75 protein-coding genes are annotated in these 84,671 nt (G+C 60.9%); 36 read left to right on the forward strand and 39 right to left on the reverse strand.

Annotated elements, in window-relative coordinates:
• Window positions 1-115 precede the first annotated feature (115 nt).
• Complete coding sequence (locus tag AC1RAC_RS21030; protein WP_072445739.1) at window positions 116-1,117, reverse strand: GGDEF domain-containing protein; 1,002 nt, start codon at window positions 1,115-1,117, stop codon at window positions 116-118.
• A gap of 188 nt (window positions 1,118-1,305) precedes the next feature.
• The gene (desA, locus tag AC1RAC_RS21035) at window positions 1,306-2,490 is read right to left on the reverse strand and encodes a delta-9 fatty acid desaturase DesA (RefSeq protein ID WP_032894197.1); all 1,185 of its coding nucleotides are present in this window, start codon (window positions 2,488-2,490) and stop codon (window positions 1,306-1,308) included.
• 166 nt (window positions 2,491-2,656) lie between these two features.
• On the opposite strand from desA, the gene dibA reads away from it, so the two are divergent.
• From dibA to AC1RAC_RS21065, 6 genes are all read left to right on the forward strand, one after another.
• A complete protein-coding gene (gene dibA, locus AC1RAC_RS21040; protein ID WP_492616955.1) occupies window positions 2,657-4,573 on the forward strand; it encodes a phosphodiesterase DibA in 1,917 nt (638 codons plus the stop codon).
• A gap of 296 nt (window positions 4,574-4,869) precedes the next feature.
• Entirely contained in the window at window positions 4,870-5,052 is a 183-nt protein-coding gene (gene oscA / locus AC1RAC_RS21045) for a sulfur starvation response protein OscA (protein ID WP_003170956.1), read from the forward strand.
• 64 nt (window positions 5,053-5,116) lie between these two features.
• Window positions 5,117-6,127, forward strand: a complete 1,011-nt coding sequence (locus AC1RAC_RS21050) for a sulfate ABC transporter substrate-binding protein (RefSeq protein WP_072445741.1) — start codon at window positions 5,117-5,119, stop codon at window positions 6,125-6,127.
• A gap of 194 nt (window positions 6,128-6,321) precedes the next feature.
• On the forward strand, window positions 6,322-7,140 hold the full coding sequence (gene cysT / locus AC1RAC_RS21055) for a sulfate ABC transporter permease subunit CysT (protein WP_032894195.1): 819 nt from the start codon (window positions 6,322-6,324) through the stop codon (window positions 7,138-7,140).
• Between the two features lie 13 nt (window positions 7,141-7,153).
• Entirely contained in the window at window positions 7,154-8,026 is an 873-nt protein-coding gene (cysW, locus tag AC1RAC_RS21060; RefSeq protein WP_054920357.1) for a sulfate ABC transporter permease subunit CysW, read from the forward strand.
• 3 nt (window positions 8,027-8,029) lie between these two features.
• On the forward strand, window positions 8,030-8,998 hold the full coding sequence (locus tag AC1RAC_RS21065) for a sulfate/molybdate ABC transporter ATP-binding protein (RefSeq protein WP_034125451.1): 969 nt from the start codon (window positions 8,030-8,032) through the stop codon (window positions 8,996-8,998).
• A gap of 56 nt (window positions 8,999-9,054) precedes the next feature.
• On the opposite strand, the gene AC1RAC_RS21070 is transcribed toward AC1RAC_RS21065, so the two are convergent.
• Window positions 9,055-9,624, reverse strand: coding sequence for an Mpo1 family 2-hydroxy fatty acid dioxygenase (locus AC1RAC_RS21070; RefSeq protein WP_054896689.1), 570 nt, complete (start codon window positions 9,622-9,624; stop codon window positions 9,055-9,057).
• Between the two features lie 83 nt (window positions 9,625-9,707).
• Between AC1RAC_RS21070 and AC1RAC_RS21075 the strand changes: the two genes are divergently transcribed.
• Window positions 9,708-10,394 (forward strand): Crp/Fnr family transcriptional regulator, encoded by a 687-nt coding sequence (locus tag AC1RAC_RS21075; protein WP_072445742.1) that lies wholly within the window; start codon window positions 9,708-9,710, stop codon window positions 10,392-10,394.
• Here the strand turns inward: AC1RAC_RS21075 and uraH are convergent.
• The 3 genes from uraH to AC1RAC_RS21090 all read right to left on the reverse strand — a co-directional run bounded on the left by uraH (window position 10,389) and on the right by AC1RAC_RS21090 (window position 12,500).
• Entirely contained in the window at window positions 10,389-10,799 is a 411-nt protein-coding gene (uraH, locus tag AC1RAC_RS21080) for a hydroxyisourate hydrolase (protein ID WP_014716425.1), read from the reverse strand. The genes AC1RAC_RS21075 and uraH overlap by 6 nt on opposite strands.
• A gap of 27 nt (window positions 10,800-10,826) precedes the next feature.
• Complete coding sequence (locus AC1RAC_RS21085; RefSeq protein ID WP_034125453.1) at window positions 10,827-11,300, reverse strand: GlcG/HbpS family heme-binding protein; 474 nt, start codon at window positions 11,298-11,300, stop codon at window positions 10,827-10,829.
• 195 nt (window positions 11,301-11,495) lie between these two features.
• A complete protein-coding gene (locus tag AC1RAC_RS21090; RefSeq protein ID WP_034125454.1) occupies window positions 11,496-12,500 on the reverse strand; it encodes an AraC family transcriptional regulator in 1,005 nt (334 codons plus the stop codon).
• Between the two features lie 101 nt (window positions 12,501-12,601).
• Here AC1RAC_RS21090 and AC1RAC_RS21095 point away from each other — a divergent pair, with 101 nt between their 5' ends.
• The gene (locus tag AC1RAC_RS21095) at window positions 12,602-13,672 is read left to right on the forward strand and encodes a fatty acid desaturase (protein WP_492616956.1); all 1,071 of its coding nucleotides are present in this window, start codon (window positions 12,602-12,604) and stop codon (window positions 13,670-13,672) included.
• Here AC1RAC_RS21095 and AC1RAC_RS21100 read toward each other — a convergent pair.
• Together AC1RAC_RS21100 and AC1RAC_RS21105 are read right to left on the reverse strand one after the other, a co-directional pair.
• Window positions 13,659-14,474, reverse strand: a complete 816-nt coding sequence (locus AC1RAC_RS21100; protein ID WP_034125456.1) for an ABC transporter ATP-binding protein — start codon at window positions 14,472-14,474, stop codon at window positions 13,659-13,661. The two genes, AC1RAC_RS21095 and AC1RAC_RS21100, sit on opposite strands and share 14 nt — an antisense overlap.
• A complete protein-coding gene (locus tag AC1RAC_RS21105) occupies window positions 14,471-16,069 on the reverse strand; it encodes an ABC transporter permease (protein ID WP_034125457.1) in 1,599 nt (532 codons plus the stop codon). The genes AC1RAC_RS21100 and AC1RAC_RS21105 overlap by 4 nt, the downstream gene beginning before the upstream one ends.
• Before the next feature lie 279 nt (window positions 16,070-16,348).
• On the opposite strand from AC1RAC_RS21105, the gene AC1RAC_RS21110 reads away from it, so the two are divergent.
• Window positions 16,349-17,350, forward strand: a complete 1,002-nt coding sequence (locus AC1RAC_RS21110; protein ID WP_072445744.1) for an ABC transporter substrate-binding protein — start codon at window positions 16,349-16,351, stop codon at window positions 17,348-17,350.
• A gap of 103 nt (window positions 17,351-17,453) precedes the next feature.
• Here the strand turns inward: AC1RAC_RS21110 and AC1RAC_RS21115 are convergent, their stop codons facing one another.
• Entirely contained in the window at window positions 17,454-18,374 is a 921-nt protein-coding gene (locus tag AC1RAC_RS21115) for a LysR family transcriptional regulator (protein ID WP_003187586.1), read from the reverse strand.
• Window positions 18,375-18,558: 184 nt separating this feature from the next.
• Here AC1RAC_RS21115 and AC1RAC_RS21120 point away from each other — a divergent pair, with 184 nt between their 5' ends.
• Window positions 18,559-19,464 carry a TauD/TfdA dioxygenase family protein gene (locus AC1RAC_RS21120; RefSeq protein WP_034125458.1) on the forward strand — a complete coding sequence of 302 codons (906 nt, stop codon included), beginning with the start codon at window positions 18,559-18,561 and terminating at the stop codon, window positions 19,462-19,464.
• Window positions 19,465-19,589: 125 nt separating this feature from the next.
• Here AC1RAC_RS21120 and AC1RAC_RS21125 read toward each other — a convergent pair whose 3' ends face one another.
• The 3 genes from AC1RAC_RS21125 to AC1RAC_RS21135 all read right to left on the reverse strand — a co-directional run bounded on the left by AC1RAC_RS21125 (window position 19,590) and on the right by AC1RAC_RS21135 (window position 22,951).
• The gene (locus AC1RAC_RS21125; protein WP_057975341.1) at window positions 19,590-21,197 is read right to left on the reverse strand and encodes an alkaline phosphatase family protein; all 1,608 of its coding nucleotides are present in this window, start codon (window positions 21,195-21,197) and stop codon (window positions 19,590-19,592) included.
• Window positions 21,198-21,439: 242 nt separating this feature from the next.
• The gene (locus AC1RAC_RS21130; RefSeq protein ID WP_200584318.1) at window positions 21,440-21,901 is read right to left on the reverse strand and encodes an HIT family protein; all 462 of its coding nucleotides are present in this window, start codon (window positions 21,899-21,901) and stop codon (window positions 21,440-21,442) included.
• 105 nt (window positions 21,902-22,006) lie between these two features.
• On the reverse strand, window positions 22,007-22,951 hold the full coding sequence (locus AC1RAC_RS21135; protein ID WP_186526707.1) for a LysR family transcriptional regulator: 945 nt from the start codon (window positions 22,949-22,951) through the stop codon (window positions 22,007-22,009).
• Between the two features lie 155 nt (window positions 22,952-23,106).
• On the opposite strand from AC1RAC_RS21135, the gene AC1RAC_RS21140 reads away from it, so the two are divergent.
• The gene (locus AC1RAC_RS21140) at window positions 23,107-25,422 is read left to right on the forward strand and encodes a TonB-dependent receptor (protein ID WP_054920328.1); all 2,316 of its coding nucleotides are present in this window, start codon (window positions 23,107-23,109) and stop codon (window positions 25,420-25,422) included.
• Here AC1RAC_RS21140 and AC1RAC_RS21145 read toward each other — a convergent pair.
• Together AC1RAC_RS21145 and AC1RAC_RS21150 are read right to left on the reverse strand one after the other, a co-directional pair.
• On the reverse strand, window positions 25,393-26,580 hold the full coding sequence (locus tag AC1RAC_RS21145) for a CynX/NimT family MFS transporter (RefSeq protein ID WP_492616957.1): 1,188 nt from the start codon (window positions 26,578-26,580) through the stop codon (window positions 25,393-25,395). The genes AC1RAC_RS21140 and AC1RAC_RS21145 overlap by 30 nt on opposite strands.
• Window positions 26,567-27,028 (reverse strand): nucleoside deaminase, encoded by a 462-nt coding sequence (locus tag AC1RAC_RS21150; RefSeq protein ID WP_057975344.1) that lies wholly within the window; start codon window positions 27,026-27,028, stop codon window positions 26,567-26,569. Before AC1RAC_RS21150 ends, AC1RAC_RS21145 begins: the two co-directional genes overlap by 14 nt.
• Before the next feature lie 105 nt (window positions 27,029-27,133).
• Here AC1RAC_RS21150 and AC1RAC_RS21155 point away from each other — a divergent pair, with 105 nt between their 5' ends.
• The 12 genes from AC1RAC_RS21155 to AC1RAC_RS21210 all read left to right on the forward strand — a co-directional run bounded on the left by AC1RAC_RS21155 (window position 27,134) and on the right by AC1RAC_RS21210 (window position 39,226).
• Window positions 27,134-27,985: a LysR family transcriptional regulator gene (locus tag AC1RAC_RS21155; RefSeq protein WP_054920352.1), complete on the forward strand. Its 852-nt coding sequence runs from the start codon at window positions 27,134-27,136 to the stop codon at window positions 27,983-27,985.
• A gap of 235 nt (window positions 27,986-28,220) precedes the next feature.
• Window positions 28,221-29,033 (forward strand): energy transducer TonB, encoded by an 813-nt coding sequence (locus tag AC1RAC_RS21160; RefSeq protein WP_492616958.1) that lies wholly within the window; start codon window positions 28,221-28,223, stop codon window positions 29,031-29,033.
• A gap of 25 nt (window positions 29,034-29,058) precedes the next feature.
• Window positions 29,059-29,781: a MotA/TolQ/ExbB proton channel family protein gene (locus AC1RAC_RS21165; protein ID WP_492616968.1), complete on the forward strand. Its 723-nt coding sequence runs from the start codon at window positions 29,059-29,061 to the stop codon at window positions 29,779-29,781.
• Window position 29,782: 1 nt separating this feature from the next.
• The gene (locus tag AC1RAC_RS21170; protein ID WP_034125467.1) at window positions 29,783-30,184 is read left to right on the forward strand and encodes an ExbD/TolR family protein; all 402 of its coding nucleotides are present in this window, start codon (window positions 29,783-29,785) and stop codon (window positions 30,182-30,184) included.
• A gap of 186 nt (window positions 30,185-30,370) precedes the next feature.
• Window positions 30,371-33,301, forward strand: coding sequence for a glycosyltransferase family 32 protein (locus AC1RAC_RS21175; protein ID WP_200584327.1), 2,931 nt, complete (start codon window positions 30,371-30,373; stop codon window positions 33,299-33,301).
• 191 nt (window positions 33,302-33,492) lie between these two features.
• Entirely contained in the window at window positions 33,493-34,074 is a 582-nt protein-coding gene (locus AC1RAC_RS21180; RefSeq protein WP_236455046.1) for an alpha/beta hydrolase, read from the forward strand.
• A 48-nt stretch (window positions 34,075-34,122) separates the two neighbouring features.
• Window positions 34,123-35,049 carry a sigma 54-interacting transcriptional regulator gene (locus AC1RAC_RS21185; RefSeq protein ID WP_054920316.1) on the forward strand — a complete coding sequence of 309 codons (927 nt, stop codon included), beginning with the start codon at window positions 34,123-34,125 and terminating at the stop codon, window positions 35,047-35,049.
• Window positions 35,050-35,155: 106 nt separating this feature from the next.
• Window positions 35,156-35,938, forward strand: coding sequence for a MetQ/NlpA family ABC transporter substrate-binding protein (locus tag AC1RAC_RS21190; protein WP_034125470.1), 783 nt, complete (start codon window positions 35,156-35,158; stop codon window positions 35,936-35,938).
• A 364-nt stretch (window positions 35,939-36,302) separates the two neighbouring features.
• Entirely contained in the window at window positions 36,303-36,968 is a 666-nt protein-coding gene (locus AC1RAC_RS21195) for an amino acid ABC transporter permease (protein WP_003187615.1), read from the forward strand.
• Entirely contained in the window at window positions 36,949-37,608 is a 660-nt protein-coding gene (locus AC1RAC_RS21200) for an amino acid ABC transporter permease (RefSeq protein ID WP_034125471.1), read from the forward strand. The genes AC1RAC_RS21195 and AC1RAC_RS21200 overlap by 20 nt, the downstream gene beginning before the upstream one ends.
• On the forward strand, window positions 37,605-38,381 hold the full coding sequence (locus tag AC1RAC_RS21205) for an amino acid ABC transporter ATP-binding protein (RefSeq protein ID WP_034125472.1): 777 nt from the start codon (window positions 37,605-37,607) through the stop codon (window positions 38,379-38,381). The genes AC1RAC_RS21200 and AC1RAC_RS21205 overlap by 4 nt, the downstream gene beginning before the upstream one ends.
• Complete coding sequence (locus tag AC1RAC_RS21210) at window positions 38,378-39,226, forward strand: transporter substrate-binding domain-containing protein (protein WP_020302225.1); 849 nt, start codon at window positions 38,378-38,380, stop codon at window positions 39,224-39,226. Before AC1RAC_RS21205 ends, AC1RAC_RS21210 begins: the two co-directional genes overlap by 4 nt.
• Window positions 39,227-39,338: 112 nt before the next feature.
• Here AC1RAC_RS21210 and AC1RAC_RS21215 read toward each other — a convergent pair whose 3' ends face one another.
• Window positions 39,339-40,502, reverse strand: coding sequence for an AAA family ATPase (locus tag AC1RAC_RS21215; RefSeq protein WP_034125474.1), 1,164 nt, complete (start codon window positions 40,500-40,502; stop codon window positions 39,339-39,341).
• Window positions 40,503-40,623: 121 nt separating this feature from the next.
• Between AC1RAC_RS21215 and AC1RAC_RS21220 the strand changes: the two genes are divergently transcribed.
• The 4 genes from AC1RAC_RS21220 (at window position 40,624) to AC1RAC_RS21235 (ending at window position 48,243) form a co-directional block, all read left to right on the forward strand.
• Window positions 40,624-41,706, forward strand: a complete 1,083-nt coding sequence (locus AC1RAC_RS21220; RefSeq protein ID WP_020302227.1) for an efflux RND transporter periplasmic adaptor subunit — start codon at window positions 40,624-40,626, stop codon at window positions 41,704-41,706.
• The gene (locus AC1RAC_RS21225; protein WP_096143912.1) at window positions 41,703-42,773 is read left to right on the forward strand and encodes an efflux RND transporter periplasmic adaptor subunit; all 1,071 of its coding nucleotides are present in this window, start codon (window positions 41,703-41,705) and stop codon (window positions 42,771-42,773) included. The genes AC1RAC_RS21220 and AC1RAC_RS21225 overlap by 4 nt, the downstream gene beginning before the upstream one ends.
• A complete protein-coding gene (locus AC1RAC_RS21230; protein WP_032894148.1) occupies window positions 42,770-45,835 on the forward strand; it encodes an efflux RND transporter permease subunit in 3,066 nt (1,021 codons plus the stop codon). Before AC1RAC_RS21225 ends, AC1RAC_RS21230 begins: the two co-directional genes overlap by 4 nt.
• A gap of 218 nt (window positions 45,836-46,053) precedes the next feature.
• The gene (locus AC1RAC_RS21235; protein ID WP_492616959.1) at window positions 46,054-48,243 is read left to right on the forward strand and encodes a glycoside hydrolase; all 2,190 of its coding nucleotides are present in this window, start codon (window positions 46,054-46,056) and stop codon (window positions 48,241-48,243) included.
• Window positions 48,244-48,351: 108 nt separating this feature from the next.
• Here the strand turns inward: AC1RAC_RS21235 and AC1RAC_RS21240 are convergent, their stop codons facing one another.
• Window positions 48,352-48,978 (reverse strand): class I SAM-dependent methyltransferase, encoded by a 627-nt coding sequence (locus AC1RAC_RS21240; protein ID WP_060772801.1) that lies wholly within the window; start codon window positions 48,976-48,978, stop codon window positions 48,352-48,354.
• A gap of 176 nt (window positions 48,979-49,154) precedes the next feature.
• On the opposite strand from AC1RAC_RS21240, the gene AC1RAC_RS21245 reads away from it, so the two are divergent.
• The gene (locus tag AC1RAC_RS21245) at window positions 49,155-50,258 is read left to right on the forward strand and encodes a hypothetical protein (RefSeq protein ID WP_492616960.1); all 1,104 of its coding nucleotides are present in this window, start codon (window positions 49,155-49,157) and stop codon (window positions 50,256-50,258) included.
• Window positions 50,259-50,260: 2 nt separating this feature from the next.
• Here AC1RAC_RS21245 and AC1RAC_RS21250 read toward each other — a convergent pair whose 3' ends face one another.
• From AC1RAC_RS21250 to AC1RAC_RS21300, 11 genes are all read right to left on the reverse strand, one after another.
• On the reverse strand, window positions 50,261-50,905 hold the full coding sequence (locus AC1RAC_RS21250) for a methionine ABC transporter permease (RefSeq protein WP_003187635.1): 645 nt from the start codon (window positions 50,903-50,905) through the stop codon (window positions 50,261-50,263).
• Window positions 50,895-52,010 (reverse strand): methionine ABC transporter ATP-binding protein, encoded by a 1,116-nt coding sequence (locus AC1RAC_RS21255; protein ID WP_492616961.1) that lies wholly within the window; start codon window positions 52,008-52,010, stop codon window positions 50,895-50,897. Before AC1RAC_RS21255 ends, AC1RAC_RS21250 begins: the two co-directional genes overlap by 11 nt.
• Window positions 52,007-52,822, reverse strand: coding sequence for a MetQ/NlpA family ABC transporter substrate-binding protein (locus tag AC1RAC_RS21260; protein ID WP_054896665.1), 816 nt, complete (start codon window positions 52,820-52,822; stop codon window positions 52,007-52,009). The genes AC1RAC_RS21255 and AC1RAC_RS21260 overlap by 4 nt, the downstream gene beginning before the upstream one ends.
• Window positions 52,823-52,960: 138 nt before the next feature.
• The gene (locus AC1RAC_RS21265; protein ID WP_492616962.1) at window positions 52,961-54,319 is read right to left on the reverse strand and encodes an LLM class flavin-dependent oxidoreductase; all 1,359 of its coding nucleotides are present in this window, start codon (window positions 54,317-54,319) and stop codon (window positions 52,961-52,963) included.
• Window positions 54,319-55,512, reverse strand: a complete 1,194-nt coding sequence (locus AC1RAC_RS21270) for an SfnB family sulfur acquisition oxidoreductase (RefSeq protein WP_492616963.1) — start codon at window positions 55,510-55,512, stop codon at window positions 54,319-54,321. Before AC1RAC_RS21270 ends, AC1RAC_RS21265 begins: the two co-directional genes overlap by 1 nt.
• Before the next feature lie 40 nt (window positions 55,513-55,552).
• Complete coding sequence (locus AC1RAC_RS21275; RefSeq protein WP_197881535.1) at window positions 55,553-56,794, reverse strand: SfnB family sulfur acquisition oxidoreductase; 1,242 nt, start codon at window positions 56,792-56,794, stop codon at window positions 55,553-55,555.
• Window positions 56,795-56,979: 185 nt separating this feature from the next.
• Window positions 56,980-57,768 (reverse strand): hypothetical protein, encoded by a 789-nt coding sequence (locus AC1RAC_RS21280; protein WP_492616964.1) that lies wholly within the window; start codon window positions 57,766-57,768, stop codon window positions 56,980-56,982.
• A gap of 371 nt (window positions 57,769-58,139) precedes the next feature.
• Window positions 58,140-58,886, reverse strand: coding sequence for an L-cystine ABC transporter ATP-binding protein TcyN (tcyN, locus tag AC1RAC_RS21285; protein ID WP_054896660.1), 747 nt, complete (start codon window positions 58,884-58,886; stop codon window positions 58,140-58,142).
• 3 nt (window positions 58,887-58,889) lie between these two features.
• A complete protein-coding gene (gene tcyL, locus AC1RAC_RS21290) occupies window positions 58,890-59,555 on the reverse strand; it encodes a cystine ABC transporter permease (RefSeq protein ID WP_003187646.1) in 666 nt (221 codons plus the stop codon).
• Window positions 59,555-60,349, reverse strand: a complete 795-nt coding sequence (tcyJ, locus tag AC1RAC_RS21295) for a cystine ABC transporter substrate-binding protein (RefSeq protein ID WP_014716462.1) — start codon at window positions 60,347-60,349, stop codon at window positions 59,555-59,557. Before tcyJ ends, tcyL begins: the two co-directional genes overlap by 1 nt.
• 189 nt (window positions 60,350-60,538) lie before the next feature.
• On the reverse strand, window positions 60,539-61,534 hold the full coding sequence (locus tag AC1RAC_RS21300; RefSeq protein ID WP_034125487.1) for a D-cysteine desulfhydrase: 996 nt from the start codon (window positions 61,532-61,534) through the stop codon (window positions 60,539-60,541).
• A gap of 166 nt (window positions 61,535-61,700) precedes the next feature.
• Here AC1RAC_RS21300 and epsC point away from each other — a divergent pair, with 166 nt between their 5' ends.
• The 3 genes from epsC to mgrA all read left to right on the forward strand — a co-directional run bounded on the left by epsC (window position 61,701) and on the right by mgrA (window position 66,153).
• Complete coding sequence (gene epsC, locus AC1RAC_RS21305; protein WP_014716464.1) at window positions 61,701-62,627, forward strand: serine O-acetyltransferase EpsC; 927 nt, start codon at window positions 61,701-61,703, stop codon at window positions 62,625-62,627.
• 399 nt (window positions 62,628-63,026) lie between these two features.
• Entirely contained in the window at window positions 63,027-64,988 is a 1,962-nt protein-coding gene (gene betT / locus AC1RAC_RS21310; protein ID WP_167514232.1) for a choline transporter BetT, read from the forward strand.
• Window positions 64,989-65,115: 127 nt separating this feature from the next.
• Window positions 65,116-66,153 carry an L-glyceraldehyde 3-phosphate reductase gene (gene mgrA / locus AC1RAC_RS21315; protein ID WP_089042055.1) on the forward strand — a complete coding sequence of 346 codons (1,038 nt, stop codon included), beginning with the start codon at window positions 65,116-65,118 and terminating at the stop codon, window positions 66,151-66,153.
• 140 nt (window positions 66,154-66,293) lie between these two features.
• Here the strand turns inward: mgrA and tauD are convergent, their stop codons facing one another.
• From tauD to AC1RAC_RS21350, 7 genes are all read right to left on the reverse strand, one after another.
• On the reverse strand, window positions 66,294-67,130 hold the full coding sequence (gene tauD / locus AC1RAC_RS21320; protein ID WP_492616965.1) for a taurine dioxygenase: 837 nt from the start codon (window positions 67,128-67,130) through the stop codon (window positions 66,294-66,296).
• A 14-nt stretch (window positions 67,131-67,144) separates the two neighbouring features.
• On the reverse strand, window positions 67,145-67,981 hold the full coding sequence (gene tauC / locus AC1RAC_RS21325; protein WP_492616966.1) for a taurine ABC transporter permease TauC: 837 nt from the start codon (window positions 67,979-67,981) through the stop codon (window positions 67,145-67,147).
• A complete protein-coding gene (tauB, locus tag AC1RAC_RS21330) occupies window positions 67,978-68,757 on the reverse strand; it encodes a taurine ABC transporter ATP-binding subunit (protein ID WP_054896655.1) in 780 nt (259 codons plus the stop codon). The genes tauC and tauB overlap by 4 nt, the downstream gene beginning before the upstream one ends.
• A gap of 17 nt (window positions 68,758-68,774) precedes the next feature.
• On the reverse strand, window positions 68,775-69,752 hold the full coding sequence (gene tauA / locus AC1RAC_RS21335; protein ID WP_034125493.1) for a taurine ABC transporter substrate-binding protein: 978 nt from the start codon (window positions 69,750-69,752) through the stop codon (window positions 68,775-68,777).
• A 259-nt stretch (window positions 69,753-70,011) separates the two neighbouring features.
• Window positions 70,012-71,595 carry a glutamate--cysteine ligase gene (gshA, locus tag AC1RAC_RS21340; RefSeq protein WP_105225405.1) on the reverse strand — a complete coding sequence of 528 codons (1,584 nt, stop codon included), beginning with the start codon at window positions 71,593-71,595 and terminating at the stop codon, window positions 70,012-70,014.
• Window positions 71,596-71,809: 214 nt separating this feature from the next.
• Window positions 71,810-72,193 (reverse strand): PaaI family thioesterase, encoded by a 384-nt coding sequence (locus tag AC1RAC_RS21345; protein WP_052199927.1) that lies wholly within the window; start codon window positions 72,191-72,193, stop codon window positions 71,810-71,812.
• Window positions 72,193-74,517, reverse strand: coding sequence for a Tex family protein (locus AC1RAC_RS21350; RefSeq protein ID WP_492616967.1), 2,325 nt, complete (start codon window positions 74,515-74,517; stop codon window positions 72,193-72,195). The genes AC1RAC_RS21345 and AC1RAC_RS21350 overlap by 1 nt, the downstream gene beginning before the upstream one ends.
• Window positions 74,518-74,874: 357 nt before the next feature.
• Here AC1RAC_RS21350 and ompR point away from each other — a divergent pair, with 357 nt between their 5' ends.
• Together ompR and AC1RAC_RS21360 are read left to right on the forward strand one after the other, a co-directional pair.
• Window positions 74,875-75,615, forward strand: coding sequence for an osmolarity response regulator transcription factor OmpR (ompR, locus tag AC1RAC_RS21355; RefSeq protein ID WP_003187669.1), 741 nt, complete (start codon window positions 74,875-74,877; stop codon window positions 75,613-75,615).
• Window positions 75,616-75,732: 117 nt separating this feature from the next.
• Window positions 75,733-77,046, forward strand: coding sequence for an ATP-binding protein (locus tag AC1RAC_RS21360; protein ID WP_003187671.1), 1,314 nt, complete (start codon window positions 75,733-75,735; stop codon window positions 77,044-77,046).
• Window positions 77,047-77,186: 140 nt separating this feature from the next.
• On the opposite strand, the gene rimK is transcribed toward AC1RAC_RS21360, so the two are convergent.
• Genes rimK through rimA form a run of 3 tightly spaced genes read right to left on the reverse strand, consistent with a single transcriptional unit; the run spans window position 77,187 to window position 79,364 of the window.
• Entirely contained in the window at window positions 77,187-78,092 is a 906-nt protein-coding gene (rimK, locus tag AC1RAC_RS21365) for a 30S ribosomal protein S6--L-glutamate ligase (RefSeq protein ID WP_003187674.1), read from the reverse strand.
• Window positions 78,089-78,571, reverse strand: coding sequence for a retropepsin-like aspartic endopeptidase RimB (rimB, locus tag AC1RAC_RS21370; protein WP_003187676.1), 483 nt, complete (start codon window positions 78,569-78,571; stop codon window positions 78,089-78,091). The genes rimK and rimB overlap by 4 nt, the downstream gene beginning before the upstream one ends.
• Before the next feature lie 13 nt (window positions 78,572-78,584).
• A complete protein-coding gene (gene rimA / locus AC1RAC_RS21375) occupies window positions 78,585-79,364 on the reverse strand; it encodes a S6 modification regulatory phosphodiesterase RimA (protein ID WP_054896652.1) in 780 nt (259 codons plus the stop codon).
• Window positions 79,365-79,480: 116 nt separating this feature from the next.
• On the opposite strand from rimA, the gene AC1RAC_RS21380 reads away from it, so the two are divergent.
• Window positions 79,481-79,888, forward strand: a complete 408-nt coding sequence (locus tag AC1RAC_RS21380) for an RNA-binding S4 domain-containing protein (RefSeq protein WP_003236026.1) — start codon at window positions 79,481-79,483, stop codon at window positions 79,886-79,888.
• A gap of 136 nt (window positions 79,889-80,024) precedes the next feature.
• On the opposite strand, the gene AC1RAC_RS21385 is transcribed toward AC1RAC_RS21380, so the two are convergent.
• Window positions 80,025-80,828, reverse strand: a complete 804-nt coding sequence (locus tag AC1RAC_RS21385; protein WP_034125497.1) for a phosphatase PAP2 family protein — start codon at window positions 80,826-80,828, stop codon at window positions 80,025-80,027.
• A gap of 124 nt (window positions 80,829-80,952) precedes the next feature.
• Between AC1RAC_RS21385 and hslO the strand changes: the two genes are divergently transcribed.
• Together hslO and AC1RAC_RS21395 are read left to right on the forward strand one after the other, a co-directional pair.
• Entirely contained in the window at window positions 80,953-81,855 is a 903-nt protein-coding gene (hslO, locus tag AC1RAC_RS21390) for an Hsp33 family molecular chaperone HslO (RefSeq protein WP_054920269.1), read from the forward strand.
• 179 nt (window positions 81,856-82,034) lie between these two features.
• A complete protein-coding gene (locus AC1RAC_RS21395) occupies window positions 82,035-83,576 on the forward strand; it encodes a phosphoenolpyruvate carboxykinase (protein ID WP_005783824.1) in 1,542 nt (513 codons plus the stop codon).
• 54 nt (window positions 83,577-83,630) lie between these two features.
• Here the strand turns inward: AC1RAC_RS21395 and AC1RAC_RS21400 are convergent, their stop codons facing one another.
• Window positions 83,631-84,494, reverse strand: coding sequence for a DMT family transporter (locus tag AC1RAC_RS21400; protein WP_233098149.1), 864 nt, complete (start codon window positions 84,492-84,494; stop codon window positions 83,631-83,633).
• Window positions 84,495-84,671 lie beyond the last annotated feature (177 nt).

The following is an 84,671-nucleotide window of genomic DNA, read 5'->3' on the forward strand; positions in this document are numbered from 1 at the left end:
GAGCTTGCTCGCGAAAAACGTCAACGATGACGCGGGCTTCCTGGATAAACGCGGCGCCTGTGAGTTTTTCGCGAGCAAGCTCGCTCCTACAAAAAGGCATAAATGCCAAGCGGTGTTACCCGGCGATAACACGGTTCTTGCCTTGGCGTTTTGCCTCGTACATTGCCGCATCCGCCCGAGCAAACAGGCTGTCGAGGGTGGAGTCGTCTTCGCGCAGGCCGGCCAGGCCCTGGCTGACGGTCACATTGAATTCATGCCCATCGTAGCTGAACACCAACGCCTGGATTTCCTTGCCCAACCGCTCGGCCACCTGCAGGGCCATCTCCGGTGGGCAACCCGGCAGGACGGCGGCGAATTCTTCGCCGCCAATGCGCCCGAACAGGTCGCCACGGCGCAATACCCCGCGACCGCTCTCAGCGATGCGCCGCAGCACCTGGTCGCCCTCCAGGTGGCCGTAGGTGTCGTTGATGTCTTTGAAATCATCGATGTCCAGCAACAGGAACGCCAGCGGGGTGCCCTGCACGCAGGCGTTGTCGAAGGCCTGGTTGGCGAGTTCGAAGAAGTGTCGGCGGTTGCTGCTTTGGGTCAGTACGTCGGTGGTGGCGAGGCGATGGAGTTCCAGCTCAAGTTGCTTCTTTTCGGTGATGTCTTCGGCGATGCCCACCACGATCAGCGCTTCACCGGGCACAACCTGCTGGTTGATGTAGCACTTGTCACTCAACCAGCGGATCTGACCGTCAGCGGTGATGATGCGGTACTCGCGGTCCTCCACGGCGCCCTGTTCCAGCACACGGGCCAGGCTGTGTTCGGCGTAGTCGAGGTCTTCGGGGTGGACGCTGTTGCGCCATTCACGGTGGTCGGCCAGCAGCAGGCCGGCGGAGCGGCCAAACAGGCGCTCGTACGCCGGGCTCACATACAGCACACGGCGTGTTTCCCAATCGATGGCCCACAGCACGGCGTTCACGCTGACCAGCAGGGAACTGAGCAGTTGCTCACGCTCACTCAGCCGCTCGACTTCACCTTGAGCATGCATAAGCGCCAACAGGGTCGCCGCCGCGGCCGGGCGCGGCGGCTCTGCGGTGGGCACATCGGGCAGGCTGGGCTTTTCGTGAACCATCGGTACAACTCTCTCTGGGCGCGCCGCAGGGTGCAAAAGCGGTCACTACAAGGGGTCACCATGATGGCGAAGTGTTCTTTGAGAGAGGGGAATTGCGGTGAAGTTCCGTGATCAGCATGCATTGTCGGTGCCCGGAAAATGGCGCCAAAAAGCCAGTGCGTGGGAGGGCGAACCCTCCCACGGCGCCCTCACGCCGCTGTAGGACGCAACGAGTAAGTCTTCAACTGGTGGGCAAAATCGCGCAGGGATTGGATGCCACTGGCCTCGGCTTCATGCACCCATTCCTTGATCGCAGCCAGCATGTCGTGGCCGTTGGAACTGGTCTTGAGCCAGATCTGCTGCAGCGCCAGGCGCTTCTCGTAGATCACCGTGAGGGCATGGCTGTGTTCCAGCATGCTCTGGATGCGCAAGTGGTGGCGGTCTTCCAGCAAGCTGGTTTCCCGCGACAGCAGGCGCTTGGCGCGGTGGAACTGGTGGCGCACCGAATGATCGACCTTCTCCAGCTCCTGCTTGACCAGCGGGCCAATCACCAACTTGCGGTATTGGGCCATGATCTGGAAGCGGTTGTTGAGGATCGCCATGGCGGTGTCCATGTCCAGGCTGCCCTTGCCTTCGACGCGGTGGGCGATGGGGGCCACGCGCTGCACCTTGGCCAGGCGCAGGAAGCTGAACACTTTTATCCAGGCCCAACCCAGGTCGAACTCCCACTTCTTCACCGACAGCTTGGCGGAGTTGGGGTAAGTGTGGTGGTTGTTGTGCAGCTCTTCGCCGCCGACGATGATGCCCCACGGCACCAGGTTGGTGGCGGCGTCACGGCATTCGAAGTTGCGATAGCCCACGGCATGCCCCAGGCCATTGATCACGCCTGCGGCCCAGAACGGAATCCACATCATCTGGATCGCCCAGATGGTGATACCGATGGTGCCGAACAGCAGCAGGTCGATTACGCCCATGAGCGCCACGCCCAGCAGCGGGTAGCGCGTGTAAAGCTTGCGTTCGATCCAGTCGTCCGGGCAGTTTTTGCCGTAGATACGCAGGGTCTCGGGGTTTTCCGCCTCGGCGCGGTACAGCTCGGCACCTTTGCGCAGCACGGTGGACAAGCCCTTGATCACCGGGCTGTGCGGGTCATCGACGGTTTCGCACTTGGCGTGGTGCTTGCGGTGGATGGCGGTCCATTCGCGGGTGTTCTGCGCCGTGGTCAGCCACAGCCAGAAGCGGAAGAAGTGTTTAAGGCCGGCATTGAGCTCGAGCGAGCGATGGGCCGAATAACGGTGCAGATAGACAGTGACCCCAATAATGGTCACGTGGGTCATCAACAGCGTGACTGCCACCAGTTGCCAGGCGGACAGATCAAGAAAACCGTTGTACCACATAGGCTGTATGGCCCTCAGATAAAGAAAAAAACAGCACCCGCATTATCACTTCCTTTGCAGATAAAACCAGTCACCGTTTCAGATAAGACTTACAAAGTGTTTCCTACTCTATAATCCTGATCCTTTGTAGGGCGATTCTGGTTATTTAGTAAGGATTACTAAGCATATGCTGTTTTCATACCGAGGTGCCCTACGTGCGGGGTTGGTGTACCTGCTGGTTTCTATCGTTTGGCTCCAGCTCAGCAATTACCTATTAATCAACTTTATCGATGAACCTTGGGCGCTGGGGCGCTGGCTGCAGGCGCGCGGTTATGTGTGGGTCAGCCTCAGCGCCTTGGTCATCTACTGGATAGGCCGGCGTTTTGCCCGTGCCCATGCGTTGCAACAACCCCTGAAAGAGAACCGCGAGCGCCTGCGCCAGGCCGCTGCGGTGTTCGATTGCACCCGCGAAGGGGTGCTGGTCACCGATACCCAAGGGCTGATCGTGCACGTTAACCGCGCTTTCATGGAGATCACCGGCTACCAGTGCGAGGACGTCATGGGCCAACGGCCAAGCCTGTTCAAGTCCGGGCGCCACTCGGCGCATTTCTACCAGCAAATGTTCCAGGCCCTGGAAAGCACCGGCGAATGGAGCGGCGAAATCTGGAACCGCCGTAAAAGCGGCGAGGTGTACCCCCAGTGGCAAACCATCCGGGTGATTCACGATGACCAAGGCAAGGTCAGCCACTACGTGGCGGTGTTTTCGGACATCAGCGCCATGAAGAACTCCGAGCACGAGTTGGCGCACCTTGCCCATCACGACCCGCTCACCGATCTGCCCAACCGCCTGCTGTTCACCGATCGCGCCGAGCAGGCCCTGGCCTCCGCGCAGGTGCATAAACGTGGCTGCGCCCTGCTGTTGATGGACCTGGACCACTTCAAGATCATCAACGACAGCCTCGGCCATAACGTTGGCGATCAGTTGCTCAAACTGGTGGCCGAACGCCTGAGCGGCCTGTTTGGGCCGGGGGTTACCCTGGCGCGCCTGGGGGGCGACGAATTTGCCGTGCTGGCAGAAAGCTGCCCGCAGGTGGTGCAAGCGGCGGCCTTGGCGCAGCGCATGCTCAACGCCATGAAGGATCCGTTCATTTTTGACGGCAACCAGCTGTTTATCAGCGCCAGTATCGGTATCAGCCTGTTCCCCAGTGACGCCCTGAGCGCCGAGCAACTGCTGCGCAACGCCGATTCCGCGTTGTTCAAGGCCAAGAGCGCCGGGCGCGAAGGCTACGCGTTGTATACCGAAGAACTGACCGCCCACGCCCAGCATCGGGTGGAAATCGCTGGCGAGCTGCGTCGCGCCCTCGACCAACATGAGCTGCGCGTCTATTACCAGCCGGTGCACGACCTGCATGACAGCCGTTTGGTCGGCGTTGAAGCACTGGTGCGCTGGCAGCACCCGGAGCGCGGCCTGGTACCCCCGGGCGAGTTCATCCCCATCGCCGAACGCACCGGGCTGATTGCCGAGATCGATGCGTGGGTGATGGACCAGGCCTGCCGCCAAATGTGCCAGTGGCTGGCCGACGGCGTGCCGCTGAGCTTTATCGCAATCAATGTCTCCAGCCGCCTGTTTGCCCGGCGCGAGCTGTATGAGCAAGTGGCCCAAGTGCTGCACACCACTGGGCTGGATCCGGCCTTCCTGGAGCTGGAGGTCACCGAGAGCGCAGTGATGGACGACCCGGAAGTCGCACTGGAGCAACTGCACCGCCTGCGCGAACTGGGCCTGCGCCTGGCGATCGACGACTTTGGCACCGGCTATTCCTCGTTGTTGCGCCTCAAACGCCTGCCGGTGCAGAAGCTCAAGATCGACCAGGGCTTTGTGGCGGGCTTGCCGTGGGACGAAGACGACGCCGCGATTGTGCGCGTGGTGATCGCCCTGGCCAAAAGCATGGGCATGCAGGTGCACGCCGAAGGGATCGAGCAGGTGGAACAGGCGCGGTTCCTGCTGGATCAGGAATGCGACATGGGCCAGGGGTACTGGTTTGGACGGCCCATGCCGGCCCAGGAGATTGATTGGACGCGGGCACCTCTGATCCGCCAGGACTGACTCGGTAAATGTGGGAGCCGGGCCTGCCCGCGAAGGCGGTGTGTCAGTCACTGCATGTGTTACTGCACCACCGCTTTCGCAGGCAAGCCAGCTCCCACAGGGGGCTGCGGCGCCTGTGCGTGGGAGTTTTTTCTGTGGAAACCCTCGCAACCCCATGCCCTATCAGAAAATTCTTTCTGGTTATATAAACATTCTTAAATAGTATTTTTAAGAATATCCGCGCTTATCTACTATCGCCCTCACGCCGCAAGCAGTGCCGCCACTGCCAGGCACTACTCATTTTCAGGAGCGAGACCATGAGCGCATCTCTACGTAGCGTTGACGGCCAGGACGAAGCAGCCATTTTGCGTGAAATCCAGAGCGCCCTGCGCGACCTGCGGTTTGGCGCGGTGGAAATCACCGTACACAACGCCCAAGTGGTACAGATCGAACGCAAGGAAAAATTCCGTCTGCAGAACCCCGGTAACAAACCGAGCTGAGCAAGAACGGCGATAGACCCGCAATTACAAGAAAAGCCAACACTCAAGAATTTCAGGAGCTTCTATGACGTCGATTCGCCGTTATGCCTTGGCCGCATTGGCCAGTGCCGTGTTTGCCGGTTCCGCCGTTGCCAAGGACTACGAGTTGCTCAACGTCTCGTACGACCCCACCCGTGAGCTGTACCAGGATTACAACGCTGAATTCACCAGCTTCTGGAAACAGTCCCACCCCGGCGACAACGTCAAGATCCAGCAGTCCCACGGTGGCTCAGGCAAGCAAGGCCGGGCGGTGATCGATGGGCTGCGTGCCGACGTCGTCACCCTGGCCCTGGCCGGTGACATCGACGAAATCGCCAAGCTGGGCAAGACCCTGCCGGAGAACTGGCAGACCCGCCTGCCGGACGCCAGCACGCCCTACACCTCCACCATTGTGTTCCTGGTGCGCAAGGGCAATCCCAAGGGCATCAAGGACTGGGGCGACCTGATCAAAAAAGACGTGTCGGTGATCACGCCCAACCCGAAAACCTCCGGCGGTGCACGCTGGAACTTCCTTGCCGCCTGGGCCTACGGCCTCAAGGCCGGCGGCAGCGAAGCCAAGGCCCAGGAATACGTCAAGGAGCTGTTCAAGCACGTCCCGATACTGGACACCGGCGCACGCGGTTCTACCATTACCTTCGTCAACAACGGCCAGGGTGACGTGCTGCTGGCGTGGGAAAACGAGGCGTTCCTGGCCTTGAAGGAAGACGGCGGCGCCGACAAGTTCGACATCGTCGTGCCGTCCCTGTCGATCCTGGCAGAACCGCCTGTGGCCGTGGTCGACAAGAACGCCGAGAAAAAGGGCAACACCGAGATCGCCACGGCGTACCTCAACCACCTGTACAGCCCGGCGGGCCAGGAGATTGCGGCGAAGAACTTCTACCGTCCACGGGATGAAAAAGTCGCCGCCAAATACGCCCAGCAGTTCCCGAAACTGGACCTGGTGACTATCGACAAAGACTTCGGCGGCTGGAAAACTGCCCAACCGAAATTCTTCAATGATGGTGGTGTGTTCGACCAGATCTACACGGCGCAATAATCAACACCGACTATTGCGCGGGGCTTGTTGTGGCGAGGGAGCTTGCTCCCGCTGGAGTGCGAAGCACTCCCAAAACCGGTACTCACGGTACATCGTGGTTGCCTGGTTCTGGGGCCGCTTCGCAGCCCAGCGGGAGCAAGCTCCCTCGCCACAGTGGGCCGCACGCATATCCGTTCCGCTAACCAAGGACTCTTATGTCGCGTCGTATCTCCCCCGTCATACCCGGCTTCGGGCTGACGCTGGGCTACACCGTCGTGTACCTCAGCCTGATCGTACTCATCCCGCTGGCGGCGATGTTTGTACACGCCGCTCAACTCACCTGGGATCAGTTCTGGAACATCATTTCCGCACCTCGTGTACTGGCGGCCTTGAAGCTGAGCTTCAGCACCGCGCTGTACGCCGCACTCATCAACGGTGTGATTGGCACTTTGCTGGCCTGGGTGCTGGTGCGCTACACCTTCCCCGGGCGCAAGGTCATCGACGCGATGATCGACCTGCCGTTCGCCCTGCCCACTGCCGTCGCCGGTATTGCGCTGACCGCGCTGTACGCACCCAACGGCCTGGTTGGCCAGTTTGCCACCGACCTGGGGTTCAAAATCGCCTACACCCCCCTGGGTATCACCCTGGCGCTGACCTTCGTCACGTTGCCCTTCGTGGTGCGCACGGTGCAGCCGGTACTGGCCGATATCCCCCGGGAAATCGAAGAGGCCGCTGCCTGCCTCGGCGCCAAGCCGTTGCAAGTGTTCCGCTACATCCTAGTGCCGGCATTGCTGCCCGCCTGGCTGACCGGCTTCGCCCTGGCCTTTGCCCGAGGCGTGGGTGAGTACGGTTCGGTGATCTTCATCGCCGGCAACATGCCGATGAAAACCGAAATCCTGCCCTTGCTGATCATGGTCAAGCTCGACCAATACGACTACCGCGGCGCCACCTCCATTGGTGTGCTGATGCTGGTGGTGTCCTTTGTCTTGCTGCTGCTGATCAACCTGTTGCAGCGGCGCATCGAACGTCCATAAGGAGGCGCGGAACATGTCCCAATCGTCTATTTCCGCCGCGTCCTCGGCCAACGCCGCCCGCCGTGGCAGCGCGACCTCGCGACGTATCCTGATCGGCCTTGGCTGGCTGGTATTCGTGCTGTTCCTGCTGCTGCCATTGCTGGTGGTGGTGTCCCAGGGCTTGAAGAACGGCCTCGGCACGTTCTTCAGCGCAATCCTTGAACCCGACGCGCTGTCGGCGCTGAAACTCACGGTGATCGCCGTGCTGATTTCGGTGCCGCTCAACCTGGTGTTCGGCGTCAGCGCCGCCTGGTGCGTGAGCAAGTACTCGTTCCGTGGCAAGAGCATCCTGGTCACGCTGATCGACCTGCCGTTCTCGGTGTCGCCGGTGATCGCAGGCCTGGTGTACGTGTTGATGTTCGGCGCCCAGGGCTTCTTCGGGCCGTGGCTGCAAGACCACGACATCCAGATCGTGTTCGCCCTGCCGGGCATCGTGCTGGCGACCATCTTCGTCACCGTGCCGTTCGTGGCCCGTGAGCTGATCCCGCTGATGCAGGAGCAGGGCACCCAGGAAGAAGAAGCCGCACGCCTGCTGGGCGCCAATGGCTGGCAGATGTTCTGGCATGTCACCGTGCCGAACATCAAGTGGGGCCTGATCTACGGCGTGGTGCTGTGTACGGCGCGAGCCATGGGTGAGTTCGGCGCAGTGTCGGTGGTGTCCGGCCACATTCGCGGCGTCACCAACACGCTGCCGCTGCATGTCGAGATTCTCTACAACGAATACAACCACGTTGCCGCGTTTGCGGTGGCCAGCCTGTTGCTGATCCTGGCGCTCTTCATCCTGCTGCTCAAGCAGTGGAGCGAGAACCGAATCAACCGCCTGCGCAACAGCGCGGGTGAGGAATAAGTCATGTCGATCGAAGTCCGTAATGTCAGCAAGAACTTCAACGCCTTCAAGGCCCTGGACAGCATCAACCTGGATATCCAGAGTGGCGAGCTGGTGGCGTTGCTGGGCCCGTCCGGCTGCGGCAAGACCACGCTGCTGCGCATCATTGCCGGCCTGGAAACCCCGGATACCGGCAGTATTGTGTTCCACGGCGAAGACGTCTCCGGCCACGATGTGCGTGATCGCAACGTGGGCTTTGTGTTCCAGCACTACGCGCTGTTCCGCCACATGACCGTGTTCGACAACGTCGCTTTCGGCCTGCGCATGAAGCCGAAAAACCAACGCCCCACCGAAAGCCAGATCGCCAGCAAGGTTCACGAGCTGCTGAACATGGTGCAGCTTGATTGGTTGTCGGACCGTTACCCGGAACAACTCTCCGGTGGCCAGCGCCAGCGTATCGCCCTGGCCCGCGCCCTGGCGGTGGAGCCCAAGGTGTTGCTGCTCGACGAACCCTTCGGCGCCCTCGACGCCAAGGTGCGTAAAGAACTGCGCCGCTGGCTGGCGCGCCTGCACGAAGACATCAACCTGACCTCGGTCTTCGTGACCCACGACCAGGAGGAGGCCATGGAAGTCGCCGACCGTATCGTGGTGATGAACAAGGGCGTGATCGAGCAGATCGGTTCACCGGGCGACGTCTACGAAAACCCGGCCAGCGATTTTGTGTACCACTTCCTGGGGGACTCCAACCGCCTGCATTTGGGCGAAGACAAGCACCTGCTGTTCCGCCCCCACGAAGTGTCGCTGTCACGCCATGAACTGGAAGATCACCATGCGGCGCAAGTGCGGGATATTCGGCCGTTGGGCGCGACCACTCGCGTGACCTTGAAGGTTGAAGGCCAGAGTGAATTGATCGAGGCCGAAGTGGTGAAAGACCATGACAGCCTCACCGGCCTGGCGCGGGGCGAGACCCTGTTCTTCAAACCCAAAACCTGAGCCTCACGTGATCGTTCCCACGCTCTGCGTGGGAACGCCTCTGGTGACGCTCTGCGTCACGCTTTTGGACGCGGAGCGTCCTGGCCTGCATTCCCACGCAGAGCATGGGAACGATCAAGACCGCGGCGCGCCACCGGCCCAGAGCGCTCTTCAATCTGGCGCTTGAGGTCCTGCCGCAACCCCAGCAAAAACGCCAACTCCGCCACCACAAACAACGGCCCCACGATCAGCCCGGACACATCGTCCACAAACGCAGGCTTCCTGCCTTCGTAGTAATGCCCGATGAACTGAATCACCCAGCCCACCACAAACATCCCCACGCCGCTGCTCAGCCACACCGCCGTGCTTTGCGCCGCCAGCACATGCCCGGCCCACACCGACAAGCCCATCAGCATAGTCATCAACACGCCCAGGGCCAGTTCCAGGCGCAGATAAAACCACGCCGAAAACAGCGCCAACAGCACCGCAGGTGATAGCCACAGCCCGCCCACCGACCATTCGGGGCGCGACAGCAGCACGGCTACGGCCACCACAATCAACGGAATACCGATGAAGTGGCTGGCGATGTTGCGTGGGTCGCGGTGGTACGCGGCGTATTGACTGAGGTGGTCGACGAGGCTTTTCATTGTTGTTCCTCCTGTAGGATGTTTGATCATGCCCTGTCAGTCGGTGCCTAACTGTCAACTGGGCGACAATCTTCGGAGTTCGCATGGACACAGGGACATGGCACGCGCAATTGGCTCGCGGTCATTGGTTCAGCCATTTGCCGCCTGACTTGCAGCGTAGCCTGCTGGAGGCGGCGCGGTTGCGTGTGCTGACGGCGGGGCAGTACCTGTTCAAGCGCGGTGACCCGCCGTGCGGCGTGTATGCGGTGCTGGAAGGCACGGTGCGCATCAGTGCGGTCAGTGCTCAGGGCAAGGAAGCGGTGTTGAGCCTGGTGGAAACGCCCTACTGGTTCGGCGAGATCTGCCTGTTCGACAACCTGCCGCGCACCCACGATGCCATGGCCACGGGTGCTTGCAGGCTGCTGCAGGTGCCGCAGGCGGCGATGCTCGGCATTCTCGAGCAGCATCCGCTGTTCTGGCGGGAGATGGCGCTGTTGATGAGCCATAAACTACGGCTGTCGTTGATCAATATCGAACAGACAAGCCTGATGCCCGCCTCAGAGCGGCTGGCCCATCGGTTGCTGATGATTGCCCAAGGCTACGGCGAAGTGGATCATGCGCGCCGCGTGCTGCAACTGCCCCAGGAGGATCTGGCGGCGATGCTGGGCCTGTCGCGCCAGACCATCAACAGTCTGCTCAAGGCGCTGGAGCAACAGGGCATTATCGGCTTGAGTTACGGTGCCATCGAGATACGCGACCTCAATGGGCTGCGGCTGGCCGCGGGCCTATGAACCGCGATAGGTAGAGAAACCGTAAGGGCTGAGCAACAGCGGGATGTGGTAGTGCTGGTCGGCCTGCTTGACCTGGAATATCACCGGTACCTCAGGGAAAAACGTCTCGCGGTTAGCCTTCTTGTAGTAATCGCCGGTCTTGAACACCACGCGGTACTCGCCCGGCTGCATGCTGCGGTTGGCCGGGAACAGCTCGGCGATGCGGCCTTGCTGGTTGGTCACACCTTCAGACAGCGACTGCCATTTATCGCCCACGTGCTGTTCCAGGGTCACGTTGACACCGGCGCTTGGCAGGCCGTTTTCCAGGTTGAGTACGTGCACGCTCAGGGGGTTGCCGTCGGCCAGGGCCAGGTTGCACAGGCCACTCAGGCTCAGTGCGGCAAGGGTCATGCTCAAGGTTTTCATCGCGAAGTCCTTTTGAAGGAAGTGGAATCAAGGGGTGATTTTCAAGCCCAGTTGCTCGGCGGCCTGCACGGCGCAGGCTTCATCCTGCGCGGCGCCACCGGCACCGGCGATGCCGAGGGCACCGACCAGTTCTGCGTCGGCAAACAGCGGCACGCCACCGCCGAGCAACAGCAGCTCGGGCAAGCTGTTGAGGTTGGCGGCCTCGGGGTTATTACGCGCCCGTTCGGCAAACAGCCGGGTCGGGGTTTTTGTCGACAGCGCCGTGTACGCCTTGCGTTGGCTGGCGAGGCTGTTGTGCGGGCCGACACCGTCAGCGCGCAGGCCCAGCAACAGGTTGCCACCGCGGTCGAGTACGGTCAGCGCAGCGGTGCAGTGGGCCAGGCTGGCGTCGGCCAGTTGGCGAGCGGTGTGCAGATCCAGCTCGGCATGGCGTGGTAATTGTGGCGCCGCCTGGGCGACGGTGGCCACGGCGAGGCTCAGGAACAAGGCAGTGCGGTACATAGTGAGGGCTCCAGAAAGCAGGCCGTCACGGTAACCAGCGGACGCGGACAAAAGCCGCACAATTGGATGACAGGTTTGTAATCAAACTCAGGGATTTGTGGTGTTTGTACTGGCCTCATCGCAGGCAAGCCAGCTCCCACATGATGTGAACCCCATTCCCCTGTGGGAGCTGGTTTGCCTGCGATGAGGCTCTTACTACTGCAATCCGTCGCGAAACTGCCCCGGCGTCATCCCCGTCCAGCGCTTGAACGCACGATTGAAACTGCTGGTATCGGCAAACCCCAGCAAATGGCTGATCTCGGCCAATGAGCACTGCGGGTCGCGCAGGTGCAATAACGCCAGGTTTTGCCGACACTCATTGAGCAAGGCGTCAAACCGACACCCTTCATCGGCCAGATGCCGCTGCAAGCTGCGCAGGCTCAAATGCAGCGCTTGAGCAATGTGTTCGGCGCTTGGCTCGCCGTCTGGCAATTGCGCCTCGATGGCGGCGCGCACCTTGCGTTCCCAGGTCAGCGGTTGCAGTTGGGCGAGGGTGCGCTTGAGCACGGTTTCGTTGTGTTCGGCCAGCTCCGGGTTGGCGTCGTCCAGATGGCTGTCGAAGTCGCTGGCGGCGAATTCCAGGCGGTCTTCGTCGGCGGCAAACCGTACCGGCGCGCGAAATACCCTGTGCCACGGCTCGGGGTCGGCGGGTTCCGGGCGCCGCAGGTAAACGGCCAACGGCGCATAGTCGCGACCCAGGCGGTTGCGACACGTGCGCACGTAGATCGCCGCAAAGGCATCAATCGCTTCCGGCGCGGGCGCAGGGCTGCCTGGGGGTTGGAGCAGGCGAAAACGGTAGACGTCGCCGTGGCGGCTCAGCTCCAGGTCCAAGGCATCACTGACCACCTGGTGATAGCGCACGATGCGCTCGAACACCTCGCGCAAGCTGCCGCTGGCCACCAATGCGTAACCCAGCGCATGAAAGGTGGTGGGGCTGACAAACCGCGACACCCGCAGCCCAATCGCCGGGTCGCCACTGGCCTGTACCGCCAGCGCCCATAGGCGCGTGGTGGCCGACAACCGGTAGCGGGCGTTGGGGTCGTCCATCTGCTGCGGGTCGAGCCCGGCCTCGGCGCACAGCGCGGCGCTGTCGAGGCCCAGGGCGTCGAGCTGCTTGCGCAGGGCACGGGTCCAGCTGGCGAGGGAAGTGGGTTCGGTCATGGCAATTGGCGCTTGTGGTCAACAGATTGGCGTGCGCGGCTAGCGTCCTGCGCTAGGGTTGGGTGCAGGATGCAGGCATCACTTCACAAGAGAATGGAAGCATGGACGGTACTTCTGCAAGCCCCCAGCCGTTGAACGCACAACAGCGTTCGGCGCATATCCGCGAGGTGGTGATGGCCGAAGGCGTGCGCTTGCGCCAGCGGCACCCCTGGTTGTTGCATCAGGACGCGCTGGGCGCAGGCATCCTGGCCTTTGCCCTGCTGGGCATGTTCGGCTCGGCAGCGCTCTATATCAGCGGTCATATGGCCTGGTGGGTGTGTCTGCTGCTCAATGCCTTCTTCGCCTCGCTCACTCACGAGTTGGAACACGACCTGATCCACAGCATGTACTTTCGCAAGCAACGCGTGCCCCACAACCTGATGATGGGCCTGGTATGGCTGGCGCGGCCAAGCACCATCAACCCATGGATACGCCGGCACCTGCACCTCAACCATCACAAGGTCTCGGGCACCGAAGCCGACATGGAAGAGCGCGCGATCACCAATGGCGAACCCTGGGGCATCGCACGGTTGCTGATGGTGGGGGACAACATGATGTCGGCCTTGATCCGCCTGTTGCGCGCCAAGACCTGGCCGCACAGGTTCAGCATCCTCAAGCGCGTGCTGCTGGTGTACGCACCGCTGGCCTTGCTGCATTGGGGCGCGTGGTACGTCTTCCTGGGCTTTCATGCCGCCAATGGGATTGCCAGTTTGATGGGCGCGCCCATTCAGTGGTCAGCCGGTACCTTGCAAATGATGCAGGTGATCGATATCGCTGCGGTGGTGATCATCGGCCCGAACGTGTTGCGCACCTTCTGCCTGCATTTTGTCAGCTCCAACATGCATTACTACGGCGATGTGGAACTGGGCAATGTGATTCAGCAAACCCAAGTGCTGAACCCTTGGTGGCTGTGGCCGTTGCAGGCGTTCTGCTTCAACTTCGGCAGCACCCACGGCATCCATCACTTTGTGGTGAAAGAACCGTTCTACATCCGCCAGATGACCGCCAAGGTGGCGCACAAGGTCATGGCCGAGATGGGGGTGCGCTTCAATGATTTGGGCACGTTTGCGCGAGCCAATCGCCTGGAGCCCCAGGAACACCCGCGCACTGAGCTCTCTTTCAGCAAGCAATGAACGCCAATGGCAGGTCGCGGATCTGTTCGCGCACCGGCGGTTGGTAATGGTCGTCGCTGGTTAATTCGTGCAACAGCTCTTCGCGTAGCTGGTGGAATTCAAAACTGCTGCGCTGGCGCGGATGAGGCAGGGTGATCTCGACGACCTGCTTGATTCGCCCCGGACGCGGCTCCATCACCACCACGCGATCGGCGAGGAAAATCGCCTCTTCCACATCGTGGGTCACCAGTACCGTGGTGATCCTGGCGCGGGCACGAATCGCCAGCAGTTCGTCCTGCATCTGCTGGCGCGTCAGTGCATCCAGGGCGCCGAAGGGTTCGTCCAGCAACAGGATGCGCGGGCTGGCCACCAGGCCGCGGGCAATCGCCACCCGTTGCGCCATGCCGCCGGAGAGTTGGTGGGGGTAGGCGCGAGTGAAATCGGTGAGGCCCACCAGTTCGATAAAGTCGCTGATGCGCCGGTTGCGCTCGGCCTCGTTCAGGGGCTCGTTGACCAGGCCCAGGCCGATGTTTTGCGCCACGGTCAGCCACGGGAACAGGCGGTGCTCCTGGAACACAATGCCGCGTTCGCCGCCGATCCCGCTGACGGCTTTGCCATCGACCTGGATCTCGCCGCGAAACTGCGTATCCAAGCCCACCAGCAAGCGCAGCAGTGTGGATTTCCCGCAACCGCTGGAGCCGACAATCGCAACAAATTCCCCTTCGGCCACCTCCAGGTTGAATTCACGGATGGCTTCCAGTTCGAAGCCATCGACGTCGAAGGACTTACCCACGTGGTTGAAGCTGACAATCGGTGCGTTCATGCGTGTCTCCAGCGGGTGGCACGGGTTTCGATGCGTTGGCCGATCAGGTTCAGAGCGGCGCCGGTGAGGCCGACCAGCAGCATGCCGCTCATGATCAAATCCATGCGCAGCAACTGTTGGGCGCCGATCATCAGGCTGCCGATGCCGCCATCTGAGGGCATGAAATATTCGGCGCCGAGGGTGCCCATCCAGGCGTAGATCAGGCTCAGGCGCAGGCCGGCGAAAATCCCCGACGCGGCGCCCGGCAGTACCAGGCGGCGCAAGCGTTGCCAGAGGTTCAGGCGCAGCACCTGCGCGGCTTCGCGCAGCTGGGGCGACAAGTTGAGCACGCTGCGCTGGGTGGCAATAAACAACGGGAAGAAAGCGGCGAGGGCGATAAACACCCACTTGGCCAGTTCACCCAGGCCGAACCAGGCGGTGAGCAGCGGCACCCAGGCGAAAATCGCGATCTGGCGCAGCGCGGACAAAGTGGGGCCAAGTAGCCGCTCACTGCGCCGCGACAGCCCCAGCCACAGGCCCATGGCAAAGCCCAGGCTACCGCCCAGCAGCAACCCGCCCAGGGCCCGGCCAAGGCTTTTGCCCAGCGCCGTAGTCAGGCTGCCATCCAGCACGCCCGCCACGCTGGTTTGCAGCACCGCCCAGGGGCTGACCAGAATGTTTGGATCGACCCAATCCTGCTGAGTCGCTACTTGCCATAACGCCAATAGCAGCAGCGGCAACAGCCAGGGTTGCAAGCGCTGCCAGCCTTCGTAGCGTGGCCCGCGTCGAATCTGCGCAGTGGCCGGATGGGGCCAGTGCACCCACTTGCGGTCCAGCCAGCCGATGCCGCGGTCCATCACCACACCCAGCACGCCAATGACCACGATGCACACGAAGACGATATCGAGCATGAACAACTGGCGCGCCCACACCATCAGGTAACCGATGCCTTCGCTGGAGGCCAGCAGCTCCACGGCCAGCAGGGAGGTCCAGCCCGCCGCCAGGGCCAGGCGTACACCGGCCATGAACGCAGGCAGTGCGGCGGGCAGGACCAGACGGCGGATCAGCAAGTGGCCAGGCAGGCGCAGTACACGGGCGGCTTCGCGCAGGTTGGGCTGGGCGTCGCGAACGCCTACCAGGGTATGCAGGGTCACGGGCACCACGATGGCTTTGACCAACACCACCAGCTTGAGGGTTTCGCCAATGCCGAAAAACACCATGAACAGCGGGATCCAGGCCAGGGTCGGCACTTGCGCCAGCGCGCTGAACGTCGGGAACACCAAGCGCTCGGCGCGCGCACTGAAACCCAGGAACGCGCCCAGTATCGCGCCGGCACTGACACCGGCCAGCAGGCCCCAGAACAAGCGCTGCAAGCTGATGGCCAGATGGCTCCATAACTCGCCGCCGGCCAATTCCACCGCGCTGCTCCACACCAGGGCGGGAGTGGGCAGAATCTGCTCGCTCATCCAATGATTGCGGCTGGCCAGCCACCATAAGGCAAACAGCGTGAGCGGCAGCAGCCACGGCAATAAACGCTGGCCCAGCTGCGGCCAGCGCGGCGCGATGCCTTTGGGCGGGGCCGCCAGCGGCAGGCTCAGAAGTGAAATCCGGGCCATGGAAGACCTCCGAATGCGTTATGTGATTTCGATCTTACAAAACCGTGATCAAGATGATTGTGAGATAAGAAAAGTCATTTAAAGCCTCACGCCGCCACGCATCCAATGCATTCGAAGAATATTTTCGATGCTGTTTATGCATAGGCCTCTGGAGGCTGCGGGTTAACTTGCATATTTCTAAAAGCTATTAAATTGTGAATTTATAGTATTTAAAGTTTTGTTCAGTCTGTGCCTACTTTTTGCTCCCCAGGCGACCGTCGCCCACCAGGAGCTGCGCTTATGAAACTGCCCTTTAAACGTCTGATCAGCCTGTTCGCCGGCACCGCCCTGGCCGGGTTGGTGCATGCCGCCGACCTCAAGGAAATCCGCATCGCGGTGCCCGACCTCAGTGCCGGCAGCCAGCACAGCGGCGGTGGCATCACCGACGTGTTGCGTGAACAGCAGATCTTTGAAAAAGCCTTTGCCGACCAAGGCATCAAGATCCAATGGAATTACTTCAAGGGCGCCGGCCCGGTGATCAATGAAGCGTTCGCCAACGGCCAGGTGGACCTTGCCTATCTGGGCGACCTGGCAGCGATCATCGGCCGCTCCAATGGCCTGGACACGCGGCTGCTCAGCGCCTCTGCACGGGGAGTGAAACACTACCTCGGCGTGGTGCCGGGCTCCGGCATCAAGACCCTGCAAGACCTCAAGGGCAAGCGCGTGGCGGTGTTCCGTGGCACGGCCAGCCAGTTGTCGTTCGACAGCGCATTGGCCAGTCAGGGCTTGAGCGAGAAGGACCTTAAGGTGATCAACCTGGACTTCAACGCGGCCGCTGCCGCCCTGGCGGCCAAGCAGATTGACGCCACCTGGGGCGGTTCCACCCTGACGGCGTTGCAGGCCAAAGGTTTGGCAGAGATACCGCTGACCACCAAAGACCTGGGCGATGCCGGCAGCATCCAGGCCGTGCTGGTGGGCAGCGCCAAGTTTGTCGATGAACATCCCGATGCGGTGGCCAAGCTGCTCAAGGCCCAGCAGCAAGCGGTGCAGTGGTTGACCGATGACAACAACAAACAGGCGTACATCGCACTGGTGTCAGGGCTGGCCAGTTACCCGCCGGTGATCCTCACCAATGATTTGAAAGACCAGAAACTCAGCGAAGTTTTCCCCTCCACACTCGACCCGGTGTTCCTTGGAAAATTGCAGGATGCGGTGGACCTGGCGTCCAGGGAGAAGTTGATTCGCAAGTCGTTTCAGGTGAGTGATTGGGTGGCGCCTGGGTTGGTGGCGGCGGGGCTCTGAGCTTGTCGGTGCCTGGGCTATCGCTATCGCAGGCAAGCCAGCTCCCACACTTGAACGTGTTCACCGCTCAATGTGGGAGCTGGCTTGCCTGCGATGAGGCCCTTCAAACCGCCACACTGACCTGCTGGCTATCCACCTCCACCAATGTCTCGATCATCGCCTTCGCCGCCGGCGACAACCGCGACCCCGTGCGGCTGACGATCCCGCAGCGTGCGCTCAGGGTATCCATGTGCTGCGGCAAGTTGCGCCAGTGCAGCAGCACCAGCGCCCCCCTGGCAATGTCCTCGGCAAAGGCTTCTTCAGTGCCGACGCCGATGGCATTGGTTTGCAGCACGATGCTCACCAGTGCCGGGAAGTGCTCGGTCTGGATGCTCGGTGAAAAATCCATGCGCCCACTCAGGTTCGCCAGCAGTTTGCGAATGCCTTGGGAGATCAGCGGCGCCGCCAGCGGGTAGTCGAACATATCGTTGGTGGACAGGCTGTCCTTGGCCAGCAAGGGATGCCCAGGGCGGCAGAAAAACACCCCGCGTTTGGGGGTGAGTGCGCGGGTCTGGAAATTCGGGTCGGCTTCGAACTGGCGGATGTCGGCGATAAAGAATTCGATCTCTTCACGGCTCAGGCGGCGGCTGAGGGTTTCCCAGTTATCCACCTGAAACGTGGTACGGATTTTCGGGTGGGCGTTGATAAACCGCGCCACCGCATCCGGCACCAGTTTCACGGCTGGCGCCGGGCCGCAGCCGAAGCGCAGGTCACCGGCGTCGAGCTTGGTCATGCGCGTCACTTCACTGCTCAGCAGCGCTGCGCCATGCACCAGGCTCAGGGCGTGCTGCAACACCACCTGGCCTTCCGGCGTGGGGCGCAAGTCCTTGTGGCCACGGTCTACCAACACGCAGCCGAACTCCTGTTCCAGCCCCTGGATGCTGCGGCTGAACGCTGGTTGGGTGATGCCCATGGCGTCCGCGGCACGCACGAAACTGCGGTGTTCGTTGAGGGCGATGAAGTAGCGCAGTTGGCGAAGATCCATATGCTTTCCCGGCATTTTAAAAATAGGTCGAAGGCATTTGCGACCGAGCAAGCTGAGGTTTTAAATGCAAGCTCTTATTCCGTCAACGAAGCATTCATTCATTTGCTAGACCTAAATTGCATATGGATAGAGCGTTGCTGGAAGCGTCCCCCCACCGTTTCGCAGGCACATGAGGGTCATCACAATGAGCAACGCCGCATTAGCCGTTCAACCCATCGCCCAACCACTTGATATTCACCCGGTAGCCGGGCGGATCGGCGCCGAAATCCGTGGCATCAAACTGTCCGGTGAGCTGGATGCCGCCACCGTCGAGGCCATCCAGCAGGCGCTGGTGCAGTACAAGGTGATCTTCTTCCGCGAACAAACCCATCTCGATGACCAGAGCCAGGAAGCCTTTGCTCACCTGCTCGGCGAGCCGATCGCCCACCCCACCGTACCGGTACGAGACGGCACGCGGTTCCTGATGGAGTTGGATGGCACCCGTGGTCAGCGCGCCAATTCCTGGCACACCGACGTGACGTTCGTCGATGCCTACCCTAAGGCCTCGATCCTGCGTTCGGTGCTGGCGCCTGTGTCCGGCGGCGACACCGTATGGGCCAACACAGCCGCTGCCTACAACGACCTCAGCGTGGAACTGCGCGCACTGGCTGATCACCTGTGGGCGGTGCACAGCAACGAATACGACTACGCCGCACGCAAGCCGGATGTGGCGGTGGAGAAGCTGGAGGAATACCGCAAAGTATTCACTTCCACGGTGTATGAAACCGAACACCCGGTGGTGCGCGTGCATCCGGTCAGCGGTGAGAAAACCCTGCTGTTGGGGCACTTCGTCAAACGCCTGAAAGGCTACTCCCAGGCAGAGTCGGCGCAGTTGTTCAACCTGCTGCAAGGCCACGTCACCCGCCTGGAAAACACCGTGCGCTGGCGCTGGAACACCGGTGACGTGGCGATCTGGGATAACCGCGCCACCCAGCATTACGCGGTGGACGACTACGGCACCCAGGAGCGCATCGTGCGCCGGGTTACGCTCAAGGGCGATGTGCCGGTGGGGGTGCAGGGGCAATCAAGCAAAACCACTAAAGGTCTTTAAGCCGGGTGAGGACTAAAAATATGGGAGCGGGCTTGCTCGCGAATGCAGTGGGTCAGTTGATGAATACGTCGACTGACGCTGCGCATTCGCGAGCAAGCCCGCTCCCACATTTGGATTTGTGGTGTTTACCAGACTCCAATCTTCACCACTTTCTCTGCCTCTGGCTCACCATAACGAAACCATTGCCCGCGCACCTCAACCTCCGTGTGGCTGATGGTGGTGCGCCGCTTCAACCCGCGCAGCCAGTCGAACAGATAACCCAGGTGCGTCTCGCGTACCTCGGCATAGGCGGGATCGCTGCCCAGGTCGTGCAGTTCTTGCGGGTCGTTTTCCAGGTCGAACAGTTGCGGGCGAAAGCCGTCGTAGGCCAGGTACTTCCAGCGCTCGCTGCGCACCATGGTCATGCGGCAACGGTCGATGGGTTGCTCCAGGCGCTCACGAGCGGGAGCCTGGAAGGCGTAGTCGTATTCGGCAATGGCATAGCGGCGCCAGGTGGGTTGCGCGCCCTGCAGCAATGGAATCAATGAGCGGCCTTCCAGGCGATGGTCGGCGGCGGGCAAGCCCAAGGCGTCGAGGAAGGTGGGCAGGGCGTCGATGGTTTCCACCAGGCGCTCGTCTACGGTGCCGCGGCTGACATCGGCGCCGGCACGCGGGTCGCGCACGATCAACGGAATGCCCACCGCAGGCTCCAGCAAAAACTCTTTTTCGCCAAGGAAGTGATCGCCGAGGAAGTCGCCGTGGTCGCTGGTGAACACGATCAGCGTGTCATCCCAACGGCCAGTGCTTTGCAGAAAATCAAACAGCCGCCCGAGTTGATCGTCAATCTGTTTGATCAGGCCCATGTAGGTCGGAATCACCGTGAGGCGCACCTCGTCACGGGAGAAATTCTGGCTCTCCTGGTGTTGGCGAAATGCCTGGTACACCGGGTGATCGCTGGTGTGTTCAGGTTGAATCGGCGCCTGCACATGCTCGGTTCCGTACAGCGCGTGATACGGCGCCGGCGCGATGTAGGGCCAGTGCGGCTTGATATACGACAGGTGCAGGCACCAGGGCTGTTCACCTTGTTCGTCGATAAAATCGATGGCGCGGTCGGTGGTGTAGACGGTCTCCGAATGTTCTTCGGCCACCCGTGCGGGTTTGCCGGCGTTGCGCATATGCCAGCCGCTAAGCACTTCGCCGTTCTCACCTTCGGCGGCGTTGGCCCATTCGTGCCAAGGGTTGCTGCCGTGGTAGCCGTGATCACGCAAGTATTGGGTGTAGGGCGCGGATTCGCGCTTATCCTCGAACAGCGGGCTGTCGGGATAGATGCCGTCGTGACGCAGATACGCATCGAAACCGACCTCATTGAGTGGCTCGGCCTGGGCACTGTCGGGGTCTATCTGCAGGCGCTGCAAGGCCTCAAGGTTCGGCGTGGCGTGGGTCTTGCCCACCAGGGCGGTGCGGATGCCGTGGGGGCGCAGGTAGTCGCCGATCGTCAGCTCCTCGAGCGGCAGCGGCACTGCGTTCCACGCCACCTGATGGCTGCTGACATAGCGCCCGGTGTAGGCCGACATGCGCGACGGGCCGCAGATGGTGCCTTGTGTATAGGCCCGACTGAAACGCACGCCAGCGTCGGCCAGGCGGTCGATATTCGGCGTGTGCAGATGGGCATGGCCGTAGCAGGACAGGTAGTCGCGGCGCAGTTGGTCGCACATGATGTAGAGCACGTTGCGCACGGGTTTGGGGTCAGACATAGGAATTTACCGAACGGAGGACAGGTGGGTTTTTTCGCCGTTCGAGGGGCGCTCTGGCAAGTGCATTTGGGGACTGGGTTCTATGCATTGAGTGCATGGGTGTGGCTGCTGGCGTCATCGCAGGCAAGCCAGCTCCCACAGTTGAAATGCATTTCCCTGTGGGAGCTGGCTTGCCTGCGATGACGGCCTGACAGCAGATACATATCTACCTGCCACCCCGCGATCAAATGGTGGGAGCAGGCTTACCCGGCGAAGGACCTGATGTGAGCGGCCAGTCCTGCCAGCGCTTTATCATCTGCCCTGGCAGCGTCATGGGAGGAGACATAGCCTTCATAACGCTCAAAGTATTTGTCCTGGGTCGAACTGATTTTTTTGAAGGCGCTATCTTCCCCGGTCCCATGCATCGGGAATAATTTGGCGTGCAGATGATCGACGCCATAACCCTCCAGAATCATGCCCGTTCTAGCCACACCTTTTAGCGCTTTGTCCAAAAGCTTCGCCGTCTTCTTGGCTGCGATGATCAAGTCACACAGCACGGTGTCCGGTTCGGCAAACGCATAGCTGCCGTGATGGGTTTTGGGGATAACCACACTGAACCCCGGCGTATTGGGAAATATGGAGAGAAAGGCCATGTGGGTCTGGTCTTCCCACAGGAGGTGGGAGGGTGCAGTACCGCGGGCAATGCTGCAAAAGATACAGTCCATCAAATGCGCTTCCTCGTGCGGGTCAAAAGGTAGACTCTCTTGTATGTGATCTTTGTTATCTAATGATGACTTCACTGACGTTGCGGGCCGCTGTTCACCGCTTGGTCAGACCGCAATATTTTCCAACGCATAAGCATCCTCGTCTCTCTCATCAATCTCCTTGATCTGCTCAATCATCGCCTGCGCCAGCGGCGACAACCGATACCCTGCACGGCTGACGATCCCGTAGCGGGTGTAGCGCTCCTCCAGGTTTTCGTCCAATCCCTCAATCTGCAAACACACCAGTTCGCCGCGAGCCATGTGCAGCACGTCGCTGTTGGCGCTGACGATGCCGATGGCGTCCGAGCGCAGCACCACGCCCATCAGGCTATAGCCGTTTTCGCATTCCACATTGGGCTGGTAATCCGGCCGGCCGCTAAGGTCGACGATGACTTTGCGCAGGTTCGGCGGGCGGATGGTCACTGCCAGGGGGTAGCTCATCAGTTCGGCGGCGCTGACGCTGTTACGCGCGGCTAGGGGGTGCCCGGCGCGGCAGCAGAAGTGCCAACGGCGCGGGCGCAGGCGGTGGGTATGGTAGTCGGGGTTGGCTTCGAAGTGGCGGGTGTCGGCGACGAAGAATTCGAACTCTTCGCTGAGCAGGCGCTTGCCCAGGCTTTGCCAGTCATCCACCTGGAACTGCACGCGGGCCTTGGGGTAGCGCCCGATAAAACTGCCGATGGCACGTGGTACTAACCCAGCTGCCGGCGCGGGGCCGCAACCGAAGCGCAGTTCACCGGCTTCCAGGCCATTGAACTGGCTGATTTCGTTGGCCAGTTGTTGTGCGCCACTGACCAGGCGCCGTGCATGTTCGAGCAGCACCAGGCCTTGTTTGGTGGGGGCCAGGTCTTTGCGTCCACGGTCCACCAGTTGGCAACCGGCACTGTGTTCCAGGGCCTGGATGCTACGGCTGAACGCCGACTGCGACAGGTTCACCGCTGCGGCTGCCGCGACGAAACTGCGCTGTTCGGCGAGGGCGATGAAGTGGCGAAGCTGGCGCAAGTCGATATGCATTTTTCACATCAAAAATATCCGGGAAATGCATTGGCTATGCATTACGTCGACTCCTTATAAAGGCTATCTCTTATGCAGTAAATGTTCGTAAAAACATAAATAAATAACCTTTGGGAATATGAGGCGACGAGTATTCCGGGGTTCTGGAGCCGCTTATGAGTTTGTTCAAGTCCTTGCCCCTGGCTGTTCTAGTGGCCGGTAGCAGCAGTTGGTCGCCGGCCCAGGCCGCTGAAACACCCGCGCCTGCCGGCAAGGGCGAAAGCGCCAGTGGCCAACTGGAAACTGTCACGGTCACTGCCCGGCGGCGTACCGAAAGTGCCCAGGCCGTGCCGACGCCCATGAGCGTGGTCGGCGGCCAGGCCCTGGAAACCCAGCGGGTGTACCGCATCCAGGATTTGCAGCAACTGGTGCCCAGCGTCAACGTCGCCTATATGCATGCGCGCCAGTCCAGCGTGTCGATCCGCGGCCTGGGCAACAACCCGGCCAGCGATGGCCTGGAAGGCAGCGTGGGGCTGTATATCGACAATGTCTACCTCGGGCGCCCGGGCATGGCGGTGTTCGACCTGATGGACATTGAGCAGCTTGAAGTTTTGCGCGGCCCCCAGGGCACGTTGTTCGGCAAGAACACCACTGCCGGGGTCATCAACATCAGCACCCGCGCACCGAGCTTTACCCCGGAGCGCAGCATCGAAACCTCCTTGGGCGAGGACGGTTATTTCCAGACCAAGGGCACGATTTCCGGCCCCCTGACCGATGACCTGGCAGGGCGTTTCTCGGCCTATCGCACCCGCAGCGACGGCGACATCAAGAATGAACACGATGGCCATGATCTGAACGGCGGTTCACGCCAAGGCTTTCGCGGGCAACTGCTGTACAAGCCCAACGAAGCGTTCAACCTGCGCTGGATCGGCGACTACAACGAGGAAGACTCCAGCGCCGGCACCCGCGTGCTGTACAGCACCGGGCCGACCATCAATGGCACCAACCTGTATCAATCCCGGGCCAACGCGGCAGGCGCCACCCTGGTGGACGGCACCCATCGCAAGGTCAACCTGGACAACGACCAGCACGTCACGGTGTTCCAGGGCGGTACCTCGCTGGAAGCCAATTGGACGCTGCCCAGCGACTTCACCCTGACCTCGGTGAGTGCTTACCGCTGGTGGAATTTCACCCCGCGCAACGATGATGGCCTCAACGTACCGGCGTCGTATAACGCTGGGGTTTCGGTGGAAGATAAGCAGTGGTCCCAGGAATTCCGCTTGGCGTCGCCCAGCGGTGGTTTCTTCGATTACGTGCTCGGCGCCTACTACTTCGGCTCCGACCTGGATAACAAATCCTTTGCCTACTACGGGCCCAAGGCCGATATCTGGAACGGCACGCCCGCCGGTGCGTTGAGCAATGTGAGCAGTGTGGGCAACGGGCATATCCGCACCGACAGTTTCGCGCTGTTCGCCCAAGGCACCTGGCACCTGACCGAGCGCCTGGATTTCACCGCCGGTGTACGCGGCACCTACGAAGAAAAAAGCGCCTGGGTCACGCGCAATGCGCCCTTCGGTGGCGCGGCGGTCAGCGGGGCCGCCGCCATGGCGCGGCGTGGGCGTACCGGGGCCTATGACTCGGGCGACCTGTCGCAATACAGCGCCACGCCGTCGGGGCTGCTCAATCTCAGTTATCACTTCAATGAGAACCTGCTGGGCTACGCGACACTGTCCCATGGCGAGAAGTCCGGCGGTGTGAACCTGGCGGTGGGGTCTGCGCCGACAGCCGGAGCCGACTCGTTGTTGATCGGCACCGAGCGCGCCAACAACGCCGAGCTGGGCTTCAAGAGCACGCTGTGGGACCGCCGCCTGCAACTCAATGCCAACCTGTTCTGGACCCAGGTCAACGGCTACCAGACCAACGCCTACGACCAGGACAACCGCGTGCAGTACCTGACCAACGCCGGCTCGGTGCGCTCGCGGGGCGTGGAAGTGGAAAGCACCCTGGTGCCGATCAAGGGCCTGACCCTGAACATCAACGGCTCCTTCAATGACGTGACGTACCTGTCTTACAAGGATGCGCCATGCCCGCCGGAAACCAGCCTGCGTCCCGGTGCGCCGGCGTCCTGCGACTTGAGCGGCCACCAGGTGGTGGGCGCGTCCAAGTGGATTGCCAACGCCAACGGCGAGTACAAGTGGAACCTGGCGAACGGCTTCGAACCCTACGTCACCGCCAGCTACGCGTTCCGTTCCAAGGCGGTGGGCACGGTGGAAGATTCCGACTACGGGCAGATCCCGGCGTATGCGGTGGTCAACCTGTCTACCGGTTTGCGCGGCGACTATGACCAGGGGCAGTGGGATGTGTCGCTGTGGCTGAAAAACGCCTTCGACAAAACCTACTACACCACCCTGTGGACCGGTGGTAACGGCGGTTACGAGGGCCTGCTGGGCACGCCGCGCACCCTAGGCGTGACTGGACGCTACGACTTCTAGGTCGGTGCGATAGGTGGCCGGGCTGAACACCCGCGTCACCAGCAGCATCGCCACCACCGTCACCGTCAGCACCACCCATGCACTGACAAAGTTGCCGGTAAGCTCGCGCAGCCAGCCGGTCAGCCACGGCGAAATCGCATTGATCAAAAAGCCTACGCCTTGCACGAACGCCGCCAGTTGCCCCGCTTGGCGTGGGTCGCGATGGTGGTCGAGGGTCAGCAGCAGGCTCAGGGCAAAGCACGCCCCTAACCCGAAGCCGCACAAGGCCACCCACAGGTGGGGATATTCCTGCGGCGCAATGATCAGGCCGAGGTAGCCGATGGTTTGGGCCAGCAGGCTGATGCTGAGCAATGGGCGGCGGTCGATACCGCGTTGCGCCAGCACCGGCATCAGCAGGGCGGCCGCCACCTGAAAAATCGTCATGAATGCCAGCAACGACCCGCTGGGCAGCACGCCCCAGCCCAGTTGCTGATAGTAGGCCGGCAGCCACGCGACCATGCTCATGTAGCCGCAATTGACCAGGCCGAAATACAGCGCCAGCAGCCAGGCGCGGCGGTTGCGCAACCCTTTGAACGCAGGCGCCTGCAGTGGATTGCGCGCGGCGCCCAGCGGTAGCCAGGCCCACAGCAGCAATGCCCCCAGCGCCGGCAATAACCACACACCCAGGCCTGCCTGCCATTGCTGGAAATGCGTGGCTATCACCGGGCTGAGCAGCGCCGCCAGCCCACCGCCGGCCATCAGCGACGCCGAGTACACCCCCATCGCTACGGGCACACGGTGATGGAATTCACGCTTGATCATCGCCGGCACCAGCGCCTGGATCAGCGCAACACCCGCACCGCCAAGCAGCGCGGTAACCAGCAGTGCCGAAGCCTGGCCCATCAACCAGCGCGCCAGGCACGCCAGCAGAATCATCAACAAGCCCAGGGCGATGCCGCGACGCTCGCCCAAGCGAGCCTCCACGCGCACGCCCACCAGTGCCACCAACCCCATGCAGATCACCGGCAGGCTGGTGAGCAGGGCACTGCTCTGAAAGCTCAGGCCGGTGGCCTGGCGAATCTCGCCGAGCAGTGGGCTGATGGAACTGAGGATCGGGCGCAGATTCAGGCCGAGCACCACCAGCAGGCCCCAGCCGGCGAGGGATTTATTCAGGGTCATGCAGGGTTTTCCACTGGTGATACAGCGCAGTCATTGCGGCATCGGGCAGGTGCTGAATGGGCAGGCGTTGCGCGTCGATGGGCAAGCCAACCTGTTGGCTGATGGCTGCGGTCGACAGGCCGAACGGCTCGGCCATTTCGTTGCTGGCGGCAAACACTACGCGCTCGACGCCGCACAGGTACATGGCGCTCAGGCACATCGGGCAAGGCTGGCCGCTGGCGTAGATCACGCACCCCTCCAGGCGTGCACCCAACTGCCGGCTCGCTGCGCGAATTGCCAGCAGCTCGGCGTGGGCGGTGGGGTCCTGGGTCAGGTGGATCTCATTCACGGCTTCCACCAACATCTCATCGTTGCGCGTCAGCACCGCACCGAAGGGGCGGCCACCTTGGGCGACGTTGGCGCGGGCCAACGCAATAGCGCGTTGCAGGTGTGGTTGATCGTTGGTCATACAAGGCCCCGGGGTGCGATGAAAGGTGAAGTATGGTCAGCCAGCAAGGTATGCTGAAATTAAATATAAACATGCCAATCAGTGGCAAACGAAATGGTGATGACGTTGTTCGATCCCGTGTTGTTGCGCAGCTTTGTCGCCGTGGTGGACTGCGGCAATTTCACCCGGGCGGCCGAGCGCCTGCATTTGACTCAATCCACCGTCAGCCAGCAGATCCGCCGTCTGGAAGACGCAGTGGCCTGTCAGTTATTGGACCGCGATCAGCGCCGGGTAGTGGCCACCGCCGAGGGTGAGCGTCTGCTCGCGTATGCGCGCCGTATTCTCGCGTTGCACGAAGAAGCCGCCGACGTGCTGATCAACCAGCAAAGCGACGGTGTGTTGCGCCTCGGCGTGCCGGAGGATTTCGCCGCCGAGCGCCTGATGCCGCTGCTTTCGGCGTTTGTGGTGGCGTACCCACGGGTGCGGCTGGAAGTCACCAGCGGTCTGGGCCCCGAATTGCAGCGCCAGTACCGGGGCGGTGAGTTCGATGTGTTGCTGGTCAAGCAGATGGGCGACAGCGACGACTGCGTGGCGTCGTGGCCCGAGCCCTTGTATTGGGTCGACAGCCTGAGCACCCCGGCCCTGGGCCGCGACCCGCTGCCGCTGGTGGCTTTCCCCGTGGGCGGCCTGTATCGCAACGACATGCTGCACCATCTGGAACGGGCCGGCTGGCGTTGGCGCATCGGCTATTCCAGCGCCAGCCTGGCCAGTGTGTGCTCGGCGGTGGCGGCAGGCTTGGGCATCAGTTTATTGCCAGAACGGGTGTTACAACCGGGCCATCGCATACTCGGCCCAGAGAGTGGCTTGCCACCTGTTCATGGCGTGCGGTTGGCCCTGTATGGCCGCAGTGGTTTGGGCGCAGCGGGCCAGAGTTTGTTGGACGAGTTACTGGCGTTGTGCAGTGGGAACCCGCACTGAGCCCATACCTTTGACGAATATTTTGTATGCCTTAAAGGCATTGAAAAACAACGGCTTGAAGCCAGGCCACGGACCACGTGGCTTTGGTGTGATCGGCTGTTTTATTTATGCGTTTTTGTTCTATATATAACTTTAAAGATTACTTTAAGAGATAAGTGTCTGGCACCGATGATTCAGCCCTCGACGGGCCTTCACGCTGGCCCGTCGGTTTTTCAAAACCGCAGGGAGTGAATCAATGGGCAAAGTCCAGACCGCCGCCAGTGCACCTGAGGCGCAGTGGCGTCAGGCACCGAGTGGTGAGTTGGTCGACCTTGGCCGGCCGCATCGCGCGCCGTTGGGTCAATTGCGCCTGCAGAAAACCCCGAAGCGCTTTTCCAGCCGCCGCGAAGGGATTTTGCTCGGGTTGCTGGTGTTGGCGCTGCACGGTGCAGTGATCTATTGGGTGAGCCAGAAACCCACGCCGGTGCTGCCGATTGTGCCGCCGGAAATTCCACCGATGACCATCGAATTTTCCCAGCCGGCGCCGCCGGTGGTTGAGCCGCCACCGCCTGTACCGCCACCACCGCCTCCGCCTGTGGTCGAGCCCCCGCCGCCGCTGGTGGATGAGTTGGCGGCCAAGCCGGCGCCGCCCAAACCCATTGCGAAACCCAAGCCCAAGCCCGTGCCTAAACCTGAGCCCAAGCCGGCCCCCAAGGCCGTCGAGCAACCACCTGCACCACCGACGCCAGCGCTACCTGCACCGCCCGCACCTGCGGCGCCAGCGCCGGTGACGCCTGCTTCGGCCAACGCCGCGTACCTGAAAAACCCGGCGCCGGAATACCCGTCACTGGCTCAGCGTCGCGGTTGGGAAGGCACGGTGTTGCTGCGGGTGCAGGTGCTGGCCAGCGGTAAACCGGGTGAGATCCAGGTGCAAAAAAGCAGTGGTCGCCAGCAGTTGGATGACGCGGCATTGGCGGCGGTGAAGCGCTGGAGTTTCGTGCCTGCCAAGCAGGGCGATGTGGCCCAGAACGGCTGGGTGAGCGTGCCCATCGATTTCAAGATTCATTAATTATTCAGCGGCGCAGAGGGAAAACATCATGGCATTGGCATCTCCACTTGAATCCATCGAAAGCACGGTGATCTGGCTGCTGGTGGCCTTTTCGGTCGCCACTTGGGGCCTGGCCTTGCTCAAGGGCGTGCAGTTCGGTCGCCTCAAGGCCCAGGATCGCAAGTTTCACAAACAGTTCTGGGCGGCATCGAGCCTCGACTCGGCCGCCGAACTCGCCGAAACCCAGCCTGGCGCCGCCGCCCGTGTAGCCCAGGCCGGTTATGCCGCGATCCAGGTGGGCGATACCACCCACGCTGCGGATTTGAGCCAGGCGATCAATCACCAGGATCGCCTCGAACGCGCGCTGCGCCAGCAAATCGTGCGTGAACGTCGCTCCCTGGAAACCGGTCTGGCTGTAGTCGCCAGTATCGGCAGCACCTCGCCGTTTATCGGCCTGTTTGGCACCGTGTGGGGGATCATGGAAGCGCTGAAGGGGATCAGTGCTGCCGGGGCCGCCAGCCTGGAAACCGTGGCCGGGCCCATCGGCGCGGCACTGGTGGCGACCGGCGTGGGGATCGCCGTCGCGGTTCCTGCGGTGCTGGTCTACAACTACTTTTTGCGCCGCCTGAAGCTGACGGCGGCAGACCTGGATGACTTTGCCCACGACTTCTACAGCCTGGCGCAGAAAAACGCGTTCCGCGTGCTGCTGCACCCGGCGCTGACCAAGGCCGGCGCCGGCAGCCCGCAGAAAGTGAAGGAGGCGTCCTGACATGGCCTTCTCCACGCAAGACAGTGATGAGGTGCTGAGCGAGATCAACGTCACGCCGCTGGTGGACGTGATGCTGGTGCTGCTGGTGGTGTTTATCGTCACCGCGCCGCTGTTGACCAACTCGATCCCGATCAACCTGCCCAAGACCCAGGCCGTGGCACCGGTTGAGCAGAAGGATCCATTGGTGGTGAGCATCGACGGCGCCGGCAAATTGTTTATCAACAAGGACGAAATCCAGCCGGATCTGCTGGAGTTCAACCTGCAGGCGGCGAAGGCCAAGGACCCCGATGTGCGGGTGCAACTGCAGGCTGACGATGGAGTGAACTACGGCGAAGTGGCACGAGCCATGGCGTCGATTGAGCGTGCGGGCATCACCAAGTTGTCGGTGATCACTGCACGTTAGTTTCAAAAAGTCTCGACAGTTTTTGGGCCGCTTTCCTTGGCAGGGTGCGGCCCTTTTTTTATCTAAGCATTGCATGTTTACAGATGTTGCACAGGAAAAGAATTTACATGTATCCGAGCGTGCAATTTTCGGCTGCATGCTTATTCTGGTCGGCGCATAGAGTGATTTAATTAATGGAGTAATTGCATGTCTATACGCGTTCCTGTCCAAGTCGTGAATACGTTCGTTAATCCCCATTTAACGGTTGAAAAACCTGAAGAAAAGCCTGCGGTAATGGCATCTTCGAACGATCGTATGGCCGGCATGAGACATCCATCAGCCTGTATTTTGCCCACGCTGGCTGACTATAAGAGAAAACAGAGTTTACTGCAGGGTGCTGAAGCAAGCCCTACGCCAAGAGGCGGGAGCAACTCGGCATTCAAAAAAAATGCTCGTTTAGAATCTTATATCAGCAAGCAAACCGCCGACTTTGTAACGCCCGAAAAAGAAATTTCCACTATTTTATCTGCAAAGATAAAGCAGCAATGGGGTGTGGATATTGATCCAGATAAAACCTATCTAGTGACATTTAAAGATGACAGTGAGGATGAAAAAGAGGTGGTAGAAAAAATCACCCTGACACAAGCGGCATTGAAAAACAGGCAAGATGTAACAATTAAGAAAGATGAAAGCTGGTTTGTAAAGATTGGCAAGTACTTTTCGCCAGCGATATATATTTACAACCAGATTGACGGTTGGGTGCAGGAGGCAAACACTCGACAAGGTATTTATCGGGAGCCCAGTGCGCCGGGCGATGCCCCCTATAACGCCGACACCCGCGTTTCCATACCGGTGGATGACTTCAAGGCATTAGTCTGGGATACAGACCGGACCCAACTGTATAAGAAGACCCTTGATGGGTTTTGGGACAAGCACAGCGAATCTTATACGGCATTGAGTAAAATCTCGTTTGTCAAAGCCATCAATCTGCAGCGCCTGGAAGGGAGCCTTGGCCCTGCCGAGGCGGCACTCGCCCAGCGAGCGTTGGGGCCTGTTGCGCAAAAGGATTGGTCCAAGCTGACGGTCCAGGATTTTGAAGGGCCTGCCGTGAAGGACCCGGATCTGGACATCGGCCTGCTGAGCATCAATGGGTTTGAGTCGACCGACTTGATGTGTGTGACCGATCGGAAAACCCAGTTGACGTTGCTTTACATCCCTGGCAACTCCTCGCCAATACATCGCTTCGATAATCCGCAGCAAATGACAACGTGGCTGGCCGGGCAAGCCTCGGACCCCGTAAAGCGCGCGTCCTTGTTGACGCACTTTTCCCTCAAGGATCAAGCTGACAGAACGTTTTCAGACGGCGTACGTCAGACCCTGCAAGGGATGGGAAACTGGTCCGATGCGCAGGCATCAGGCAATGCTTTCCTTGCGAGCCTCAACGGTTGGGTGCCGGATCGTTTCATCGCTGTTGAGCAGTTGCACGGCGATCCTTTCGAAGCGGTCAAGGTTCGGCAAAAAGCACGGTCCTATTCGGACGCCGACAATGCGATTGTCAGTGACGGGGACTACACCAAGAACCAGGTGCTGCATGTCGTGGAAGAGGCTACCAAGGTCGCCATGTTCATGACGCCGCTGGCGCTGGTGATGCCCGAAGTCGCTATAGGGCTGGATGTTTTCTTCCTGGCCGCCGGGGCTGCCCAGACAGGTATCGGTATTGATGATGCCGTCCAGGGAAAAGCAACGGCTGCCGACCGCATTGTGTTTGGCGTGTTGAACGCCGTACCGCCGTTGGCCACTCACGCGGGGGCACCACTGGCGAAAGCGCTGACAGAGAGGGTGTCCGGCGGTGGCGTTGCAGCAGGGATTGATGCTGCAACCCGCACACCCACCCAAGTGACTGAACAAGCGCGCCCATTCTTCAGGCCACCACAACGTGTCAATGGGCATATCGGATACCCGATGGGGCCCGTCTCACCTCCAGTGATCCTTGAGGAGGTCAGGGTTCCCATGGATGACGTGAGGCGCATGATCGGGAAAGACTATATGGTTTATGTCGGTCAATACGGTACCAAAGTTACGTATGACGTCGAAGCGGGTCTTTGGCGCGGGCTCCAGGCCAATGGTCAGGTGAACGACATCTTTTATTGGCGTAAAGGTCAAGGACGGTGGCTGGGTGGCACTCAAGCCGAAGCGATTGAGGCCAGTAAAAATGCGCCTGCTTCGATGACAACCAAAGTACTGAAACTACCGAGAATGCCGGTACTGCCGTCCGGTGCTACAGACGTGCCGAAAGTGATCCACTATTTTTGGGCCGGCAATGAAATGCCGGAAAATCTACTCAATAATATTATGGAAAATTCCCGGAAAAGCCCCGGGTATAAGTCGATTGTTCACGTCGATGCCAATGACGCGGATACTTTTCAGAAAATACATTCAGCATTGGATCATAAAGTGGGTGGGCTTGAAGTTCATGATTTAAAGGCCGATGAAAGTTTTCAGGCTCTGAATGCAGGTCAATACGGCGAGATGTATCAGTTTTTCCGTTCAGGGCGTGGGCAGAATTTAGCGGCGTCATCGGACGTCATGCGCGCTGTGCTAATGAAAAAGTACGGTGGCATCTATCTGGATACGGATGATGCGCTGACCTTTAATGTGGGCGAGGTCACATTGAAAGCCACGCCTAATGATATCTTGATGAACGTGCCGGTTACTTACGAACCTACGGACTTCAATGGCTTCAACACCAGTAATTTTGCCAGTCATCCAGACAACCCTGTATTTGACGAGATTTTGGAGACGGCGTATGAGCGATACAAGGCAAACGAAGAATGGCTAAACGCTAATCGTCCCTTTCTGAAGGAAAACTCGACAGCCGCAGAGCGGCAAATTTATAACGAGTATGAAAAGAAAATTTTCGAAATCACTGGGCCGAGAATGTTTGGTGATGTATTGGCGCAAAAAGAATATGGGTTTTTTTCAGAAGTTGAGGAGCTGACGGAACTGTTGGAAGCGCGTATTTTACTTCCGCAAGCGTATGCGGAAAAACTTACACAAGTGCGTGATTATTATATGGCGATGAACCATAAGCTCGGAGTTGCGATCGGCTCGGAACACTCTATGCATCATTCTCGCTGAGTTTGGCTCGGTCATCGCGCCGCGGTTGCCGGGGCGCAATGGCCGGTTTTAATGAAGGGGCGGGGACAAGCAAGTTCTGAAAAGATGTAAATTCCTTTTGGTTATTAATAAATTCTTTTTTATTCCTTATTGGTGCGTGAGCCTCACCCTATACTGACCAGCAACGTTAAACGCTGCAGGAGGGCACACCCATGCACAGCGAGTCGATTCGTTATCTGATCGTGCCGGGCTGGCAAGGATCGCCAGAAGATCATTGGCAAACCCATTGGCAAAACAGCTTGCCCAACAGCGCACGGGTGGAACAGGCCGATTGGCTGACGCCGCGTCGCGAGGATTGGGTCGCCGCACTGGCCGAGGCCATCGCCGCCGACAGCACGCCGGTCATCCTGATCGCTCATAGCCTGGGTTGCATCACCGTGGCCCACTGGGCCGCCACTGCCCCCGTGCACTTCTTGCGGCAGGTACGCGGCGCATTGCTGGTGGCACCGGCGGATGTCGAGCGTTCTGCGTGTGCCCCTGCACTGCGCAATTTCGCCCCTATTCCAACTGACCTGCTGCCATTTCCCAGCCAGGTGGTCAGCTCCGACAACGACAGTGCCGTAAGCGCCCCCAGGGCTCTGGAACTGGCGCGTCAGTGGGGCGCCGAAGCCGGCATCTTGTCGGGCGCCGGGCATATCAATGTGAAGTCCGGCCACCGGCGCTGGGAGCAAGGGTTTGCTTACCTCTATCGCCTGCAACATCGCCTCGAGCACCACGCTCGGCGCAGCGCCTAATATTTTTTCAACGCCCCGTCCCTGAGTGGATTGGGGCGGGAGCCTGCCATGAGTCTGCATGAAACCTTCGGCCAGCCGCTGCTGACCTTTCCCGATGCTGAAAAAAGCCCGTTGAGCATCCGCGCCAAGGCGCTGGTGTTCGTCGACCCACGCTCACGCCAACTGCGTGAAGAGTTGGAAAGCCTTGCGCCGCGCGCCTTACCCGTATTGATTCGAGGAGAAACCGGCAGCGGTAAAGAGTTGCTGGCGCGGCACATCCACCGTGGTAGTGACCGTACTGGCCTGTTTGTCTCGGTCAACTGTGGCGCCATCAGCCCCACCTATGCGGATGCCGAGTTGTTCGGCTATGCCGCCGGCAGTCACAGTGGCGCGGCGAGCAGCCGGGCGGGTTGGTTCGGCTCGGCCAATGGCGGCACCTTGTACCTGGATGAGATCGGCGACTTGCCGCTGCCGATCCAGGTGAAATTGCTCGCGGCTTTGGAAAACCACGAAGTCACCCGCGTTGGTGCCCACCAGCCCAGCCCGGTGGATGTGCGCCTGGTGGCCGCCACCAGTATCGACCTGGCCCAGGCCGTGGCCGTGGGCAAGTTTCACGAGCGTCTGTTCCATTATTTGAGTGAGGGCCGGTTGGACCTGCCGGCGTTGCGCGAGCGGGTGGGGGATATCTTGTCCCTGGCCGAATATTTCCTCGGCATCTACAGCCAGCGCCTGGACCTGCCGGTGCCACTGATCAGCGACGCCGCCCAGCAGGTGCTGGAACACCACACTTGGCCGGGTAATACCCGCGAACTGGAAAACGTCATTCACTTTGCCTTGCTGGTGAGCAGCGGCGATGAAATCTTGCCCGAGCATTTGAACTTGCCAGCGGCGGGTTCGCCGCTGGAGCAAGTGCGACGAATTTTGGCCAGCGCCAGCCCGGCCGAGCAGGAATCGGTGCGTAAATTTCTGTATGAGCAAAATGGAATATCAACGTGAATAAAAGATATTGTTCGGGAATAAAAAATCTAGGTATTGTCCTTTCCACGCCGCGATAGCACTTCGCTGGCACCTCACATAAAAACGGTCGTTAGAAGGACATTGCATGAAAAAGGTTCTGTTGTTTACCGCTCTGGCGGCTGCCCTGACTGCTGGCTTTGCCCAGGCCAGCGAGAAACTGGTGGTGGCTGCTACGCCGATTCCCCACGCCGAAATCCTCGAGCTGATCAAGCCGACCCTGGCCAAGGAAGGTGTGGACCTGCAGATCAAAGTCTTTACCGACTACGTACAGCCAAACGTGCAAGTCGCTGAGAAACGCCTGGATGCCAACTATTTCCAGACCCTGCCGTACCTGGAAAACTTCAACAAGGGTAAAGGTACCAATCTGATTACCGTGGTGGGCGTGCACGTTGAACCCTTCGGCGGCTACTCGAAAAAGATCAAGAAAATCGAAGATCTGAAAGATGGCGCCACCGTGGCGATTCCGAACGAAGGCTCCAACAGCGGCCGCGCCCTGTTGCTGCTGCAAAAGGCCGGTGTGATCACCCTCAAAGACCCGACCAACGCCCTGGCCACGCCGAAAGACATCGCCAGCAACCCGAAGAACCTGAAGTTCAAAGAGCTGGAATCGGCCCTGCTGCCACGGGTGCTGGACCAGGTTGACCTCGACCTGATCAACACCAACTACGCCCTGGAAGCTGGCCTGAACCCGGCCAAGGACGCGTTGATCATCGAAGACGCCAAATCACCTTACGTAAACTTCCTGGTGGCCCGCCCGGACAACAAGGACAGCGATGCTATCCAGAAGTTGGCCAAGGCCCTGACCAGCCCGGAAGTCAAAGCTTTCATCGAGAAGAAGTACAACGGCGCGGTGGTGCCAGCGTTCTGATGTAAGCCAAAACCCCCTTCAAGGTTTCAACGCCGACGGCTACTACAGCGTCGGCGTTTTTTTATCTGAAATACAGTCAAAACTGTGCGATTGCTCGTTCCCACGCTCCGCGTGGGAACGTCTCCTGTGACGCTCTGCGTCACGACTTTAGAGCGGACGCAGAGCGTCCTGGGGCTGCATTCCCACGCAGAGCGTGGGAACGATCGACAGCTCCCACAGAGGTTAGGTTTTTGGGTGATATCAATATGCTATTTCGGTATTTAAACTTTGATTTTTATACCTTTAAAGTTCGCGCTAGCTGACGTTATCCACGTCGGCACGGACTGCGCTCGCGGCATTACCCATGCGGCGATATGGACTGCACATGACCTTCGATTTCGCTTTTATCCTCAGCACCCTGCCGGCGTTTCTCAAGGCCGTGGGTGTGACGCTGCAAGTCGGCCTGATCGCCATTGCCACGTCCTTGCTGGTGGCGCTGATCAACGCTGCGCTGCTGGTGTTTCGCACGCCTTACCTGTCGCGCCTGGTGGCGCTCTATGTGGAGCTGGCGCGTAACACGCCGCTGTTGATCCAACTGTTCTTCGTCTACTTCGCGCTGCCGGCCCTGGGTTTCAATATTTCCGGGTTCTGGGCGGCGATCATCACCATGACCTTTCTGGGCGGCGCCTATCTCACCGAGGTGCTGCGCGCTGGTGTGGAAGCGGTGCCGCTGGCGCAAATCGAGTCGGGCAAGTCCATTGGCCTGTCCGATTGGCAGCTGTTGCGCCATGTGATCCTGCCCCAGGCCGGCATCCTCAGCCTGCCGGCGCTGTTCGCCAATTTCATCTTTCTGCTCAAGGAAACCACGGTGGTTTCCGCCGTGGCGGTGCCGGAAATTCTCTACACCACCAAGAGCTACATCGCCCTCTACTACAAAACCTACGAAATGCTCGCTGTGCTGACGCTGATTTGCGTGCTGTTGTTCTTGCCGTTGTCGCTGTTGCTCAGCCGCCTGGAAAGGAGGCTCCAACATGGCCAGTTCGGGTCTTGAGTTGCTCTGGGTGTCGTTGCCGCAACTGGGCAAGGGCGCTGCGCAAACCCTGTCGATTTCGTTTTTGAGCATCGCCTTCAGTACGGTTGGCGGCGTGCTCTACGGCGTGCTGCGCACTTTGAATAACAAAGCGATCAACGGCGTGCTGCGGGTCTACCTGGAACTGTTCCGCGCCATTCCGGTACTGGTGTGGTTGTACCTGCTGTTTTTTGGCGTGCCGATCTTCTTCGGCCTGAGCATCCCCAGTTTCTGGTGCGCGGTGCTGGTGCTGTCGTTGTGGGGCGCCAGCGAGGTGGGCGAAGTGGTGCGTGGCGCGTTGCATTCGCTGCCCCGTGGCCAGCGCGAAGCGGGCTTGTCGATTGGCCTGTCCGGCCCACAGTTGTACGGCTATGTGCTGCTGCCCCAGGCCCTCAAGCGCATGACGCCGCCGACCATCAATGTGTACACGCGCATCATCAAGACCAGCTCCCTGGCGGTGCTGATCGGCGTGGTGGATGTGATCAAGGTCGGCCAGCAAATCATCGAGCGCACCTATGAGTCGGTATTGATCTACGGTGCGCTGTTCCTGTTTTTCTTCTTTATCTGCTACCCGTTGTCAGCCGCCTCCAAGGTGCTGGAACGGCGCTGGGCCCAAGCATGAGCGCATTGATCGAGTTCCAGGGTTTCAACAAATTCTTCGGCGAGGCGCAGGTGCTCAAGGGTATCGACCTGAGCGTGCAACGCGGCGAAGTGGTGGTGATCCTCGGCCCCAGCGGCTGTGGCAAAAGCACCTTGCTGCGTTGTTTGAACGGGTTGGAAGTGGCACACAGCGGCAGTCTGCGGTTCGCCGGCAAAGAGCTGCTGGATAAAACCACCGACTGGCGCCAGGTACGCCAGGACATTGGCATGGTGTTCCAGAGCTACCACCTGTTCCCGCACATGAGCGTGCTCGACAACATCCTGCTCGGCCCGCTCAAAGTGCAAAAGCGCGACCCGCGTGAAGCCCGTGAGCAGGCGGAAAAATTGCTGGAGCGCGTGGGCCTTGCCGACAAGCGCGACGCCTTCCCACGCCAGCTTTCCGGCGGCCAGCAGCAACGCATCGCCATCGTCCGCTCGTTGTGCATGAACCCCCAGGTCATGCTGTTTGACGAAGTCACCGCGGCCCTCGACCCGGAGATGGTCAAGGAAGTGCTGGAAGTGATCCAGGACCTGGCCCGCGATGGCATGACCCTGCTGATCGTTACCCACGAAATGGCCTTCGCCCGCGCCGTCGCCGACCGCGTGGTGTTCATGGAGGCCGGTCGCATCCTCGAACACAACACCCCCGAGGCATTCTTTACGAACCCGCAGACCGCACGCGCGCAGCAGTTCCTGGAGAAGTTCTCCTTTGTTTCAACACTGCCCAAAAAGATCAAGGAACTGGAGCTGATATGAAAAAGTTACTGCTGCCACTGTTTGCCGTCGCCTTGCTGGCCGGCTGCGATAAAAAGGCCGAAGAGCCGGTAAAACCCGCGGCTGTGAGCTACATCGACAAAATCAAAGCGCGGGACAAGCTGATTGTCGGCGTGTTTACCGACAAGCCGCCATTCGGTTTTGTGGACGAAGCGGGTCGTTATGTCGGCTTCGATACCGACATCGGCCGGCAGTTCGCCAAGGACCTGCTGGGCGATGAAAACAAGGTGGAGTTTGTCGCCGTGGAACCGGCCAGTCGCATTCCTTTCCTGCAAAGCGACAAGGTCGACCTGATTCTCGCCAACATGACCGTGACGCCTGAACGCAAGGAAGCAGTGGACTTCACCAACCCCAACCTGAAAGTGGCGGTGCAGGCTCTGGTGCCGAATGACAGCGCCGTCAAAAGCCTGGATGACCTGGCAACCCGCACGACCATCGTCACCACCGGCACCACGGCGGATATCTGGCTGACCAAGAACCACCCGGACTGGAAGCTGCTCAAATTCGAGAAGAACTCCGAGTCGCTGCAGGCGCTGTCGGCTGGCCGTGGGGATGCCTATGCGCAAGACAACCTGGTGCTGTTCAGTTGGGCCAAGCAGAACCCTGGCTACCGCGTACTGGAAGAGAAACTGGGGGATGAAGCGCCGATTGCCCCGGCGGTGAAGAAGGGCAATATCGAGCTGCGTGACTGGGTGAACGCTGAGCTTGCGAAGCTGGGCGAGGAGAAATTCCTGCTCAAGCTTTATGACCAATATGTGCGTAAAGAGCTGAGCGATGACACCAAGCCTGAGAGTGTGATTGTCGAAGGCGGTAAGTGGCAGGGCTGATTGATCACCCCGTCCTTGTAGGAGCGAGCTTGCTCGCGAAGAACGCACAGGCAACGCGGGCTAGCAGATAGCGCTGCGTTATCGTTGACGTTTTTCGCGAGCAAGCTCGCTCCTACTCCGGCCAATGCCACGCCGGCGCATCCAAAATGCCCTGCCCTACAATTCGCGTTTCCCCCATCACCTTCTCCAACACAATCGAGTTACACCCCTCATCCTGCTGCAACGCTGCAATCAAGCGGCTGGCATGGCTCACCACCCACACCTGGCACTGCTTCGACGCCTGGATAATCAAGCGCGCCAGTGCCGGCAACAGGTCGGGATGCAGGCTGGTCTCCGGCTCGTTCAGCACCATCATGGTCGGCGGGCGTGGGGTCAGCAGTGCTGCGATCAGCAGCAGGTAACGCAGGGTGCCGTCCGACAGCTCCGCCGCCGACAACGGGCGCAGTAAGCCTTCCTGATAGAACTCAATGGCAAAGCGTCCGCCCTGCAACGGTTCGATATGCAACCGTGCGCCGGGGAAGGCATCACTGACCGCGTGCTGCAACGCCTCGACATCGCCCACTTCGCGAATCGTCTGTAACGCGGCCGCCAAATCCCGACCGTCGTGATGCAGCACCGGCGTGCGCGTGCCTAATTGCGGCTGGCGTACCGGCGCATCCACATCGCTGCGAAAGTGATCATAAAAGCGCCAGCCACGGATGCTTTCGCGCAGCAGCAACACTTCCGGCGAACCGCGCAGGCTGCCGACCTGATCGAACAGGCTGTGATAGTTGGGCGTGTGTTGGGCCAGCACGTCCCAGGCGCGGCCATCACGGGCGCGTACCATCGGTCCCGAGCGCTGAACCAGCAGGCTGGCCGGGCGATAGAGAGGGCCGGCCCAGATACATTCCTTTTTAATCTCCGGGTCCAGTTTGAACTCGCTGCCGGGAACCGGGATGGGCATGCCCAGGGAGATGGCGTAGCTGAAGTCCTCCCCGGCAAAGCCCAGGCGCAAGCGTTTGACGCCTTGGGCGACCACGGCCTCCACCGGTACTTCGCCATTGCGCATGCGCCGGCTGATGTTTTCCGGCCCGGCCCAGAATGTGGAATCCAGCCCGCCTTCGCGGGCCAGCGCATTGATCACCCCACCCTGGGCAGTTTCGGCCAGCAGGCGCAGGGCGCGATACAGGTTGGACTTGCCGCTGCCATTGGGCCCTGTCACCAGGTTCAGCCGGTCCAGGGGCACCACCAATTTGTTGATCGAGCGGTAATTGGCCACCGCGAGGGTTTTAAGCATGTGTATTTAGTCAGCATGGGAACCATTGGAGTATGGGATCCTCCATGCAGATAAGGAACCCTGATCTAAGCTCACAGTCGCATACACACTTGAACGTCGGCATCACGCAAAAGGAGCCTGCATGGGCGGTCGCACCTCGACATTTATTTTCAGCCTTGGCCTCCTGGCGCTGCTCAGCGGCTGTGGCCAGGACAAAGCCGAGCCCAAGCAGCATTCGCGGGTGTTCGTGCAAACCGTGCAGTCGGCGGATTTTGCCGCGGCGGTGACGCTGACCGGTGATATCCAGGCGCGGGTGCAAACCGATCTGTCCTTTCGCGTGGGCGGCAAGATCATCCAGCGCATGGTCGACGTGGGCGACCGCGTCACAGCCAGGCAAGTCCTGGCCAAGCTCGACCCCAAGGACCTGCAAACCAACGTCGATTCGGCCCAGGCCCAGGTCGTGGCCGAACAGGCGCGGGTCAAGCAGACCGCCGCCGCCTTTGTGCGCCAGGAAAAACTCTTGCCCAAAGGCTATACCAGCCGCAGCGAATATGACGCCGCCCAGGCCGCGCTGCGCAGCAGCCAAAGTGCCCTGGCCGCTGCCCAGGCGCAGTTGGCCAATGCCCGCGAACAATTGGGCTACACCGCGTTGATCGCCGATGCCCCGGGGATCATCACGGCGCGCCAGGCCGAAGTCGGCCAAGTGGTACAGGCCACCGTGCCGATCTTCAGCCTCGCCCGCGATGGCGAACGTGACGCCGTGTTCAACGTGTATGAGTCCTTGCTGGTGGAGCCGCCGCCCGACGCGCCGATTACGGTGAGCCTGCTGGACAACCCGAGCATCAAGGCCGTGGGCAAAGTCCGCGAAGTCACGCCCGCCGTCGCCGCCAATACCGGCACCGTGCAAGTGAAGATCGCCCTGCAAAGCCTGCCCAAGGGCATGGAACTGGGGTCGGTGGTCAGCGCCACCGCCAATGGCCCGGCCAAGGCGAGCATCGAGCTGCCTTGGTCAGCGCTGACCAAAGACCTCAACGAGCCAGCCGTGTGGCTGGTGGACGGCGAAGGCAAGGCGCAGTTGCACAAGGTCACCGTGGCGCGCTACCTCACCGGCAAAGTGATCATCGGCGAGGGCCTCAAAGGCGGTGAAAAAGTCGTGATAGCCGGTGGGCAATTGCTGCACCCCGGCATGGTCGTCGAGATCGCCCAACCCGGAGCGCAGCCATGAAGCAATTGACGCTCATTGTCGCCGCCAGCCTGTTGCTGATGGCCTGCTCCAAGGAAGAGGCGCCGCCCGAACCCATACGCCCGGTGCTGTCCATGGAAGTGAAGGCTGAAGACCAGGAAAACCTGGGCCGTTTCGCCGGCACCATCCAGGCCCGCTATGAAAGCAACCTGGGTTTCCGTGTGCCGGGCCGCATCGCCCGTCGCGCTGTGGATGTCGGCGCCGAAGTGGAGAAGGGCGCCCTGCTCGCCGTGCTTGACCCCACCGACCAGCAGAACCAATTGCGCGCTGCCCAGGGCGACCTGGCGCGCGTACAGGCGCAGTTCATCAACGCCCAGGCCAACGCTCGGCGGCAACAGGAGCTGTTCAACCGTGGCGTCGGCGCCCAGGCCCAACTGGATGTGGCCCAGACCGACCTGAAAACCACCCAGGCGACCCTCGACCAGGCCCGTGCTTCGGTCAACCAGGCCAAGGATCAGCTCAACTACGCCGAACTGCGTACCGACCATGCCGGCATCGTCACCGCCTGGAATGCCGAAGCCGGCCAGGTGGTCAGCGCCGGCCAGCAGGTAGTGACCCTGGCCCGTCCGGACATCAAGGAAGCGGTGATCGACCTGCCCGCCGGCCTGGCTGAACGCTTGCCTGCCGATGTGGTGTTCCTGGTCGCTGGCCAACTGGACCCCAGCGTGCACACCACTGCCGTGGTGCGTGAGATCGAGCCTCAGGCCCAAAGCGCCACGCGCACCCGTCGCGCACGCCTGAGCCTGGCCGAAACCCCGCCGGCGTTCCGCCTGGGCACGGCAATCAGCGTGACTTTGAGCACCGCCATCGCCCCGCGTATCGAACTGCCCCTGAGCGCCTTGCAGGAAGTCGACGGCAAGACCCGTATCTGGCTGCTCGACACCCAGAGCCAGACCGTGCAACCCCGCGAGGTCACGGTTATCAGCCGTGATGCTCACAGCGCCTTGCTCAATGGCAGCGTCAAACCCGGCGAGCGCATTGTCACCGCCGGCGTGAACAGCCTGAAACCTGGGCAAAAAGTCAAAATCGACGAGGACAGCCCGCGATGAAAGGGAGCTTCAACTTATCCGACTGGGCCCTCAAGCATCAGTCCTTCGTCTGGTACCTGATGTTCGTCGCGCTGCTGATGGGCGTGTTCTCGTACATGAACCTGGGCCGTGAAGAAGACCCGTCGTTCACCATCAAGACCATGGTGATCCAGACCCGCTGGCCGGGCGCGACCCAGGAAGAAACCCTCAAGCAGGTCACCGACCGCATCGAGAAAAAACTCGAGGAACTCGACTCCCTCGACTACGTGAAAAGCTACACCCGGCCGGGCGAGTCCACGGTGTTCGTGTTCCTCAAGGACACCACCAGCGCCAAGGCCATCCCGGAGATCTGGTACCAGGTTCGCAAGAAGATCGATGATATCCGCGGCACCTTCCCCCAGGGTTTGCAGGGGCCGTCGTTCAACGATGAATTCGGTGACGTGTTCGGCTCGGTGTACGCCTTTACCGGCGATGGCCTGTCGATGCGTCAGCTGCGTGATTACGTGGAGCAGGTGCGCGCCGAAATCCGTTCGGTACCGGGGCTGGGCAAGGTCGAAATGATCGGCCAGCAGGACGAAGTGATCTACCTGAATTTCTCCACGCGCAAACTCGCGGCACTGGGGATTGATCAGCGCCAGGTCGTGCAAAGCCTGCAATCGCAGAATGCGGTAACGCCGGCCGGGGTAATCGAGGCTGGGCCGGAGCGGATTTCGGTGCGCACCTCCGGGCAGTTCGCCTCGGAGAAAGACCTGGCCAACGTCAACCTGCGCCTCAATGACCGTTTCTACCGGCTGGCGGATATTGCCGACATCAGCCGTGGCTATGTGGACCCGGCGCGGCCGATGTTCCGCTTCAACGGCAAACCGGCGATTGGCTTGGCCATCGCCATGCAGAAGGGCGGCAATATCCAGTCGTTCGGCAAGGCCCTGCACGGGCGCATGGACGAGCTGACCGCCGACCTGCCGGTGGGCGTCGGCGTGCACAAGGTGTCCGACCAGGCCGAAGTGGTGGAAGAAGCCGTCGGCGGGTTTACCAGCGCGTTGTTCGAGGCGGTGATCATCGTGCTGGTGGTGAGCTTTATCAGCCTCGGCATGCGCGCCGGGTTGGTGGTGGCGTGCTCGATTCCGTTGGTGCTGGCGCTGGTGTTCGTGTTCATGGAATACAGCGGCATCACCATGCAGCGCGTGTCGCTGGGCGCATTGATCATCGCCCTCGGCCTGCTGGTGGATGACGCGATGATCACCGTGGAGATGATGATCACGCGCCTGGAAAAAGGCGAAACCAAGGAACAGGCGGCGACATACGCCTATACCTCCACGGCCTTCCCGATGCTCACCGGCACGCTGGTGACCGTGGCCGGCTTCGTGCCGATTGGCCTCAACGCCAGTTCGGCGGGCGAGTACACCTTTACCTTGTTCGCGGTGATTGCCGTGGCGATGCTGGTGTCGTGGGTGGTGGCGGTGCTGTTTGCGCCGGTGATCGGCGTGCATATCCTCAGCGCCAATGTGAAACCGCACAACGCCGAGCCGGGGCGCATTGGCCGTGCCTTCAATGGCGGCATGCTGTGGGCCATGCGCAACCGTTGGTGGGCGATTGGTATCACCGTGGCGCTGTTCGTGGCCTCGGTGTTTTCGATGCAATTTGTGCAGAACCAGTTCTTCCCGTCGTCGGACCGTCCGGAAATTCTCGTCGACCTGAACCTGCCGCAAAACGCCTCGATCAACGAGACGCGCAAGGCGGTAGACCGCCTCGAAGCGATCATCAAGGACGACCCCGATATCGCCCGTTGGAGCACCTACATCGGCCAGGGCGCGATCCGTTTCTACCTGCCGCTGGACCAGCAGTTGGAAAACCCCTACTACGCGCAACTGGTGATTGTGAGCAAGGGCCTGGAAGAGCGTGGCGCCCTGATCGCCCGCCTGCAACAACGCTTGCGCGATGATTTTGTCGGTATCGGCAGCTACGTTCAGCCGCTGGAAATGGGCCCGCCGGTAGGGCGGCCGATCCAGTACCGCGTGTCCGGCAAAGACATCGACCAGGTGCGCAAACACGCCATTGAACTGGCGACCTTGCTGGATCAGAACACCCACCTGGGCGAGATCATCTACGACTGGAACGAGCCGGGCAAAGTGCTGCGCGTCGACATCGCCCAGGACAAGGCGCGGCAACTGGGGCTTTCGTCGGAAGACGTGGCGCAGTTGATGAACAGCGTGGTCAGCGGCGCGGCGGTGACCCAGGTGCACGACGATATCTACCTGATCAACGTGGTCGGCCGCGCCGAGGATGCCGAGCGCGGTACGCCGGAAACCTTGCAGAACCTGCAGATCGTCACGCCCAACGGCACCTCGATTCCACTGCTGGCGTTCGCCACCGTGCGTTACGAGCTGGAGCAGCCGCTGGTCTGGCGTCGTGACCGCAAGCCGACGATTACCATCAAGGCCGCGGTGCGCGATGAGATGCAGCCGACCGACCTGGTCAAGCAATTGGCGCCGACCATCGAGAAATTCAGCGAAGGCTTGCCGGTGGGCTATAAAGTCGCCACCGGTGGCACTGTGGAAGAAAGTGGCAAGGCTCAGGGACCTATCGCCAAGGTAGTGCCGTTGATGCTGTTCCTGATGGCCACCTTCCTGATGATCCAGTTGCACAGCGTGCAGAAGATGTTCCTGGTAGCCAGCGTCGCGCCACTGGGGCTGATCGGCGTGGTGCTGGCGTTGATCCCCACGGGAACGCCCATGGGCTTTGTGGCGATCCTGGGGATCCTGGCGCTGATCGGCATCATCATCCGCAACTCGGTGATTCTGGTCACACAGATCCACGAGTACGAAGAGGCCGGCTACACGCCGTGGGATGCGGTGGTGGAAGCCACCGAACACCGGCGTCGACCGATTCTGCTGACGGCTGCGGCGGCGAGCCTGGGCATGATACCGATTGCACGAGAGGTGTTCTGGGGGCCGATGGCCTACGCGATGATTGGCGGGATCATCATTGCGACGTTGCTGACGTTGCTGTTTCTGCCGGCGCTGTATGTGGCCTGGTACAAGATCCGCGAGCCGAAACAGGAACATCAGCCACAACAGGATTAATTCTGTAGGAGCGAGCTTGCTCGCGAAAAACGTCAACGATAACGCGTGCTTCCTGAGTAAACGCGGCGCCTGTGAGTTTTTCGCGAGCAAGCTCGCTCCTACAAAAGAGCCTTAACTGACTGAGGCTGTGTGAAGCTTCTGAAAAATCCCGACGTCGTCCTGGCTGACCCTTGCATGTTGTACCCTCTGGTCCTCATTCCAAACCCAGGTCGGTCCTCATGCAGTGCCTGCGTTTCACCTTGCTGTTTTGCGCGTTGCTCCTTGCACCGCCTGCCTTCGCCGCCACCGTACTGGAAAACGCCTTTTGGCGCGTCGAACTCGACCCCGCCACCCTGGCGCTGCGCGTGACACCCGCAGGCCAGGCTTCGGTGCAGGCATCCAGCGGTGTGGCCGCGCATGCCGTCAGCCAATTGCAAAACACGCCTGACCAAGCCACTTGGCAATGGGACAACGGCGCCTATCGCCTGAGCGTCCGCATGGAGCAGCGCGATTTAGTCCTGACCATCAAGGCCCGCGCGCCCGGTGAGCTGGCCCTGCTGCGCCAGCCTGCCGAGGCCATGGGGCGAGGGTTGATCTGGCCCTTGGCCGAGGGGCATTACGTGCCTGCCGGCAATGCCATCTGGAAGACGTTTCTGCTGGAGCGGGGTGAGTTCAATACCACCCAGGACCTGAGCCTGCCGCTGTGGGGCGTGGATCACGGTGGCTTCACGTTGAACTGGCTGTTGACCAACCCCTACAACAACCGCCTGCAATGGCAAGCCGACGGCAACGGCCTGGCCCTCTCCGCGGCCCATGAATTCACCTCGCTGGCGCCTGATGCGCCGATGACGCTGCGGCTGTACCTGGGCGATGCCGACCCATTGGCTGGCGCCAAGCGCTACCGCCAGTGGCTGGTGGAGCAGGGCCGCTATGAACCGTTGGCGGACAAGCTGCGGCAAACACCCGAAGCCCAGAAGCTGCTGGGCGCCAGCCATGTGTACCTCTGGGACAACGGCCTGCTGGCTCTGGGCGATGTGCGTGATTGGCCAACATTGATCAAACGGCTGCGCAGCCATGAACTCAAGACGCTGATGGACAAAGAGAGCGCACAGCTGCTGGCGCAGTCCACTCCCTTGAATCGCTATGAGCAAACCGTGCTGCTGCGCGGTCTCAACGCGGCGATCAACACCAAGGCCCGGCAGGCCTGGCAGGTGGAAGAGCCCGACATGACCCGCCTTGCCGCCCGCTATGGTGAGCTGCGCAGTGAACTGGCCGTGGACTTTGCGGGGGCCTTGAGTGACAGCCCGCAAACCTGGGGCAGTAGCACGATTCAAACCCTGCGCGACGCCGGGCTGCAGCGTCTGTTGCTGACCTTGGGCGAAGGTTGGGAGGGTGGCCTCTGGCATCCCGAAGCGATTCGCGCGGGGGTGGAAGCCGGTTTTCTGATGGCGCCTTACGACTCCTATGAAACGGCCCTGTCCGCCACCGAAAACCCCGATTGGACCACTGCCCACTTGGGCGCCAAGGCCTATCGCGACTGCGCGATCGTGTTGAAAGACGGCAAGCTGAAAACCGGTTTCCAGAAGTCCGGCCATTACACCGACCCGCGGTGTGTCCGGCCGCTGCTGGAGGCGCGGGTGAAGGCGGTCCACGCCAAGGCTGGCTTCAATGCCTGGTTTCTCGATGCTTACGCCACCAGCATGCTGTTCGACAGCTATCGCAGCAACGCCAGCATGACCCAGGCACAAAACGCCGAAGGCAATATCGACGCCTCCCGCTGGATCAACACCGTGCCGAAGCTGGTCACAGGCTCCGAAGACGGCAACGCGATCACCGCCCAGGGCATCCTGTTTGCCCACGGCATGCAGACCCCGGTGATCGGCTGGGGTGACCGCGAGATGACCCATGACCCGCAGTCGCCGTACTTCGTAGGCAACTGGTACCCCACGGAGCAACCGGCGGTGTTCTTCAAATCGGTGCCGTTGAAGGAGCCGTTTCGCACGCTGTATTTCGAACCGACGATGCGCCTGCCGTTGTATCAGGCGGTGTTCCACGGCTCGGTGATCACCACCCATCATTGGCTGTTCGACAGCCTCAAACTGAGCAATGTGCAGGGCGACAATGAACTGACCCAACTGCTCTACAACGTGCCGCCGCTGTACCACCTCAATGCTGCGACGCTCAAGGCGCGGCTGCCGATTATTCAGCGCCAGGACCGCTTCTTCCGGCCGTTGCACCAGCGCTTGGCGATCCAGGAAATGACTGGTTTCCGTTGGCTGACGGTGGACAAACAGCTGCAGCAAACCACCTTCGCCGATGGGACGCGGCTGGTGGCGAATTTCTCGGCGGTGGAAAAACAGGGGTATGCCGGGCGCAGTGTGACGGTGCTTGTGGAGGGGGAGGAGCCGGTGGTGTATCAGGTGAAATAACGCTGCCCGTTACGGCGCCATCGCGGGCAAGCCCGCTCCCACAGGGGAATGCATTCCAAAGGTGGGAGCTGGCTTGCCTGCGATGAGGCAGGTACAGGCGATGCAGCACTAAAGTTTACGCCACACACTCGCCAACCAAGGCTGCTGTTCCCGCGGCAACCCGGCCGGCCGGTAGTAATGCTCCAACTCTTCAAACCCTGCCGCGGTCAGCAAGGCCTGCCACGCCTGCAGGTCGTGATAAGAGCCATACCGCGGCCCATTCCAGCCCTCTTGGTTCTCACCCCGAGGGTTGGAGCTGAACAGCACGCCCCCAGGCTTCAACGCGCCGTGCAGCTCTTTGAGCACTCGGGGCAACTCCTGCTTGGGAATATGAAACAGCACCGCATTGGCAAACACCCCATCGAAGCGTTCGGCGGGCAGGTCCAGCTTGAGAAAGTCCTGCTGCAACACCTCACAGCCACTGTCTTCGCGGGCCATCTGCGCAAAACGCTCGGAGCCATCCAGGCCAACGGCGATATGCCCCATGCGCGTAAACGTCTGCAAATCCCGCCCTGGCCCACAGCCGAAATCCAGCACAGTGAATGGCGGCGTGCCCTGGATATGCCGCAGCAGCGCGTCGATGTTCTGGCTCACATCGTGATCGCGGGTGCCTTCACGGAAGTCTTCGGCCACCTTGTTGTAGTGGCCCAGGGTGGTGGAGGTGATCTGGTTGAGGTCGTCGGGAGCAAGTTTCATGGCATGGCGCACGGCTGCGGCTGAGGTAGGGGGACTATACCCCGGCCCATTCATCAGTTGAAAACCGTGTATCCGCTGTAGGGCACTTCACGGCGGTCGCAGTGCGCGCATCCGACAGACCGCCACGGGAAATTGTGGGTAAGATTCGGCCCTCATTTGCAGAGGGCTACACATCCATGGAAGAGGAAAAACGTTCACCCGTTGGCAGCGACACCGCAGCGAACAAGGTCGACCAATACGCCACAAGATTGAGCAATGGCCTGTTGTGGCTCAATGAGCGTGCCTGGCCGCTGACGGTGGGGGTTCTCTCGGTGGCGGGCCTGTACCTGTACCAGTACATCCAGGTGGAAAAGGTGCCGCTGAGTATCCTGTCGGCGTCGGCGTTCACTGCCTTGCCGGCTATGTTCGCCATGTTGGTATTTGTGATCGGCATGATGGGTGCATCGATCCTGGTGCCCACGTTCATCTTGTTCACGCGCCTGAACGGCACCGGTGTGCGCCTGAGTGATCAACTCAATCCCAGCCCGCAGTCGCCGCAAGAGACGGCCCAGCACAGGAGGTTACTGGGACATTGGGCGGCCAGCCTGTTGGTGATGTTTGTGTTCTGGATGTCCGCCGTATACCTGTCCGTGAACGCCGAAAGTGGGCTGTTGCTGACGCTCAGTTGGATCGTGGCGATCATGGCGGCGGTAGTGGCCTATGTCGGCATCATCATTCGTGCGCGCCCCGCCGATGTTGCCCTGCGTGAGTTGTCCGGCGAGTTCTGGCTGGCCAGTGCTGGCGCCGGGGTCGTTCAAATGGTGGTCATTCTGATGGTGACGGTGCCGGTCTCCCGCGCCTTCAGCGAGTACTCCGACAGCGCCGTGTTCTTTGCGCCGTTCATGGCCGCCGAAATGGCCGTGCTGTTCCTGATCCAGGGGAGCGCCGCCTGCTTGGTGGTGCGCATGCGCGTCCAGAAAAACCCGGTGGCGTTCGCCTCATTGGTGGCCTTTGCGCTCATCGTTTTACTCGGGCTGATCCCGGCGAGCGGGGCCAAGTTGGGTGGCCTGCCGCTGCAAGGCTCCGCCTCGGGAGGGCGCGTTTGTACGTTGATGACCTGGGCGGCAGAGGCCAAGGTCCCCGGCGCACTGGTAGACGCCGACAACCCCAAGCGCAGCGTAAAACTGCGAGTGATGGCCGACTCGGATGGCAGCTATATCGTGCGGCCCTGGCAGGCCAAGGAAAAAACCATCACCTTCGTGCCCCGTGCCAGTGTTGCCCAACTGGATGAGTGCCCGTGACGTCAGCGCTTGTTCAACACCCGCGCCAACCGGTCCCCACTCAGTTGGATCACCGCCACCAGCACCACCAGCAGCACAATCACCGTGAGCATGATCTGCGTATCGAAGCGCTGGTAGCCATAGCGGTAGGCAATATCGCCCAGGCCACCGGCGCCTATTGCTCCGGCCATGGCCGATGAGTTGATCATGGTCACCAGGGTGATGGTGAAGCCGCCGACGATGCCGGGCAACGCCTCTGGCAACAGCACATGCCAGATGATGTGCCAGCGGCGGCAACCCATGGCCTGCGCGGCTTCGATCAGGCCGTGGTCGACCTCGCGCAGGCTCACTTCAGCGATGCGTGCAAAGAACGGCGTGGCGGCGATGGTCAGCGGTACCACTGCCGCCCAGACGCCATAGGTGGTGCCGACGATCAGGCGCGTGAACGGGATGAGCGCCACCATCAGGATCAGGAACGGAATGGAGCGGAACAGATTCACGAACGCTCCCAGCACGCGGTTAAGGGCCGGTGCCTGGTAGATGCCGCCCTTGTCGCTGGTGACCAGGAAGACTGCCAGCGGAATGCCCACCAGCAGCGCGATCAGCGACGACACCCCCACCATCAACAAGGTGTCGATGGCGCCCTGCACTAAACGATCAAACCACATAGCCCAGCACCTCCACCTGTTGTGCCCAGTTGGCCGCGCGTTTGCGCAGTTCTTCGGCGTTGTGCGGCGATCCATTCACCGCCAGCAGCAGTTGCCCCAAGGCATGCCCCTGGATGCGTTCCACGCCCCCTTGTAGTAAACGCACACGGCCGCCGAGGGCACTGAACAGTGCCGCGAGGTCTGGCTCCAGGGTGTCGCTGCCGGTGAACTGCAGGCGCAGTACCAGTGCGGCGTCGGCCGAGGCTGGCGTGGGTTGCAGGCGGCTTTGCAACTCTGGCGGCAAGCCGTGTTGCAGCGGTGCGAGCAGGGTCTTGCTGACCTCATGTTGCGGATCGCCAAACACCTGCCACACCGGGCCTTGCTCGACGATACGCCCGTGCTCCAGCACCACCACGCGGTCGCAGATGTCGCGGATCACCGCCATCTCATGGGTGATCAGCACGATGGTCAGGCCCAGGCGCTGGTTGATCTCGCGCAGCAGGCCGAGGATCGACTGGGTGGTTTCCGGGTCGAGGGCCGAGGTGGCTTCGTCGCACAGCAGAATCTCGGGGTCGTGCACCAGCGCGCGGGCGATGCCGACGCGCTGCTTTTGCCCGCCGGACAGCTGCGCCGGGTACGCCTTGTGTTTGTCCTGCAGGCCTACCAGCTCCAGCAGTTCATGCACCTTTCGCGCGCGTTGTGCCTGGGGCACACCGGCGACCTTGAGCGGCAACTCGACGTTCTGCCACACGGTCTTGGCCGACATCAGGTTGAAGTGCTGGAAGATCATGCCGATGCGTCGCCGCAGCGCCACCAGGTGGTCTTCATCGAAGCTGCCGATGTCCACCTGGTCGATCAGCACCCGTCCGCTGCTGGGTTGTTCCAGGCGATTGATAGTGCGGATCAGCGACGACTTGCCGGCGCCGCTGCGGCCGATGATGCCGAACACTTCGCCACGCTGGATCGCCAGGTCAATGCCTTGCAGCGCGTGCACCGTGCCGTCATAGGTTTTGCCCAGGTTGATGAACCGCACATGGGCGTGGTTCAAGTCCGGGTGCAGTTCAGTCTGTTCGGCGTGGCTGGGCGCAGGGGCCAGATCGTGCAATCGGGCGTTGGCGGCACTCATGGTTTAGCTTCCCAGCCAACCTGATAGAGCTTGCCGAGGGACTTGTCCAAGGCCGCACGCACCACCGGCGAGTGCTGGTAGATATCGACGAACTTGATCACCCGTGGGTCGGTTTTGCTCTTGGGCTGGATGACGAACTGAATCACGTATTCCGGATGATCGAGGCCGTCGAACAACAGTGCCGACTCGGCATCGAAGGTCTTGGACAGGCGGATGTACGCCGGGTAGCCCTGCACCAGATCGGCGTCGTCATAGGCGCGCACCAGTTGCACCGCTTCCACTTGCAGGATCTTGATGTTTTTCGGGTTGGCGACGATGTCTTCTTCGGTGGCCTTGTAGCCCACGCCCGGCTTGAGGGTGATCAGCCCGGCCTTGGCCAGCAGTTGCAGGCCGCGACCGCTGTTGATCGGGTCGTTGGCAATCGCCACGCTGGCGCCTGCGGGCAGCTCGTTGAAGTTTTTGTACTTTTTCGAATACAGCCCGACGTTATTGATGATGCCTGGCGCATACGGCACCAGGTCAAACCCGGCGGCGGCCTTGGCGTTCTCCAGGAAGGGGATGTGCTGGAAGTAGTTCACGTCGATATCGCCGGCGGCGAGGCTGACGTTGGGCGCGATCCAGTCGGTGAACTCCACCAGTTCGACCTTCAGGCCCTGCTTGCCGGCCTCTTCTACGGCGGCTTCCAGCGGAATGGCGAAGGCAGCGGTGGTGCCGATTTTCAGCGGGGCGTCGGCGGCAAATACCGCCGAGCTGAATAAGCCGAAGGCCAGGGCCAGTGCTTTGACTGGGTGGTTTAGGAATGTCTTTTTCATAGTGGTTTTCCAGTCATAAGGTCTTAGGTAGCGAGATCGTTCCCACGCTCCGCGCGGTAATGAAGCCAGGGACGCTCCGCGTCCCACAAGCGAACGCAGAGCGTCCAAGAGGCATTCCCACGCGGAGCGTGGGAACGATCAAACAATGTGGCGGTAGGTAGAGCCGGTGTGTTGTTTGGGTAAGCGAGCCGTGTCGTGGAAGACTTTTTCCCGCAGCGTTCCCTGCGCATATTCCGTCTTGTACGAGCCCCGTCGTTGTAGCTCCGGTATCACCAGCTCAATGAAATCCACATAGCTCTCCGGCGTCACAATGCGCGTCAGGTTGAAACCATCCAGCCCGGTTTCGCTGATCCAGGATTCCAGCTCATCGGCCACCTGATCAGGCGAGCCCACCAGGGTGATATAGCGCCCGCCCAAGGCGTGCTGTTCAAGCAATTTGCGCCGGGTCCAGTCGTTGTTCTGCAGGTTCTGGGTGGCCGACTGGATCGCGTTGCTTTTGACGTACTGGATCGGTTCGTCCAACGCGTACTGGGCAAAATCAATCCCGGTCGAGGCCGAGAAGTGCGCCACGCCGGCTTCCGCGCTGGCGTAGCTGAGGTACTCGGCGTGCTTGTTCCAGGCCAACGCTTCAGTGGCGCCCACAATGACGTTCAGGCCCATGAACACCTTGATGTCGTCCGGGTTGCGCCCAGCCTCCACTGCGCTGGCGCGCACCTTGTCCACCTGGCGTTTGGTCGCGGCCTTGTTCTGCCCGCTGATAAACACGCACTCGGCATGCCGCCCGGCGAACAGCAAGCCGCGCTCGGAACTGCCGGCCTGGAACAGCACCGGCGTGCGCTGCGGCGAGGGCTCGCACAGGTGGTAACCCTCCACCTGATAGAACTCGCCGTGGTGCTCTACCTTGTGCACCTTGCCCGGTTGCGCATACACCCGCGCTTGGCGATCGTTGCGCACCGCGTCGTCTTCCCAGCTGCCTTCCCAGAGCTTGTACAACACCTGCAGGTATTCATCGGCCTGGTCGTAGCGCCGGTCATGCTCGACCTGTTCGGTAAGGCCCATGGCCTTGGCGGCGCTGTCGAGGTAGCCGGTGACAATGTTCCAACCCACCCGGCCACGGCTCAGGTGATCCAGCGTCGACATGCGCCGGGCGAACAGGTACGGCGGTTCGTAGGTGAGGTTGGCGGTGAGGCCGAAGCCAAGGTGCTGGGTGACGGCGGCCATGGCCGACACCAGCAGCAGCGGGTCGTTGACCGGTAGCTGGATCGACTCCTTGAGGGGCACGTCAATGGAGTCCTGATAGACGTCATACACGCCGACGATATCAGCGATGAACAAACCGTCGAACAACCCGCGTTCAAGGATCTTCGCCAGTTCAGTCCAGTATTCGAGGGTCTTGTACTCGGTCGAGTTGTCCCGTGGATGAGCCCACAAACCGTGATTGATGTGCCCGATGCAGTTCATGTTGAAGGCATTGAGCAGGATTTTCTTTTTGCTCATCAGATGGTCCCCCGCAGCGGCGGGTTTTCATCGTTGAGGTAGTAGTTGCCGACCGCATGGTATTTCCAACGCACCGGGTCGTGCAGGGTGTGCACCCGGGCGTTGCGCCAGTGGCGGTCCAGGCCGTGTTCGGCCAGGGTCGCCTGGCTGCCAGCCAGTTCGAACAGGGTGCTGCCGGCCGCCAGGGAGATTTCGGTACTCAGGGCGCGTATTTCGGCAACGGCGATGGAGGCTGCGGCGACGGTCTGGGCATTGCTGTCGGCCTGGGCGCGGTCGAGGCATTCACCCGAGCGTTCCAGCAAGGCTTCGGCGGCGTGCAGCCGGCTGCTCAGGTGGCCGAAGCTCTTGAGTGTCAGCGGGTCTTCGGTGGCCTTGTCGTTGCCGGCGTCGATCCATGGGCGGGTCTTGGTGCGCACAAAATGCAAGGCGTCCTCAAAGGCCGCACGGGCGATGCCGGTGTCGATGGCTGCGTGGAGGATCTGCGCCAGCGGGCCGACGGTGGTCGGGCGTTCGAAAGCGCTCTGGAACGGCACCACGTCTTGCGCCGCGACCCACACGTTGTCGAACACTACCGAGCCGCTGCCGGTAGTGCGCTGGCCGAAGCCGCTCCAGTCGTCGATCACCGTCAGTCCCTCGCTGTCACGCGGTACGAAGGCCAGTTGCTGCACGCCATTTGCATCCACCACCGAAGTGGGGACGCGCTGGGCGTAGATCGCGCCGGTGGCGTAGAACTTGCGCCCGTTGATGCGAAAACCGTCGCCGTCGCGGGTGAGGCTGGTAATGCGGTCGTGGGCGGTCTTGGTGCCCAGCTCCGCCAAGGCGTTGCCAAAGCGTTGGCCGGCCAACACCTCGGCGTACAGGCGTTGCTGCTGTTCGGGGCTGCCGTTCACGCGCAGTACTTCGAGGGCATAGAAATGGTTTTGCGGAATCTGGCCCAACGAGCCATCGGCCTGGGCGATCAATGCGATGACCTTGGCCAGGGTGACGTTGGACACGCCCGCGCCGCCGTAGGCCTTGGGCACGCTGATGCCCCACAGGCCAGAGCGGGAAAACACGTCCAGTTCAGGCAATGGCAGGCGGCGTTCGCGGTCGCGCTGGGCGCTGTCGCGGCGCAAGTCTTCAGCAAGATCGCTGGCGACAATAAGCGCTTGTTCGTCGCTGGTGATGACCGCGACGGAGTGAGAAAGGGTCATGAGTTTCTCCAGAAGCTCGTGGAAAAAGTGTTCTGGTTGGTTAAATCCAGGAATGACGAGCCGGCAAGGTGCCGTTGAGTCGATAGGCGCCGATGGCGTGGTACTTCCAGCGCACCGGGTCGTGCAGGGTGTGCACCCGGGCGTTGCGCCAGTGACGGTCAAGGTTGAATTCGGCCAGGGTGGCGCGGCTGCCGGCCAGTTCAAAGAGCTTCTCGGTGACTTGTAACGCCACTTCGGTGGTCAGCACCTTGGCCTCGGCCACGGCAATCGAGGCGTGGGCGGCGGACTGCGCGGTGATCGGTGCGGCGCTGACCTGGTCAAGCACCTGGCCGGCCTTGCGCAGCAGGGCTTCGGCGGCGTGCAGTTCGATCTTCAACTTGCCGATATCAGCGATCACATACAGGTCGTCGCTGGCCCGTTCGACCTTGGCGTCGATCCACGGGCGTGAGCGTTCACGCACGAAGGCAATGGCATCGTCGAGGGCGCCTCGGGCGATGCCAGCGTCGATGGCGGCCTGGATCAGTTGCGACACGGCCCCCTGGATATTCGGGCTTTCGCCCAGGCGCCAGTTGTCGATGACCAGTTCCGGCTCCACGGCCACGCGATCAAGCAAGACGGTACCGCTGGCGGTGGTGCGTTGGCCAAAGCCCGACCAGTCATCGACGATGCGCAGCCCCTCGCTGCCGCGCCGCACGAAGGCCATGACTTGCTTGCCGTCATCGTTCAACGCTTTTATGGCGACCCAGTGAGCAAACAGTGCGCCGGTGGAGTAGAACTTCTGGCCGCTGACCACGTACCCATCACCTTCGGCCGTAATGCGTGCCTTGAGCTCCAGGGTATTTTTGGTGCCGCGTTCCGGGCCGCCGTTGCCGATGCGCCAGCCGTCGAGCACGCTCTGGAACAGCTGCTTTTTCTGACGCTCGGTCGCGGTGCCCTGCAATACGTGCAAGATGCCGAAATGGTTCTGCGGGATCTGCCCGAGTGCCGGGTCGGCTGCGCTGATGATCGCGAAGACTTCGGCCAGGGTCACAAACGACACCTGTGGGCCTCCGTATTCACGGGGAATGGAAATACTGCCCAAGCCGCTGCGGGTGAACTGTTCGAGCTGCGCCCAGGGCAGTTTGCGTTGCTGGTCGCGCTGGGCGGCGTGCAGGCGTGCAGCCTGGGCCAGCTCGTGGGCGGCGCTCAGCGCCTGGGCGTCGTTGCGCAGCACCGTGGCGGGCAACAGCAGGGGGGCTACGTCCAGATCGCTCTGGGGGGATGTTAGAGCCAAGTTAGACATCAGCGCCGCTCCTTGGCTGCACGCAATGCCCTGGCGTTGCGCACCGGGGTAATTCTGACCATACCGACCTCGCATTCAATGAAATAAACAGAAAAATCAGGAATGTCCGGTGGTCCGGTGCATATACCCTAAGCGTGTTAATTATTTAAATAAACTAACTTTTAGGAATATGCATAGAAGGGCTGTCACCCCGGTTCACAGGGTGAACCGAAGCGACGCGGTTGATATCCTGGCGCGGGCGAGGCTGGGCGGGGCGGTGTGCAGGCGGCGATGCGCAGCGTGCGGGCGGGCGCCCAGCGGGAGTTGTTACCCACGCGATCGAGAATGCAGTAGGTGACCTCCAACCGGCAGTCGTCGCCGGCTTCGACAATCACGTGGGGCGGCACCCACACCTGCACCGCCAGGCCGACGCCCTGGGCCTGAATGCGAGGCAGGTCCAGGCGTACATCGCCCCAGCGCAAGGTGATGGCATCGCCCGTGCTCATGTTCAGGTAGGGCTCAATGGTCAGCGGAATACCGCGCCTTACCTGGCTGCTGTTGACGCCATGGCGGCGGATCGTCTCGGGCAGGTTCACCGGCGCCAGGTTCTGATTTTCATCGCCGCCTTCAGGGTTCAGGCGCGGCGAAGGCTGACCGCCCGGATAGCTGGTCTTGACCCGCACCAGCGTCACCGCCGAGCGCATCGGGCCATGGCCGATCTGCAAGACCTGGTAATGGACGCGTGCCGGTCCGTCCTGCACAAAGCTCTGCGGTACGCATAAGTGGGTACACGTGCCGATCCTGCAGGCCGTCACCTTGCGCGAGGCGGCGAAGCAGTTGTTCCAGAACAGTTCGATCAGGTCGCCTTCTTCCATGCTCGGGTAGGGTGAAATATCGACCTGCAAGTGGGCGGAGGCCAGGGCGCTGATGCCGTTTCCAATAGCCTGGGGAAGCCTTGGGGCACTGAGCGTGGCCGGGGTTTGAGTGTGTGTCATAAGTAATCTCCTTGATGCAGCCAGCAGCAATCGTTCCGAAACCTGGACGCACAGGCGCAAGGGGGTTCGAAAGGCACGATTCAGTCAGTAGCCGGGATAGGATCCAATCCTCAAGGCGCTAGATAAGAGGGTTGGCCAAGGAGCGTCAATGGAGGCAAAGGGCTAAACGGCGGGTTTGGCGAGATTCAGACGGGTCTGACGGGGAGGGGGATTTTAAGGCGCTTGCGACGGGGGCTTTTACACGCTCAACCTGCAACCCGTTGTAGGAGCGAGCTTGCTCGCGAAGAACGCCCAGGCAACTCGGTCAATCTGATTCACCGCGTTATCGTTAACGTTCTTCGCGAGCAAGCTCGCTCCTACACTGGGAGGCGTCAGTGGGCGAGGAATTTGCTCAGGAACTGCTTGGTACGTTCTTCCCTGGGGTTGGCAAACAGCGCCTTGGCTTCGCCCTGTTCGACGATCACGCCCTTGTCGAAAAAGATCACCCGGTTGGCCACATCACGGGCAAAGCTCATCTCGTGGGTGACGATGACCATGGTGCGGTTTTCTTCGGCCAGGCTGCGAATGGTCGCCAGGACTTCGCCCACCAGTTCCGGGTCGAGGGCCGAGGTGGGTTCGTCGAACAGGATCACCTCCGGCTCCATGGCCAATGCGCGAGCAATCGCCACACGCTGTTGCTGGCCGCCGGACAGGCGCCGCGGGTACGACGCTTCCTTGCCCGCCAGGCCGACCCTGGCCAACAGCTTGCGCCCCAGTTCGGCCGCCGCTTCCCGTGGCATCCTCTTGACCACGATGGGGCCTTCGATGACGTTTTCCAGCGCGGTGCGGTGGGGGAACAGGTTGAAGTTCTGGAACACAAAGCCCACATGCTGGCGCAGGCGCCGCACCAGGCCCTGTTGCTGGTTGAGCGGCCTGCTGCTGTCGATCTCGATGTCACCCACCTTGATACGGCCGCTGGTGGGTTCTTCGAGGAAGTTCAGGCAGCGCAGGAAGGTGGTCTTGCCCGAACCGCTGGGGCCGATGATGGCGACCACTTCGCCTTCCTTGACCTCAAGGTCGATGCCGTTGAGTACCACCTGGCCGTTGAATTGCTTGGTCAGTTTTTCAACCACGATCATGCTTCAAGACTCCAGGTCATGCCGGTTGACCCGGTCTTCCAGACGATTTTGCAGATGCGCCAGGATGCTCGCCAGGATCCAGTAGATCAGGGCCGCGGACAGATACATGGTGAAAATTTCGAAGGTACGTGCCGACACCAGTTGGGCCTGGCGGAACAGCTCGGGCACCTGGATGGTGGCGGCCAGCGCCGTGTCCTTGACCAGTGAAATAAAGCTGTTACCCAAAGGCGGCAACGCCGTGCGCATCGCCTGGGGCAGGATGGCCCTGCGCAACGTCTGCGCACGGGTCATACCGATACTGGCAGCAGCTTCCCACTGGCCACGCTCGATGGAGGCGATGGCGGCCCGCAGGATTTCACACGCATAGGCAGCCATGTTCAGCGAAAAGCCGATCATGGCGGCCGGGATCGGGTCCAGCTCGATGCCCACTTGCGGCAAGCCGTAGTAGATCAGGAACAGCTGCACCAGCAACGGCGTGCCGCGAAAGAACGACACGTAGACCCGGGCGGTCCAGCTCAAGAGCTTGAAGCGCGAGAGGCGCATCAAGGCCAGGCCGAAGCCCAGCAGCAGGCCGAAAAACATCCCGCCCAGGCTGAGGATTACCGTGTAGTACGCGCCCTTGAGCAGAAAGGGCGCGGAGTCCAGCGCGAGTTGGAAACCTGCTTCCATTATTGCGTGACGTCAGCGTTGAAGTACTTCTCGGACAGCGTCTTCAACGTGCCGTCGGCGCGCAGTTTGTCCAGAGCCTTGTTCACCGCATCGAGCAGCTCGGGCTCACCTTTGCGCAGGGCGATACCGGATTCCTGACGGGAGAAGGCGTCGCCGGCAGCGGCGGTGTCGGGGGCTTTCTTGGCGTATTCCAGGGCGGCCAGGCGGTCGATCAGGATGGCGTCGATACGGCCGATGCGCAGGTCCTGGAACTTGGTCGGGTCGTCGTTGTAGGTCTTGATAATGGCTTTTGGTTGGTTGTCCTTGAGCCATTGTTCGTAGTTGGTGCCCAGGCCCACACCGACTTTCTTGCCGGCCAGGTCGTCGGCTTTCTTGATCGAGTCGACGTTCTTTTTCAGCACCAGCGCCTGGATGCCGGACACGGTGTAAGGCTTGGAGAAGTCATACTTTTTCTTGCGCTCTTCGGAGATGGTCACCTGGTTGACCACGGCGTCCAGGCGCTTGGATTCCAGCGCGGCGAGGATGCCGTCCCAAGGGGTGGCTTGCAGCTTGACCTTGACGCCCAGCTCCTTGGCCAGCGCCTCGGACAGTTCCACTTCGAAACCGCTGAGTTTGCCGCTTTCATCGACAAAGCTGAACGGCGGGTAGGTGCCTTCCAGGCCGATCTTGATCTCGCCGGCCTTCTTGATGGTGTTCAATTGCTCGCCGGCAACCGCCTGGCCCAACCAGCCAGCGCCAAGCGCGAGGCCCAAAGTGCCAACCAACAGCGTGCGACGAAATGCAGAAATAGTCATGGAGAGCCCCTGTGTTTTTTATGGTGAGCGAAGCAGGTGACGCGGTAGTCGTATCCTGCCCTAAAGCGCGAAGCGCGTCTTCGCCTTCGGCGCGATGATAAGGTGGGTTTTTAAGTCTTGAAAATAATAAAAATACAATTTCATATTCTTTTTAGAAATATGTACACCTCCCACATCGACAGTATTCAATCAGTTGAATACTGAGTCATAGGCAAACAATGCCGGCGCGCCACCGGTATGCAGGAAAATGATCGGCCCCTCTTCAAAGCGCTGGCGCCCGATGCCGTCGAGCAAACCGGCCATGGCCTTGCCGGTATACACCGGGTCCAGCAACAGACCTTCCTGGCTGGCCAAAAGTTTGATCGCCGAGAGGGTGCCAGCGTTTGGCTCGCCATACCGCGGCCCGAAATACTCGTCCCACAGGGTGACCTTGAAGGCGTCGGGGATAGCCACACCGAGCAACTCGGCAGTGCGTTCGGCCAGGCCCTGCACTTTCGGGAATTGCGCTTGCTCGGAGCGCGACACCGTGATGCCGATCACTGGCAGCTGCGGCAGTGCTTCGCTCAAGGCCAGGGCCAGGCCGCTGTGGGTACCCGCACTGCCAGAGGCGAGCACCACGGCGGCGAATTGAATGCCGCTGTCTTCAATTTGCGCGGCCAACTCCAGCCCGGCGCGCACGTAGCCCAGCGCGCCGAGTGCATTGGAACCGCCAATAGGCACCAGGTACGGCTTCTTGCCGTTACTGCGCAGGCGGTCGGCGAGGGCGTTGAGTTGGTCGTCGGCGTTGTCGAGGTTTTCCACCAGCTCCACTTTGGCGTCGAACAGCTCCAGCAGCAGGCGATTGCCGTTGCCCAGGTAGTTGGGGTCGTCGGTGCCGGTAGGGTTTTCCAGCAGGGCAACACAGCCCAGGCCAAGCCTGGCGGCGAGCGCGGCGGTCTGGCGCACATGGTTGGACTGGATCGCGCCGGCGGTGACCAGGGTGTCGGCGCCCTGGGCGATGGCGTCGGCGGCCAGGTATTCGAGTTTGCGCAGCTTGTTGCCGCCCATGGCCAGCGGCGTGGTGTCATCACGTTTGACGTAGATGTCCCTGCCCAGCCAAGCCGACAGCCGCTCGAGTTTTTCCAGGGCCGTGGCACTGCCCAGTAGTTCCAGACGGTTAAAACGGTCGAGCTGTTGTTTGATCATGGTTACGCACGGTGGCTGAGTGATTGGGGGACTATAGGCAGGCACTTTTCATCGGGCAACCGCCAATCGCTTATGACTAAAGGTTCTTAGCTCCACACCATTGGTTCTTAAGAGCTGCCTGGGTGCATACCGTAAAGTGATGGCCATTTCGTCAGGAGTGAATACCGTGAGTGAGCGTTCCAGTCATTGGCAATTGCAGACCATCGTCAGCCAGCTGCGCGGCGCCCGCGACCAGTGGCGAACGCGCAATGGGCGCTTGAGTGGCGAGCATGGTGGCCGCGAGTTGCCGTCCCGCGAGGCGGTGGCACAGATTCTTGAGGCCTTGTGCGGCGCCCTGTTTCCGATGCGCCTGGGCCCTGCGGACTTGCGCGAAGAAAGCGAAGACTTCTACGTGGGCCATACCCTCGACGTCGCGCTCAACGCCTTGCTCGCCCAGGCGCGCCTGGAGTTGCGCTATGCCGCGCGCCAGAGCGGTGAGGACGACAGCGAAGTCAACGCCCATGCCATTCGCCTGATCCAGGATTTCGCCCTGGCGTTGCCATCCTTGCGCAGCCTGCTGGACACCGACGTACTGGCCGCCTACCACGGCGACCCGGCTGCGCGCAGTGTGGATGAAGTGCTGCTGTGCTACCCAGGCATCCTGGCGGTGATCCACCATCGCCTGGCCCACCACCTGTACCGCGCCGGCCTGCCGCTGTTGGCGCGGATCAGTGCGGAAATCGCCCACTCGGCCACCGGTATTGATATCCATCCCGGCGCACAGATCGGCCCGAGTTTCTTTATCGACCACGGCACAGGCGTGGTGATTGGCGAGACCGCGATCATCGGCGAGCGAGTGCGCATCTACCAGGCCGTGACATTGGGCGCCAAACGCTTTCCGGCGGATGAAGATGGGCAATTGCAGAAAGGCCACCCGCGTCACCCTATTGTTGAAGATGATGTGGTGATTTACGCCGGGGCGACGATCCTGGGGCGGATCACCATTGGCCAGGGTTCGACCATCGGCGGCAATGTGTGGCTGACCCGCAGCGTGCCGGCCGGGGCGAATATCACCCAGGCGAATTTGCAGCATGATGATGGGGCGCAGAAGTAATACCTGAGTCAAACGCCGGTCAGTGTGGGAGCTGGCTTGCCTGCGATAGCGGTGTATCAGTCAACAGATGGGTGGCTGACCCAGCGCTATCGCACGCAAGCCAGCTCCCACATTTCGTATGTATTTCACCGTCGGGTTGCTGAACGATTCGTCTCCTTCACGCGTCATACCAATCCCTGAGCTAGTGTAGGAAACACCTACCACTCAGCCCTGCGATTAGTCCCAGACCGCCTATTCATGTTTAACTTGAACGTTCGTTCAAGTTAAACCGGTGGTTCGCTGCCCGCTCACAACAGGAGGCTTACCTTTGCTGAGTCCGTTTTTTACAGCCATATCCCGCAACCTTGAGGTGCATCGTTCATGAGTGCATCGTCCACCCCTTCCAGCGGCATGGTGCGCATGAATGCGCCCGTTTTCTATTTTGCCGCGACCGTCATCCTGCTGTTCGGCATCACGGTCATCGCTATCCCGCAACAGGCCGGTGCCTGGCTGCTGGCGGCGCAAAACTGGGCGGCCAATACGGTCGGCTGGTACTACATGCTGGCGATGACGCTGTATCTGGTCTTCGTGGTGGTCACCGCGCTATCGGGCTACGGCAAGATAAAACTCGGTGCCGACCACGACGAGCCCGAATTCAGTTACCTGTCCTGGGCTGGCATGTTGTTCGCCGCCGGGATCAGCATCACGCTGTTTTTCTTTTGCGTCTCGGAGCCGCTGACGCACCTGGTGCAGCCGCCCCAGGGCGAAGCAATGAACGCCGATGCGGCGCGCCAGGCCATGCAGGTGTTGTTCCTGCACTGGGGCCTGCATGGCTGGGGCGTGTTCGCGTTTGTCGGCATGGCCCTGGCGTATTTCGCCTACCGGCATAACCTGCCGCTGGCGTTGCGCTCGGCGCTGTACCCGCTGATCGGCAAGCGCATCAATGGCCCTATCGGTTACGCCGTGGATGGCTTTGGCATCATTGCCACGGTGTTCGGCCTGGGCGCCGACATGGGCTTTGGCGTACTGCACCTCAACTCTGGCCTGGACTACCTGTTTGGCATTGCCCATACCCAGTGGATCCAGGTGGGCCTGATCACTCTGATGATGGGCGCGGCGATCATCGTGGCCGTGGCCGGCGTCGACAAGGGCGTGCGGGTGATGTCCGACATCAACATGCTGCTGGCCTGTGCGCTGCTGCTGTTCGTGTTGTTCGCAGGGCCTACCCAGCACCTGCTCAACACCTTGATCCAGAACATCGGTGACTATCTGGGGGCGCTGCCCACCAAGAGTTTTGATGTATACGCCTACAACAAGCCGAGCGACTGGCTGGGCGGCTGGACGGTGTTCTATTGGGCCTGGTGGATCGCATGGTCGCCGTTCGTGGGCCTGTTTATCGCGCGTATTTCCCGTGGTCGTACCATCCGCGAGTTCGTGTTTGGCGTGCTGCTGATTCCACTGGGCTTCACCCTGGCGTGGATGTCGATCTTCGGTAACAGCGCCATCGACCAGGTGCTCAACCATGGCATGGCTGCACTGGGCCAGTCGGCGATCGATGACCCATCGATGAGCCTCTACCTGCTGCTGGAAACCTACCCGTGGAGCAAGACGGTGATCGCGGTCACGGTGTTCATCAGCTTTGTGTTCTTCGTGACCTCGGCGGACTCCGGCACGGTGGTGCTCTCTACCCTGTCGTCCAAAGGCGGCAACGCGGATGAAGATGGGCCGAAGTGGCTGCGTGTGTTCTGGGGCGCGATGACCGCCCTGGTCACCAGTGCGTTGCTGTTCGCCGGCAGTATCGACTCGCTCAAGTCTGCGGTGGTACTGACCTCGCTGCCGTTCTCGCTGATCCTGCTGCTGATGATGTGGGGGCTGCACAAGGCGTTCTACCTGGAGTCGCAAAAGCAGATCGCGCAGTTGCATTCCCTGGCACCGATCTCCGCTTCGCGCAAAGGTCGAGGTGGCTGGCGCCAGCGTTTGAGCCAGGCGGTGCATTTCCCATCCCGAGATGAGGTATACCGTTTCCTCGACACCACGGTGCGCCCGGCGATTGAGGAAGTGACCGCAGTGTTTGTCGAGAAGGGCCTTACCGTGGTGACCCAGCCCGACCCGTCCAACGACAGCGTCAGCCTCGAAATCGGCCATGGTGAAGAACGTCCGTTCATCTACCAGGTGCAGATGCGTGGCTATTTCACACCGTCGTTCGCCTTGGGCGGCATTGGCAAGAAAGAGATCAACAACCGCCGCTACTATCGGGCCGAAGTGCACTTGAGTGAGGGCAGCCAGGACTATGACCTGGTGGGCTACACCAAGGAGCAGATCATCAATGACATCCTCGACCAGTACGAGCGCCATCTGCAGTTCTTGCACATGGTGCGCTGATAGCGTTCCTCTCAAGTAGCTCTTTGCTGTAAAAGGAAGAGGCAGACTTAAGCGATTCAGCTGCTTAAAAGGCCCGGGAATATGCCTATTCCCGGGCCTTATTTGCCCTAGATCAAGAGAGGATTCGATGACGTACATTGCTGCCGAAAACCGCTATGAATCTATTCCTTATCGCCGCGTAGGCCGTAGTGGATTGGTGCTGCCGGCACTGTCCCTGGGGTTGTGGCACAACTTTGGTGACAGCACCCCGATCGACACCCAGCGCGCATTGCTGCGCACGGCGTTCGACCTGGGTATCAACCACTTCGACCTGGCCAACAACTACGGCCCGCCCTACGGCAGCGCCGAGATCAATTTCGGTCGGTTGCTGCGTGAAGACTTCAAGCACTACCGCGACGAATTGATCATTTCCAGCAAAGCCGGTTGGGACATGTGGCCCGGTCCTTACGGCCAGGGTGGCGGCTCGCGTAAATACGTATTGGCGAGCCTGGACCAGAGCCTGCAACGCCTGGGCGTCGATTATGTGGATATCTTCTACTCGCACCGCTTCGACCCCGAGACGCCCCTGGAAGAGACCGCCAGCGCCCTGGCCACCGCCGTGCAACAAGGCAAGGCGTTGTACATCGGTATCTCGTCTTACTCCGGGGTAAAAACCCGCGAAATCGCAGCGTTGCTCAATGAGTGGAAAGTGCCGTTGTTGATCCACCAGCCGGCCTACAACCTGCTCAACCGTTGGGTGGAAAAAGACCTGCTGGACACCACTGAAGAACTCGGCGCCGGGGTGATCGCCTTCACGCCGCTGGCCCAGGGTTTGTTGACCGATAAATACCTCAACGGGGTACCGGCCGATGCGCGGGTCAATCGTCCGGGTGGTGGCTCGTTGCAGGCCCAGCACCTGTCCGAAGCCAACATCGCCCATGTACGCGGCCTGAATGAAATCGCCAAACGCCGTGGCCAGAGCCTGGCCCAGTTGGCGCTGGCGTGGACGTTACGTGATCCACGGGTAACCAGTGCGCTGATCGGCGCAAGCCGGCCGGAGCAGATTATCGAGAACGTCGGGGCGTTGAAGAACTTGAGCTTCAGTGCAGAAGAACTGGCGGAAATTGATAGGTTTGCGCAGGAAGGTGGGATCAACCTGTGGGAAAAACCGTCCACCGCTGAATAACCTTACACCACTGGGTGATCGTTCCCACGCTCTGCGTGGGAATGCAGCCCCGGACGCTCGGCGTCCGCTTTAAAGTCGTGACGCAGAGCGTCACAGGAGGCGTTCCCACGCAGAGCGTGGGAACGATCTGTCGCCAAGCGTTAGAACGGCACATCCCCAAGAATCGTCGCCCGGTGCATCACCCGCCGCTGCGGCCGGTAGTCATCCACGGCGTAATGCTGGGTGACGCGGTTATCCCAGAACGCCACATCATTCTCGTGCCAGCGCCAGCGAATGGTGAATTCCGGGCGGGTGGCGTGGGCGAACAGCAGCTTGAGAATGGCCTCGCTTTCGGCCGGTTCCAGTTCATTTATTCGGGTGGTGAAGCCGTCGCTGACGAATAGCGATTTACGTCCACTCACCGGATGCGTGCGCACGACTGGGTGCGATAGCGGCGGGTTTTTCTTGCGTGTTGCCTCCCAGCGCACCAGGTCCTCGGCGGTGTTGCCAAAGCGCTCCAGCGGGAACGACTTGGTGAAGTCGTGTCTGGCGGTGAGGCCATCGAGCAAGCGCTTTAGCGGTTCAGACAGTGCTTCATAAGCCGCAATCCCACTGGCCCACAAGGTATCGCCGCCGAACGCGGGCAACAGCTTGGCGCTGAGCACTGCGCCCAGAGCAGGCGTGGGCAGGAACGTCACGTCGGTATGCCACACCGCGTTATCACGCACATCCGTGACGGCGGTGTCGAGGATCAGCACTTCGGGCTGTTCCGGCACGTTGGGGTAGATCGGGTGGATGTGCAGGTCGCCAAAGTTTGCCGCGAACCGTGCCTGTTGCGCAGGGGTGATCGGCTGGTCACGGAAGAACAGCACCGAATAGTCGAGCAACGCCTGTTCAATGGCGTCGCGCTGTTCGGGATTCAGCGGCTGGGTGATATCGACGCCGCCGATCTGGGCGCCCAGGGCGGTGCTTAATGGGGTAACGGTCAGGCTGCTCATTGTGGGTTCTTCACTCAGTGTGCCTGGCCATGCCAGGGCACTAATTTACGCTGCAGGGCGCGCAGGCCCATTTCCATGGCGAAGGCGATCAGGGCGATGACCAGGATGCCCAGCACCACCACATCAGTGACCAGAAACTGCGCCGCCGACTGCACCATAAAGCCCAGGCCGCTGGTGGCGGCAATCAACTCGGCCGCCACCAAGGTCGACCAGCCCACGCCCAGGCCGATGCGCACACCGGTGAGGATATCGGGCAGGGCGCTGGGCAGGATCACATGGCGAATCAGTTGCGCGCGGGTAGCGCCCAACGACTGCGCCGCGCGCAATTTGGCCGGGTCGACGGTGCGCACCCCAGTGGCGGTGGCGATGGCAATCGGGGCGAAGATAGCGAGGTAGATCAGCAGCACCTTGGACAGCTCGCCAATGCCGCACCAGATCACGATCAACGGCAGGTAGGCCAGGGGCGGAATCGGCCGGTAGAACTCGATCAGCGGATCGAGAATGCCACGGGCAATACGGTTGGCACCGATGGCGATCCCCACCGGCACGGCGGTCAGTACTGCAAAGCTCAGGCCCAGGCCGATGCGACTGAGGCTCGCGCCCAGGTGCTGCCACAAAGTGGAATCCATGTAGCCGGTGGTTGCCAGCAGCCAGCCTTTTTGCAACACGGCGGACGGTGGTGGCAGGAACAAAGGTTCGATCAAACCGGTGGCGGTCACCGCCCACCACAGGGCCAGCAAGGCCGCCAGGGTCAGCAGGCTGATCCAGCGCGTGCTCAGGCGACGGCGCAGCGGGATCACGGGATGTGTCGCAGGCTCGGTGGCCGTGGCGGGAAGTTCGTAACTGCTCATGCGTACACCTGCCGTTGGGAGAACACTTTGCCCAGCACATGCTCACGGGTTTCGATAAAGCGCGGGTCGGATTTGATTGCGCGGGCTGATTCACCGGCGGCGTAACGTTGGCCGAAATCCAGCTGCAGGCGTTCGACGATCTGGCCGGGGTTGGGCGCCAGCAAGATCAAGTCGGTGGCCAGAAACACCGCTTCTTCAATGTCGTGGGTAATCAGGAATACCGGCTTGGCCGTGCGCCGCCACACTTGCAGCAGCAACTCCTGCATCTGTTCACGGGTGAAGGCATCCAGGGCGCCGAAGGGTTCGTCCATCAGCAGTACACGCGGGTCGGCCGCCAGCGCACGCGCCAGGCCGACGCGTTGCTTCTGGCCACCGGAGAGTTGCCAGATGCGGCGGTTGTCGAAACCGGCCAGGTCCACCAGCGCGAGCATTTCACGCGCCCGCACGTCGCGCTGCGCCTTGGGCACGCCGGCAAGTTCCAGGCCGAAAGCCACATTGGCCAGCACGTCCTGCCAGGGCAGCAGGGCGTCGTCCTGGAACACCACGCCGCGCTCGGCGCTGGGGCCCTTGACCGGCACGCCATCGAGGGTGATACGCCCGGCAGACGGTTCGACGAAGCCGGCAATCAGGTTCAACAACGAGGTCTTGCCACTGCCGGACGGGCCCAGGGCGACCAGCAATTGCTGAGGCCCAAGCTCCAGTGAAATATCGGACAGTACCGGTTCCGGGGCGCCTGGGTACTGTGCGCTGATGCGCTCCAGTTGTAGCAAGGCCATCGCAGTGAACTCCTGGGTCAGTTGGTAATGAACTTGGCGCTGACATAAGGGGCGTAGTCGGGCAGCACGGCCTCGACCTTGCCTTGTTCCTTGAGGAACGCAGCGGTGTCGGTGACGGCCTTGGTGGTCGGCGCTCCCAACAGGGTTACCTGGTCGGCGGCCAACGGGTAGACGTTGCCTTGCAGCAGCAACGGGATATCGCTGGCCTTGGCGCCGGAGAGTTTCACCAGTTTGTCGACGTTGCCGGAATCGGCGAGCCAGGCTTGTGGGTCTTTGCGGTAGGCGGCGTAGGCATCCAGAGTGACCTTGGCGAAGGCGGTGACAATCTCTGGGTGCTTCTCGGCGAAGTCCTTGCGCACGATCCAGGCATCGAACGTCGGCGCGCCGAACTTGGCCAGCTCCCCGGAGGTGATCAGCACCTTGCCGGTTTCCTTGGCCACGCCCAGGGCTGGGTCCCAGACATAGGTGGCGTCGATATCACCGCGCTTCCAGGCGGCAATGATGGCCGGCGGGGCGAGGTTGAGAATGGTGACTTTGGCCGGGTCGATGTTCCAGTGTTTAAGGGCGGCGAGCAGGCTGTAGTGGCCGGTGGAAACGAAGGGCACAGCGATTTTTTTGCCGACCAGGTCCTGAGGGCTGTTGATCCCCGAACCGTTACGCGCCACCAGGGCTTCGGCGCCGCCGATCTGGGTGGCGACGAGGAAGGTTTGCACCGGGACTTTACGGGTTATCGCGGCGGTGAGCGGGCTGGAACCGAGGTAGCCGATCTGCACGTCGCCGGACGCGATGGCGGCGATGATGTCGGCGCCATTGTCGAATTTGCGCCAGTCGATCTTGGCGTTGGTGGCTTTTTCATAGGCGCCGTCGGCTTGGGCGACTTTGGCCGGGTCCACGGTGGTCTGATACGCAATGGTCACGTCCGCCGCCTGGGCAAACAGGCTGGCACCGGCCAGGGACAATGCGGCCAACAGGCGCAGAGGGGTCAGCAGTTTCAAAGGGAAGCTCCTCAATCAGGCGGCCGAGGGTCGGCGTGAGAGGAGACTAAATGATCTAAGAATTCGAAAATAAATAACTTTTTCGAATTAGCTTATGAGGGTAAATGGCGAAGCCTGTTTTCAGGCTGGCAGAATAATGTGGGAGCTGGCTTGCCTGCGATAGCGGTGTATCAGTCAACAGGTGGGTTGCTGACCCACCGCTATCGCAGGCAAGCCAGCTCCCACACAAGCCAGCTCCCACAGGGGAGCGAGCCTGAGGTTAGTTGCTGATGGCGAGGATGCTTGCCTGGTACGAACCGACAAACACATCGAAATCGCCTACTTCGTTCTGCTCCAGCTCTGCCTGTTGCGCCAGCGACGCACGGGCCAGTTCTTCAAAGCGCGCTTGTTCCTCAGGCGCCAAAGGTTCTTTGCGGAAGTATTCGGCATGGACTTCGCTTTGATGCAGGGAGAACTGCGCAAAGCTTTCCTTGCGCTCAGCCATGGCTGCCAACACCTGAGCCGACGGCGTCAGGGATGGGTCCTTGACCTTGGCCAACTGGGCGTCCAATGCCTCGCTGTGCTCGGTGATGCCATGGCTCTGATCGAGCAGGGCGGCCAGCGGGGCAATCTTCTCCAACAACTCGGCCGCCCACTCCTTCATGTCCACCGGCTGGCCGTCACGCTGCAATTGCAGGCCCGGACGGCGGCCTTCCTTGACCACGCTGAGGAAGTTGGAGGTGGCGTTGCCGCACTCGTTGTTGGCGAACAGTGGGCTGTCGTTCAGCGCGCAGTACAGCAGGAATGCGTCGAGGAACCGCGACTCTGGCAGGTCGATACCCATCGGCAGGAACGGGTTGATGTCCAGGCAGCGTACTTCGATGTACTGGATGCCGCGCGCCATCAACGCCTGGATCGGCCGCTCGCCGGTGTAGGTCACGCGCTTGGGACGGATGTTGGAGTAGTACTCGTTTTCGATCTGCAGGATGTTGGTATTGAGCTGCACCCACTCGCCATCCTTGTGCGTGCCGACTTCGACATAGGGCGCGTAGGGTGTTGCCACCGCTTCGCGCAGGCTGTCGGTGTAGCTGGCCAAATCGTTGTAGCACGGCGTCAGGCCGGCCTGGGCGTTGCTCTGGTAACCCAGGTCGCTCATGCGCAGGCTGGTGGCGTAGGGCAGGTACAGCGTGTCGGCGTCGAGGACTTCAAGCTGATGCGAGCGCCCCCGCAGGAAGCCGGCATCCAGGGCTGGCGAGGCACCGAACAGGTACATCAACAGCCAGCTGTAACGACGGAAATTACGGATCAGCGCGATGTAGGCCGTGGATTGATAGTCACGGTCGGTGCCGACAAACCCCTCTGTTTCCTTGAGCAACGGCCACAACGCTTCCGGCAGGGAAAAGTTGTAGTGGATGCCGGCGATGCACTGCATGGTCTTGCCGTAACGCAGGGCCAGGCCCTTGCGGTACACGTACTTGAGCTGGCCGATGTTGGAAGTGCCGTAGTAGGCAATCGGAATATCTTCCTCGGCCGGCAACGGGCACGGCATCGAGGGGCTCCACAGGTATTCGCTGCCCAGCTTGGTGTAGGCAAAGCGATGGATCTTGTCCAGGCTGCTCAGAGTATCGGCCGGGTTCGGCAGGGCAGGGGTGATGAACTCCAGCAGCGATTCCGAGTAGTCGGTGGTGATCTGTTCATTGGTCAGCGCGGCGCCCAGGGCTTCGGGGTGCGGCGTTTGCGCCAGTCGACCTTCGTTGGTGACGCGCAGGCATTCGCGCTCGATGCCGTGCAAGCATTGCTCTAGCAGGGAGAGGTGTTCGCGCTTGCCGAGCAGGGCCAGGCGGCGGTTGAGAAGTTCGCTCAAGTTGGATTCCTTCACGCGTCAGTCGCCCCAATATGGGGGTGGGCAGGACGGTCTACAAGGGTGAAGTTGAAACTGGCGTGATCGCCTGGTTTTGAGTCGATTTGACCCGCTCTGAATTTGCCGACTTCACTCCATGAATTGGGCTACAGCGCAGCGAGAAAATTCCGACGCTGTTATCGCAGCGCCGAAATTAACTCAAATCGGGGGTGGGGAGCTATAGGACAGCGAACGTGCCCTGTGCTTTTGCGACAAGTCTTTCGCTCTGATACACGTCGGCCTCGACCACCAGGGTGCGGCGACCGGCGTGGATCACCCGGCTGGTGCACAGCACCTCACCGTCTTCCACGGCGCGGATATAGTTGATTTTGCATTCGATGGTGGCGCTCTGCTGGTCGAAACCATGGGCGCTGGAACAGGCCAGGCCCATGGTTATATCCACCAGGCTGAAAATCGCCCCGCCATGGAGCTTGCCCGCGCGGTTGCGCAGGTGCGGCTCCAGGGTCAGGGCCACCTCGGCAACGCCCTCTTCCAGGCGTTGCAGGCGGCAGCCGATCAGTTCGCTGAACGCGCTCTGGGTCAAACCGGCCGGAATTTCCATCAGCGCTTCTTCAACTGTTTAGCGTTGGCAAACAGCGACGCCATGGCGTTGTTGCTTGGCGCGGCGGTGGTGGTTTCCTTGCGCGGGGCGTTGCTCTGCGACTGGCGCGGCGCCGAACCGGGGCGAGCGCCACGGGCACCGTCGATTTTTTCGCCGGGGGTATCGCTCATGCGCATCGACAGGCCGACGCGTTTGCGTGGGATGTCGACTTCCATGACCTTGACCTTGACCACGTCACCGGCTTTCACCGCTTCACGTGGGTCCTTGATGAACTTCTCCGAAAGCGCGGAGATATGCACCAAACCGTCCTGATGCACGCCGACGTCCACGAACGCGCCGAAGTTGGTCACGTTGGTCACCACGCCTTCGAGGATCATGCCCGGTTGCAGGTCCTTGAGGTCTTCGACACCGTCCTGGAACTCGGCGGTCTTGAACTCCGGGCGCGGGTCGCGACCCGGTTTCTCCAGTTCTTGCAGGATATCGGTGATGGTCGGCACACCGAAGGTTTCGTCGGTGTACTTCTTCGGGTCCAGGCGCTTGAGGAACGCGGCATCACCAATCAACGAACGGATATCGCGGTCGGTTTCGGCGGCAATGCGTTGCACCAGCGGGTAGGCTTCCGGGTGAACCGCAGAGGCGTCCAGCGGGTTGTCGCCGTTCATTACGCGTAGGAAACCAGCAGCCTGTTCAAAGGTTTTTTCACCCAGGCGTGCGACCTTCTTCAGTGCGGCGCGGGTTTTGAACGCGCCATTTTCGTCGCGATGGCTGACGATGTTCTGCGCCAGGGTGGCGTTGAGGCCGGAGATTCGCGCCAGCAGGGCCACGGATGCGGTGTTCACATCCACGCCCACGGCGTTTACGCAGTCTTCCACCACCGCATCCAGGCCGCGTGCCAGCTTCAGTTGCGACACGTCGTGCTGGTACTGGCCGACGCCGATGGATTTAGGGTCGATCTTCACCAGTTCGGCCAGCGGGTCTTGCAGGCGACGAGCGATGGACACTGCGCCACGGATCGACACGTCGAGGTCCGGGAATTCCTTGGAGGCCAGCTCCGAAGCCGAGTACACCGAAGCGCCTGCTTCGGAGACCATGACCTTGGTCATCTTCATGGCTGGGTATTTTTTGATCAGCTCGGCGGCCAGCTTGTCGGTTTCGCGGCTGGCGGTGCCGTTGCCGATGGCGATCAGGTCCACCGCGTGCTTGGCGCACAGGGCGGCCAGGATCGCGAGGGTCTGGTCCCACTTATTGTGCGGTACGTGTGGGTACACGGTGGCGTGGTCCAGCAGCTTGCCGGTGGCGTCGACCACCGCAACCTTGCAACCAGTGCGCAGGCCCGGGTCGAGGCCCAGGGTGGCACGCGGGCCAGCCGGTGCGGCCAACAGCAGGTCGTGCAGGTTATGGGCGAACACGTTGATCGCTTCGGTTTCGGCGCCGTCGCGCAACTCGCCCAGCAGGTCGGTTTCCAGGTGAGTGTAGAGCTTGACCTTCCAGGTCCAGCGCACCACTTCGCCGAGCCACTTGTCTGCCGGGCGGTTCTGGTTCTGGATGCCGAATTGTTGACCGATCATGCCTTCGCAGGGGTGCATGGTGCCCGGCAGCTCGTCACCGACTTTCAGCGCGGAGCTGAGAATGCCTTCGTTACGGCCGCGGAAAATCGCCAGGGCGCGGTGGGACGGCATGCTTTTGAGCGGCTCGTCGTGTTCGAAGTAGTCGCGGAACTTGGCGCCTTCTTCCTCTTTGCCGGCGATGACGCGGGCGCTGAGGATGGCTTCCTGCTTGAGGTAGGTACGCAGTTTTTCCAGGAGGCTGGCGTTTTCGGCGAAGCGCTCCATCAGGATGTACTTGGCGCCTTCGAGGGCGGCCTTGACGTCGGCGACGCCTTTTTCCGCGTCGATGAAGCGCGCGGCTTCGGTTTCCGGGGTCAACGATGGGTCGTTGAACAAGCCATCGGCCAAATCACCCAGGCCGGCTTCCAGGGCGATCTGGCCCTTTGTACGACGTTTCTGTTTGTACGGCAGGTAAAGGTCTTCGAGGCGGGTCTTGGTGTCCGCGAGTTTGATGTCGCGTTCCAGTTGCGGGGTCAACTTGCCCTGTTCCTCGATGCTGGCGAGGATGCTGATACGCCGTTCGTCGAGTTCTCGCAGGTAGCGCAGGCGCTCTTCCAGGTGCCGCAGCTGGGTGTCGTCGAGGCTGCCGGTTACTTCTTTTCGGTAACGGGCGATGAAGGGCACCGTGGAGCCTTCATCCAGTAGAGCGACGGCCGCTTCGACCTGTTGTGGGCGTACGCCGAGTTCCTCGGCGATGCGGCTGTTGATGCTGTCCATAAAACCACCTGAAATTCTTAAAATCAGCGCGCCGGCCCGTAAAAACAAGGCTCGGCGAGGCTGGTTGAGCGGCCCGACTGGCGCCGCTGCCTGGGTCAAGAGGCTGGCTATTGACCCTCGAAATCGAAAAAGTCACGACAAGCGGGTAAAAAAAGCCCGGCAGCAAACGGTAACGATCTGACGTTGCCCTGCACGGAGGCGCCGCATTATAACCAGCGTTCCGCCCTTGGGGGCTACTGCGCCGCAGCTTGTAGGGCGCGGGTTCGCTGGCAGTAGATGAAAAATCTGCTAACAATGCACACGGTGCGTATAACGGCAGCTACGCCATAATGCGCGCCGAGATAAGAGGAGCATCCAATGAGCAGCACCGCACAAACTGCTGAAGGCGAAAAAATTCTCATCGTTGATGACGATCCGGGGCTGAGCAGCCTGCTGGAGCGTTTTTTCAACTCCAAGGGCTATCGTGCCCGCGCGGTGCCGAACACCGAACAGATGGATCGTCTGTTAGGGCGTGAAGTTTTCAACCTGGTCGTACTCGACCTGATGTTGCCCGGTGAAGACGGCCTCACCGCCTGCAAGCGCCTGCGCGGTGCGAACAATCAGATCCCGATCATCATGCTCACCGCCAAGGGCGATGAACTGAGCCGCATCAAGGGGCTGGAGCTGGGCGCTGATGACTATCTGGCCAAGCCGTTCAACCCCGATGAGCTGATGGCGCGGGTCAAGGCCGTGTTGCGTCGCCAGGCACCGGCGGTACCGGGTGCACCGGGCAGCGAAGACGAAAGCGTCACCTTTGGCGATTACGAATTGTCGCTGGCCACCCGTGAGCTCAAGCGCGGTGAAGAAGTGCACATGCTCACCACCGGCGAATTCGCAGTGCTCAAGGCCCTGGTGATGAACGCTCGCCAGCCGCTGACCCGTGACAAGCTGATGAACCTGGCCCGTGGCCGGGAATGGGACGCCCTCGAGCGCTCCATCGACGTGCAGATTTCCCGATTGCGCCGGATGATCGAGCCAGACCCGTCCAAGCCGCGGTATATCCAGACGGTGTGGGGTGTGGGTTATGTGTTTGTGCCGGATGGCACCGCAACCAAGTGACCGATGATTTGCAGGGGCGGGTATCCTGGCGTTTGACTCCATGAGGGTCGACGGGATGCCCGGCGTCTGCAATTCTGCGAGCGCCGCTCGTTCCTGCAAGGTGTGCAGCTTTCATCTATGAAAACCCCGCTGTGGTTCCCACAAAGTTTCTTCTCCCGCACCCTCTGGCTGGTGCTTATTGTCGTTCTGTTTTCCAAGGCGCTCACGCTGGTTTATCTGTTGATGAACGAAGACGTGCTGGTGGACCGGCAGTACAGCCATGGTGTCGCCCTGACGTTGCGTGGTTATTGGGCGGTAGACCCTGAGAACCGCGAAAAAGTAGCCAAGGCGTCGACGCTGACGCGGGTTGACGGCGCAGGTGTGCCTGAAGGCGAGCAGCATTGGCCTTACAGCGAGATCTACCAGCGCCAGATGCAGGCCGAGTTGGGTGCCGACACCGAGGTGCGGCTGCGTATGCATGTTTCGCCTGCGCTGTGGGTGCGAGCGCCAAGCCTGGGGGATGCCTGGATCAAGGTTCCGCTTTATCCGCACCCGCTGAGGGGGCAAAAAATCTGGAACGTGTTGGGCTGGTTCCTGGCCATTGGCTTGCTTTCAACGGCGTCCGCGTGGATTTTCGTCCGCCAGCTCAACCAACCCCTCAAGCGCCTGGTGTTTGCCGCTCGCCAACTGGGCCAGGGGCGCAGTGTGCGCTTGCCGGTCAGCGACACGCCCAGTGAGATGACCGAGGTGTACGGCGCCTTCAACCAGATGGCAGAAGATGTCGAACAGGCCGGGCGCGAACGCGAGTTGATGCTGGCGGGGGTGTCCCATGACTTGCGCACGCCACTGACGCGATTACGGTTGTCCCTGGAGTTGATGGGGGACCATACCGACCTCACCGATGACATGGTGCGCGACATCGAGGACATGGACGCTATTCTGGACCAGTTCCTGGCGTTCATCCGTGACGGGCGGGATGAAGTGGTCGAGGAGGTCGACCTCACCGACCTCGTGCGTGAGGTGGTTGCGCCCTATAACCAGAATGGTGAGCAGGTGCGCACGCGCCTGGAGCCGATCCAGCCGTTCGCATTACGCCGGGTGTCGATGAAGCGCCTGCTGAACAACTTGATTGGCAACGCCTTGCACCATGCCGGTTCCGATGTGGAAGTGGCGGCGTACGTTTCTGGCGACAGTGCCGCGCCTTACGTGGTGCTGAGCGTGATGGACCGTGGCACAGGAATCGACCCGGCTGAGCTGGAGGGTATCTTCAACCCCTTCACCCGTGGTGACCGCGCCCGAGGAGGCAAGGGCACCGGGTTGGGGTTGGCGATTGTGCGGCGGATTGCGTCGATGCATGGCGGCAATGTCGAGTTGCGCAACCGTGAAGGCGGCGGGTTGGAAGCGCGGGTGCGGCTGCCGCTGGGGTTGATGCTGCCTCGAGACGCTGTCTAACAAGCAATATGAATGCAAATGTGGGAGCTGGCTTGCCTGCGATAGCGGTAGTTCATTCAACGACGATGTTGAATGTACCGGCGTCATCGTAGGCAAGCCAGCTCCCACAGTGGTTTGCGGCGTGTGGCAGGTGTGGGTATTCAGCCCTTTCCCTTGGTCCGAGTCATATTCGGCCCGCCATTCTTTTCCAGATGCTGAATGATGATCCCCGCCACATCCTTACCGGTGGTGGTTTCGATCCCTTCCAGGCCAGGCGATGAGTTTACTTCCATCACCAGGGGGCCATGGTTGGAGCGCAGGATGTCCACACCCGCCACGCTCAGCCCCATCACCTTGGCCGCCCGTAGCGCGGTCATGCGCTCTTCCGGGGTGATCTTGATCAGGCTGGCGCTGCCGCCACGGTGCAGGTTGGAGCGGAACTCACCGGGCTTGGCCTGGCGCTTCATGGCTGCGATCACCTTGTCGCCCACCACGAAGCAGCGAATGTCCGCGCCGCCCGCTTCCTTGATGTACTCCTGCACCATGATGTTCTGCTTGAGGCCCATGAACGCCTCAATCACCGACTCCGCCGCCGTTGCTGTTTCACACAGCACCACCCCGATGCCCTGGGTGCCTTCCAGTACCTTGATCACCAGCGGTGCGCCATTGACCATCTCGATCAGGTCGGGAATGTCGTCCGGAGAGTGGGCAAAACCGGTGACCGGCAAACCGATACCCCGGCGCGACAGCAGTTGCAGGGAGCGCAGCTTGTCCCGCGAGCGCGCAATGGCCACGGATTCATTCAGCGGAAACACCCCCATCATTTCAAACTGGCGCAATACCGCGCAGCCATAGAACGTCACCGAAGCGCCGATACGCGGGATTACCGCATCAAAGCCTTCCAGGGGTTTGCCCCGGTAGTGGATCTGCGGCTTGTGGCTGGCAATGTTCATGTAGGCACGCAACGTGTCGATCACCACCATTTCATGGCCACGTTCAGTGCCGGCCTCGACCAGGCGACGGGTGGAATACAGACGCGGGTTTCGCGACAGCACAGCAATCTTCATGCAGCACCTGGGGCAGAAATAGTGGAGACCGGGAACACCGGCTTGTCTTGAACGTACTTGAGGCCTGGATTGACCACCAACTGGCCGTCAATCAGCGCCTTGGAGCCCAGCAGCAGGCGGTAACGCATGGCTTTGCGACAGGCGAGGGTGAACTCCACCCGCCATACCCGATCACCCAGGGCCAGGGTAGTGCTGATCACGTAGCGCACCTGTGCATGGCCGTTGGAGCTCTTGATGGTTTTCATCGTCACCAGGGGCGCTTCACAGCGGCGGTGACGTAGTTGCACCACGCTGCCCAGGTGCGCGGTAAAACGCACCCACTTTTCACCGTCGCGCTCAAAGGGCTCGATATCGGTGGCGTGCAGGCTTGAGGTACTGGCACCGGTGTCGATCTTCGCCCGCAGGCCCGCCACTCCCAAGTCGGGAAGTGCCACCCACTCACGCAGACCCACAACGGTCAAATGGTCAAATGTCTTCAATATGGTTAACCGGTCAATTCGCCCAGGCTTGAGGAGATACCTCAGCCAACGCTTTGAATGCAGGCTTGGCGAACCAGAAGCCCTGCATCAGAAATATTCCGCAGTCGGACAGGAAGTCGCGCTCGCCGGCACTTTCGATGCCCTCGGCGATGACAGTAACCCCCAACTGCTCACAGATTGTGACAATCCCCCGGACGATCACCTGACGGACACGATCCTGGTCGACATCGCGAATCAGCGCCATGTCGAGCTTGATCAAGTCAGGTTGGAAATCGGCCAGCAGGTTCAGCCCCGAATAGCCCGCGCCGAAATCGTCGATGGCGGTCTTGAAGCCGAATTCGCGGTATTCACGCAGAATATTCGTCAAATGGCGATAGTTATCTACGTGCTCGCTTTCCAGGGTCTCGAAAATCAGCCGGTCCAGCGGGAAATTGTGCGCCCGGGCGGCCTCCAGAGTGCTGCGGATACACAGTTCCGGACGATATACAGCATTGGGCATGAAGTTGATGGAAAGGTGAGTCTGCATGCCCAGGGCTGCGGCACCGGCGATGGCCTTGGTCCGGCAGCGCTGGTCGAAGCGGTAGCGATTGGTTTCGTTGACCTGAGCCAGCACCGACAGCGCGCCTTCTCCCTGGGGACCGCGCACCAAGGCTTCGTTGGCGAAGATCGAATGGTCACGCAGGTCTACGATAGGCTGGTAGGCGAACGCGAAATCGAACCCCAGAGGCTCGCTTTGCTGGCAACCCACGCACCGCTGGTTGGGCGAGGTGAGTGAGAGGGGAAAGTCGGTCACGGCGTATCCTCGCGAAAACAGGGTGCTACCTGGCGTATCTTAGGTGAGCCTTGGGGTTTATGCGTCGAAGGGTTTCAACGGTAAAGTTGCGACATTTTTCAGAGCGAGGAATTCAAGTGGCTCAAAAGCAGGAAGAGGAAGAGAAGGTCCGGCTGGACAAGTGGTTGTGGGCAGCGCGGTTCTACAAGACCCGCGCTCTGGCCAAGGCCGCTATCGAGAGCGGCAAGGTGCATCATCGCGGCGAGCGCTGCAAGCCGGGAAAGGAGCCGCGCGTCGGCGACGAGTTTCAGATTCGTACAGGCTTTGATGAAAAAACCATCGTAGTACAGGCGCTTTCCATCGTCCGCCGGGGCGCGCCTGAAGCGCAGGCACTGTATGCCGAGACCGAAGCCAGCATCGCCAAGCGCGAAAACGCTGCGGCCATGCGCAAGGCAGGGGCTTCAGGCCTGACCACTGACGGCAAGCCGAGCAAGAAGCAGCGCCGCGATCTGTTCAAGTTTCGCGGCAGCGGCAATGACGATTGATTGCACGAGTCGCCCATGCAAACTCGATCAAATGTGGAAGCGGGCTTGCCCGCGAATACGGTGGGTCAGGCACAGATGCATTGATTGACACCCCGCGTTCGCGAGCAAGCCCGCTCCCACTTTTAGCCCTGGGGGGTTACGGAGTTGTGCGCATGACACTCAACCGCCCAATAACGGGCAACTTGCTCAGTAGCCCGAAAAGCGGCGCCGTCATTCGCAACAAAGCGCCCGACACCTTCGCCGCAAACGGCGTGTAATACCCCCACCCCAGCGCCAACAGCGCCAGCAGTACGCCACCGATATAATCGTCCTGGCCCCAGTGCGCGCCGGCTACCAGCCGCGGCATCATGAACAGCAGCGCCAGGCCCCAGATCACCAGCACCTGGCCGATGCGCCGGGCGAACACGCTCATGAACATCGCCCAGATCAATAGCACCGAAGCATGGTCGCCGGGGAAGCTCTGGCTCGAGCGGTCCTTCAATTCCCAGGTTTTCTCCAGCCCTGGGAAAAAGTCGCTCATTTGAATCGCGCCGCTGATGACCATCGACGGGCTACTGTGCTGCCAGCCCATGTGCGCCGCGAGTTTGGAGAACAGCATGCGGATAAAAAGCAATAGCAGCAGAATGCCGAGGAAGCCAAAAAACGCCTGGCGCACCTGTACGGCCTTGAACACCCAGTCGCCGCGGATCAACAGCGCCAGCAAAATCACGCCGACCACTGCATCAAACGGCCGCAGGCTGGCCACGGCCCACACATGTAGCCAGGTCGAGTTCGTGGCCAATGGGCCATTGAGCAGATGAAACAGCCACTCGTCGAAAATCACACAGAGCATCTGGCCCGTGGGCCACAGCCAAAAACACAGCAGTCCGATAGCGAGTAGATTGCAAAGAGCCCATCGCCGGAGGTTCCAGTTGGCTTGGAACAAACCCGGATTGTTCATAAACTGTCCCTCATCGCTCTATTCAGCTCCTTGAATTCAGGAGAAGTCGCACCAAGATGGTGCTAAAGCGTTTAATTTTATAAACCTTGTAATCATTTTGTCATCACTTCAGATACCCAGACCTATGACTGATCTACCGGATACCGACTTCACCCAACGCTTCATCTTCGATGAGAGCGATGCCCGCGGCGAGATGGTTTCGTTGGAGCTCAGCTATGCCGAAGTCCTTGCCAAACATGCCTATCCGGAGCCGGTCGCGCAATTGCTCGGCGAGTTGATGGCCGCCGCGGCGCTGCTGGTGGGCACCATGAAGTTCGACGGTTTGCTGATCTTGCAGGCTCGTTCCGAAGGGCCAGTGCCCATGTTGATGATCGAGTGCTCGAGCGAGCGCGAGATCCGTGGCCTGGCCCGTTACGAGGCTGACCAGATTGCCGCAGATGCCACCTTGGCCGACCTGATGCCCAACGGCGTCCTGGCACTGACTGTCGACCCGACTGAAGGCCAGCGGTACCAGGGTATTGTCGACCTCGACGGCCAGACCCTGTCGGAATGCTTCACCAACTACTTCGTTATGTCCCAGCAAGTGGGCACCAAGTTCTGGCTTAACGCCGACGGCAAGCGCGCCCGTGGTTTGCTGGTGCAACAACTGCCGGCCGATCGCATCAAGGATGAGGATGATCGTGCCGAAAGCTGGCGGCATATCATCGCCTTGGCCGACACCTTGAAGGCCGAAGAACTGCTGGGCCTGGACAACGAAACCATCCTGCACCGCCTCTACCACGAAGAGGCCGTGCGCCTGTTCGACGCACAGGGCCTGCATTTTCACTGCAGTTGCTCGCGCGAGCGTTCCGGTAACGCGCTGGTCAGCCTGGGCCTGGAAGATGCGCAAAATCTGGTGGTGGAACATGGCGGCCATATCGAGATCGACTGCCAGTTCTGCAACCAGCGCTACCTGTTCGACGCGGCTGATGTAGCGCAATTGTTCGCCGGCGCAGGCAGCGACACCCCTTCCGACACCCGCCACTAAAACGTTTAAGCACAGGTAAATCACCTGACAAACGCCGGATTAGAGGTGTTCTGACGGGAGGGCCCTACTCTTTTTGGGCTTTTCTGGCATAATCCGGCCCACTTTTTTCGCGGTAGTAGTGCGCAACTTTCTACTACAAAACGTTTGGAGCACTCGGCCATAGGCCGACGGGGAACCTCATGACGCAAGCCAATAACGCCGTATACACCGATCTGAGTGTTGACGATCTGGTCAAAGAAGCCCTGCAGCGCGGTGAAGGCGTGCTTGCCGATACTGGCGCGCTGGTCGTAGAAACCGGTCACCGCACCGGTCGTTCGCCGGTTGACCGTTTCATCGTTGAAGAGCCTTCCACCCAGGACGCCATCGCCTGGGGCCCGATCAACCGCAAGTTCCCGGCCGACAAGTTCGATGCCCTGTGGGCTCGCGTCGAGGCGTTCAATAACGCGCAAGAGCATTTCGTTTCCCATGTTCACGTAGGGGCTGCAGAAGACCACTACCTGGCCGTGAAAATGACCACCCAGACTGCCTGGCAGAACCTGTTCGGTCGTTGCCTGTTCATCAACCCGGCCCAGTACAACCCGGCCGGTCGTGAAGAGTGGCAAGTGCTCAACGTGGCCAACTTCGAGTGCGTACCAGAGCGTGACGGTACCAACTCCGACGGTTGCGTGATCCTCAACTTCGCTCAGAAAAAAGTACTGATTGCCGGCATGCGTTACGCCGGTGAAATGAAAAAAGCCATGTTCTCGGTGCAGAACTTCCTGCTGCCGGCTGCCGACGTGCTGCCGATGCACTGCGCCGCCAACATTGGCGAAGCAGGCGATGTGACCCTGTTCTTCGGCCTGTCCGGCACTGGCAAGACCACCCTGTCCGCCGACGAAAGCCGTTACCTGATCGGTGACGACGAGCACGGCTGGGGCGAAGGCGTGGTGTTCAATATCGAAGGCGGTTGCTATGCCAAGTGCATCGACCTGTCCGAGAAGAACGAGCCGGTTATCTGGAAAGCTATCAAGCACGGCGCTGTGCTGGAAAACGTCGTGATCGACGAGGCCAAGCACGCCGACTACGCCGACGTCAGCCTGACCCAGAACAGCCGTGCCGCCTACCCGCTGGAGCACGTTGCCAAGCGTTCCGAGAAGAACCTGGGCGGCGAGCCAAACGCGGTGATCTTCCTGACCTGCGACCTGACCGGCGTACTGCCGCCTGTGTCGATCCTCAGCGAAGAACAAGCGGCCTACCACTTCCTGTCCGGCTACACCGCTCTGGTGGGCTCGACCGAAATGGGTTCGGGCAGCGGCATCAAGTCGACCTTCTCCACCTGCTTCGGCGCGCCGTTCTTCCCACGCCCGGCTGGCGAATACGCAGAGCTTCTGATCAAGCGTATCCGTGGTTTCGGCTCAAAGGTCTACCTGGTCAACACCGGCTGGACCGGCGGCGGCTACGGCGTCGGCAAACGCTTCAACATCCCGACCACTCGCGGCGTGATTGCAGCGATCCAGAGCGGTGCGTTGATCGGTGCGCAAACCGAACACCTGGACACCATCAACCTCGACGTGCCATTGGCCGTACCGGGCGTTGAAACCGGCCTGTTGAACCCACGCAACACCTGGGCTGACAAGGCTGCCTACGACGAAGCAGCGAAAGCTCTGGCTGGCCTGTTCATCGAAAACTTCAAGAAGTTTGAAGTCAGCGATGCGATCAAGGCGGCGGGTCCTAAGTTGTAAGATTCGCCGTTGTAAAAAAGCCGCCTCTTAGGCGGCTTTTTTATGGGCGAACGATTAGTCGGCGATGTGCAGTACCACTGCACCGACCAGCACCAGTACAACGCCTGCCACCTGCACCGCTGACAAGCGCTCTTTGAAAAATACGAACCCCAGGATCGCCGCGATCCCTCCAGAGAGCGTACTGATCACCGTCACCACCGACACCGAGCCGGCCATTGCGCCCCACGAAAACGCCGAAAAACCGCCGAGGTTCATCAAGCTCGCACCGGTCAAAGTCGCGCAGTTTTTCAGTGGCGGGATCTTCAAGCCATCCTTGATCTTCAGCACCATCACCACCAGCACGCACAAGCCCACCAGGTAACCCAGCCACAACATGGTGATTGGCCCCAGCGCTGGCAGTGTGTAGCGACCTTGCAGCCAGAAACTGGTGCCATACAAGGTTGCGGCGAACATGGCGTAGGCAATGGACAGGCGCGGGTTGTTGTGAAGCGTGCCGTTGTCCTTGTGAATGCTGGACAGCAAAACGCCGATCACGCACAGGGCGATGCAGCCCAGTTGTATCAGGCTGATGTGTTCACCGCTGGCCCAGGACAGCAGGGTGGTCACCACGCCATAGGACGTCACCAGCGGCGCGACGATGGCTGCTTTGCCCATGGCAAAGGCTTTGGATAGCGCAAGGGCGCCGGACACCGTCAGCAGAGCGGCGGCGACGCCCAGGAGCCAAACGCTTAAAGTTGCATCAAGGGCTTTGAAAAGGAAGGCTGGGAAAATGACCAGCAGGAGGGTCATGATCAAAAAACCGAGGGCTTGGCCGAAATACACCGCGCGTTTTACGCCAACGGCTCGGGCGTTGAGGCCCACCAGAAAGTCCGTGCCGCCCCAGAGCAGGGCGGCCAGCAGGCCCATTGTTACGTCCATGTAAGGTCCTTGTTATTTATACGGCTCGCCAGATTAGCGCAGATCCAGTGTGGGAGCAGGCTTGCCCTAATACTGTAGGAGCGAGCTTGCTCGCGAAAAACGTCAACGATAACGCGTGCTTGCTGAATGAACGCGGCGCCTGTGAGTTTTTCGCGAGCAAGCTCGCTCCTACAAAAA

The organism is Pseudomonas sp. GW823-FHT02F05 (assembly GCF_058797315.1).

Excerpts from the sequence above, each read along its gene's own strand:
- AC1RAC_RS21030 (WP_072445739.1), bottom strand. The coding sequence starts at position 1,117 with ATGGTTCACGAAAAGCCCAGCCTGCCCGATGTGCCCACCGCAGAGCCG.
- desA (WP_032894197.1), bottom strand. The coding sequence starts at position 2,490 with ATGTGGTACAACGGTTTTCTTGATCTGTCCGCCTGGCAACTGGTGGCA.
- dibA (WP_492616955.1), top strand. The coding sequence starts at position 2,657 with ATGCTGTTTTCATACCGAGGTGCCCTACGTGCGGGGTTGGTGTACCTG.
- oscA (WP_003170956.1), top strand. The coding sequence starts at position 4,870 with ATGAGCGCATCTCTACGTAGCGTTGACGGCCAGGACGAAGCAGCCATT.
- AC1RAC_RS21050 (WP_072445741.1), top strand. The coding sequence starts at position 5,117 with ATGACGTCGATTCGCCGTTATGCCTTGGCCGCATTGGCCAGTGCCGTG.
- cysT (WP_032894195.1), top strand. The coding sequence starts at position 6,322 with ATGTCGCGTCGTATCTCCCCCGTCATACCCGGCTTCGGGCTGACGCTG.
- cysW (WP_054920357.1), top strand. The coding sequence starts at position 7,154 with ATGTCCCAATCGTCTATTTCCGCCGCGTCCTCGGCCAACGCCGCCCGC.
- AC1RAC_RS21065 (WP_034125451.1), top strand. The coding sequence starts at position 8,030 with ATGTCGATCGAAGTCCGTAATGTCAGCAAGAACTTCAACGCCTTCAAG.
- AC1RAC_RS21070 (WP_054896689.1), bottom strand. The coding sequence starts at position 9,624 with ATGAAAAGCCTCGTCGACCACCTCAGTCAATACGCCGCGTACCACCGC.
- AC1RAC_RS21075 (WP_072445742.1), top strand. The coding sequence starts at position 9,708 with ATGGACACAGGGACATGGCACGCGCAATTGGCTCGCGGTCATTGGTTC.
- uraH (WP_014716425.1), bottom strand. The coding sequence starts at position 10,799 with ATGAAAACCTTGAGCATGACCCTTGCCGCACTGAGCCTGAGTGGCCTG.
- AC1RAC_RS21085 (WP_034125453.1), bottom strand. The coding sequence starts at position 11,300 with ATGTACCGCACTGCCTTGTTCCTGAGCCTCGCCGTGGCCACCGTCGCC.
- AC1RAC_RS21090 (WP_034125454.1), bottom strand. The coding sequence starts at position 12,500 with ATGACCGAACCCACTTCCCTCGCCAGCTGGACCCGTGCCCTGCGCAAG.
- AC1RAC_RS21095 (WP_492616956.1), top strand. The coding sequence starts at position 12,602 with ATGGACGGTACTTCTGCAAGCCCCCAGCCGTTGAACGCACAACAGCGT.
- AC1RAC_RS21100 (WP_034125456.1), bottom strand. The coding sequence starts at position 14,474 with ATGAACGCACCGATTGTCAGCTTCAACCACGTGGGTAAGTCCTTCGAC.
- AC1RAC_RS21105 (WP_034125457.1), bottom strand. The coding sequence starts at position 16,069 with ATGGCCCGGATTTCACTTCTGAGCCTGCCGCTGGCGGCCCCGCCCAAA.
- AC1RAC_RS21110 (WP_072445744.1), top strand. The coding sequence starts at position 16,349 with ATGAAACTGCCCTTTAAACGTCTGATCAGCCTGTTCGCCGGCACCGCC.
- AC1RAC_RS21115 (WP_003187586.1), bottom strand. The coding sequence starts at position 18,374 with ATGGATCTTCGCCAACTGCGCTACTTCATCGCCCTCAACGAACACCGC.
- AC1RAC_RS21120 (WP_034125458.1), top strand. The coding sequence starts at position 18,559 with ATGAGCAACGCCGCATTAGCCGTTCAACCCATCGCCCAACCACTTGAT.
- AC1RAC_RS21125 (WP_057975341.1), bottom strand. The coding sequence starts at position 21,197 with ATGTCTGACCCCAAACCCGTGCGCAACGTGCTCTACATCATGTGCGAC.
- AC1RAC_RS21130 (WP_200584318.1), bottom strand. The coding sequence starts at position 21,901 with ATGGACTGTATCTTTTGCAGCATTGCCCGCGGTACTGCACCCTCCCAC.
- AC1RAC_RS21135 (WP_186526707.1), bottom strand. The coding sequence starts at position 22,951 with ATGCATATCGACTTGCGCCAGCTTCGCCACTTCATCGCCCTCGCCGAA.
- AC1RAC_RS21140 (WP_054920328.1), top strand. The coding sequence starts at position 23,107 with ATGAGTTTGTTCAAGTCCTTGCCCCTGGCTGTTCTAGTGGCCGGTAGC.
- AC1RAC_RS21145 (WP_492616957.1), bottom strand. The coding sequence starts at position 26,580 with ATGACCCTGAATAAATCCCTCGCCGGCTGGGGCCTGCTGGTGGTGCTC.
- AC1RAC_RS21150 (WP_057975344.1), bottom strand. The coding sequence starts at position 27,028 with ATGACCAACGATCAACCACACCTGCAACGCGCTATTGCGTTGGCCCGC.
- AC1RAC_RS21160 (WP_492616958.1), top strand. The coding sequence starts at position 28,221 with ATGGGCAAAGTCCAGACCGCCGCCAGTGCACCTGAGGCGCAGTGGCGT.
- AC1RAC_RS21170 (WP_034125467.1), top strand. The coding sequence starts at position 29,783 with ATGGCCTTCTCCACGCAAGACAGTGATGAGGTGCTGAGCGAGATCAAC.
- AC1RAC_RS21175 (WP_200584327.1), top strand. The coding sequence starts at position 30,371 with ATGTCTATACGCGTTCCTGTCCAAGTCGTGAATACGTTCGTTAATCCC.
- AC1RAC_RS21180 (WP_236455046.1), top strand. The coding sequence starts at position 33,493 with ATGCACAGCGAGTCGATTCGTTATCTGATCGTGCCGGGCTGGCAAGGA.
- AC1RAC_RS21185 (WP_054920316.1), top strand. The coding sequence starts at position 34,123 with ATGAGTCTGCATGAAACCTTCGGCCAGCCGCTGCTGACCTTTCCCGAT.
- AC1RAC_RS21190 (WP_034125470.1), top strand. The coding sequence starts at position 35,156 with ATGAAAAAGGTTCTGTTGTTTACCGCTCTGGCGGCTGCCCTGACTGCT.
- AC1RAC_RS21195 (WP_003187615.1), top strand. The coding sequence starts at position 36,303 with ATGACCTTCGATTTCGCTTTTATCCTCAGCACCCTGCCGGCGTTTCTC.
- AC1RAC_RS21200 (WP_034125471.1), top strand. The coding sequence starts at position 36,949 with ATGGCCAGTTCGGGTCTTGAGTTGCTCTGGGTGTCGTTGCCGCAACTG.
- AC1RAC_RS21205 (WP_034125472.1), top strand. The coding sequence starts at position 37,605 with ATGAGCGCATTGATCGAGTTCCAGGGTTTCAACAAATTCTTCGGCGAG.
- AC1RAC_RS21210 (WP_020302225.1), top strand. The coding sequence starts at position 38,378 with ATGAAAAAGTTACTGCTGCCACTGTTTGCCGTCGCCTTGCTGGCCGGC.
- AC1RAC_RS21215 (WP_034125474.1), bottom strand. The coding sequence starts at position 40,502 with ATGCTTAAAACCCTCGCGGTGGCCAATTACCGCTCGATCAACAAATTG.
- AC1RAC_RS21220 (WP_020302227.1), top strand. The coding sequence starts at position 40,624 with ATGGGCGGTCGCACCTCGACATTTATTTTCAGCCTTGGCCTCCTGGCG.
- AC1RAC_RS21225 (WP_096143912.1), top strand. The coding sequence starts at position 41,703 with ATGAAGCAATTGACGCTCATTGTCGCCGCCAGCCTGTTGCTGATGGCC.
- AC1RAC_RS21230 (WP_032894148.1), top strand. The coding sequence starts at position 42,770 with ATGAAAGGGAGCTTCAACTTATCCGACTGGGCCCTCAAGCATCAGTCC.
- AC1RAC_RS21235 (WP_492616959.1), top strand. The coding sequence starts at position 46,054 with ATGCAGTGCCTGCGTTTCACCTTGCTGTTTTGCGCGTTGCTCCTTGCA.
- AC1RAC_RS21240 (WP_060772801.1), bottom strand. The coding sequence starts at position 48,978 with ATGAAACTTGCTCCCGACGACCTCAACCAGATCACCTCCACCACCCTG.
- AC1RAC_RS21245 (WP_492616960.1), top strand. The coding sequence starts at position 49,155 with ATGGAAGAGGAAAAACGTTCACCCGTTGGCAGCGACACCGCAGCGAAC.
- AC1RAC_RS21250 (WP_003187635.1), bottom strand. The coding sequence starts at position 50,905 with ATGTGGTTTGATCGTTTAGTGCAGGGCGCCATCGACACCTTGTTGATG.
- AC1RAC_RS21255 (WP_492616961.1), bottom strand. The coding sequence starts at position 52,010 with ATGAGTGCCGCCAACGCCCGATTGCACGATCTGGCCCCTGCGCCCAGC.
- AC1RAC_RS21260 (WP_054896665.1), bottom strand. The coding sequence starts at position 52,822 with ATGAAAAAGACATTCCTAAACCACCCAGTCAAAGCACTGGCCCTGGCC.
- AC1RAC_RS21265 (WP_492616962.1), bottom strand. The coding sequence starts at position 54,319 with ATGAGCAAAAAGAAAATCCTGCTCAATGCCTTCAACATGAACTGCATC.
- AC1RAC_RS21270 (WP_492616963.1), bottom strand. The coding sequence starts at position 55,512 with ATGACCCTTTCTCACTCCGTCGCGGTCATCACCAGCGACGAACAAGCG.
- AC1RAC_RS21275 (WP_197881535.1), bottom strand. The coding sequence starts at position 56,794 with ATGTCTAACTTGGCTCTAACATCCCCCCAGAGCGATCTGGACGTAGCC.
- AC1RAC_RS21280 (WP_492616964.1), bottom strand. The coding sequence starts at position 57,768 with ATGACACACACTCAAACCCCGGCCACGCTCAGTGCCCCAAGGCTTCCC.
- tcyN (WP_054896660.1), bottom strand. The coding sequence starts at position 58,886 with ATGATCGTGGTTGAAAAACTGACCAAGCAATTCAACGGCCAGGTGGTA.
- tcyL (WP_003187646.1), bottom strand. The coding sequence starts at position 59,555 with ATGGAAGCAGGTTTCCAACTCGCGCTGGACTCCGCGCCCTTTCTGCTC.
- tcyJ (WP_014716462.1), bottom strand. The coding sequence starts at position 60,349 with ATGACTATTTCTGCATTTCGTCGCACGCTGTTGGTTGGCACTTTGGGC.
- AC1RAC_RS21300 (WP_034125487.1), bottom strand. The coding sequence starts at position 61,534 with ATGATCAAACAACAGCTCGACCGTTTTAACCGTCTGGAACTACTGGGC.
- betT (WP_167514232.1), top strand. The coding sequence starts at position 63,027 with ATGAATGCGCCCGTTTTCTATTTTGCCGCGACCGTCATCCTGCTGTTC.
- mgrA (WP_089042055.1), top strand. The coding sequence starts at position 65,116 with ATGACGTACATTGCTGCCGAAAACCGCTATGAATCTATTCCTTATCGC.
- tauD (WP_492616965.1), bottom strand. The coding sequence starts at position 67,130 with ATGAGCAGCCTGACCGTTACCCCATTAAGCACCGCCCTGGGCGCCCAG.
- tauC (WP_492616966.1), bottom strand. The coding sequence starts at position 67,981 with ATGAGCAGTTACGAACTTCCCGCCACGGCCACCGAGCCTGCGACACAT.
- tauB (WP_054896655.1), bottom strand. The coding sequence starts at position 68,757 with ATGGCCTTGCTACAACTGGAGCGCATCAGCGCACAGTACCCAGGCGCC.
- AC1RAC_RS21345 (WP_052199927.1), bottom strand. The coding sequence starts at position 72,193 with ATGGAAATTCCGGCCGGTTTGACCCAGAGCGCGTTCAGCGAACTGATC.
- AC1RAC_RS21350 (WP_492616967.1), bottom strand. The coding sequence starts at position 74,517 with ATGGACAGCATCAACAGCCGCATCGCCGAGGAACTCGGCGTACGCCCA.
- ompR (WP_003187669.1), top strand. The coding sequence starts at position 74,875 with ATGAGCAGCACCGCACAAACTGCTGAAGGCGAAAAAATTCTCATCGTT.
- AC1RAC_RS21360 (WP_003187671.1), top strand. The coding sequence starts at position 75,733 with ATGAAAACCCCGCTGTGGTTCCCACAAAGTTTCTTCTCCCGCACCCTC.
- rimK (WP_003187674.1), bottom strand. The coding sequence starts at position 78,092 with ATGAAGATTGCTGTGCTGTCGCGAAACCCGCGTCTGTATTCCACCCGT.
- AC1RAC_RS21385 (WP_034125497.1), bottom strand. The coding sequence starts at position 80,828 with ATGAACAATCCGGGTTTGTTCCAAGCCAACTGGAACCTCCGGCGATGG.
- hslO (WP_054920269.1), top strand. The coding sequence starts at position 80,953 with ATGACTGATCTACCGGATACCGACTTCACCCAACGCTTCATCTTCGAT.
- AC1RAC_RS21395 (WP_005783824.1), top strand. The coding sequence starts at position 82,035 with ATGACGCAAGCCAATAACGCCGTATACACCGATCTGAGTGTTGACGAT.
- AC1RAC_RS21400 (WP_233098149.1), bottom strand. The coding sequence starts at position 84,494 with ATGGACGTAACAATGGGCCTGCTGGCCGCCCTGCTCTGGGGCGGCACG.